Annotated in this window: 107 protein-coding genes and 1 tRNA gene (1 of these 108 cut by a window edge); 47 read left to right on the top strand and 61 right to left on the bottom strand. The window is 60.7% G+C overall.

The genetic code is table 11. From position 1 onward, the window contains the following. On the bottom strand, positions 1-453 hold the 5' portion of the coding sequence (gene argB / locus FQ320_RS10885; protein ID WP_148472110.1) for an acetylglutamate kinase. 426 nt of this gene lie to the left of the window's left edge; 453 of the gene's 879 nt are visible here — the first part of the coding sequence; its start codon is at positions 451-453; the stop codon falls past the left edge of the window. Between the two features lie 63 nt (positions 454-516). Between argB and FQ320_RS10880 the strand changes: the two genes are divergently transcribed. Then, positions 517-1,269 (top strand): SDR family NAD(P)-dependent oxidoreductase, encoded by a 753-nt coding sequence (locus FQ320_RS10880; RefSeq protein WP_187393864.1) that lies wholly within the window; start codon positions 517-519, stop codon positions 1,267-1,269. A 134-nt stretch (positions 1,270-1,403) separates the two neighbouring features. On the opposite strand, the gene FQ320_RS10875 is transcribed toward FQ320_RS10880, so the two are convergent. After that, positions 1,404-4,499: an efflux RND transporter permease subunit gene (locus FQ320_RS10875; RefSeq protein WP_148472108.1), complete on the bottom strand. Its 3,096-nt coding sequence runs from the start codon at positions 4,497-4,499 to the stop codon at positions 1,404-1,406. Between the two features lie 10 nt (positions 4,500-4,509). Next, on the bottom strand, positions 4,510-5,604 hold the full coding sequence (locus tag FQ320_RS10870) for an efflux RND transporter periplasmic adaptor subunit (protein ID WP_148472106.1): 1,095 nt from the start codon (positions 5,602-5,604) through the stop codon (positions 4,510-4,512). 519 nt (positions 5,605-6,123) lie between these two features. On the opposite strand from FQ320_RS10870, the gene FQ320_RS10865 reads away from it, so the two are divergent. From FQ320_RS10865 to FQ320_RS10830, 8 genes are all read left to right on the top strand, one after another. Further along, positions 6,124-8,982, top strand: a complete 2,859-nt coding sequence (locus FQ320_RS10865) for a monovalent cation/H+ antiporter subunit A (protein WP_148472104.1) — start codon at positions 6,124-6,126, stop codon at positions 8,980-8,982. Position 8,983: 1 nt separating this feature from the next. Further along, positions 8,984-9,379, top strand: coding sequence for a Na+/H+ antiporter subunit C (locus FQ320_RS10860; RefSeq protein ID WP_255509465.1), 396 nt, complete (start codon positions 8,984-8,986; stop codon positions 9,377-9,379). Continuing rightward, positions 9,376-10,920, top strand: a complete 1,545-nt coding sequence (locus tag FQ320_RS10855; RefSeq protein WP_148472102.1) for a monovalent cation/H+ antiporter subunit D — start codon at positions 9,376-9,378, stop codon at positions 10,918-10,920. The genes FQ320_RS10860 and FQ320_RS10855 overlap by 4 nt, the downstream gene beginning before the upstream one ends. Position 10,921: 1 nt before the next feature. Beyond that, a complete protein-coding gene (locus tag FQ320_RS10850; protein ID WP_148472101.1) occupies positions 10,922-11,422 on the top strand; it encodes a Na+/H+ antiporter subunit E in 501 nt (166 codons plus the stop codon). Next, entirely contained in the window at positions 11,419-11,706 is a 288-nt protein-coding gene (locus FQ320_RS10845; RefSeq protein WP_148472099.1) for a K+/H+ antiporter subunit F, read from the top strand. The genes FQ320_RS10850 and FQ320_RS10845 overlap by 4 nt, the downstream gene beginning before the upstream one ends. Beyond that, positions 11,703-12,089, top strand: a complete 387-nt coding sequence (locus FQ320_RS10840) for a monovalent cation/H(+) antiporter subunit G (RefSeq protein ID WP_148472097.1) — start codon at positions 11,703-11,705, stop codon at positions 12,087-12,089. The genes FQ320_RS10845 and FQ320_RS10840 overlap by 4 nt, the downstream gene beginning before the upstream one ends. Before the next feature lie 247 nt (positions 12,090-12,336). Continuing rightward, positions 12,337-13,431 carry a TRAP transporter substrate-binding protein gene (locus tag FQ320_RS10835; RefSeq protein WP_148472095.1) on the top strand — a complete coding sequence of 365 codons (1,095 nt, stop codon included), beginning with the start codon at positions 12,337-12,339 and terminating at the stop codon, positions 13,429-13,431. Between the two features lie 168 nt (positions 13,432-13,599). Next, complete coding sequence (locus FQ320_RS10830; protein ID WP_148472093.1) at positions 13,600-14,247, top strand: hypothetical protein; 648 nt, start codon at positions 13,600-13,602, stop codon at positions 14,245-14,247. 58 nt (positions 14,248-14,305) lie between these two features. On the opposite strand, the gene FQ320_RS10825 is transcribed toward FQ320_RS10830, so the two are convergent. The 3 genes from FQ320_RS10825 to FQ320_RS10815 form a co-directional block, all read right to left on the bottom strand. Continuing rightward, positions 14,306-15,697, bottom strand: coding sequence for a TRAP transporter large permease subunit (locus FQ320_RS10825; protein WP_148472091.1), 1,392 nt, complete (start codon positions 15,695-15,697; stop codon positions 14,306-14,308). After that, a complete protein-coding gene (locus FQ320_RS10820) occupies positions 15,697-16,275 on the bottom strand; it encodes a TRAP transporter small permease subunit (RefSeq protein ID WP_148472089.1) in 579 nt (192 codons plus the stop codon). Before FQ320_RS10820 ends, FQ320_RS10825 begins: the two co-directional genes overlap by 1 nt. Before the next feature lie 203 nt (positions 16,276-16,478). Then, complete coding sequence (locus FQ320_RS10815) at positions 16,479-17,486, bottom strand: LLM class flavin-dependent oxidoreductase (RefSeq protein ID WP_148472087.1); 1,008 nt, start codon at positions 17,484-17,486, stop codon at positions 16,479-16,481. Positions 17,487-17,697: 211 nt separating this feature from the next. Here FQ320_RS10815 and FQ320_RS10810 point away from each other — a divergent pair, with 211 nt between their 5' ends. Further along, positions 17,698-17,820 (top strand): hypothetical protein, encoded by a 123-nt coding sequence (locus FQ320_RS10810; protein WP_370513050.1) that lies wholly within the window; start codon positions 17,698-17,700, stop codon positions 17,818-17,820. A gap of 122 nt (positions 17,821-17,942) precedes the next feature. Here FQ320_RS10810 and FQ320_RS10805 read toward each other — a convergent pair whose 3' ends face one another. The 10 genes from FQ320_RS10805 to FQ320_RS10760 all read right to left on the bottom strand — a co-directional run bounded on the left by FQ320_RS10805 (position 17,943) and on the right by FQ320_RS10760 (position 26,338). Then, positions 17,943-18,401, bottom strand: coding sequence for a molybdenum cofactor biosynthesis protein MoaE (locus FQ320_RS10805; RefSeq protein ID WP_148472085.1), 459 nt, complete (start codon positions 18,399-18,401; stop codon positions 17,943-17,945). Further along, the gene (gene moaD / locus FQ320_RS10800; RefSeq protein WP_148472083.1) at positions 18,401-18,649 is read right to left on the bottom strand and encodes a molybdopterin converting factor subunit 1; all 249 of its coding nucleotides are present in this window, start codon (positions 18,647-18,649) and stop codon (positions 18,401-18,403) included. The genes FQ320_RS10805 and moaD overlap by 1 nt, the downstream gene beginning before the upstream one ends. 22 nt (positions 18,650-18,671) lie before the next feature. Next, the gene (gene pgsA / locus FQ320_RS10795) at positions 18,672-19,343 is read right to left on the bottom strand and encodes a CDP-diacylglycerol--glycerol-3-phosphate 3-phosphatidyltransferase (RefSeq protein ID WP_148472081.1); all 672 of its coding nucleotides are present in this window, start codon (positions 19,341-19,343) and stop codon (positions 18,672-18,674) included. 326 nt (positions 19,344-19,669) lie between these two features. After that, positions 19,670-21,547 (bottom strand): excinuclease ABC subunit UvrC, encoded by a 1,878-nt coding sequence (gene uvrC, locus FQ320_RS10790; protein ID WP_148472079.1) that lies wholly within the window; start codon positions 21,545-21,547, stop codon positions 19,670-19,672. Positions 21,548-21,847: 300 nt separating this feature from the next. Further along, positions 21,848-22,633: an SDR family oxidoreductase gene (locus tag FQ320_RS10785; protein ID WP_148472077.1), complete on the bottom strand. Its 786-nt coding sequence runs from the start codon at positions 22,631-22,633 to the stop codon at positions 21,848-21,850. A gap of 12 nt (positions 22,634-22,645) precedes the next feature. Then, entirely contained in the window at positions 22,646-23,584 is a 939-nt protein-coding gene (locus FQ320_RS10780) for a calcium/sodium antiporter (protein WP_148472075.1), read from the bottom strand. 1 nt (position 23,585) lies between these two features. Then, a complete protein-coding gene (locus tag FQ320_RS26405) occupies positions 23,586-23,765 on the bottom strand; it encodes a hypothetical protein (protein WP_148472073.1) in 180 nt (59 codons plus the stop codon). A 4-nt stretch (positions 23,766-23,769) separates the two neighbouring features. Beyond that, positions 23,770-24,570, bottom strand: coding sequence for a S49 family peptidase (locus FQ320_RS10770; RefSeq protein ID WP_148472071.1), 801 nt, complete (start codon positions 24,568-24,570; stop codon positions 23,770-23,772). A gap of 83 nt (positions 24,571-24,653) precedes the next feature. Further along, positions 24,654-25,415: an ABC transporter permease gene (locus FQ320_RS10765; RefSeq protein ID WP_148472069.1), complete on the bottom strand. Its 762-nt coding sequence runs from the start codon at positions 25,413-25,415 to the stop codon at positions 24,654-24,656. Next, complete coding sequence (locus tag FQ320_RS10760) at positions 25,415-26,338, bottom strand: ABC transporter ATP-binding protein (protein WP_148472067.1); 924 nt, start codon at positions 26,336-26,338, stop codon at positions 25,415-25,417. The genes FQ320_RS10765 and FQ320_RS10760 overlap by 1 nt, the downstream gene beginning before the upstream one ends. 510 nt (positions 26,339-26,848) lie before the next feature. Between FQ320_RS10760 and FQ320_RS10755 the strand changes: the two genes are divergently transcribed. Next, a complete protein-coding gene (locus FQ320_RS10755) occupies positions 26,849-28,390 on the top strand; it encodes a phospholipase D family protein (RefSeq protein WP_148472066.1) in 1,542 nt (513 codons plus the stop codon). A 68-nt stretch (positions 28,391-28,458) separates the two neighbouring features. On the opposite strand, the gene rnk is transcribed toward FQ320_RS10755, so the two are convergent. The 10 genes from rnk to ubiA form a co-directional block, all read right to left on the bottom strand. Next, positions 28,459-28,899 (bottom strand): nucleoside diphosphate kinase regulator, encoded by a 441-nt coding sequence (rnk, locus tag FQ320_RS10750; RefSeq protein ID WP_148472064.1) that lies wholly within the window; start codon positions 28,897-28,899, stop codon positions 28,459-28,461. Between the two features lie 81 nt (positions 28,900-28,980). Next, positions 28,981-29,433: a hypothetical protein gene (locus FQ320_RS10745; RefSeq protein WP_148472062.1), complete on the bottom strand. Its 453-nt coding sequence runs from the start codon at positions 29,431-29,433 to the stop codon at positions 28,981-28,983. Positions 29,434-29,927: 494 nt separating this feature from the next. Beyond that, a complete protein-coding gene (locus FQ320_RS10740) occupies positions 29,928-30,908 on the bottom strand; it encodes a branched-chain amino acid ABC transporter permease (protein WP_148472060.1) in 981 nt (326 codons plus the stop codon). 1 nt (position 30,909) lies between these two features. Next, the gene (locus FQ320_RS10735) at positions 30,910-31,797 is read right to left on the bottom strand and encodes a branched-chain amino acid ABC transporter permease (protein WP_148472476.1); all 888 of its coding nucleotides are present in this window, start codon (positions 31,795-31,797) and stop codon (positions 30,910-30,912) included. A gap of 74 nt (positions 31,798-31,871) precedes the next feature. After that, on the bottom strand, positions 31,872-33,071 hold the full coding sequence (locus tag FQ320_RS10730; protein ID WP_148472058.1) for an ABC transporter substrate-binding protein: 1,200 nt from the start codon (positions 33,069-33,071) through the stop codon (positions 31,872-31,874). 48 nt (positions 33,072-33,119) lie between these two features. Beyond that, positions 33,120-33,839 (bottom strand): ABC transporter ATP-binding protein, encoded by a 720-nt coding sequence (locus FQ320_RS10725; protein WP_148472056.1) that lies wholly within the window; start codon positions 33,837-33,839, stop codon positions 33,120-33,122. Next, complete coding sequence (locus tag FQ320_RS10720; RefSeq protein WP_148472054.1) at positions 33,836-34,582, bottom strand: ABC transporter ATP-binding protein; 747 nt, start codon at positions 34,580-34,582, stop codon at positions 33,836-33,838. Before FQ320_RS10720 ends, FQ320_RS10725 begins: the two co-directional genes overlap by 4 nt. Positions 34,583-35,128: 546 nt before the next feature. Next, entirely contained in the window at positions 35,129-35,458 is a 330-nt protein-coding gene (locus FQ320_RS10715) for a hypothetical protein (RefSeq protein WP_148472052.1), read from the bottom strand. Beyond that, entirely contained in the window at positions 35,445-37,397 is a 1,953-nt protein-coding gene (locus FQ320_RS10710) for an OmpA family protein (protein WP_148472050.1), read from the bottom strand. Before FQ320_RS10710 ends, FQ320_RS10715 begins: the two co-directional genes overlap by 14 nt. A 61-nt stretch (positions 37,398-37,458) precedes the next feature. Then, positions 37,459-38,463 carry a 4-hydroxybenzoate octaprenyltransferase gene (gene ubiA / locus FQ320_RS10705; protein ID WP_148472049.1) on the bottom strand — a complete coding sequence of 335 codons (1,005 nt, stop codon included), beginning with the start codon at positions 38,461-38,463 and terminating at the stop codon, positions 37,459-37,461. Positions 38,464-38,474: 11 nt separating this feature from the next. On the opposite strand from ubiA, the gene FQ320_RS10700 reads away from it, so the two are divergent. The 3 genes from FQ320_RS10700 (at position 38,475) to FQ320_RS10690 (ending at position 41,256) form a co-directional block, all read left to right on the top strand. Beyond that, positions 38,475-39,275 (top strand): 16S rRNA (uracil(1498)-N(3))-methyltransferase, encoded by an 801-nt coding sequence (locus tag FQ320_RS10700; protein ID WP_148472047.1) that lies wholly within the window; start codon positions 38,475-38,477, stop codon positions 39,273-39,275. 13 nt (positions 39,276-39,288) lie between these two features. Next, positions 39,289-39,801, top strand: coding sequence for a hypothetical protein (locus tag FQ320_RS10695; RefSeq protein ID WP_148472045.1), 513 nt, complete (start codon positions 39,289-39,291; stop codon positions 39,799-39,801). Positions 39,802-39,885: 84 nt separating this feature from the next. After that, on the top strand, positions 39,886-41,256 hold the full coding sequence (locus FQ320_RS10690; RefSeq protein ID WP_148472043.1) for a glutamate--cysteine ligase: 1,371 nt from the start codon (positions 39,886-39,888) through the stop codon (positions 41,254-41,256). Positions 41,257-41,734: 478 nt separating this feature from the next. Here FQ320_RS10690 and plsY read toward each other — a convergent pair whose 3' ends face one another. Continuing rightward, positions 41,735-42,337 carry a glycerol-3-phosphate 1-O-acyltransferase PlsY gene (gene plsY / locus FQ320_RS10685; RefSeq protein ID WP_148472041.1) on the bottom strand — a complete coding sequence of 201 codons (603 nt, stop codon included), beginning with the start codon at positions 42,335-42,337 and terminating at the stop codon, positions 41,735-41,737. A gap of 224 nt (positions 42,338-42,561) precedes the next feature. On the opposite strand from plsY, the gene FQ320_RS10680 reads away from it, so the two are divergent. Then, positions 42,562-44,499, top strand: a complete 1,938-nt coding sequence (locus FQ320_RS10680; RefSeq protein WP_148472039.1) for an AsmA family protein — start codon at positions 42,562-42,564, stop codon at positions 44,497-44,499. Here FQ320_RS10680 and FQ320_RS10675 read toward each other — a convergent pair whose 3' ends face one another. Further along, positions 44,500-45,375 carry a 3-hydroxybutyryl-CoA dehydrogenase gene (locus FQ320_RS10675; RefSeq protein ID WP_148472038.1) on the bottom strand — a complete coding sequence of 292 codons (876 nt, stop codon included), beginning with the start codon at positions 45,373-45,375 and terminating at the stop codon, positions 44,500-44,502. Between the two features lie 144 nt (positions 45,376-45,519). Here FQ320_RS10675 and FQ320_RS10670 point away from each other — a divergent pair, with 144 nt between their 5' ends. Then, a complete protein-coding gene (locus FQ320_RS10670; protein WP_370513049.1) occupies positions 45,520-46,401 on the top strand; it encodes a DUF6473 family protein in 882 nt (293 codons plus the stop codon). 101 nt (positions 46,402-46,502) lie between these two features. Here FQ320_RS10670 and FQ320_RS10665 read toward each other — a convergent pair whose 3' ends face one another. From FQ320_RS10665 to FQ320_RS10640, 6 genes are all read right to left on the bottom strand, one after another. Beyond that, a complete protein-coding gene (locus FQ320_RS10665; protein ID WP_148472036.1) occupies positions 46,503-47,429 on the bottom strand; it encodes an electron transfer flavoprotein subunit alpha/FixB family protein in 927 nt (308 codons plus the stop codon). Beyond that, entirely contained in the window at positions 47,429-48,190 is a 762-nt protein-coding gene (locus FQ320_RS10660; protein WP_148472034.1) for an electron transfer flavoprotein subunit beta/FixA family protein, read from the bottom strand. The genes FQ320_RS10665 and FQ320_RS10660 overlap by 1 nt, the downstream gene beginning before the upstream one ends. 163 nt (positions 48,191-48,353) lie before the next feature. Next, the gene (locus FQ320_RS10655) at positions 48,354-48,926 is read right to left on the bottom strand and encodes a cob(I)yrinic acid a,c-diamide adenosyltransferase (protein ID WP_148472032.1); all 573 of its coding nucleotides are present in this window, start codon (positions 48,924-48,926) and stop codon (positions 48,354-48,356) included. Beyond that, positions 48,926-49,135 (bottom strand): twin transmembrane helix small protein, encoded by a 210-nt coding sequence (locus FQ320_RS10650; RefSeq protein ID WP_148472030.1) that lies wholly within the window; start codon positions 49,133-49,135, stop codon positions 48,926-48,928. The genes FQ320_RS10655 and FQ320_RS10650 overlap by 1 nt, the downstream gene beginning before the upstream one ends. A gap of 161 nt (positions 49,136-49,296) precedes the next feature. Next, a complete protein-coding gene (locus FQ320_RS10645; protein WP_148472028.1) occupies positions 49,297-50,157 on the bottom strand; it encodes an SDR family NAD(P)-dependent oxidoreductase in 861 nt (286 codons plus the stop codon). Then, positions 50,154-50,708 (bottom strand): SH3 domain-containing protein, encoded by a 555-nt coding sequence (locus tag FQ320_RS10640; protein ID WP_187393862.1) that lies wholly within the window; start codon positions 50,706-50,708, stop codon positions 50,154-50,156. Before FQ320_RS10640 ends, FQ320_RS10645 begins: the two co-directional genes overlap by 4 nt. 163 nt (positions 50,709-50,871) lie before the next feature. On the opposite strand from FQ320_RS10640, the gene FQ320_RS10635 reads away from it, so the two are divergent. From FQ320_RS10635 to rpoC, 14 genes are all read left to right on the top strand, one after another. Further along, the gene (locus tag FQ320_RS10635; protein ID WP_148472024.1) at positions 50,872-53,289 is read left to right on the top strand and encodes a DNA topoisomerase IV subunit A; all 2,418 of its coding nucleotides are present in this window, start codon (positions 50,872-50,874) and stop codon (positions 53,287-53,289) included. A 212-nt stretch (positions 53,290-53,501) separates the two neighbouring features. Continuing rightward, positions 53,502-54,107: a hypothetical protein gene (locus tag FQ320_RS10630; RefSeq protein WP_148472022.1), complete on the top strand. Its 606-nt coding sequence runs from the start codon at positions 53,502-53,504 to the stop codon at positions 54,105-54,107. An 85-nt stretch (positions 54,108-54,192) separates the two neighbouring features. Beyond that, positions 54,193-55,368 (top strand): elongation factor Tu, encoded by a 1,176-nt coding sequence (gene tuf, locus FQ320_RS10625; RefSeq protein ID WP_148472020.1) that lies wholly within the window; start codon positions 54,193-54,195, stop codon positions 55,366-55,368. A gap of 199 nt (positions 55,369-55,567) precedes the next feature. After that, on the top strand, positions 55,568-56,287 hold the full coding sequence (locus FQ320_RS10620) for a CatB-related O-acetyltransferase (protein ID WP_148472018.1): 720 nt from the start codon (positions 55,568-55,570) through the stop codon (positions 56,285-56,287). Beyond that, positions 56,278-57,258: a CorA family divalent cation transporter gene (locus tag FQ320_RS10615; RefSeq protein ID WP_148472016.1), complete on the top strand. Its 981-nt coding sequence runs from the start codon at positions 56,278-56,280 to the stop codon at positions 57,256-57,258. The genes FQ320_RS10620 and FQ320_RS10615 overlap by 10 nt, the downstream gene beginning before the upstream one ends. 67 nt (positions 57,259-57,325) lie before the next feature. Then, positions 57,326-57,401: transfer RNA gene (locus FQ320_RS10610), tRNA-Trp, on the top strand. Positions 57,402-57,537: 136 nt separating this feature from the next. After that, positions 57,538-57,738 (top strand): preprotein translocase subunit SecE, encoded by a 201-nt coding sequence (gene secE, locus FQ320_RS10605; protein WP_148472014.1) that lies wholly within the window; start codon positions 57,538-57,540, stop codon positions 57,736-57,738. 176 nt (positions 57,739-57,914) lie between these two features. Beyond that, on the top strand, positions 57,915-58,448 hold the full coding sequence (nusG, locus tag FQ320_RS10600; protein ID WP_148472012.1) for a transcription termination/antitermination protein NusG: 534 nt from the start codon (positions 57,915-57,917) through the stop codon (positions 58,446-58,448). Between the two features lie 121 nt (positions 58,449-58,569). After that, the gene (gene rplK / locus FQ320_RS10595) at positions 58,570-59,019 is read left to right on the top strand and encodes a 50S ribosomal protein L11 (protein WP_148472010.1); all 450 of its coding nucleotides are present in this window, start codon (positions 58,570-58,572) and stop codon (positions 59,017-59,019) included. A gap of 1 nt (position 59,020) precedes the next feature. Further along, the gene (gene rplA, locus FQ320_RS10590; protein WP_148472008.1) at positions 59,021-59,719 is read left to right on the top strand and encodes a 50S ribosomal protein L1; all 699 of its coding nucleotides are present in this window, start codon (positions 59,021-59,023) and stop codon (positions 59,717-59,719) included. 309 nt (positions 59,720-60,028) lie between these two features. Continuing rightward, positions 60,029-60,547, top strand: coding sequence for a 50S ribosomal protein L10 (rplJ, locus tag FQ320_RS10585; RefSeq protein ID WP_148472006.1), 519 nt, complete (start codon positions 60,029-60,031; stop codon positions 60,545-60,547). Between the two features lie 69 nt (positions 60,548-60,616). Beyond that, positions 60,617-60,997: a 50S ribosomal protein L7/L12 gene (gene rplL, locus FQ320_RS10580; RefSeq protein WP_148472004.1), complete on the top strand. Its 381-nt coding sequence runs from the start codon at positions 60,617-60,619 to the stop codon at positions 60,995-60,997. A gap of 294 nt (positions 60,998-61,291) precedes the next feature. Then, positions 61,292-65,437 (top strand): DNA-directed RNA polymerase subunit beta, encoded by a 4,146-nt coding sequence (gene rpoB, locus FQ320_RS10575; RefSeq protein WP_148472002.1) that lies wholly within the window; start codon positions 61,292-61,294, stop codon positions 65,435-65,437. A gap of 56 nt (positions 65,438-65,493) precedes the next feature. Then, on the top strand, positions 65,494-69,741 hold the full coding sequence (gene rpoC, locus FQ320_RS10570; protein ID WP_148472000.1) for a DNA-directed RNA polymerase subunit beta': 4,248 nt from the start codon (positions 65,494-65,496) through the stop codon (positions 69,739-69,741). A gap of 573 nt (positions 69,742-70,314) precedes the next feature. Here the strand turns inward: rpoC and FQ320_RS10565 are convergent. The 4 genes from FQ320_RS10565 to FQ320_RS10550 form a co-directional block, all read right to left on the bottom strand. Then, positions 70,315-71,100 carry an aspartate dehydrogenase gene (locus tag FQ320_RS10565; protein ID WP_148471998.1) on the bottom strand — a complete coding sequence of 262 codons (786 nt, stop codon included), beginning with the start codon at positions 71,098-71,100 and terminating at the stop codon, positions 70,315-70,317. A 118-nt stretch (positions 71,101-71,218) separates the two neighbouring features. Further along, positions 71,219-71,875, bottom strand: a complete 657-nt coding sequence (locus FQ320_RS10560; RefSeq protein ID WP_148471996.1) for an HAD family phosphatase — start codon at positions 71,873-71,875, stop codon at positions 71,219-71,221. Continuing rightward, positions 71,865-72,437: a 16S rRNA (guanine(966)-N(2))-methyltransferase RsmD gene (gene rsmD / locus FQ320_RS10555; RefSeq protein ID WP_148471993.1), complete on the bottom strand. Its 573-nt coding sequence runs from the start codon at positions 72,435-72,437 to the stop codon at positions 71,865-71,867. Before rsmD ends, FQ320_RS10560 begins: the two co-directional genes overlap by 11 nt. 10 nt (positions 72,438-72,447) lie before the next feature. Further along, on the bottom strand, positions 72,448-73,650 hold the full coding sequence (locus FQ320_RS10550; RefSeq protein ID WP_148471991.1) for an NAD(P)/FAD-dependent oxidoreductase: 1,203 nt from the start codon (positions 73,648-73,650) through the stop codon (positions 72,448-72,450). Between the two features lie 86 nt (positions 73,651-73,736). Here FQ320_RS10550 and FQ320_RS10545 point away from each other — a divergent pair, with 86 nt between their 5' ends. Genes FQ320_RS10545 through FQ320_RS10535 form a run of 3 tightly spaced genes read left to right on the top strand, consistent with a single transcriptional unit; the run spans position 73,737 to position 75,222 of the window. Beyond that, the gene (locus FQ320_RS10545; RefSeq protein ID WP_148471989.1) at positions 73,737-74,225 is read left to right on the top strand and encodes a peroxiredoxin; all 489 of its coding nucleotides are present in this window, start codon (positions 73,737-73,739) and stop codon (positions 74,223-74,225) included. A gap of 56 nt (positions 74,226-74,281) precedes the next feature. After that, on the top strand, positions 74,282-74,746 hold the full coding sequence (locus FQ320_RS10540; RefSeq protein WP_187393861.1) for an antitoxin Xre/MbcA/ParS toxin-binding domain-containing protein: 465 nt from the start codon (positions 74,282-74,284) through the stop codon (positions 74,744-74,746). Next, on the top strand, positions 74,743-75,222 hold the full coding sequence (locus tag FQ320_RS10535; protein WP_148471985.1) for an RES family NAD+ phosphorylase: 480 nt from the start codon (positions 74,743-74,745) through the stop codon (positions 75,220-75,222). The genes FQ320_RS10540 and FQ320_RS10535 overlap by 4 nt, the downstream gene beginning before the upstream one ends. A gap of 9 nt (positions 75,223-75,231) precedes the next feature. Here FQ320_RS10535 and FQ320_RS10530 read toward each other — a convergent pair whose 3' ends face one another. From FQ320_RS10530 to FQ320_RS10505, 6 genes are all read right to left on the bottom strand, one after another. Further along, a complete protein-coding gene (locus tag FQ320_RS10530) occupies positions 75,232-75,528 on the bottom strand; it encodes a 4a-hydroxytetrahydrobiopterin dehydratase (protein WP_148471983.1) in 297 nt (98 codons plus the stop codon). Beyond that, the gene (locus FQ320_RS10525; protein WP_148471982.1) at positions 75,525-76,709 is read right to left on the bottom strand and encodes a GNAT family N-acetyltransferase; all 1,185 of its coding nucleotides are present in this window, start codon (positions 76,707-76,709) and stop codon (positions 75,525-75,527) included. Before FQ320_RS10525 ends, FQ320_RS10530 begins: the two co-directional genes overlap by 4 nt. A 44-nt stretch (positions 76,710-76,753) precedes the next feature. Beyond that, positions 76,754-77,530: a glycerophosphodiester phosphodiesterase family protein gene (locus FQ320_RS10520; protein ID WP_255509463.1), complete on the bottom strand. Its 777-nt coding sequence runs from the start codon at positions 77,528-77,530 to the stop codon at positions 76,754-76,756. Continuing rightward, positions 77,527-77,988: a RidA family protein gene (locus FQ320_RS10515; protein ID WP_148471980.1), complete on the bottom strand. Its 462-nt coding sequence runs from the start codon at positions 77,986-77,988 to the stop codon at positions 77,527-77,529. The genes FQ320_RS10520 and FQ320_RS10515 overlap by 4 nt, the downstream gene beginning before the upstream one ends. Positions 77,989-78,057: 69 nt before the next feature. Next, complete coding sequence (locus FQ320_RS10510; protein ID WP_148471978.1) at positions 78,058-79,389, bottom strand: HlyD family type I secretion periplasmic adaptor subunit; 1,332 nt, start codon at positions 79,387-79,389, stop codon at positions 78,058-78,060. After that, positions 79,386-81,125: a type I secretion system permease/ATPase gene (locus FQ320_RS10505; protein ID WP_148471976.1), complete on the bottom strand. Its 1,740-nt coding sequence runs from the start codon at positions 81,123-81,125 to the stop codon at positions 79,386-79,388. Before FQ320_RS10505 ends, FQ320_RS10510 begins: the two co-directional genes overlap by 4 nt. Positions 81,126-81,344: 219 nt before the next feature. On the opposite strand from FQ320_RS10505, the gene FQ320_RS10500 reads away from it, so the two are divergent. Further along, positions 81,345-81,779, top strand: coding sequence for a hypothetical protein (locus FQ320_RS10500; RefSeq protein ID WP_255509462.1), 435 nt, complete (start codon positions 81,345-81,347; stop codon positions 81,777-81,779). A gap of 67 nt (positions 81,780-81,846) precedes the next feature. Here FQ320_RS10500 and FQ320_RS10495 read toward each other — a convergent pair whose 3' ends face one another. After that, positions 81,847-84,072, bottom strand: coding sequence for a transglycosylase domain-containing protein (locus FQ320_RS10495; RefSeq protein ID WP_148471974.1), 2,226 nt, complete (start codon positions 84,070-84,072; stop codon positions 81,847-81,849). 277 nt (positions 84,073-84,349) lie between these two features. Here FQ320_RS10495 and FQ320_RS10490 point away from each other — a divergent pair, with 277 nt between their 5' ends. Together FQ320_RS10490 and FQ320_RS10485 are read left to right on the top strand one after the other, a co-directional pair. Then, complete coding sequence (locus FQ320_RS10490; RefSeq protein ID WP_148471972.1) at positions 84,350-84,688, top strand: P-II family nitrogen regulator; 339 nt, start codon at positions 84,350-84,352, stop codon at positions 84,686-84,688. 60 nt (positions 84,689-84,748) lie between these two features. Then, positions 84,749-86,086 carry an ammonium transporter gene (locus FQ320_RS10485; RefSeq protein ID WP_148471970.1) on the top strand — a complete coding sequence of 446 codons (1,338 nt, stop codon included), beginning with the start codon at positions 84,749-84,751 and terminating at the stop codon, positions 86,084-86,086. 133 nt (positions 86,087-86,219) lie between these two features. Here FQ320_RS10485 and arfB read toward each other — a convergent pair whose 3' ends face one another. The 6 genes from arfB to FQ320_RS10455 form a co-directional block, all read right to left on the bottom strand. Further along, complete coding sequence (gene arfB / locus FQ320_RS10480; protein ID WP_148471968.1) at positions 86,220-86,639, bottom strand: alternative ribosome rescue aminoacyl-tRNA hydrolase ArfB; 420 nt, start codon at positions 86,637-86,639, stop codon at positions 86,220-86,222. Positions 86,640-86,756: 117 nt separating this feature from the next. After that, a complete protein-coding gene (locus FQ320_RS10475; RefSeq protein WP_148471966.1) occupies positions 86,757-87,491 on the bottom strand; it encodes a metallophosphoesterase in 735 nt (244 codons plus the stop codon). Between the two features lie 97 nt (positions 87,492-87,588). Then, the gene (serA, locus tag FQ320_RS10470; RefSeq protein ID WP_187393860.1) at positions 87,589-89,184 is read right to left on the bottom strand and encodes a phosphoglycerate dehydrogenase; all 1,596 of its coding nucleotides are present in this window, start codon (positions 89,182-89,184) and stop codon (positions 87,589-87,591) included. A gap of 67 nt (positions 89,185-89,251) precedes the next feature. Next, entirely contained in the window at positions 89,252-90,403 is a 1,152-nt protein-coding gene (locus FQ320_RS10465) for a phosphoserine transaminase (RefSeq protein ID WP_148471962.1), read from the bottom strand. Positions 90,404-91,100: 697 nt separating this feature from the next. Next, positions 91,101-91,487, bottom strand: coding sequence for a rhodanese-like domain-containing protein (locus tag FQ320_RS10460; RefSeq protein WP_148471960.1), 387 nt, complete (start codon positions 91,485-91,487; stop codon positions 91,101-91,103). A 210-nt stretch (positions 91,488-91,697) separates the two neighbouring features. Further along, positions 91,698-92,228, bottom strand: coding sequence for a DUF305 domain-containing protein (locus tag FQ320_RS10455; protein WP_255509461.1), 531 nt, complete (start codon positions 92,226-92,228; stop codon positions 91,698-91,700). A gap of 99 nt (positions 92,229-92,327) precedes the next feature. Between FQ320_RS10455 and FQ320_RS26400 the strand changes: the two genes are divergently transcribed. The 3 genes from FQ320_RS26400 (at position 92,328) to FQ320_RS10440 (ending at position 94,629) form a co-directional block, all read left to right on the top strand. Further along, the gene (locus FQ320_RS26400) at positions 92,328-92,600 is read left to right on the top strand and encodes a metal-sensitive transcriptional regulator (RefSeq protein ID WP_148471958.1); all 273 of its coding nucleotides are present in this window, start codon (positions 92,328-92,330) and stop codon (positions 92,598-92,600) included. 175 nt (positions 92,601-92,775) lie between these two features. Beyond that, positions 92,776-94,002 carry a glutathionylspermidine synthase family protein gene (locus FQ320_RS10445; protein ID WP_148471957.1) on the top strand — a complete coding sequence of 409 codons (1,227 nt, stop codon included), beginning with the start codon at positions 92,776-92,778 and terminating at the stop codon, positions 94,000-94,002. 45 nt (positions 94,003-94,047) lie between these two features. Then, entirely contained in the window at positions 94,048-94,629 is a 582-nt protein-coding gene (locus FQ320_RS10440; RefSeq protein ID WP_148471955.1) for a DUF1190 domain-containing protein, read from the top strand. Positions 94,630-94,797: 168 nt separating this feature from the next. Here the strand turns inward: FQ320_RS10440 and FQ320_RS10435 are convergent, their stop codons facing one another. From FQ320_RS10435 to FQ320_RS10420, 4 genes are all read right to left on the bottom strand, one after another. Continuing rightward, complete coding sequence (locus tag FQ320_RS10435; RefSeq protein ID WP_187393858.1) at positions 94,798-95,022, bottom strand: hypothetical protein; 225 nt, start codon at positions 95,020-95,022, stop codon at positions 94,798-94,800. Beyond that, the gene (locus FQ320_RS10430) at positions 95,019-97,028 is read right to left on the bottom strand and encodes a VWA domain-containing protein (protein ID WP_148471951.1); all 2,010 of its coding nucleotides are present in this window, start codon (positions 97,026-97,028) and stop codon (positions 95,019-95,021) included. The genes FQ320_RS10435 and FQ320_RS10430 overlap by 4 nt, the downstream gene beginning before the upstream one ends. Before the next feature lie 73 nt (positions 97,029-97,101). Beyond that, on the bottom strand, positions 97,102-98,085 hold the full coding sequence (locus tag FQ320_RS10425; RefSeq protein ID WP_148471949.1) for a hypothetical protein: 984 nt from the start codon (positions 98,083-98,085) through the stop codon (positions 97,102-97,104). Between the two features lie 91 nt (positions 98,086-98,176). Next, a complete protein-coding gene (locus FQ320_RS10420) occupies positions 98,177-98,431 on the bottom strand; it encodes a hypothetical protein (protein ID WP_148471947.1) in 255 nt (84 codons plus the stop codon). A gap of 298 nt (positions 98,432-98,729) precedes the next feature. On the opposite strand from FQ320_RS10420, the gene FQ320_RS10415 reads away from it, so the two are divergent. From FQ320_RS10415 to FQ320_RS10405, 3 genes are read left to right on the top strand one after another with little or no spacing between them, the layout of a single operon-like run. Next, a complete protein-coding gene (locus FQ320_RS10415; RefSeq protein ID WP_222861601.1) occupies positions 98,730-99,206 on the top strand; it encodes a molybdopterin-dependent oxidoreductase in 477 nt (158 codons plus the stop codon). Then, entirely contained in the window at positions 99,203-100,975 is a 1,773-nt protein-coding gene (locus FQ320_RS10410) for an ATP-binding protein (protein WP_148471945.1), read from the top strand. Before FQ320_RS10415 ends, FQ320_RS10410 begins: the two co-directional genes overlap by 4 nt. Beyond that, complete coding sequence (locus tag FQ320_RS10405) at positions 100,972-102,021, top strand: response regulator (protein WP_148471944.1); 1,050 nt, start codon at positions 100,972-100,974, stop codon at positions 102,019-102,021. Before FQ320_RS10410 ends, FQ320_RS10405 begins: the two co-directional genes overlap by 4 nt. Before the next feature lie 92 nt (positions 102,022-102,113). Here FQ320_RS10405 and FQ320_RS10400 read toward each other — a convergent pair whose 3' ends face one another. Genes FQ320_RS10400 through FQ320_RS10390 form a run of 3 tightly spaced genes read right to left on the bottom strand, consistent with a single transcriptional unit; the run spans position 102,114 to position 104,986 of the window. After that, on the bottom strand, positions 102,114-102,617 hold the full coding sequence (locus FQ320_RS10400) for a TRAP transporter small permease (protein ID WP_148471942.1): 504 nt from the start codon (positions 102,615-102,617) through the stop codon (positions 102,114-102,116). Between the two features lie 13 nt (positions 102,618-102,630). Further along, positions 102,631-103,671 carry a TRAP transporter substrate-binding protein gene (locus FQ320_RS10395; RefSeq protein WP_148471940.1) on the bottom strand — a complete coding sequence of 347 codons (1,041 nt, stop codon included), beginning with the start codon at positions 103,669-103,671 and terminating at the stop codon, positions 102,631-102,633. A gap of 19 nt (positions 103,672-103,690) precedes the next feature. Beyond that, positions 103,691-104,986 (bottom strand): TRAP transporter large permease, encoded by a 1,296-nt coding sequence (locus FQ320_RS10390; RefSeq protein ID WP_255509460.1) that lies wholly within the window; start codon positions 104,984-104,986, stop codon positions 103,691-103,693. 503 nt (positions 104,987-105,489) lie between these two features. Here FQ320_RS10390 and FQ320_RS10385 point away from each other — a divergent pair. From FQ320_RS10385 to FQ320_RS10370, 4 genes are all read left to right on the top strand, one after another. Then, positions 105,490-105,810, top strand: coding sequence for a hypothetical protein (locus tag FQ320_RS10385; RefSeq protein ID WP_148471936.1), 321 nt, complete (start codon positions 105,490-105,492; stop codon positions 105,808-105,810). Beyond that, positions 105,770-106,384, top strand: coding sequence for a DUF411 domain-containing protein (locus tag FQ320_RS10380; RefSeq protein WP_255509459.1), 615 nt, complete (start codon positions 105,770-105,772; stop codon positions 106,382-106,384). The genes FQ320_RS10385 and FQ320_RS10380 overlap by 41 nt, the downstream gene beginning before the upstream one ends. Further along, positions 106,381-106,842, top strand: a complete 462-nt coding sequence (locus tag FQ320_RS10375; protein ID WP_370513048.1) for a cytochrome c — start codon at positions 106,381-106,383, stop codon at positions 106,840-106,842. The genes FQ320_RS10380 and FQ320_RS10375 overlap by 4 nt, the downstream gene beginning before the upstream one ends. An 85-nt stretch (positions 106,843-106,927) precedes the next feature. Next, positions 106,928-109,288, top strand: a complete 2,361-nt coding sequence (locus FQ320_RS10370; RefSeq protein WP_148471934.1) for a heavy metal translocating P-type ATPase — start codon at positions 106,928-106,930, stop codon at positions 109,286-109,288. Between the two features lie 222 nt (positions 109,289-109,510). Here FQ320_RS10370 and FQ320_RS10365 read toward each other — a convergent pair whose 3' ends face one another. The 3 genes from FQ320_RS10365 to FQ320_RS10355 all read right to left on the bottom strand — a co-directional run bounded on the left by FQ320_RS10365 (position 109,511) and on the right by FQ320_RS10355 (position 113,856). After that, complete coding sequence (locus tag FQ320_RS10365) at positions 109,511-109,966, bottom strand: cytochrome c (protein ID WP_148471932.1); 456 nt, start codon at positions 109,964-109,966, stop codon at positions 109,511-109,513. Positions 109,967-110,083: 117 nt separating this feature from the next. After that, entirely contained in the window at positions 110,084-111,604 is a 1,521-nt protein-coding gene (locus FQ320_RS10360) for a multicopper oxidase family protein (RefSeq protein WP_148471930.1), read from the bottom strand. A gap of 593 nt (positions 111,605-112,197) precedes the next feature. Continuing rightward, complete coding sequence (locus FQ320_RS10355) at positions 112,198-113,856, bottom strand: mechanosensitive ion channel family protein (protein ID WP_148471928.1); 1,659 nt, start codon at positions 113,854-113,856, stop codon at positions 112,198-112,200. Positions 113,857-114,237: 381 nt separating this feature from the next. Between FQ320_RS10355 and FQ320_RS10350 the strand changes: the two genes are divergently transcribed. Next, positions 114,238-114,489, top strand: a complete 252-nt coding sequence (locus FQ320_RS10350; RefSeq protein ID WP_148471926.1) for a hypothetical protein — start codon at positions 114,238-114,240, stop codon at positions 114,487-114,489. Positions 114,490-114,574: the final 85 nt, after the last annotated feature.

Below are 114,574 nucleotides of genomic sequence, written 5' to 3'. Positions count from 1 at the left end.
GAACCCAAGCGAGGGATCGGTCTGTTCGCAAACCATCAGGTTGGCATCCTTGCCCGACAGGCCGACCGCGCGCACCACATCCCCCCCGGCGGCATTGATTGCCTGCACGAGCTTCTTGTTGATCAGGCCGGACAGGACCATTTCAACGACTTCCACGGTCGCCTTGTCGGTCACCCGCTTGCCGCGCACAAACTCGGATGTGATGTCGAGCCGTTCGAGCATGGCGTTGATTTGCGGCCCGCCGCCGTGCACGATCACCGGATTCACGCCGGTCTGCTGCATGAACACCACGTCGCGTGCAAAACTCTCCATGCCTTCATCGCTGCCCATGGCGTGACCGCCCAGCTTGATCACCACCGTCGCGCCGTCATAGCGTTGAAGGTAGGGCAGGGCGGCATTCAGGGTCTTGGCGGTGGCGATCCAGTCGCTTTTCATCGGGTCACGCTTTTTCATCTCTGTCCCTCGGTTGGCATCATGGTTAGTCTGTCAACTCGCCCTGCTCAAGGGCAGATCCCTATGAGGTTGCAAGTGGACGACATTCCCCGCCAGCGAACACTTGTCCTGACCGGCGCCAGCCGCGGGATCGGGCATGCCACTGTGAAACGCTTTTCAGCCGAAGGTTGGCGGGTTCTGACCTGTTCGCGCGAACCTTTCGATGCGCGTTGCCCATGGCCCGGCGGCGCGGCCAATCACATTCGCGTCGATCTGGCAGATCCCAACGACACGATCCGTGCGATCGGCGAAATCCGCGGCAAACTGGATGGCCAGTTGGATGCGCTGGTTAACAATGCCGGTATTTCTCCCAAGGGCGAAGACGGCGCGCGGTTGAACACGATCGAAACCGACCTGCGCACATGGGGCCATGTGTTCCACGTCAATTTCTTCGCCCCGGTGGTTCTGGCGCGCGGTTTGCAGGGCGAACTGGCCGCGGCCAAGGGCGCAATTGTCAACGTCACATCGATTGCCGGATCGCGGGTTCATCCCTTCGCAGGTGCCGCCTATGCCACGTCCAAGGCGGCGCTGGCGGCCCTGACGCGCGAGATGGCCCATGATTTCGGGCCGATGGGGGTTCGGGTGAACGCAATCGCGCCCGGCGAGGTGGAAACCTCGATCCTGTCACCGGGGACGGACAAGATCGTTGAAAAACTGCCCCTGCGCCGGTTGGGTCAGCCGGGCGAAGTGGCGGATGTGGTGTATTTCCTGTGCTCGGCCCAATCCAGCTATGTAACCGGAACCGAAATCGAAGTGAACGCTGGTCAGCACGTCTAAACACGCCGCTCTTTCCGCGCGTCTTTCGGACCGTCACGAACACCCAGCATGAAAGCAGCGAGGCTTTCCGATCCCGAACAAAGTTGACGGAATCGGAAAGCCCCGCTGCTAATTCAACGTCCGGATCATAGGGCTCAGACCTTGGCCTTTTCACCCGATGCGTCGAACATCGTATCATACTGCGTTTTCGAAGCGCCGTATGCCACGTCGGATTTCGAGATCAGCGTATAGAACATCGGCACGACAAACAGGGTGAACATCGTCCCGATCATCAGGCCGGTAAAGATCACCAGCCCCATTGCCTGGCGCGCTGCCGCTCCGGCGCCCTCGGCGATGATCAGCGGCACAACCGCCAGACCCATCGCGGCTGTTGTCATCAGAACCGGACGCAGGCGTGTCTTTGCCGCGGCCACAATCGCATCGCGGCGGTTCAGGCCATGCTCATCCCGTTGCTGGTTTGCAAACTCGACGATCAGGATCCCGTGTTTGGTAATAATCCCGATCAGCGTGATCAGCCCCACCTGCGAATAGATGTTCAGCGTCCCCAGCCCGAGGTTCAGCGGAAGAATCGCGCCAAAGATCGAAAGCGGCACCGACATCAGGATAATGAACGGGTCACGGAAGCTTTCGAATTGGGCGGCAAGCACCAGATAGATCACGATAACTGCCGCTGCAAAGGCGAACAGGATCGTGTTGCCCTGGGCGACCTCCAGCCGCGACTGGCCGGTATAGTCCAGAAAGAACCCATCAGGCAGGACGTCCCGCGCGATTTCCTCAAGCTGGGCCAGACCGTCACCTGTCGATGTGCCGATCGAGGGCAGCGCCGATATAGTGGCCGAATTCAACTGGTCGAACTGTTCGATCGACGCGGCACTTGCTCCGGTATTGACCGACACGACCGAGGACAGAGGCACCATTTCCCCGCTTGAGGAGCGCACAAAGAACTGGCCCAGACGCTCGGGGTTGTTGCGCCATTCGGGCGGCACCTGCGTGATGATGTCATAGCTGTTGCTGTCCAGATCGAACTGCGCGACGGCATTGCCGCCCACCAGCAGCCCCAGAGTGTTGCCGATTTCCGATATCGGCACGCTGAGACTTGCCGCACGGTCGCGGTCGATTGTCACCGTTACCTGCGGGGCGTCAAAGCTGAGCGAGTTCTGAACCACGATGAAACGGCCCGATGCCATGGCTTTTGTGCGGACTTCCTCGGCGATTTCGACCACCCGTTCGGGGGAATAGATCGACTGGATCACCAAAGATACCGGCAGGCCGCCGCCCGCGCCGGGCAGGGAGGGTGGCGCGAACACAAAGCCCTCGACGCCGGTGTTCTTGCCAAGACGGGCCTGAATGTCGGCCTGTACTTCCTTCTGGCTGCGATCGCGGTCGGCCCAATCCTTGAGCGACCAGATATAGATACCGGTGTTGTTGGCGCCGCCAAAGCCCGCGATCGAGAAACCCACATCGACTTCGGGGACATCCGCCGTGTCTTCGGTCACTTTGTCGATATAGAGCGAGGTATAATCCTTGGTTGCATAGCGCGGCCCGTTCAGAAACGCGAAGAGCGCGCCCTGATCTTCTTCGGGGGCCAGTTCGGTGGTGGTGTTCATGAACATGAAACCCGTCGCCCCAAGCAGCGCCAGAACCATCAGGAAGGTCACGGGGCGGTAGTCCAGCGATGAGGACACGCGCCGTTCGTACCAGTTCGACACCGTATCCGAGGTGCGGTCGACGATCCGCTGAAAGCGTCCGGGCGTGCCATCGCTGAGCAGTCGCGCAGCCATCATCGGTGTGATTGTCAGTGCGACGACCCCGGAGATGACCACAGCCCCGGCAAGGGTCAGCGCAAATTCTGCAAACAGGGCGCCGGTCAGTCCGCCGGTAAAGGCGAGCGGCGTAAGAACCGCCGCAAGGGTGATGGTCATGGCAAGGATGGCGCCGGTGATCTCTTGCATGCCGACAATCGCGGCGCGGGCGGGGGTAAGCCCTTCGTGGATATGGCGGTGAATATTCTCGACCACCACAATCGCGTCATCGACGACAAGCCCGATGGCAAGCACCATGGCCAGCAAGGTCAGCAGGTTGATCGAATAGCCCAAGGCCAGAAGAAGTGTGCAGACCCCGATCAGCGACAGCGGAATCGTCGCAACGGGCATGATCACCGAACGGAACGAGCCAAGGAAAAGCAGGATCACCAATACCACGATCACCACAGCTTCGGTGATGGTCTTGAACACTTCCTTGATCGACGCGCTGATCGTCTCGGTGGAATCGTAAACCATCGTCAGGGACATGCCTTCGGGCAGGCTTGCGTTCAGCGACGGCAGTTCGTCCAGAACGGCCTGCGCCGTGGTAAGCGGATTGGCCGCAGGGGTGGCTGTAATGCCGATGAAGGTACCGCCCTTGCCGTCAAAGGTCACGATCTCGTCCTGCTCCTTGGACGCGAGCTCGATCTTTGCCACATCGCGCAGTCGCACAACGCCTGTCGAGGTGTTGATCAACGGCAGATTGCCAAAGGCTTCGGCCGTTTGCAGCGTCGATTCCAGTGTGATCGAATAGCTGACATATTCGTTTTCGGTCTTGCCGGGGGCAGAGAGGAAGTTCGACGCCCGGATGGCACCCAGAACTTCGCTGGCCGTGACGCCGCGCGCCGCCAGCCGCAAAGGATCGATCCAGACCCGCATGGCATAGTTTGCCGCACCGATGATCTGCATCTCGGCCACGCCATCGATGGTCGAAACCCGAGGGCGCACAACACGCTCAAGGTATTCGGTCAGCTGCTCGGGCGTCATGTTCGGGTTTTGGGCGGCAAGATACATCAGCGCGAATGTCTGGCCCGTCCCTTTGGAGATCACCGGATCTTCGGCGTCACCGGGCAGTTTCCCACGGACCTGTTGGACCTTGGACATCACCTCGGTCAATGCAACGTCGGGATCGGAACCCAGTTTCATCTGCACCGACACAACCGAGGCAGAAGGCCGCGACTGGCTGGTGACGTAATCGATGTTCTCCGTCGTGGAAACCGCTGCAGAAATCGGCGAAGTGACAAAACCCTGAATCAGTTCCGGGGCGGCACCGGGATAGACCGTGGTGATCGTCACCACGGTTTCCTCGACCTCCGGGTACTGGCGCACCGGAAGGCTCAAGATGGATTGAAGACCCAGCAGGATGATAAGCGCGGCCAGCACTGAAGACAGCACCGGACGGCGAATGAAAATCTCGGAAATGTTCATGGTGTGGTCCCTATTCCAGCGACGCTTTGGGCGAGACCGTATTGTCGATCACCACGGCGGCACCACCCGTCAGTCGGTTCTGGCCCGCGTTCACGACTTCGTCGCCTGCGGTCAGACCCTTCGATATTTCCACCATGCTGCCCGAGCGGCGTCCGACATCGACGAACACCTGTGTCACGCTCAGCGCATCGTCTTCGCCCTTGCGCACGACGAAAACGGAATCGCCATAAAGGCTGGAGCTGACGGCAGTCTGCGGCAGGACCAGAATGCCTTCCTCAACCGGAAGGGTGACCCGCACCCGCAGGAACTGTCCCGGGAACAGCGTCCCATCGGTGCCTTCGATCAATGCGCGGACGCTCACCAAACGGGAAACCGGATCGACGCGCGGCTCGACCGCGATGATGCTTCCTGAATACTGCGTTTCCCCCGCCTCGGTCTTTGCGGTGACTGGGGCGCCGATCGACACGCGGGAAATTTCCTGCTCGGGAACAGTGAAATCTACCTGCATGCGCTCAAGATTTTGCAGCGTTGCATAGATCATCCCGGGCGTCACATATTGACCCGGCTCGACCTTTGAGATGCCGATGACGCCACTGAACGGGGCGCGCATTTCCTTTTGGTCCAGAATTGCCGTCAGTTTGGCAACCTGCGCGCGCGCGCTTTTTTCCTGAACTTCGGCGGTGTCCACTGTGTTGGTGGTGCTGATGCCGCGTTCCTGAAGGGTCTTGTTCCGCTCCAGCTGTGTGACGGCCAGATCAAGAGATGCCTGCGCGGCACCCAGATCGGCTTGCTCGATGCGTTCGTCAATCTGTACCAACTTTTGATCCAGGACGACTTTGTCATTGGCCTTGAACAGGACGTCACGCACCAAACCGCCTGCCTCGATCGCCAGATCGACACCCTGCGCCGACAAGGCGGTGCCGATGGCATCGATGCCGGAATTCCAGGCGATGGGCTCGACTTCCACAACCGATACCGCCACGGGGGGCGCCTTCCTGCCAGCAAAGAACTCTGCGATCATCTTGTCGCGGAACTGGTTGAACCAGACGATTCCGCCCACGACCAACCCGAGCAGTACAATTGCTATTGCGAGGCGCTTTTTCATTGATATCTCCGGCCGTTGGGGGAACATGAACGCAAAATTCCAACCGTTCGCAGCCGAAGCTCTGAATTATGCGTGGTGCTGAGTCCTATATTGTGCCGCGAATGTCAATTTTGAGAGCGGAGTTTGATGTAACAAAAATTTGTAACCTGCGGCGTAACCGGTTTCGGCCTTCGTGTGCCGGGCGCTGGATTTTTCTGGTTCCGTCGCGTCAACTTTGGCAGATGAAGACCGGTCAGCGGTGACGACCCAAGGCGATCGACCGGAAATCCTCTTTTATTATTGGCCCCACCGGGAAACCTGCGGCCAATTCAAACCACAAGGGGTGATTTCCTCGAACAGGTTGTGAGGCCAAATTGAAGGTGATGTCTCAGGCGCCGGGGCGGTAAACCGGCGCGGGCCTTTGTGCAACAGCGTCGGACATCATCCACGGTATCGCAGTCAATCTGTCGGCTTCTCTTGTGATCGTGAGCGTTTTTTAACACAACGGCATAATTGACCGGCCTCAAACCAGGAGCTTGCGTGTCCCTTTTTCTCGTTGTTGCCCTGCCCTTTCTGGGGGCGATGCTTCCGGGTCTGATGAATTCGGCTGGCCGTAAGGCCTGTGCCGGGGTTACATTTACGGTCAGTTTGCTGGCCCTGATCGGGCTTTTGACGAATCTTCCTGCCGTGCTTGCGGGTGAACTCGTGACGGCGCGGTTCGACTGGATTCCGCTGCTCGGGCTGAACTTTACGCTGATGCTGGATGGTCTGGGGTTCTTTTTTGCCGCGCTGATCCTGACCATCGGCCTGTTGATCATCGCCTATGCGCGGCACTATCTTGCCCGCGAAGACAACATGGGCGAGTTCTTTACCTATCTGCTGCTGTTTCAGGGCGCGATGGTCGGTATCGTGCTGAGCGACAACGTCCTGCTTCTTCTTGTGTTCTGGGAACTGACCTCGCTCTCCTCTTTCCTGCTCATCGGCTATTGGAAGCATCTTCCCGAAGGCAGGCAGGGCGCGCGTATGGCGCTGACTGTGACGGGCATGGGTGGCCTTGCGATGATCGCGGGGATGCTGATCCTCGGTCAGATCGTCGGCAGCTATGATCTGAGCATCATCCTGCAAAGCCGCGAGGTCATCCAGTCCTCACCGCTTTACGTCCCGGCGCTGATCCTGATCCTGCTGGGATGTTTCACCAAGTCGGCACAGTTTCCGTTTCACTTCTGGCTGCCGCACGCGATGGCCGCACCGACGCCGGTCTCGGCCTATCTGCATTCCGCCACCATGGTGAAGGCGGGGATATTCCTGATGGCGCGGATGTGGCCGGTTCTGTCGGGCACGCCGGAATGGTTCATGATCGTCACCACGGCGGGCCTGATTACCATGGTTCTGGGGGCAGTGATCGCGCTGTTCAAACATGACCTCAAGGCGCTGCTGGCCTTTTCGACGGTCAGCCATCTGGGTCTGATCACCATGCTGCTTGGCACCGGCACCGCCTTTGGCGCCATGGCCGCGATGTTCCATATCCTGAACCATGCGACGTTCAAGGCGGCGTTGTTCATGTCGGCAGGGATCATCGATCACGAGACGCACACGCGCGACATCCGCAAGCTGGGCGGTCTGCGCCATCTGATGCCCGTCACCTTTGTCATTGCCACGCTGGCGGCACTTTCGATGGCGGGCATACCGCTTTTGAACGGCTTCCTGTCGAAAGAGATGATGCTGGAAGAGGCCTATGACACCACCCTGTTCGGCACGCCATGGCTGCTGCCGGCGCTGGCCGTCTTCGGCTCGTTGTTCTCGGCGGCCTATTCTTTCCGGCTTATCGGCCACGTCTTCCTTGGCCCGGTGCGCAACGATTATCCGGCAAGGCCTCACGATCCGGGCATGGGTTTGTGGCTGCCACCCGCGCTGCTGATCGTGCCGGTCGTGGTGATCGGTCTGATGCCGTCGTTGGCCGAGCCTTTCGTGAAAATGGTCACCGCTTCGGTTCTTGGAACGACAGCCGATGTGCCGGATGCTCATTTCAAGATCTGGCACGGACTTGTTCCGCCGCTGTATATGTCCATCGTCGCGGTTGTGGGCGGTCTGCTGATGCTGGCGGTCTTCACGCCTGCCTTGCGCCTGTGGGACGGTGCGCCGCGCCCCGAGGCCAAGCGTATCTTCGACAGTATCATTGCGGGCACCGTATCGCTGTCGCGTGGATTGATCCGGCCGCTGCATGACGGAACCTTCACGAGATACGCAGCGATCATGGTGGTGACGGTCATTGCCGTGGGCGCCCACGCATGGGTCACCGGCACGGTCGGCCCCGCGACCCGCGCGCCGCAGCCTGCCAATGTGGTGCAGTTCGCCGGTTGGCTGATGCTTGTCCTGACGGCCTGTGGACTGGTCGTCTTTCATCGCAACCGTCTGCTGTCGCTGATCCTGATCGGGATCGTCGGGCTTATGGTATCTGTGGGCTTCGTGTTCTTCAGCGCGCCGGACCTCGCCATGACACAGCTCACGGTCGAAGTGGTGACGATCATCCTGCTGTTGCTGGCGTTGAATTTCCTTCCCAACCGCACCCCGGTTGAAAGCACCATCCTGCGCCGTGTCCGTGACGGTGGCATCGCGGTCGCGGGCGGTTTTGTGGCGATGGGGTTGACCTATTACTATCTGTTGCGCGATCCCGTCGCGCCCAGCATATCCGAGTTCCACCTTGCCAATGCCTATAAGGGCGGTGGCGGGACCAACGTTGTCAACGTGATCCTCGTGGATTTCCGTGGCTTCGACACCTATGGCGAGATTATCGTGCTGGGCATCGCGGCGCTGTTGATCTTTGCCCTGACCGAGTCGCTGCTGTCGGGGCCGGTTCGCGCACGGCTTCTTAATCGCAAGCCTGATCAGGCCCGCGCGGGCGGCAGCCATTCGTTGATGCCGGTTGTCCTGACCCGGGTGATCATGCCGGTTGTGCTGATGGTCGGGTTCTTCATCTTCCTGCGCGGACACAACGAACCCGGCGGCGGATTCATCGCGGGCCTGATCGTCTCGATCGCCTTTGTGATGCAATATATGGCCAGTGGATTTTCCTGGACCTCTGAACGGCTGCGCTATCCCTACCACGGGGTGATCGGGGCGGGGGTTCTGATCGCCGGGCTGACGGGTGTCGGATCGTGGTTCTTCGGCAAACCGTTCCTGACCTCGGACTTCACCTATGTCCGTATTCCGCCTTTCGAGAAGTTCGAACTGGCGACAGCCGCCCTGTTTGACCTTGGCGTGTTTCTTGCCGTGTTCGGCGCGGTGATGCTGTCGCTTGAAAGCTTCTCGCGGCTGGCGCGTCGGGCGCATGTTCCGGGGCGCGAACCGCCCGAGGACAGCGACCATTCGCGCCGCAAATCGGCTGGGATGGAGGCTTAACATGGAATTTCTTGTCGCTTCCGCCATCGGCTTTCTGACCGCCTCGGGTATCTATCTGGTGCTGCGTCTGAGAACCTTTCCCGTCATCATGGGCACGTCGCTTTTGACCTATGCGGTCAATGTGTTTCTCTTTGCGTCCGGCGGGCTGACCGTCGGAGGGCCGCCGATATTGACCGACGCGCTCCTGTATACGGACCCGCTGCCGCAGGCACTTGTGCTGACGGCGATCGTGATTTCCTTCGGGATGACCGCCGTTGTCGTGATGATTGCGCTTGGTGCCTATCTGGGGGGGGATGACGACCATGTGGATGACCCTCTGATCGATCCCCCGACGGATGTACCGCCAGATGTCCCCTCTGACCTCCCGACCGACCTTAGGCCCGAGGATGCCCAATGATGCACTGGATCATCCTTCCCATCGTTCTGCCGGCGTTTCTGGCGCCGTTCCTTATTCTGGCGGCACGCCACCACATCAACATTCAGCGCGTCATTTCGGTTGCTGGGATGGTCGTTCTGCTGGCGATCTCCGCTGGCCTTGCCATACAGGCTTCCGACGGCGCTGTGACACTGTACCAGCTGAGCGATTGGGCCGCGCCCTTCGGGATCGTGCTTGTCGCGGATCGTCTGTCGACCCTGATGGTCCTGCTGACCGTACTGTTGTCGCTGCCGGTGCTGCTTTACGCAATCGGGTCCGGATGGGACGCGCGGGGGCGGCATTTTCACCCGCTGTTCCAGTTTCAGATCATGGGCATCATGGGGGCGTTCCTGACCGGCGACCTGTTCAACCTCTTCGTCTTTTTCGAAGTGCTGCTGATCGCGTCCTATGGGCTGATGATCCACAGCGGAGGCACCGTGCGACTGCGGGCCGGGACGCAATATGTGCTGTTCAACCTTCTCGGCTCGACCCTGTTCCTTTTTGCGCTCGGGGCGATCTATGCCGAAACCGGAACGCTTAACATGGCCGATCTGGCCCAAAGGGTGCAGCTTATCGGTGCAGACGCGACGGCAGGTATCCGTGTCGCTGCCGTTCTGCTTTTGATGGTCTTTGCGATCAAGGCTGCGGTGGTGCCGCTGCATTTCTGGCTGCCGTCCAGCTATGCCGAGGCTCCGGCGCCGGTTGCCGCCCTGTTCGCGATCATGACCAAGGTCGGCGCCTATGCGATCATCCGCGTCTATACATTGATCTTTCCCCCCGAGCTGGAGGCAGTCACGGGCCTGCATGGCTGGTGGCTTTTGCCTGCCGCACTGTTGTCGCTTGCTGTCGGCATGATAGGCGTGTTGGCGGCCAGACGGCTTGACCGGTTGGTGGCCTTTGCGGTTATCGGATCGATGGGCATGGTGATGGTGTCTATTTCGCTGTTCACCCCGGCCGGGATCGCGGCGGCGCTGTACTATATCATTCACTCCACGCTGGCCGCCGGTGCGCTGTTCCTGATCACGGATCTGGTGCGCAGCGGGCGGGCATCTCTCGAATTTTCAGCGCAACCGCCCATTGCCGGGGCGAGCCTGACGGCAGCGCTGTTTTTCGTCGTTGCCATCGCCTTGGTCGGGTTGCCGCCGCTTTCGGGATTTGTGGGCAAGTTGCTGATCCTCAACGCCGCCTACGACACACCACAGGTCGTTTGGATCTGGGCGATCGTCCTAGGCACAAGTCTGATCAGCCTGATTGGCTTTTCCCGCGCCGGTTCGGTGTTGTTCTGGAAGGCGCGCAGCGTGCCCCCCGAACCGGAAGCGACCCCGGCTGCGCGACCACCGGCCCTGTGCTTTGTTGCTGTCGGTGGGCTTGTGGCGCTGCTGGTGGCGCACACTGTTTTCGCGGGGCCGATGACCGGATATACTGCGGCGATCGCGCAACAACTCTTTGCGCCGGACCGCTATGTCTCGACGGTTCTCGACACGCCGGGCAAGCTCTCCGATTCTTCAGACGAGGCGCATTGATATGAGGAATGCCATCCAACGGCTGCTGCCCCATCCATACCTCACGTTGCTTTTGGCCGTTGTGTGGATCCTGTTGCAGGCCGAATTCACGCCCGGAATGGCGGTCTTTGGTCTGATCATCGGCATCGTGATCCCCATCGGGACCGCCCGCTGGTGGCCCGACCGGCCGCAACGCCTGTCCGGTTGGCGCATGTTCCTGTATTGCCTTCTGGTGATGTGGGACATCATCGTCGCCAACGTCCAGGTCGCGTGGATCGTACTGACGAAATCGAACGACCGGATGCGCCCCGCCTGGATTGTCATCCCGCTGGACCTGCGCACGCCCGAGGCGATTGCCATCCTTGCCAGCACGATCACGCTGACCCCCGGAACCGTATCCGCGGATCTGTCGGACAGCGGTCGTTTCCTTCTGGTGCATGCGCTCGATGCATCAGACCCGGACGCGGTGCGCGACGATATCAAGAACCGATACGAGCGACGTTTGATGGAGATATTCCGATGACCCTCGCGACAGATCTGATGAACTGGGCGCTTTACGCAGCCTTCGTGATCGTGGCCTTGGCGCAGATCATGGCGATGGTCCGCCTGTGGATCGGCCCCGGCACCGGTGACCGCATCCTTGCGCTTGATACAATGTTCATCAACGCAATCGGGCTGATCGTGCTGCTGGGCATCGCGCAGGGCAGCGCGATCTATTTCGAGGCCTCGCTGATCATTGCCATGCTGGGCTTTGTGTCGACCGTCGCCTATGCCCGCTTTGTGCTGCGCGGAGACATCATCGAATGACACTGCAACTCATCGCCACGCTGGCAATTGCGATCCTGCTTGTGATTGGTCTGATCTTTTCTTTCGTCGCCGCACTTGGCCTGCTCAAGCTCAACGATGCGATGATGCGGCTGCATGCGCCGACAAAGGCAGGCACGCTGGGCACCGGCGCATTCCTTCTGGCATCGATGATCCACTCTTATGCATTTGGCGCGGGATCGCTGCACGAACTGCTGATCCTGGCTTTTCTGTTCGCGACGGCGCCGGCCTCGGCCAATTTCATGGCGCGGGTGAATATGCACAAGCGCGAATGTTCCCCGCCCCCGACGTTGCCGGGAGACGAGATGTGGTCGACACTGAACGTGCCCGAAGAAGATCGCGAGATCGAGGAAATGCAGACCTGAACCGGACTGCGCCCCGGCATTCTGCGGCCCATCCGCTGTGGGGTTTGGACACTTGACGCGACAGACATGTCTGGCGATTTTTTCCGCCACATGCGGCGCGGGAATTTCAGACTTCATCTCTGATTGCGCTTGAATGCTCCTTGGCATGGACATTTCCGGAAACGGCGGATTATCTGTCTCCAAGGCGGGTCGCTAAGGTTGACTGACACGCTGCTTGCAAGACTTTACCAACTCGGGAGGAGACAACATGGATCGTCGTTCATTCATTCGCAGTGCAGGGGTTATCGGGGCTGGCGCTGCCGCCAGCGGTCTGGCCGCTCCGGCCATTGCGCAAGGCAATATCACCTGGCGTATGGTCACGACCTGGCCAAAGAACTTTCCCGGTCTTGGGGTTGGTGCACAGCGTCTGGCGGATCGCATCACGGCTGCTTCGGGCGGTCGCCTGACCGTTCAGGTCTATTCCGCAGGCGAATTGGTTCCGCCGCTTCAGTCGCTGGATGCCGTGATCGATGGCACCGCAGAAATGAGCCATGGTGCCGCCTATTACTGGCAGAACAAATCGCCAGCACTGTCGTTCTTTACCGGCGTTCCCTATGGCATGACCACGCCCGAGTTGACGGCATGGGTCCGCTTCCTTGGCGGTCAGGAAATCTGGGACGAGATCTATGACCAGTTCGGCGTACAGGGCTTTTTGTCCGGCAACACCGGCACACAGACCGGCGGTTGGTTCCGCAACGAGCTGAAAAGTGTCGAAGACGTCAAGGGCATCCGTTTCCGCACCCCCGGTCTGGGTGGTCAGGTCTGGGAGAAACTGGGCGCGACAGTCACCAACATGGCAGCGGGCGAGATTTTCCAGGCGTTGCAGTCGGGCACTCTGGATGCCGCCGAATTCGTCGGCCCCTATAACGATCTGGCGCTTGGCTTCCATCAGGTCGCCAAGAACTACTATATGCCGTCCTTTGTAGAATCGGGGCTGGCGACCGAACTGGTCGTCGACAAGAAAAAGTATCAGGACCTGCCCAACGATCTTCAGGCGATCATCCGCGATGTGTCACAGGCGGAATACGATCAGGTTTCGGCCGACTTCATCGCCAACGATCCGCGCGCGTTGAAGACGCTGATCGACGATCATGGCGTGATCGTGCGCAACTTCCCCGATGACATCATGGAGGCAGGTGCCAAGGCGTCGATCGAAGTGGTCGAGGAACTGCGCAACAGCGACGACCCGCTGGTCAAGAAGACCACCGAAAGCTTCATCGAGGCACTGAATCTGGTGCGTACGCGCACCGAAATGATCGATTCGCCCTATGTTGCCGCGCGCGAAAAGTATCTCAAGTACTGAACGCCGCGTTTACGGCAAATGAAACGCCCGTTGGAAACACCGGGCGTTTTTTTCTGCGCGCTTGCGCGTTTCCGCCCAAATCTGGTCAATTTGTCGTCGGAATTGCCTGTCAGATCCTATCGTAGACAGCGCAGGTCAGAAAGACAGCGCGACGACAGGAGCAAACGCATGACGACCCTTGGAGCAATTCGGATGACCGCAACCGCCTTCTTTGTGCTGGGCCTTGCGGGATGTTCGGGGGGCGGCGGCGGCGCGGATCTACCTGATGCCGCGCTCACTGGCAAAATCGACATGGCGAAACGTGACTCGCTCAATGACAGGTACGAGGCACTGGACTTTGGCTATCACACGACGAAACGCATCGAAGGCCACGCCGTGCGCACGTCTGGCGTCTACACCTTCAACGGCGTCGCTGCGTTGCGTCCTTCCGGCGGGTTCACAGGCGATGGCCGTAGCCCCGTCACCAGCAACCCTGATCTGATTGCCGACATGGCGCTGAATGTCGATTTCGGCAATGATTCGGTGTCAGGCGCAATGTGGAATTTCCACAACGCTGAAGGCGCGCGCGCAGGTGGCAGCGTACAGTTGGTCGGTGTGCAGGACGGCGGAGGGATAACTGCGAACGGCAACGGCACTCTGGATTGGGGCGATCGCCACCAGGTGCTTGACGTGGATTTTGGCGGTGCGGTGCTGGCCGACGAGATCGGAGCGCGGGGAGATATGAATGTCACCTCGACCATCGGAACCGAGATCACGACGATGGACGGTCACGCCACCCTTGAAAGTGATCGCGCGGATCATCCGATTGGATGGTGATCGGCCGGCGGGAGGTGTGCACCGCGCAACGGCAAAACCAGCCGCGCGGCAGTGCGCCCTAGCCCGCGACGAGCCGTGGCAACCATGTGACGATACCGGGAAAGATGAACAGGATCGCAATTGCCACGATCTGCAACAGCACGAAGGGCAGGATCCCCTTGTAGATAGCACTGGTCGGCAGGTCGGCGGGGGCTACCCCGCGCAGATAGAACAGCGCGAAACCAAAGGGCGGGGTCAGGAACGAGGTTTGCAGGTTCACCCCCACCAGAACGCCCAGCCAGACCGGGTCGACATCCAGGGCCAGAAGCACCGGCGCGGTGATCGGAATCACGATGAAGATGATTTCGAACGTGTCCAGGATGAACCCGAGGAAGAACATGATCAGCATCACAACTGCGACCGCGGCAAGTGTTCCGCCGGGCAGGTTGGACAGGAATTCATGCACCAGATTGTCGCCACCCATCATCCGGAACACGACGGAAAAGACCGATGCGCCCAGCAAGATGACGAACACCATGCTGGTGATCGTCGCGGTGGCGATCACGGTTTCCCGCAGGATGGTGAACGACAACCGCCAGCGCAGCGCCGCAAGGATCATCGCACCCACCGCACCGACAGAGGCGGCTTCGGTCGGCGTGGCAATCCCGCCAAGGATCGACCCCAGAACCGCAAGGATCAGCAGCATGGGCGGAACCAGCGCCACAAGGATTTCGCGCAGAAGATCGCCCTTTTCCTCAGGCGGAACCGGCGTGGCAGGGCAGGATGCGGGATCGGTCGCCGCTTTGAACAGCACAAAAATCAGATAGAGCGAGACGAGCAATATCCCGGGCAGCAATGCGCCTGCGAACAGGTCGCCTACGGACACCGGCGAAGGGGCGAAATTGCCCTTGGCCATTTGCACCTGCGAGTTGATGCCCGACAGCATATCGCCCATGAAAATCAGCACCGTCGATGGCGGAATGATCTGGCCAAGCGTGCCACTGGCGCAAATCACCCCGGTGGCCAGTTTGGGATCGTATCCGGCCCGCAACATCGCAGGCAGCGAGATCAGCCCCATCGTCACCACGGTCGCACCGACCACCCCGGTCGAGGCGGCCAGCATCGCGCCGACAAGGATCACCGAAATGCCAAGCCCGCCGCGCATATTGCCGAACATCTTGCCCATGGTCAGCAACAGTTGCTCGGCGATCTGGCTGCGTTCCAGCATCACCCCCATGAAGATGAACAGCGGCACAGCCACCAGCACCTCGTTCGTCATGAAGCCGATATAACGGTTGGGCAGCGCGCCAAAGTTCGACGGATCGAAGACGCCAACCGACAGGCCGACACCGGCAAACAACAACGAGACTCCGGCCAGCGTGAAGGCGACCGGAAAGCCAAGCATCAAAAAGCCGATCACGCCAAAAAACATCAGCGCGGCGAGGATTTCGCCCAGCAGTACAGGATCCATCAAACGGCGCCCTTCGGGGATTTAGATCGAACCTGATCCGGAGAGTATCGCATCGCCTCGGGCACCAGTGACCGGTTATCGGACAGTACCAGAATGGACCGGATGATCATCGCCACACCTTGCAGAGCGATCAGCGCCGCAAAGACGATGATGAAAGATTTAAGAATGAAAAGTCCAGGCATACCACCGACGTTCGCCGAAGCCTCTTTATAGCTCCAGGCGCGCAGTACGAAAGGCATCGAATAGGCGTAAACCACCCAAGTGAATGGCAGCAGGAAGAAAACCACACCAATCAGATCGGACAGTGCCCGCGTTCGCATCCGGGCCGGACGGTAAAAGATGTCGACCCGAACATGATCGTCGCGCATCAGTGCGAAGCCGGCCACGGTGGTGAACATCGCCCCATTCAGCCAGATATAAAGGTCCTGCATCCACAGATAGCTGATCCCAAAGAGATAACGCTGAACGACCACCGTGAAGCACACGACAACGATGCCCAGCGACAGCCAGGCGAATGTCTTGCCGATGATGAGGTTGGCGGCGCATATCGATGCGGCAAATCCGGCCAGAAAACGCACCTTCTCCCCCTTTTTGACCGTTTCTTTGAAGCTTCAATCAAAGTCCGGCGTTCAAAAGTCAAGAATTACATGCGTATTCGGCCTTGCCGCCGCAGCGTTAGCTTCAAATCGGCTGTCAGCAGAGCCGCGCCGTGCACTGCTGACAGGCAACCGATCCAATTACCCAACCCACGATCCAAGGCGGGCGGTCGCGGCCACCGTAGCTAGGCGGTGGCCGGTTGCACGCGCAACTCGGTCAGAACCTCTGCTGCGATCTTGAATGACCGGACCCGTGCCCCATGATCGTGGATCATTCCAGTCACCATAAGTTCGTCCGGCCGATAGGTATCAAGGATCGTTTTGAGCTTTTCGCGTACGGTATTGGACGAGCCTACGGCGGAACAGGACAGCGCCTGCCTGACCTGCGCCATCACCGGCGCTGGAATCTCTTTTTCGACATCGTGGATCGGCCGAGGAAGCTTGCCCGGCTTGCCGGTTCTGAGACGCGCGAAGGCAAGAAGTTGAGAAGACGCCAAAAACGCGGCTTCGGCGTCTGTTTCCGCCGCACATACCCCGGCGGCGATCATCACATGGGGCTTTTTCAACCACTCCGAAGGCCGGAAAGTGCTGCGATAGGCGTCCAGCGCCTGCTCCAGCATGGCCGGAGCGAAATGCGAGGCGAAGGCATAGGGCAGACCCAGATAGGCCGCCAGCTGAGCGCCATAGAGACTGGAGCCCAGAATCCAGACCGGGACATGGGTATCCTCGCCGGGGATGGCGCGCACGGGCGTTCCCTTGGGCGCTTTCCCGAAATAGCTGATCAGTTCCTGCACATCCTGAGGAAAGCTGTCGTCCGGCGCCATGTGACGGCGCAGGGCGCGGGCGGTGGCCATGTCGGTGCCGGGGGCGCGGCCCAGTCCCAGATCGATCCGTCCGGGATAAAGTGTCGCGAGCGTTCCGAATTGTTCAGCGATAACCAGTGGCGCGTGATTGGGAAGCATGATTCCTCCGGCACCAACCCGCATGGATTTGGTCGCGGCGGCCACATGTCCGATCACAATAGAGGTCGCGGCGCTGGCGATGCCGGGCATGTTGTGATGTTCGGCCAGCCAGTAGCGATGATAGCCGGCACTCTCGGCTACACGGGCCAGATCGACCGTATTGGCAAGAGCGTCAGCCGCAGTGCCGCCTTCGGGGATTGGTGACAGATCGAGAAGTGAGAATTGCTGCATGGTCGCCTCCGTTCACCGGTACTTATGCATGGCGGTCCCGCAAACCAAGATCAGCCAGGGCAAAGAGCTTGGGCCATCCATCGTCAAAGCGGGATGTTGCCCCTGTTCCAGATCACCAGAACGGGCCGGAGCTTCAATGAAACGCGCCTCGGGTTGAATGCAAATACCGGTTGTCGTGTTGTCGGACCGCCCCGCCCGAACGCAGCATGTGTTGGATGTGGACCTGCCGGCCGATCGCCCCTTGGATATCCTGTATGCGCCCGAAGTTGGTGAAATGCTGCATCAGTTGCGGGACCAGATGCGCATTGCACAAAACCGCAACGAGGTGGCGTGATGAATGGTTTTGCCAAAGCGCCCCGCAAAACCGGAATGTCGGGGCACTACCAAATCGCGAGACAGACACAGGTGCCGGACCATCCCGGAAGAACAGGCCCGGGCGGAACGCGGACCAATCGCCTAGGTCCAGCGGTCAAGCGCCTGTTCATCGTCGTCACGGGCTGCAACCCAGGTCGCGCCCTGCTTTGTCACTTCTTTTTTCCAGAACGGCGCGCGGGATTTCAGAAAATCCATCAGATATTCCGCCGCTGCAAAGGCATCGGCACGGTGGCGCGCCGCAGTCGCCACCATCATGATGGGCGCGCCGGGTTCCAGCGCACCATAGCGATGGATGACCAGCGCACCGGCCAGTCCCCAGCATCCCGTTGCATGGTCGACCATGGCCTCGATCGCCGGGCCGGTCATCGCCGGATAATGCTCGATCTCCATACGGATCAGCCTGTCATCCGTGTCGCGTACCACGCCGGTGAAACTGACCACCGCGCCCGCGCCATTGACCTTTGAACTGGTCACATTCGCGGAAAAGCGGTTCAGTTCGGCCCCCGCATCAAAGGCCCATTCCTGCAACCGGACGACCATCAGCCGCCCGTCATTGGCGGAAAGAATGCCACCTCGCGCACCCCGGCCAATGGTGCATCGAATCCGACAAGCTCTTGATCCACCGCGACACGCAGCGCCGAAATATCGGCAAAGGCAACGGCATAGCGCTCTTCGCGGGCGATCAGCTCGGCCACCAGATCGGCCACGGTTGCCGCCGCGGTTTCGACTTTTTCGCGTGGCAATCCGATGCGTTCGCGGACCCAAGCGAAATAAACGATGTTTAACATGGGCACTCTCCCGTCTTGGTCGTCATGTCCGCGCCTCGTCACGCAGGTATGGCAGGGCCTTGCGGAAATAATCCCACCCGGTGAGCAGAGTCAGCGCCGCAGCCAGCCACAACCCGATAACGCCGGCCCACCATGTTCCGACCAGACCGTAATATTTCCAAACCAGACCCAGCTCATCCTCGACTGCGCCATCGATGATGTCGACCACGATGTCGGGGTCCATCCCAAAGCTTTGCATGACAAAGAAATGCTCAAAGATCCCCTGCGCAAACAGGATCGACAACGCGACCATCTGCGCCGTCGTCTTCCACTTGGCCAGCTTTGTAACCCGCAGCAACCCCGCCGAGGCACCAAGGAATTCGCGCAGGCCGGAAACAAACACCTCGCGAAACAGGATCATCGTGGCAGGCAGGAGGATCCATGGGTTCATTCCGGAAAACCCGGTGATCACCAGCAAAGCAATGACCACCATCGCCTTGTCTGCGATCGGGTCAAGCATGGCGCCAAACCGGCTTTCCTGCTTCCAGGCGCGGGCAAGATAACCGTCGACCCAATCGGTCAGGGCGGCCGTCACAAACAGCATCAGCGCAAACCAGTCGGCCCAGGGGCGGGTGAAATACAGGAACATCACCGCAACTCCGGGTGCGGCAAGCAGACGGAGAACCGTCAGGATATTCGGAATGTTCCATGTCATGGGACCAGAGATACCGCCTTGGCGCCGCAGTTGGAAGATCGCTTCGTGATCTGGGCGCGAACCGCCTGTTTTTTTCCGTAGACCTCGAAGGGGCGGGCATCATCCGGATGAACTTGGCCAGCCTCTGAGGGGGAGAACTTCGAGATCCGGCATATGCCGTTGTTCCGGGCGCTCGACATGATCGAAAGCGGCGAATCCGCGATGGCATGACGGGGATACTTCAGGCGCTGGCACTCAGTCTGGCGCGGGGCATGGCCCCAGTCCCGTCGGACAAGTGAGAAGCTAAAACCCGTCCGCTTGCCCGGGAAACACATCCCGTCCGATCATCAGCCCCGTTCGTGAAAAAACCCATAGATCGTTTCGGCCAGCGTGGCGGAAATCCCATCCACCGCCATGAGATCCTTGAGGTCGGCGCGCGCCACGGCCTTGGCGCTGCCGAAATGCGACAGCAGCGCGCGTTTGCGGGTGGCCCCTACGCCGGGCACATCGTCGAGCGGCGTGGCACCCACCGCCTTGGCCCGCTTGGCGCGGTGCGCACCGATTGCGAACCGGTGCACCTCGTCCCGCAGACGTTGAATGAAATAAAGCACCGGGTCGTTGTGGCGCAGGGCCATGGGCGATTTGCCGGTGCGGTGGAATTCCTCTTTCCCCAGATCGCGGTCCACGCCTTTGGCGACGCCAACCATGGCGATGTCGCCGACGCCCATCTCTTGCATCACACCGCGCACCGCCGAAACCTGCCCCTGTCCGCCGTCGATCAACAGCAGGTCAGGCCATGCGCCGGATGTGCGTTCAGGGTCTTCCTTCAACAGGCGTGAGAATCGACGGGTCATCACCTCTCGCATCATGCCGAAATCGTCGCCCGGGGTCAGATCGGTGCCCTTGATGTTGAACTTTCGGTACTGGTTCTTGATCAGCCCTTCGGGACCGGCGACGATCATCCCGCCCACTGCATTGGTGCCCTGTATGTGGCTGTTGTCGTAAACCTCGATCCGTTTCGGCGGTTCGGGCAGGTCAAACGCCTCGGCCAGCCCGGCCAAAAGCCGGGTTTGGGTCGCGCTTTCGGCCATCTTGCGCGCCAGACTTTCGCGGGCGTTGCGCAGGGCGCCCTGCACCAGATCGGCCTTTTCGCCGCGCTGTGGGACCGAGATCTCTACCCGTTTGCCCAGCTTTTCCGCCAAAGCCGCCGCCATCAGATCGGGTTCTTCGATCGCATCCGACAGCAGCAGCAGCGGCGGTGGTTCGCGGTCGGCATAGAACTGTCCGACGAAGCCCTCCATCACCTCGGTCGGACCGGCGCCCAGTCCTGTGCGGGGGTAATAATCGTGGTTGCCCCAGTTTTGATGAGCGCGGATGAAAAATACCTGAACACAGGCCTGGCCCTGATCCATATGCAGCGCAATCACGTCAGCCTCGGCCACGCCTTGCGGGTTGATGCCCTGTCCGGCCTGCACCTGAGTCAGCGCGCGGATCCGGTCGCGCAGGGCGGCGGCGCGTTCAAACTCCGTCGCCGCGCTGGCCTCGTCCATTTCCCGCGCAAGTTCGGACTGAACCTTTGTGGTTTTTCCTTGCAGGAACTGTTCGGCATCCCTGACCAATGCGCCGTATTCCCCCCGGTCTACATATCCGACACAGGGCGCAGAACAGCGTTTGATCTGATATTGCAGACAGGGGCGCGTGCGGGATTCAAACACCGAATCCGTGCAGTTGCGCAGCAGGAACACCCGTTGCAACTGAGTCAGCGTGCGGGTCACCGCCCCCGCCGAGGCGAAGGGGCCATAATAGCTGCCCTTTTCCTTTTTCGCGCCCCGGTGTTTCTTGATCATCGGAAAGTCGTGATCGCCGGTCACAAGGATGTTCGGGAACGACTTGTCATCCCGCAGCAGCACGTTGAATTTGGGCTTCAACTGCTTGATCAGGTTCTGTTCCAGCAACAGCGCCTCGGTTTCCGTCCTTGTGGTCAGAAACATCATCGACGCGGTGGCGCCGATCATCCGGTCAATGCGCGCACTATGGCCGTTCGGATTGGCATAGTTGCTGACGCGCTTTTTCAGGTTGCGTGCCTTGCCGACGTACAGGACCGCACCCCGCGCATCGAGCATCCGGTACACACCCGGCGAGTTGTCGAGCGTCCTGAGATATCCGGCGATACAAGCGTGGCCGGTCGGTGGCGTATCAGGCTGGGGGGGGGCGGGCTGGGTCATGTGCAGAACTTCGTGATTCCCGCCCGCGTCTGCAATAGCCGCCGGTCGTACGCAACACCTGTTGTGTCCACTGAATCTGTGGATAAGTCTGCGGACAACCTTGGGTCATGTCGAAATTCCCCTTGGTTTCGGCAGGTTTCATCGGGTTGCCTGTTTTTTGGGCGCATCGGTAATTTGCTGTTTTTCATCAATAAATCTTCACACCACTGCAAACGACTGAAAACTCTCACAGAATCTTAACGGCTGCGAGATTCGCGTCTTGCCAGTGTACAACTGACGCCGGGGAAGTCTGTGCAAGGGTTACTTGAGGCCCTGAACATCGGCGGTTTCCCACGCCAGATGCTCACCGCCATCAACACACAGAAGCTGTCCGGTGACCCCCGGCGCATCCAGGAAATATCCAAGCGCCGCAGTGATGTCGTCCGGGTTCGCGCCCCGTTTCAGGATGGTCGTGGCGCGCTGATCGGCAAACTGCTTGGCGGTTTGTTCGCTCGCCTTGAGTGTTGGCCCCGGCCCGATGGCATTGACACGCACCCGGGGCGCAAGAGCCTGAGCGGCGGTGCGGGTGAACGCCCACAGGCCCATCTTGGCGATGGTATAGCTCATGAATTCCGGTGTGAGATTGCGCACCCGCTGATCGATCATGTTGATCACCAACCCCCGCGCCACCGGTTCGTCTGCGTCGTCCCGCAACGGCTCAGGCACAATCCGTGCCATGGCTTGAGTCAGGACAAAGGGCGCGCGCAGGTTGCTGCCCAGATGCCTGTCCCAGCTTTCGCGCGTCGCCGTCGCGATATCGTCATGTTCGAACACCGAGGCATTGTTGACCAGGACATTCAGCGGCCCACCCAAAGCCGCGACCGCAGCAGGGATCAGCGCGAATGTCGCGCCTTCGTCCAGCAGATCTGCCTGCAGCGCGACCGCCTGACGCCCCAATGCGCGGATTTCATCCACCACTGACGCGGCAGCATCAGCCGATTCATGGTAATGCACCGCCACGTCGAATCCGCGACCGGCCAGAAACAGCGCCATGGCGCTGCCCAGCCGTCTGCCGCCACCGGTAACAAGGGCGCGTTTGCCGATCATGAAACCCTCCGCCTACCAGATGACCAGTAGAAGATAGACAAGATAAAGCGCGGTAAATCCGATGCCCCACCGCCGCCCCATCCGCCAACGCAGAAAGACAAAGGGCGCAAGCACCAGCCCAGACGCCAGCATCACCCACAGATCAAAGCTCAGGAACCGGGCCTCGACCGGGATCGGGCCGACCAGCGCGGCAATCCCCATGATCCCCAACAGGTTGAACATGTTCGATCCGATGACGTTTCCCATGGCCACATCCGCCTGCCGCCGGATCGCCGCCATCACCGTCGTCGCCAGCTCGGGCAGCGACGTGCCAATCGCAACCAGCGTCAGCCCGATCACGGTTTCGCTGACGCCATACCGCCGCGCGATGGCGGTTGAGGCATCAACCAGCAGATCAGCGCCCAGCGGCAGCCCGATCAGGCCCAGCACCAGAAACATGCTGATCTTCCACCAACGCATGGACGGATCGGCGCCTTCCACTTCTTCCGCGTCCTGACCGGCGCGGCGGTGCGCCAAGGCATCGCGAAGCTGATCGCCCAGCATCACCAGCATCCCCGCCAGCAGGATCAGACCGTGCCACCAGGTCAGCGGCCCGGCAAAGCACAGCGCAATGAACAGCGCCGATGCGCCAAGCATCATCAGATAGCTTTTGCGCGTGTCCGAGCCGGTCATGTGGATGACCGAAATCATCGCCGGAATTCCCAGCACAAGGAGTACATTGGCGGTGTTCGACCCCACTACGTTACCCAGCGCGATGCCAGGCGACCCCAAGCGGATCGCATTGATCGACACCAGCAGTTCCGGGGCTGACGTCCCAAAGGCCACGATGGTCAGAGACACGATCAGCGCCGGAACACCCAGCCGCAGCGACATGTTCACCGCACCCCGGACCAACGCATCACCGGCCAATACCAGAATCAGCAGGCCGAGACCCGCCATCATCAAATCCATCTCAGCCCCTTGTTCCGCCGCGCGGTCCGGCACCGCAGTCACACGGACCCTTGCCGATCCGGTATCGCCCGCAACCCTTGCATTTCATTGATTTCAGTCGTGCCTGTCCGGGAAACCGCAGTTTGCCGAACATCGCGAGTACCACAATGCAGATCAGGAAAAGACTGACAACTTTGATCATGCGCCTACAGCCCGAACCGGGCGAAGGCGGTGCGTTCTGCGACCGAGGCCATAACCGCCTCGCTCATCGCCAGACCGAACCGCGACAGGAACGGACGACGCTGTTGATGAACGGCAAAGCGCACCTTGTCGCCGAACAACTGTTTCATCTTTGGCACCAGATGGGCGATCCCGTCGATCAGCCCCACATCCTGCGCGCCCTGTCCGACCCAGATATCCCCGGTAAATAGATCGCGGTCGGTGGCGAGCTTTGCGCCCCGGCGTGATTTCACCTGTGCAATGAACGTGGCATGAATCGCATCGTGCAGGCTGCGCAGACGGGCGATATCTTCGGGCTTTTCAGGCTGGAACGGGTCCAGCATGCTTTTCGACTGACCTGCCGTATAGACCCGCCGGTCAATCCCGTGACGCTCGATAAAGCGGTCCAGTCCGAACCCGGCTGAAATCACCCCGACAGAACCGACGATCGAGGTTTCATCCGCCCAGATGTGATCTGCTGCCGTGGCCAGCCAGTAACCGCCCGAAGCGGCGACATCTTCGACAAAGGCGTGGACTGGCACGTTCTTTTCCGCCGACAGCCGCCGGATGCGCGCCGCGATCAGAGAGGATTGCACAGGGCTGCCGCCGGGTGAATTGATCGACAGGGCCACTGCCTTGGGCTTGCCCTTGGCAAATGCCTTTTCGATCATTCCGGCCAGCCCGGCATCGTTCAGCACCGTGCCGCGCGCGCCGCTGGCAATCACGCCATGCAGACGCAGGACCGCAACAACGGGGGTGTTCTTCGTGAAAGGAATGAAACGCGCCATACCAATCATGTAGAGTGGCCGGAGGCCGGCAACAAGGCGTGCTGTCGGTGCTGCGGCTCAGTGTTGCGGCTTGGCACGCCGGATCACTTGCGCAACCGGTATCCCGTATGGAAAATCCAGCCGATCACGGCGACACATGCAAGGGTGAAAGCGGCGATGGCCAGCAGGCTCCAGCCCAAGGCGACTTCGGCAGAACCGAAGAACGACCAGCGAAATCCCGACACCAGATAGACGACGGGATTGAACATCGCCACGGTCTGCCATCCGGCGGGCAGCATCGAAATCGAATAGAACGATCCGCCAAGAAACACCAAAGGCGTGACAATCAGCAGCGGCACCAGTTGCAACTGTTCGAAATTCTTCGCCCAGATGCCGATGATAAAGCCGAACAGACTGAATGACAGGCAGGTCATCACGAGAAACGCCAGCATCCAGAACGGGTGTTGAACCGAGATGTCGACGAACAGGAACGAGGTGAACAGGATGATCACCCCAATGATCAGCGATTTTGTCGCCGCTGCCAGAACATACCCCGCGGTGATCTCGATGAACGACGCAGGCGCCGACAGCAGTTCATAGATCGTGCCGATGAATTTCGGCATATAGATGCCGAAACTGGCGTTGGACACCGATTGCACCAGGACCGACAGCATGATCAGCCCGGGCACGATGAACGCGCCATAGCTGATACCTTCGACAGTATCGATGCGCGACCCGATGGCGGCACCGAAGACGACAAAATACAGCGACGTGGACAGAACCGGTGACACCACCGATTGCAGCAGCGTTCGAAAGGTGCGCGTCATCTCAAAAATATAAATCGCGCGGACTGCGTTCAGGTTCATCATGCGTCCTTTCGCACCAGATCGACGAATATGTCTTCTAGGCTGCTTTGCCGCGTCTGCACGTCGCGCAGCACCATGCCGGCGGCGGAAAGATCGGACAGCAATTTGGTGATCCCCGTCCGTTCGCCCCGCGTGTCATAGGAAAAGATCAGCGTGCCTTCGGGGCCCATCTCAAGAGAGTGACGATGCAGCGCTTCCGGCACTTCGGTCACCGGGACCTGTAATTCAATCACCATCTGTTTCTGCCCCATACGTTGCATCAGCGCGGCCTTTTCTTCGACCAGCAGGATTTCTCCGTGGGCGATGATGGCGACGCGGTCGGCAATTGCTTCGGCCTCTTCGATGTAGTGGGTCGTCAGGATAATCGTAACGCCGTCGCGCTTCAGCCCGTCGACCACGCGCCACATGTCCTTGCGCAGCTCCACATCCACCCCGGCGCTGGGTTCATCCAGAAACAGTACCCGAGGTTCGTGAGACAGCGCCTTGGCGATCAGGACCCGGCGTTTCATGCCGCCGGACAGTTCGTTGATGCGGCTGTCTTTCTTGTCCCACAGAGACAGTTGGCGCAGCACCTTTTCGATATGTGCCTCGTCCTTGGGAAAGCCGAACAACCCGCGGGAAAACCGAACGGTGTTGATGACCTTTTCAAACGGCTCAAGACTGATTTCCTGCGGCACCAAACCGATCAGGCGGCGCGCGGCGCGATAATCGCGCAGCGTGTCGTGACCGCCGACGCTGATTTTCCCTGCGGACGCGTTGGCGATGCCACAGATGATCGAGATCAAAGTGGTCTTGCCTGCGCCGTTCGGCCCGAGCAGGGCAAGAATTTCACCCTCGCGGATGTTCAGCGAGACGGCTTTCAGGGCCTCGAAGCCGTTGTCATAGGATTTTCGCACCCCATCGACGATGACGATGTCGTTCATGTCATGTCCTTTCGCGTTGCTGCCTGATGACAGATTGCGCCCGCCAGAATCAAGGGCGGATCATAGGGCAAAGGCGCACTGCCGCCCCTGCGCTGGCGCGCCCTTCGGGTTTTGGCCGGGGCGTCCGTGTCTGAAGCCAGATCCGGGCAGCGAATAGCTCATAGACCACGCGGCCATAATGCCGTCGGTTTGGTTGCCATCGAACGCCTGATCCCAGTCATGTCCCCGTTTCTGCCCAGCGGCTTGAAACCGAAAGCATCAATGGTCGGATCAAGGGACAGATTCGGCTCACCCGCGCCCGTGGTCCGTGACTGCTGTGGCGGGCCCGATATATTTGGCCGGCGCCGGGACAAAGGAAACCGTGACGTCGCCCGCTTTGCGCCGGTTGCATGGCTTGTAAGGGTGGATTGCGACCGTCGCTGTCTAACGCGGCAACGAGAGAACAGTTGCATGAACGTGCGGCGGAGGCCACATCTGGCATGTCCGGCCTTCGCGCTTCAGGGAATTCCGATGTTGATGGTTCTGAAATACTTTTTCGCCTTTGCGGTGTTCCTGTCGTTCGCGATCATCCTTGCAAGGATCGTCTTTGCAGCGCCGACGGCGACCGCGCGAACCGACAGCCTGGCCTTACCGCCTTCTGTCTCCGGGCCCATCGCCGACGCGCTGGCACAACGCAGCAAAGATCACGCCGGTCTGACCGGTATCGCGCCGCTGCAGAATGGTGCCGACGCCTTTGCCGCGCGGATGATCCTGGCGGATGCTGCCGTGTCGTCGATCGACGCGCAGTATTACATCTGGCACGGCGATCTGACGGGATACCTGCTTCTTGATGCGATGCAACGCGCCGCCGAGCGCGGTGTGCGGGTGCGGCTTTTGCTGGACGACAACGGCACCTCGGGCCTTGACCCCGAACTGGCCGCATTGGTGGCCCATCCCAATGTCGAGGTCCGGCTTTACAATCCGTTCAACCTGCGGCGGCTCAAACTTCTGTCCTATGGGTTCGACTTTTTCCGTCTGAACCGCAGGATGCATAACAAATCCTTCACGGTAGACGGCCACGTGACAATTCTGGGGGGCCGGAATGTCGGAGACGAATATTTCGGCACCGGCGCAACCGCGCTGTTCGTCGATCTGGACGTGCTTGCGGCGGGTGGCATCGTGTCCGACGTTTCGGCCGATTTCGACCGGTACTGGGCGGCACCTTCGGTTCACCCCGCCGGGCTGATCGTGGGCAAGTCCGACGGTTCTGACCCGATTGGTGCAGGATTGGCTCAGAGACAGAGCGATCCGCAAATGTCTGAATATCGTGACCTTTTACAGAAATCGGATATCGTGGCCGCATTGGCTGAGGGGCGTCTTGAGCTTGAATGGACCACCGCCGTTCTTGTCAGTGACGATCCGGTCAAGGGCGAAGGCGCTGTTCCGCGTGAGGATCTGCTTGCCTCGCGTCTGTTGCGGGCGGTTGGGCATATCGAAGCGCAGTTTGACGGAATCTCACCATATTTCGTACCGGGTAAGGTGGGAACGCGGGCCTTTGGCACACTGCAGAAAAGCGGCGTCTCGGTCCGGATGCTGACGAACTCGCTTGAGGCGACAGACGTGCTGCCGGTTCATGCGGGATATGCCAAACGGCGCAAGGCATTGCTGCGGTCCGGTGTCGGGCTGTACGAGTTGCGGCGCACATCGGCACCGAATGCCCCGCTCGACAAGATCGGCCCGTTCGGATCATCGGGGGCCAGCCTGCACGCCAAGACATTTGCAGTCGACGGTGAGCGGATTTTTGTTGGATCGTTCAATTTCGATCCGCGGTCGACCACGCTGAATACCGAAATGGGCCTGTTGATCGACAGCCCGCAGATGGCGCAGGGCCTGCACGACGCATTTGACCGCGAATTAAGCGGTATGGCGTGGCGGATTGAACTGAAGGCCGGGCATCCTGTCTGGGTCGATCCGGTCACAGCCGAGGCGACAAGTGACGAACCCGGCTCGAACATATTCAAAAGGGCGGCGATTGCCGTGGTCGGCTGGTTGCCGGTGGAATGGCTTTTGTAAGCAGCCGCCAAGGCTTGCGGGCGGGCGGGTTCGGGGCATGCCGCCCGCCGCCCGCCCCCGCACGCAGGTCACGCTTCGGTCGCTGCTTGAGCCTGTTCAACCTTGATCACCGTCAATGCCCGCCGCTGGTGGTCGCGCGTGTTCCAGTGAAAGGCCGCACCTTCGGCGAGCCCGACCAGTGCCACGCCGATTGGCGTCATGACAGACACCCGCTGGAGGGCGATATCCGCGTCTTCGGGATAGACCAGCGTCACGGTCTTTTCCTGTCCGGTGGATTCATCGCGATAGGAAACGGTGCTGCCGATGGTCACCACATTCGCCGGCAGTTTTTCCTGCTTGACGATGCGGGCGCGCCCCAATTCGTCAAGCAGACGATTGGCCAGCTCCGGATTGCGCTGAATCGCGCCTTCCGCCAGGGATTCCAGATGGGCGAGGGCATTCGCCTCGATCACGATTCTCGGGGCGCGCTCGCGGCGCGGTTTCACGTTGTCAGTCCGGGGAGTGGACATCAGAAGACCTCCTTCAGAGATGAGTAAAAAAAACGACAGCGGGGGAAGCAATATGCCCCCCATGGATAGCGGTTTGCAGTCTTAGGTCGGTTGTTCGACGCCGGTGACCAACAGTGTGGCGATGGTACCGTCCTCGGACAAGAGCGGGGCGCCTTGGCCCACCCGCATACCGATCAGTGTGGCGCCCAGCAGCGAGAATACCGGAATGACCCCGATATCTGGCGCTGAACGCGCCGTGTGGGACATCAATCCGGTCTGCAACGGCCCGTTGCCCACAGAAAACTCGACCCGGCAACCGCCGGTTACGAGATCGCGGAGCGACAGGTTGCTGACGGGATCGGATGTCATGATCTTGTGGTGCAGAACATGGCAAAGGATCGCCGCATCCGGCTGTTCCGGTGTTTCACACAGGGACAGATATTGCTGAAGCCGCCGATGGTCGTCCAAGGGCAACATCGCCTGACGGCGCGTTGATATCTTGGGGCCAAGGCGGGACTGGGGACTGGAAAATTGGGTTTCGCGAATACCGGTCATGACTGCTCCTCGGACGACAATGTCGTTTCACGCTCATACTTCGGATTGAGATGATGCCCCGGGTCGTTCGACAGGCGCAGGCGCGCCTAGACCGCCCGGGGAAAAGGGCGGTTGAGCAGGCGAAAGCGGAAATGATCTGCATGTACCATCATGAATCAAAAGGTAGTCACCCACCCTTCACAAGTCAATTGGCCAAGCAAATTCACCGATAGGGATGACCGACCTGTCCGCGAAAGAGGCAAAGCAACGGCAAATGTCGGTGGTATTCAGGCGGTTATCCGCACACTCTCCAAAAGGGCACCGCACGGCTTGTGCAGATCGACCATGGCCGGTGCTTCTGCCTTTGCCGGACATGGCTGTCCGGTGTCCCGCGTGGCGGGTGTTTCATGCGCCGCAGGCACTGCCGGGTGCGGCAACAGAATTGCCGGGTGACCGGCAGATGCGGTGGGCGATTGGCCCGGACGGCGCAGCGTTGTGGCGGTGAACGTCCGCGATTACAGCGGGCGCTTGAACCAGCGTGCCAGTACGCCAATCACGCCTTCGCGGAACAGCAGCACGCCAATCACAAAAATGACGCCCTGAATCACGGTCACCCAGGCTCCGAAGGTCGCAAGATAGTTCTGCATCGTCACGATCATCGCGGCCCCCGCCAACGGGCCAAAGATGGTGCCCATGCCGCCGAGCAGTGTCATCAGCACCACCTCGCCCGACATCGACCAATGCACATCGGTCAGCGAGGCAAGCTGGAACACCTGGCTTTTCGTGGCCCCGGCAAGTCCGGCGAACGTCGCCGACAGCACAAAGACCATCAGCTTGTAACGGTTGACGTTATAGCCAAGCGAGATCGCGCGCGGTTCGTTCTCGCGGATCGCTTTCAGCACCTGACCGAAGGGCGAATTCACGATGCGGTACAGCATCAGAATGCCACCGAAGGTCACCGTCAGCACAAAGAAGTACAGCGGAATGTTGTTCTCAAGCGAGAAGATCCCGAACAATTCGCCGCGCGGAACCGACTGAATCCCATCCTCGCCGCCGGTAAAGGGCAGTTGCAGGGACAGGAAATAAATCATCTGCGCAAAGGCCAGCGTGACCATGGCGAAATAGATCCCCTGCCTGCGGATCGACAGTGAACCGATCACCAGCCCGAGAAAAGCCGCCGCGGCCGTGCCCGACAGCACCGCCAGTTCGGGCGTCAGGCCCCAGACCTTGGCGGCGTGGGCGGCGACATAGCTTGCGCTGCCGAAATAGGCGGCATGGCCGAATGACAGCAGCCCGCCAAACCCGAGAAGCAGGTTGAACGCCGCCGCGAACAGCGCAAAGCACATCACCTTCATGGCGAAGATCGGATAGACCATGAACGGCAGCACCATCAGAAATGCGAGCAGGCCAAGGAAAATGATCTTGTGCAGCATCGGCATTCCGGTGGCCGAGGCGATCGTCTCGACAGGCGGGGTTACGGTGTCAGTCTGTTGCATCTCAAGCGGCCTTCCCGAACAGCCCTTCGGGCTTTATCAAAAGTACGATCGCCATGATGACGAAGATCACCACCGCCGATCCCTCGGGATAGAATACCCGGGTCAGGCCCTCGACCAGTCCCAGCACGTATCCCGTCAGGATTGCCCCCATGATCGATCCCATGCCGCCGATCACGACCACGGCAAAGACCACGATAATCATGTCGGCGCCCATGTTCGGATTGACCGAATAGATCGGCGCGGCCAGCACACCGGCAAACCCCGCCAGCGCCACGCCAAAGCCATAGGTCAGCATGATCAGCAGCGGCACGTTGATGCCGAATGCACCGACCAGCACCGGATTTTCGGTGGCGGCGCGCAGATAGGCGCCAAGCCGGGTCTTTTCGATGATGAACCATGTGGCCAAACACACAATCGCCGAAGCAACGACGACCCAGGCGCGATAGTTCGGCAGGAACATGAACCCAAGGTTGTTGCCACCCGACAGGAGGTCAGGAATTTGGTAGGGCAGGCCAGAAATACCATAGTAGTTCCGGAACAGCCCCTGAATGATCAGCGCCAGACCAAAGGTCAGCAGCAGCCCGTAAAGATGGTCAAGATGATAGAGCCGCGACAGCATCGTGCGCTCCAGCAGAATTCCGAAGGCACCCGTGATCAGCGGCGCAAGGATCAGCGCGGGCCAATAGCCGATGCCAAGATAGTGCAACAGCATCCAGGCCACGAAGGCGCCCATCATGTACAGCGCGCCATGGGCGAAGTTGATGATGTTGAGCAGGCCGAAAATCACGGCCAGCCCAAGCGACAAGACAGCATAAAACGACCCGTTGATCAGGCCAAGCAGCAGTTGTCCCAAAAGGACCTGCGGCGGAATTCCCAAAAGCTCGAACATGCGAAAAGTGCCCCGTCGTCGTTTCATGCACCGCCCCCCGGATGGATCCGGAGGGCGGATTGGCCGTTATCGGCTTACATTTTTGTAAAGTCGCACTCGTCCAGCATCGGCAGGAAGGCGTCATCGCCATTGATCGAAGAGATTTGGTTGTAGAGATCCCATTCGCCGGTCGATTCGTCCGGTGACTTGACCTGAAACAGGTACATGTCATGGACCGCACGCCCGTCGCCGCGCACCTTGACCGTGCCAAAGAGCGGATCTTCGATCTCCATCTCTTTGATCTTGGCAACCAAGGCCTTGCCGTCATCGGCGCTGCCCAGAGCTTCGACCGCAGCAAGATAAGCCAGCGTGCCGGAATAGACCCCGGCCTGCACCATGGTCGGCTGCGAGCCGTGGGTGTCGAAGAACCGCTTGGACCATGCACGGGTCGCGTCGTTCTGATCCCAATAGAAGGCTTCGGTCAGGGACAGGCCCTGTGCCGTCTGGGCCCCAAGTGCGTGCACGTCGGTGACAAAGAACAGCAGCGCGGCCAGCTTTTGACCCGCCTGTGTGATGCCGAATTCCGACGCCTGCTTGATCGCGTTCACCGTGTCGCCGCCAGCGTTGGCAAGACCGATGACATCAGCGCCAGACCCTTGGGCCTGCAGCAGGAACGACGAGAAATCCTGTGCCGGGAACGGAACGTTGACGGTGCCGACGACTTCGCCGCCGTTCTCTTCGACCACCTTGGCGGTGTTTTCTTCCAGTGAGTGACCGAAGGCATAGTCAGCGGTCAGGAAGAACCACTTTTTACCGCCTGAATTGGTCATCGCGCCGCCGGTGCCATTGGCAAGGGCTGCGGTGTCATAGGTCCAGTGGATCGTCGTCGCGCGGCACTGTTCGCGGGTCAGCGCGGTCGAACCTGCGCCGGAATTGATCAGCACGCCGTTCTTTTCGGCGGTGATGTCGGCCACAGCCAGCGCGACCGAGGATGTAGGCACGTCGAGGATCGCGTTCACGCCTTCTTCGTCATACCACTGACGGGCGATGTTCGAGCCGATATCGGGCTTGTTCTGGTGGTCGGCCGAGATAATCTCGACTTTCAGGCCCTTGTCGGATGCCTTGAAATCTTCGACCGCCATACGCGCGGCCACGACCGAGCCTTCGCCCGAAAGGTCAGCATAGACGCCCGAGCGGTCGTTCAGCACGCCCAGCTTGACTTCGATGTCCTGAGCCATCGCCGATCCGGCGATCAGCGCGCCGAGCGCCGTTCCATATGCCAGTGATTTCATCATGTCGTTCTCTCCCTTATCATGACGCAATTTCGCGCCGGTTTTTGTTGTTCAGACGCCAAGATAGGCGTGCAGCTTGTCCATGTTCGCCTGCAGGTCGGCGTTGGGGATCATGTCGATCACCCGCCCCTGATCGACGACATAGTGACGGTCGGCGACCGATGCGGCGAAGCGGAAGTTCTGCTCCACCAGAACGATGGTAAAGCCTTCGTTCTTCAACGCGGCAATGGTGCGACCGATCTGCTGGACGATGACCGGGGCCAGCCCCTCGGTTGGTTCGTCCAGCAAAAGCAATTTGGCGCCGGTGCGCAGAATCCGCGCGATGGCCAGCATCTGCTGTTCGCCGCCAGACAGTTTCGTGCCCTGACTGCGGCGGCGTTCCTTGAGGTTGGGAAACAGGTCAAAGATCCGCTCGACGCTCAGGCCGCCATCGGCGATGCGCGGCGGCAGCATCAGATTTTCCTCGACGTTGAGCGAGGCGAAGATGCCGCGTTCCTCGGGGCAGATGGCGATGCCGAGCCGCGCAATCTGGCGTGGTTGCAGGCCGATGATCTCGTTGCCGTTAAAGCGGACCGAGCCTTCGCGCCGGGGCAGGATGCCCATGATCCCAAGGAGGGTCGATGTCTTGCCCGCGCCGTTGCGCCCCAAAAGGGTCACGACCTCGCCGGGGTTTACCGTGAAATCGATTCCGTGCAGGACATGGCTTTCGCCGTACCAGCCCTGAAGCCCCTCGACCCGCAGCAGCGCGCCGTCACTTGCCTTGTCGCTCATGCTTCTGCCCCGATATAGGCTTCGATCACCGCAGGCGATTTGCTGACCGTTTCGTAATCGCCCTCGGCCAGAATCTCGCCCCTCGCCAGGACGGTGATCCAGTCCGACAGATCGGCAACGACCGACAGGTTGTGTTCGACCATCAGGATCGTGCGGCCCTTGGCCACGCGCCGGATCAGTGCCGAAATCCGTTCGACATCCGCCTGCGCCATGCCCGCCATCGGTTCGTCGAGCAGCAGCATATCGGGCTCAAGTGCCAGCGTCGTCGCAATTTCCAGAGCGCGCTTGCGGCCATAGGACAGATCGCCCGCGCGGTTATTGACAAATTCCGACAGTCCGACCTCTTCCACGAAGGCGCGCGCCGCATCGTCAAAGCGGGTCAGCGTTTTTTCCGACCGCCAGAAATCATAGCTCTCGCCGCGCTTGCGCTGAAGCGCGACACGCACGTTCTGCAACACACTCAGATCGGGAAACACTGCCGAGATCTGGAACGAGCGAACAAGGCCAAGCCGCGCAATCTGTGCCGGGGCCATGCGTGTGATATCGCGCCCCTCGTATATGATCGTTCCGCGCGTCGGCTGAAGGAATTTCGTCAGAAGATTGAAGCAGGTTGTTTTTCCGGCGCCGTTCGGCCCGATCAGCGCGTGAATGCTGCCCTTGCGGATTTTCAGATCGACGTTGCTGACGGCAGCGAAGCCTTTGAATTCTTTCGTCAGCCCCCGAGCTTCCAAGGCATAGGTCATATCTGGCCTGCCGCCGGGAGACGGAGACTCGGCTTTTTGCGATACTGGAAAAATTCAATCATCTGGGTCCGGGCCTCTGAAATTCTCAACGCGAGACTGAAATAATATACCCTAATCGTCAATGAGTTCGTTCTGATTATTTCGTGCCCGCCAAGATACCTGCTGCTCCATCCATACAGTTGAAACGTAGTCAGGCAATGCTTCCCTTGGGTAACCGGACCTCCTCTGGACGGTGCCAGCGCCCGAAAGTCTGTAAAGCATGGGTTGGCCGCAGATTTACACGGCACCGGGTCTAGTGCCGGTCTGGAGGAGGTGTCGGCGCGGGTGGGAAGCGGGACGCCTGCGGGTTCGAAAAAGCCGGGTAAATGATCGCGCCGAGCGGCTGTCGGCGTGCCGCTGGCAAGTACGCAAGTCCCGCCCGATGCCCGATCCCGATGTCTAGATATGTAAGGGGAAGGCGGCGGGCTGGCGTGACAAACCATGTCCCAAGGCACCGCTTCCTTCCCTGCGAAAGGATCACACCATCAGACAACAGGAGCGCACGTGTCAGGCCGTCTGGCTCGTCCGCTCGATATATCCGCGCAGTTCCTCGGCCTCGTGGCGTGCATCGCGCAATCCGTCCATGGCCGCTCGCAGTTCGGCCTCGGTCTGGGCGAGCTGGTTGGTCAGTTCTGCCTCGCGTGCATGGACATAGCGGATCGCCTCGTCGCGGGTCTCCTCGGCCTCGTGCAGCTGCTGCGCCATTGTGTCGAGCTCGCCGATATCGCTTTGGCTGACCCGGGTCAGTTTGTGAACCAGCCAACTGGCGAACCAGCCCAGCGAAAAGGCAACGAACAGGATAATCGCCGTTGCGATGATGAATTCAGTTCTGTTCATTGTCGCTTTCTGCACCGCCCGTGATGATCTCTCCGCCCTCAGCCTCGGGCGCGTCCTCGGCCCCCGCAGGGTCCTCTTCCGCCGTCCCGGTTCCGGCGTCATCGTCTTGCTCGTCGTCATCGGCGGATATCAGTTTGAATTCAATCCGTCGATTGGCTTCGCGCCCGTCTTCGGTTTCATTGGTGGCGATCGGGCGTTCTTCGCCAAAGCCGATCGCCGAAAGATTGGCCGTGGCAACCCGGCGCGCTGCCAGCGCGGTCAGCACCGCCTCGGCCCGGGCCTGTGACAGTTGCTGGTTCATCGATTCGCGGCCCTGGCTGTCGGTATAGCCGCCGATCTCCATCTGCACATCGTTGCAGGTGCGCAGCAGTTCGGCGATCCGTTCGACCGTTTGCCGCGCATCGGTGTCGATGTCGGACGAACCGGGGGCAAAGGTGATCTTTCGCGCGCCCATGACCTGATTGATTTGCGCCACGCATTCCTCGGGAGTGGGCAGGCCCAGAACCGGATCGAGCTTTTTGTCATAGGTCACCCGCAGGGCGAAATTCTCGGCGCTGCCCAACTGATCCGACAGGATGCGGGAGATTTCAGCGCGGGCGTCGGGGTTGCCGCTGGTGCCGGTGATGCTGACCACCTCGGGTTGGACCACGGCAGTGCCGTTGTGCAACTGTCCCAGCGCTTCGAGCGCGGCCAGCACACGGGGCAACCAGCCATCGGGTAAAGTGTCGTCCGTGCGGGTGGCGTCCGTTACCGCATCGACGCCGAAACGTGCCTTGGCAAAGCTGCCCATGGCGATGCGGGCGCGGTCCCCTGCGATCCGACCTCTGAGCTGCACCAGACCTTCGACGCTTCTGGTGGCAATGAATTCAGGCGGTCCGTCGCCTTCGCCGGTGCCGTCGATCACCACTTTTTTGGGCAGTACGGCGAACAGGGAAAATCCGAGCGGCAGTGCGCCTTCCAGCTCTCCTGCCATCCTTTCGAACAGCGCGGGATCGGTCGTGTCCTGACCGATCAGCGTGATGTCGGCATCCGAAAGCGTCAGTGATCCGCCGCCGAGTTCGGCCAGCACTTTAATTCCCGAAACTGCGGCGCGGGACCAGTCGGGGCTGGGCACGCCAAGACCGATGGTGCAGTCGGCCGATCCCTCGAGCCCGGCATCGCGGGCCGCGGACAGAATCTGAGTCCGGCCCTGTTCGGTGGCGGCGGAGCAGGCGTCGAACCTTGCGCCGTCTTCGTCGATCAGGAACCGCAGGGTAAAGGGCGTGATCACCGGGCGCGGTGCTGCGACGTTCATCTCCAGCTTCAGCCCGGAGGGTGCCGCGCGGCTCAAATCGGATTCGATCCGCCGTTTGTCGGCGCGACTGTCCGAAATCGCATCTATCGACACGGCGTCGGCGGCGATCGAGATTTTCGAGCGCGGCAACTGGCGCAGCGCCAGCAGGCCGAAGTCCAGCGCGGCATCCCAGCCTTCGGGGGATGGGAAATCGGCGGTTTCCAGAAGATCGCTCACCTCTCCGGCCTTGGGCAGCGCGCGGATCCTGGCGACAAGCGCTTCGCGGTCGGACACCAGCGGAATCAGTCCGATCAGTGAAATTCCGGCGGCATTGCGCAGCACTTCGATGGAAAAGCGGGGCGCTTCGATCACCGAGGCCGCGGCCACATCGAATCGGTCGATCACCCGCGCGGCGTCAACGATTCCGTTCGCCACAGAGATGGCGCGAAACCGGCTCGCTTCGTCCGGGGCGGTGCCGTCAAGCAGCACTTGCAGCCCGTCAGCCGAAGCACTAACCCAGTCGTGCCCCTGATCGCGCATTGCCGTGGTGACGGCGCCAGCCGAACGTTGTTCGATCTGGGTGACGGCAAAACCTGCGGAAAATACCGACAATATACAGGCCACAACAAAGGCGAGCAGCATCGGGACAAAGTTGGAAAAGCGCATGCCGTTCAAGGCTCCCAAGGGCATTTAAAAGGTGTTTATCGTCCGACCCGCCCCGGGGCAATCAAAGCAACACCGCAATGGCGAGAAACAGCGCAACCAACAGACCCGCGTCCCGGTTGGAGCGGAACAGTCGCAGGCAAACGCCCGTGTCGCGGATGTCGAGGCGCGACAACTGCCAGACCATGTGCCAGCCCATGGCCCATGGTGCCCCCAGCGCCACAACCACCGCCAAGACATTCGCCCGCCCGACCAGTGCTGCGATGATCGCCAGCGCCATCAGGGTCACGTTGGCCACCAAAAAGCGGCGCAGCCATGTGTGGGTGTCATCACCAAACAACCGGGCCGTCGATTTGACTCCGATCAGCACGTCATCCTCGATATCCTGATGGGCATAGACGGTGTCATAGAACAGCGTCCAAGCAATGCCGGACAGGTAAAGAAGGATGGCGGGCAGTTGGACGTCGCCGGTGACAGCGGCAAAGGCCAGCAGCGCGCCCCAGTTGAATGCCAGCCCCAGAAACACCTGTGGCCACCAGGTAAAGCGCTTGGCAAAGGGATAGATGGCGACCAACCCCAGGCTGCCGATTCCCAGCCAGATCGCGACGGGATGGAAGGTCAGCAGGATCGCGAAGGCCACCAGCGCCTGAACCGCCAGCCATGCAAGCGCCTGTCTGACGCTGACCTGACCGGATGGGATGGGCCGCGATCGGGTGCGTTCGACCCGCCCGTCGATGTGGCGGTCGGTGATGTCGTTCCAGGTGCAGCCGGCACCGCGCATCAGGAAGGCGCCGATGGCGCAGCCAAACCCGATCCATGCTTCGGTCCAGCCGAATCGCCCGATCATACTGGCGGCCAGCAACAGGCCCCACCAACAGGGCAGCAACAACAACCAGGTGCCAATCGGCCGATCGGCCCGCGACAGGCGAAGATAGGGCCGCGTGGCGGCAGGCGCGATCCGGTCGACCCAGTTGCCTGTAACGGCATCCGCAACGGAATCGGTGGCTGGCGAATCCGGTGGTGGGGTGCCCGGGGCCGAGGGCTCTGGCGTCGTCTGGTCCGTGGACATAGAATGCTCCCATGGCTTCGATCGTCCGTCTGTTCCTAGACCACCCACTTGCGCCGGCGCAATCCGTGCCGCTGTCGCAAGCGCAGGCGCATTACCTGTTCGGGGTGATGCGGCTGTCTGTGGGGGCGGAACTGCGGGTGTTCAACGGGCAGAGCGGCGAATGGCGGGCCGAGGTGGAACTGGCCGGTAAACGGCGCGGCGTGCTGCGGGTGGTTGAATCCACACGGGCGCAGCAGGATCCGCCCGATGTCTGGCTGCTGTTCGCGCCGCTCAAAAAAGCGCGCACGGATTTTATCGTCGAAAAGGCGGTGGAACTGGGCGCGGCGCGGATCTGTCCGGTGCAGACGCAATTCACCAATGCGGAACGGGTGCGGCAGGACCGGCTGCAGGCCCATGCGGTCGAGGCGGCGGAGCAATGTGGCGGAACGTTTGTGCCTCCGGTCGAAGAGCTGCAGCGGCTGGACCGGGTTCTGGCCGATTGGCCCGCCGACCGCCTGCTGATGTTCTGTGACGAATCGCTTGCGGCGCGCTCGTCGGTCCTTTCGTCCCTCCTCGCGGATGGCGGCGAAAGCGCCGTCAGGGTCGATGACGCCGGAAAGGTCGAGGAGGGACGAAAGGACCGAGGAGACACCCCCGGTCCCTGGGCCATCCTGATCGGCCCCGAGGGTGGCTTTTCCGAGGCCGAGCGCGCCCGCCTGTCGGATCTGCCATTCACCCGCGCGGTCAGTCTTGGCCCCCGGATCCTGCGCGCCGACACCGCCGCCGTGGCTGCGCTTACCCTGTGGCAATCGATTTACGGCGATTGGCGATGATGCGGAGCTTTGCATGAAATCCCTGATCCGTCCTGACCTTCGTGCCGCTCTCTGGCACTGGCGCGAACCTATGGTGGCCGGGGCTGCCGCGCTGCTTGGCCTGTGGTGGGCCCTGACAGCGCTGGGCCTGTTGCGCTGGGCGGGAATCACGATTTTGGTGGCGGGCGGCGTTCTGGCGTTTCAGGCCGTGCGTCGGGCACGGTTTCGGAGCGATGGCCGCGGGCTGGGGGTGGTCGAGGTCGACGAACGTCAGATCACCTATTTCGCGCCATCCGGTGGTGCAGCGCTGTCCATCGACACTCTGGTGCGGGTGGAATTTGACGCCCGCGCGCCACGCGCATGGCTGTTTCACTCGGACGGAGCCGCGCCGCTGCGCATCCCGGCCGATGCCCGTGGGGCGGAAACCCTGTTTGATGCCCTTGCTCCGCTTCCCGGTGCCGATTTCGATCTTGCCCTGCGCGCGGCACGGGGGGACGGCCCACATCTGTCGGTGATCTGGACCAAGCCCCGACGACGGCTGCATTGACTTCCCCGGCGTTTCCTTCCAACGCTCGACCCGATCTTTGACCAACCCCTTACCGACCCTTGCTGAAGCACCGGAGAAAAGCCCATGTCCATTCCCCAAAGCGGCGGTGGCCCGATTGAACGGCACGAAGAGCTTGCCGAATACATGGCCGACGGCTGCAAGCCCAAGGAAGATTGGCGCATCGGGACCGAGCACGAGAAGTTCGGCTATTGTAAGGATACTCTGCTGCCGCTGCCCTATGAGGGGAAACGCTCGATCCATGCCGTTCTGGAAGGGCTGCGCGACCGCTTTGGCTGGTCCCCCGTGACCGAAGGCGGCAACCTGCTGGGGCTTGAAAAGAGCGGCGCCAACATCAGTCTGGAGCCGGGCGGACAGGTTGAACTGTCGGGTGCGCCGCTGGAGACCATCCACCAGACCTGTGACGAGGTGAACGACCACCTGCGCGAGGTGAAATCTGTCGCCGATGACCTTGGTGTGCGGTTCATCGGGCTAGGCGCCGCGCCGGAATGGACCCACGAGCAGATGCCGCTGATGCCCAAGGGGCGGTATCGCCTGATGGACAGTTATATGGGCAGTGTCGGCACCCATGGCACCCAGATGATGCGCCGCACCTGCACGGTTCAGGTCAACCTCGACTTCGCGTCCGAGGCGGATATGGTGCAGAAAATGCGCGTGGCCATCGCGCTGCAACCCGTCGCCACGGCACTGTTCGCCAATTCGCCATTTTTCGAGGGCAAGGTGAACGGTCACAAGTCTTGGCGTGCCCGGGTCTGGCGGGGGCTGGATGATGCGCGCACCGGGATGGTGCCTTTCGTCTTCGACGAGGGGTTCGGGTTCGAGGCATGGGCGCAATATGCGTTGGATGTGCCGATGTATTTTGTCTATCGCGACGGAAAATACATCGATGCGCTGGGCCAGTCGTTCCGCGATTTCCTGAAAGGCGAACTGCCCGCGCTGCCGGGTGAGACGCCAACGCTTTCCGATTGGGCCGATCACCTGACGACCCTGTTCCCCGAGGCACGGGTCAAGAAATTCATTGAAATGCGTGGCGCTGATGGGGGCCCTTGGCGTCGCCTTTGCGCGCTTCCGGCGTTCTGGGTCGGGCTGATGTACGATCAATCCGCGCTGGATGCTGCATGGGATCTGGTCAAGGGATTCGATGCCGAAACCCGTGAAGCCTTGCGCGTCGGCGCGTCGGAACAGGGGTTGCAGGCCAAGGTCGGCAACATTTCGATGCACGATCTGTCACGCGAAGTCGTGGCAATTGCCGATTCCGGTCTCAAGGCGCGGGCCCGGCCCGGTGCGGGCGGTCTGATTCCCGATGAGACCCATTTCCTGAACGCGGTGAAGGAAACGATCGAAACCGGGCGCACCCCGGCGGACGATCTGCTTGCCGACTATCACGGCAAGTGGAACGGTGACCTAAAGCAGATCTACGCTGACTATAGCTACTGACGCCGTGCGATCCTTCGTTTGAACCACCTGTACAGCAGACCCGCCGCTCCGGCCCGGGCCGGTGTGGCGCGCAGATCGAAGGGATAACCGATAGGGATGAAGTTGCCGAACGGGGAGTCCGGCATCGCCCATCTTTCCTAATCGAAAAGGATAGCGGGCGAGCCGATGTTGGCGAGCAGGGCCGCCGCCGGTCCCGCGCCACTGGGAATAGGTCAGCGAACACGTGACATGGTTGAAATCGACGATGGAGTCGTTATTCTCCTCGCCGCTGTCCAGATCGACGCAAGTCACCGCTCCGTTCCTCATCAGCCGTTCGGGCATCGGTGCGGCGGGATCGTCGGCCCGCAGGTCGACGATACATCAGGCAAAGGCAGAGTCGAGGATTGCCGCAACTGCGGGATGGGCTTCTTCCCGCGCCATTGCCTGATTTGGCAGGATCAGACCCGCCACACACAGAGCAATCGCGCGATACGGCCGATCATGATTTTGCCCCGATGCGCGGTTCCGTTCCCGCCCGCAAGCGGGCGATGTTGGCGGCGTGACGCAGGAAAATCAACACCGCAAGCGCCGCAAGCAAAAGTGAATAACGGCCATTTCCAAGCATCATCGCGATGACGGGCGACAGTCCGGCCGCCGCCAGCGCCGCCAGCGATGAAAACCGGAAGGCCGCGGCCACGGCAGCCCAGATCGCGCAGGCGGCAAGCCCGACAGGAAACGCCAGCGCCAGCAGAGTGCCAAGGAAGGTCGCCACCCCCTTACCGCCCTTGAACCCCAGATAAACCGGATAGCAGTGCCCCAGAAACGAAGCGAAGGCGGCCACCTGCGCGGCTGTATCACCTGCCAACCAGCGCGCAAGCAGCACGGCGATCGCGCCCTTGCCCGCGTCCAGTATCAGCGTCAGGAAGGCCGCCGTACGGTTGCCGGTGCGCAGCACATTCGTTGCGCCGATATTGCCCGATCCGACTTTGCGCAGATCGCCCAACCCGAACAGCCGCGCCATGACCAACCCAAACGGCACCGCGCCCAAAAGATAGGCCAGAACCGCCGTCAGCCCCAATACACCCCAGGCGATGTTAACCATTTCGGTCCCCTTGTTTCCGTTCGCCCGGATTTTCGCCGGCCCTGTCTTGGTATCGCCCGCGCCGCCGGTCTGACAACGCCATTTTAACCATTCGACCACAGAACCTGTGGCACGCGAGACTCACCCGGGCGCGACAGTGTGGGGCAGGGCGCGCAATTCGGGGCAATCGTTGCGCAGCGCGGCGCGTTTCGCCTAGACTTGCCGTAAAATACAGGAGGTGGGTAATGCGGTGGATGGTCCGGGTCGTGATGGGGCTGGTCGTGCTGGGGCTGTTGGCAATCGGCGCGCTGCTGTTCCTGCCTGCCGAAAAGATCGCCTCGCTTGTCGAAAACCGGTTTCAGGCGGCCACTGGTCGCACGATGACGGTCCAGGGCGACGTCCGACCGACTCTCTGGCCCAGTCTTGGCGTGACCACGGGTGCGGTCGAAATCGCCAATGCCGACTGGTCCGACGCCGGGCCGATGCTGCGCGCCAAGGGTCTGTCGGTGTCTGTCGATGTGATGGCGCTGTTGACGGGCGATATTCGAATCACCGGAATCAGCGCGGTTTCACCAGAAATCCTGTTGGAAATCGCAGATGACGGGCGCGGCAACTGGGAAGTCGACGGTGCCGCCGAACCTGCCGCGCCTGCGGGGGAAAGTGCCGGTTTGCGGCCCTTGATCATCGACAAGGCCGAGGTGCGCAATGGAACTGTCCGGATGATCGATCACCGTTCGGGCGCCGACCACCGTCTGACCAAGCTGGATGCCACATTTGCAGTCCCGTCGATGGTTGGCAGCACAAGTTTCGATCTCTCGGCGCTGATGAACGGTCAGGCCCTGCGCGCAAAGGGCAGTATTGACGGGCTGGCCGGTTTCCTTGACGGTGGTGCGGTGCCGGTCAAGGCCAATCTGGAGGTCGGTATTGCCAAGGCGGCATTCGAGGGGCGGGCAGGACTGGTGCCGTTGGCCGCGGCGGGGCGGCTGACTGCGGATCTGGCCGATCTGAAATCGGTGATGGCCGCTCTGGGTCAACCGGCGCCTGACCTGCCTCGGGGGCTTGGGGCGCAAAAACTGGCGGTTGTGGGCGACGTGACATTCACCCCGGGCACGCTGAATCTGCGGGATGCCAAGGTTACTCTGGACAGCAACCTGTTCACCGGGGCTGCGGATGTGACCTTTGCCGAAAGACTCGCAGTCAACGCGCGCCTGACGACCGGGGCGCTGGACCTGAGCGGGGTTTCGGGTGGTGAAGCCCAGCCCAAGCCGACTGCGGCGACAACCGGTTGGTCCAAAACACCGATTGATGTCAGCGGTTTGCAGGCGATGGATGCCAAGATTTCGCTGGTCGCGTCTTCCATCCGCTTTGGGGCAACCAAATTGGGTGCGACCAGTCTTTACACCACATTGGAGAATGGCCGTGCGGTGACCGAAATCAAGGAGCTGCGCGCCTATGACGGCAAGATTGATGGATCGGTCATCATCAATTCCCGTGGCGGGCTTTCGACGCGGCTGATCCTGAACGGTTCGGCGCTCGCGATCTCGACACTGTTTGCCGAAGTGCTGGACTTCGACCGAGTGGTGGCCAGCGGCGACCTTTCACTGAACCTGCTGGCAGTCGGTAACGATCTGGATACGTTGATGAAATCGCTGAGTGGCGAGGGGCGGTTCTCCACCGGCGCCGGTGAGTTGCTGGGGCTGGATCTGGCCGGGATGCTGCGCACGCTGGATCTGGGGCATATGGGCATCGGGTCGAAAACGATCTTTGACAGGATCAGCGCAAGTTTCATCGTTGACGAGGGCGTGTTGCAAAACGACGACCTGAAATTTCAGGCGCCGCTGCTGGCGGCCAGCGGGGCGGGCACGATCGGGCTGGGCGAACGGGTGGTGAATTATCGTCTGGAACCGCATCTGTTGAAAGACCCGAACGTCCGCGTGCCGATCCTGATCACCGGCCCCTGGGCGGCGCCGAAAATTCGCCTGGATCTGGAAAGTCTTGCGCGTGAAAAGCTCGATGCCGAACGCAGCCGGACCGAGAAAAAAGCAAAGGCCGCCGCGCTGGAAAAGCTGGGCGAGGCGTTGGGCATGGAGGTCGAGACCGGGCGGCAGGCAGAGGACGCAATCAAGGACAAGATCGAGGAAGAGGCAAAAAGGGGGCTTTTGAAACTTCTCGGCGGCGACTGATCAGCGGGTCGGCACCGGCTCTTCTCCGTGATAATCGTAGAATCCGCGTTTCGTCTTGCGGCCCAGCCATCCTGCCTCGACATATTTGGTCAACAGCGGGCAGGGGCGGTATTTTGTATCGGCCAGCCCGTCGTGCAGCACGTTCATGATGGCAAGACAGGTGTCCAGCCCGATGAAATCAGCCAATTCCAGCGGCCCCATCGGATGGTTGGTGCCCAGCTTCATAGCCTTGTCGATGCTGTTGACGTTCCCGACCCCTTCATACAGCGTATAAACCGCCTCGTTGATCATCGGCATCAGGATGCGGTTGACGATAAAGCCCGGAAAATCCTCGGCCGTCGCCGCGACTTTGCCCAGCCTGTCGACCACGCCAAGACAGGCGTCGAACGTTTCCTTGTCCGTTGCGATGCCACGGATCAGCTCGACCAGTTGCATGACCGGCACCGGGTTCATGAAATGGAAGCCCATGAATTTCTCGGGGCGGTCCGTGCGCGACGCCAGCCGGGTGATCGATATGGACGAGGTGTTTGAGGTCAGGATCGTCGTCGGCTTCAAGTGCGGCAACAGGTCTTCGAAAATCGCCGTCTTGACCGTTTCACGTTCGGTTGCCGCTTCGATCACCAGATCGGTCTGGCCCAGATCCGCAAGCCTCAGGGTCGTGCGGATGCGGCCCATCGCCACATTCTTTTCATCTTCGGTGATCTTTTCCCGGCTGACCTGCCGGGCCATGTTGCCATCGATCAGGCTGCGCGCACGGTCCAGACCTTCCTGACTGATGTCGGTCATCAGCACGTCATAGCCTGCCAGCGAAAAGACATGGGCGATCCCGTTGCCCATCTGCCCCGCGCCTACGATTCCGACCTGCTGAATGTCCATGTTTCAACGCCCCCTGTTATGCCCGGCGACCATATGCGGCAGCGCAGCGCAGGTGCAAGGTGCAATCCCGCAAGCATCTGAATCGTTCGAATTCGCGGATTAGCGGATTGCTCACTCATTTCATGCAGGTTGGATTCGGGTGAGATGAAATGGGTGAGAGTCATGGCTTACGAAGGTATGCCGCGGCCTGCGTTGGACTATGCGCCGTGCAGGTACGGGGAATCCAGGGTGTTATATCGCGGTCCGAAACAGCGGCTTTACGGGTCGTTCATCGCCGTGCTTGGCGGATCGGAGACATATGGCCGGTTTTTGGCGGATCCCTATCCGTCGCTGTTGCAGGATGAAACCGGGGTGCGAACAATCAATTTTGGCTGCGTGAATGCCGGTGTTGACGTGTTCCTGCAGGATGAGGCGGTGCTGTCGGCGGCCCGAAACGCACAGGCGGTTGTGATTCAGATCACTGGTGCGCAAAATCTGTCAAACCGGTTCTATGCGGTGCATCCGCGCCGCAATGACCGGTTCGTCCGGGCCAGCGCAATGTTGCGTGCGGTGTTCCCCGAGGTGGATTTTACCGAATTCCACTTTACCGGACATATGCTGACCACATTGCAGCATACGTCAGACGCGCGGTTTGCACTGATTCGTGATGAGTTGCAGCGTGTATGGGTGGCGCGGATGAACCTGCTGATGGCGCAGATCGGACGGCCGGTAATCCTGCTTTGGCTGGGCGACCGCACACCGGACGATCTGGCTGATCGGGTTGAGGATGGCGGGCCGATGTTCGTCACCCGCCGGATGATCCGGATGTTGCGTGGCCGGATTGCAGAAACGATCGAACACCGGCTTGCAACCGACAGCGGGGTCGGATCGCTGCACGGAAAGGTGTTCACTGATGCGGAAGAGGCGGCGGCGCTTGCGATGCCTGGCCCCGGAACCCATCACGCGCTTGCCGTGCGCCTGGCCGAGATCCTGCGCCCATCCGAATCCCAGGGCGAGGGGGCCATGTCTGGCAATCACCGGCCCTGAACTCACCCGTTCACGGGGCGGATTGTGGAGTGGTTGAAAACCACATTGCACAGGCCGTGAAAGGCCCGCCAGTTTCCCGGCGGGCCTTTGATCACTATCTGTCAGAGCTTGCTTTCCAGCTCGGGCACGGCGGTGAACAAATCAGCGACCAGACCGTAATCGGCCACCTGAAAGATCGGCGCCTCTTCGTCCTTGTTGATCGCGACGATGATCTTGCTGTCCTTCATGCCGGCAAGGTGCTGGATCGCGCCGGAAATGCCGATGGCGATATACAGGGCGGGCGCCACCACTTTGCCCGTTTGGCCAACCTGCCAATCGTTCGGCGCATAGCCCGAATCGACCGCCGCGCGTGATGCCCCCACCGCCGCGCCCAGCTTGTCTGCAAGTTTTTCGACGATGGCAAAGTTTTCTTCGCTGCCGACGCCGCGCCCGCCGGATACGACGATGCCGGCGCTGGTCAGGTCGGGCCGGTCGGATTCAGCCACCTTGTCCTCGATCCATTCCGACAGGCCGGGGTCTTCGGCTGTCGCAATCGATTCAACGCTGGCGCTGCCCCCCGTCTCGGCCACGGCAAAGGCGGCGGTGCGGATCGATACAACCTTGGTCGCATCGCCCGACTTCACAGTCTGGATCGCGTTCCCCGCATAGATCGGACGTTCGAAGGTGTCGGCATCGACGATTCCCGAAACATCAGAAATCACCATCACGTCAAGCAGCGCGGCGACGCGCGGCAGGATGTTCTTGGCATCCGTGGTGGCCGGCGCAACGATGTGGGAATAGTCGCCCGCCAATGACACCATCAGGGCTGCGACCGGTTCCGCCAGCCGGTGACCGTACAGCGCATCCTCGGCGCAGAGCACCTTCGAGACGCCCGAAATCGTCGCCGCTTCTTTCGCGGCATCGACGCAGGCCGCGCCACAGCACAAAATTGTCACATCGCCCAGCGGTGCACAGGCCGTCACGGCCTTGGCCGTGGAATCCATGTTCAACGCGCCGTCGGTCACTTCGCCCAAAAGAAGAACAGCCATCAGATCACCCCCGCTTCGTCTCTCAGTTTCGCGATCAGCTCGTCCACCGATTTCACGATCACGCCCGCCTTGCGTGCGGCGGGTTCGGTCGTCTTGACCACCGTAAGCCGTGGCGCCACATCGACGCCGAAATCACCGGGGGTCTTTTCGTCCATCGGTTTCTTCTTGGCCTTCATGATGTTCGGCAGGCTGGCATAGCGCGGTTCGTTCAGCCGCAGATCAACGCTGACGATGGCGGGCATCTTCACCTTGATGGTCTGCAAACCACCGTCCACCTCGCGGGTGACGGTGGCATGGTCGCCGTCGATCTCAAGCTTTGACGCAAAGGTCGCCTGACTCCAGCCCAGCAGCGCCGCCAGCATCTGACCGGTGGCGTTCATGTCGTTGTCGATCGCCTGTTTGCCGCAGAGCACAAGCTCAGCGCCCTCGGCCTCGGCTACAGCTTTCAGGATCTTGGCGACGGCCAACGGTTCAATGTCGGTGTGCACATCATCGGTGGCCACCACAAGGATTGCGCGGTCGGCCCCCATGGCAAGCGCCGTTCGCAGGGTTTCCTGCGCCTGTTTCACGCCGATGGACACGGCGATCACTTCTTCGACGGTGCCTTTTTCCTTCAGACGGATCGCCTCTTCAACGGCAATTTCGTCGAATGGATTCATCGACATCTTTACGTTTGCCAGATCGACACCGCTGCCGTCCGCCTTGACGCGGACCTTCACGTTATAGTCGATCACCCGCTTGACCGGTACGAGAACCTTCATGGGCGTATCTCCTGAAACACTTCGATTGCCATTGACCTAGCGCGAGGCGCGGCCAGAAAACAGTACAAAAATTGACCCGTCAGGACGCAACGCCGCGGCCTTTGCGCATCGCCCGGTTTCTCCTTGCTGAAATACTCCCGCCGGAGGCATCCGACGTCGCCGCTCAGCGGTTCGCCCCCGGAATCCACAAGACATCCGCACGGCCATCGTCATTTGCGATGCGCGAGGCGACAAAGAACCAGTCGGACAGCCGGTTTAGATACATTGCTGCCGCAGTGTTGATCGTCTCGGTTCCCGCCAGCTCGACGGTCAGCCGCTCGGCGCGGCGCGAAACGGTGCGGCACAGGTGGAGATAGGCGGCGAGAGCCGAACCGCCGGGCAAAACGAAACTGCGCAGGGGCTCCAATGCGGTATTCATCGCGTCGATTTCGGATTCCAGCCGGTCGACCTGTGTCGCGACCATCCGCAGGGGCGGGTACTCGGCGTGGGCGTCCTTGTCCGGGTCGGGGCGGCAGAGATCGGCCCCCAGATCGAACAGGTCATTCTGGATCATCGCCAGCTGTGCATCCATAATTCCGGTTGCATGCAGCCGGGCCAGCCCGACGGTGGCATTGGTTTCATCCACGGTGCCATAAGCGTTGACCCGCAGTGCGTGTTTCGCCACCCGGACGCCATTGCCCAAGGCGGTCTCACCCTTGTCGCCGGTGCGGGTATAGATTTTGGACAGTACAACCATCACGCGGCTCCCGTGCTGCGGATAAAGACGAAGAGCAGGATCAGCACGACAGCCAATGCCTGCGCATAGAGCCGCCAGCGCATGATACGGTTGGCGTGTTTGCGGTTGAAATCGCCGCCCTTGGCAAAGGTGCCGATTCCGAACATCAGGATCGCAGCCACGGCCACTACGGCCACGACGACAATCAGGAAAAGCGGATCTTGGAACATGTTGGCCCCCTTTGACAGCCGGGTCGCCCCCTGGGCAACCGGATTACCCTTTGATCTAGTGGAGTTTGCGATAAAAGCGAACCGGAATTCGCCGCTTGGCCGTTCGCGTGACTGATTTCATGCGAGTGACGCCAGAACGGGCCAGAACCGAAAACCGGTCTTCACCCGCGGGAAATCAGCCAGTCCAACGCGCGTGTCGGCAGGATGCGGCGCGCCGCGTTCATCACATGGGTCGGCGTCGTGACAAAATACCGCGGCGCCGGAGAGCGGCTTTCCAGTGCCGAAATCAACTTTGCGCTGACCGCCGACGCGGGCAGTTCGAATCGGTCGGGCCCGCGATCCTCATACAAGCGTCTCAACAATCCAGACTCGTATTTTTCGCGGTGGGGTGATGCCCGCCAGTCGATCCAGCGTTCAAAATGTGCGATGGAATTCTGCCGGATGCGTGAGGTGACTGGCCCGGGTTCGATCAGGATCACCCGAATGCCTGTTTCGCGCAGCTCGATCCTCAGCGTATCGGTCAACCCCTCCATAGCGAACTTGCTGGCCACATAGGCACCACGAAATTGCAGGCTCACAAGTCCAAGAACCGAGGAACAGTTGATTATTCGCCCGAAACCCTGTGCCCGCATCACGGGAATGACCCGCGTGGTCAGATCGTGCACCCCGAACAGATTAACCTCGAATATGGCGCGCAATCCGTCACGGGGCAGATCTTCGACCGCGCCGGGCAGGCCGTGTGCACCGTTGTTGAACAGCGCGTCCAGCGTGCCCCCGGTTGCCTCCAGCACCTCGGCCAGACCGGTTTCAAGGGTGGCGGGGTCGGCATAGTCGATCAACGGGCTTTCAAATCCCAGACCGCGCATCAGGTCGCAATCTTCGGCTTGGCGGCAAGAGGCGAACACCCGCCAGCCGCGGTGTTTCAATGTGAGTGCGGCATCGTGCCCTATGCCGCTGGAACAGCCGGTGATCAGGATGGACTTTCGCCGGTCATCGGTGCGGTCCTCGGTGCTTTGACTCACCCCGGGCGGTTTTCGCTCAGGAATTTGCCAAAAATGAATCCGGCCTGTTGATCATCGGCGGTGCGAATTTCAAACCAGCCGTCGGATGTTTCGCTCAGGACTTCGGCCCGCTGCCCCAGACTCACGCGCCCGACAACCGAGTCCGAGGTGGACGGCCCGGCGCGCAGGTTCACCGTGGTTCCGGTGACATACCACATGCCATCGGTGGCCTGAACGCCTTCATCCGTGGGTTCGACTTTCGCCGGGGCCTCGCCGGTGGCGGAAATGCTGGCCGAACGCGTGCGAGAAACAGCGGGGCCATCCGGCGTCACGGTTGCCGCCAGCGCGATTTCAATGGCGCGACGTTCATCGCCCAACGCGGTGCGTTCTGGCACTGCTTCGTCGGTTTCCGGCGTTTCAAGCAGGGCTCCGACGCGGCTCAGCAATCCCGGACTGTCGGCGGCACGTGTGGCCGCAACATCACTGCCGCTGTCACTGCCCTGTGGGAGGCCTTCGTTGTCACCCCAGGCCAGCATCGCGCCAACGATTCCCGCCATCAGCAGCAATGTCATGCGTATCATTCTGTTCCTGCCCTTCACTTTTGCGCGAACTATAGCAGATTCCGAACAACTGTCTGCGCAAAAAGTTTCAATGCAGTGTGCTTTCTCACCCGATTTCTCTTCACGGGCCGCGCCTCGGCTTGTCCCGGAGCTCTGGCCCAGCTATCCAGCGCGGATGACTGAAGATGCCGATACCCCGGACCTGCCCGCAGAGCTCACTGAACCGCTACGCCGTGCGATCGGCGAGCGATATCTGACCTATGCGCTGTCGACGATCATGCACCGTGCGCTGCCAGATGCCCGGGACGGGTTAAAGCCGGTGCACAGGCGAATTCTCTACGCGATGTCGCGCCTGAAGCTTTCGCCGACCGGGGGATTTCTGAAATCCGCCAAGATCAGCGGCGACACCATGGGCGATTTCCACCCCCACGGCGACCAGGCGATCTATGATGCGATGGCGCGTCTCGCACAGGATTTCAACGTCCGTTACCCGCTGGTCGACGGGCAGGGCAATTTCGGCAACATCGACGGCGATAATCCCGCCGCGCCCCGTTACACCGAAGCACGGATGACCGCCGCCGCCGAGGCGCTGCTGGAAGGGATGGCCGAGAATGCCGTTGATTTCCGCCCCAACTATGACGGCAGGCTGGAAGAGCCGGTCGTTTTGCCAGCCGCCTTTCCGAACCTTCTGGCGAACGGATCAAGCGGCATTGCCGTGGGCATGGCGACCAACATTCCGCCGCACAACATCCACGAGTTGATCGGCGCCTGCCTGCATCTGATCCAGACACCCGACGCACGGGATGACACGCTGCTGGACCATGTGCCCGGCCCGGACTTTCCCACCGGTGGCGTGATCGTCGAACCACCCGAAAGCATCGCCGAATCCTATCGCACCGGGCGCGGCAGTTTCCGGGTGCGCTGCAAATGGGAGATCGAAGAGTTGGGCCGCGGCCAGTGGCAGATCGTGGTGACCGAGATTCCGTATCAGGTGCCGAAATCCCGGCTGATCGAAAAGCTGGCGGAGCTGATCCAGATCAAGAAAATCCCGATTTTCGGCGATGTGCGCGACGAATCCGCCGAAGATGTCCGTATCGTGATCGAGCCGAAGTCGCGCGGCGTCGATGCCGATGTCCTGATGAATGCGCTGTTCAAGAATTCTGATCTGGAAACCCGGTTCAGCCTGAACATGAACGTGCTGATCGACGGGCGCACGCCCAAAGTCTGCAGCATGAAGGAAGTGTTGCGCGCATTTCTGGACCATCGCCGCGAGGTGCTGGTCCGCCGGTCGCGTCACCGGTTGGCCAAGATCGACCACAGGTTGGAAGTGCTGGAAGGCTTTATCATTGCCTTCCTGAACCTCGACCGGGTGATCGATATCATCCGCTATGATGACGACCCCAAACGCGCGATGATGTACGAAGACTGGACCCCCGCCCATCAGGCGCTGACGCCGCGTGCCATGACCGAGGCGGATTATGTCTCGCCCTTGACAGGTGTTGATATCGACAGCCTTGGCACCATCGCCGACGCGGATGCGATTGCCGAAATGATCCCGGCCGACGACTCGCCAGATACCAAGGGCGTCCCGCACCGCTATCCCGGCCGTGACCTGTCGGATGTACAGGTCGAGGCGATCCTGAACATGCGCCTGCGCAGCTTGCGCCGTCTGGAAGAGCTGCAACTGGTGAGCGAACGTGATGCGCTGTTGCTGGAGCGTGCCGGAATTGAAGACCTGCTGGCCGAAGAAGGCCTGCAATGGGACCGGATTGCCGATCAACTGCGCGAAACCCGCAAGCAGTTCGGCAAGACAGCGCCCCGGGGTGGCCGCCTGTCCCGTTTCGCCGAAGCGGGTGTGGTCGAAGACGTGCCGCTGGATGCGATGATCGAGCGCGAGCCGATCACCGTGGTCTGTTCCCAGATGGGCTGGATCCGCGCAATGTCCGGGCATATCGCGCTGGACCGCGAGATCAAGTTCAAGGACGGCGACGGCCCGCGCTTTATGTTCCATGCGGAAACCACCGACCGGCTGCTGCTGCTGGGCAGCAACGGGCGGTTCTTCACCCTATCCGCCAATGCGCTGCCCGGTGGCCGTGGCATGGGCGAGCCGGTGCGCCTGATGGTCGATCTGCCGAACGAATCCGAGATTGTTGACCTGTTCATCCATGTTCCGGGCGCGCGGTTGCTGCTTGCCTCGAGTGGCGGCGATGGCTTTGTCGTGCCCGAGGATGATGTGATCGCACAAACCCGGTCGGGGCGGCAGGTGCTGAACGTCAAGGACGGCGTGCGCGCCCGGGTCTGTCACCGCACCCGCGGCGATCATGTGGCGGTCGTGGGCGACAACCGTAAGGTGCTGATCTTTCCCCTGACCGACCTGCCAGAAATGGGTCGGGGCAAGGGCGTGCGTCTGCAGTCCTACAAAGACGGCGGATTGTCAGATGCCATCACGTTCAAGCTGGAAGAAGGCTTGTCGTGGAAGGATCCCGCCGGGCGCACCCGGTTGGAAATCGCGCTGGCCGAATGGATCGGCAAACGTGCCAGTTCCGGCCGCATGGCCCCGCGCGGGTTTCCAAGGAACAATCGTTTTACCTGAGCCGGGCGCATCCTGGGTCGCGCAGGGCGTCTCAGGACGACCGCGCTGTCGCTCTGGCCGTGAATTGGGTCTTTCAGGCGCGTAGAGTTTGGTGAATTTCAGCAGATCCTTGCGCGCATTGTCGGCAAATTCAGATTTGTCCGACGCTTTGTTGCGCGTCGGCGTCGGCTGCGATAATCCTTGCCAATATGTCGTGGAAGGATGCTGTTTCGATGCTTACCCCTGTTTCCCGTTTTCTCGCCATCGGGCTGTTTGTCCTGCTGGCCGCCTGTACGAACACCGATCCGAATGGGCCTCTGCCGGATTTGGGCGATTTCCGGTTGGGCAATACCATCGTGCGCGCCATCGATGTGCAGAAAGGTCCGTTTTCCCGCGATGCCACGCAAAGCGAACTGACCGAGGCGCTGGAAGCAGCGATGGTAGAGCGGTTCGTCAGATATGACGGCGACGGGTTGTATCATTTGGGTCTCAGCATCGGCGGCTATGTTCTGGCGCAACCGGGGCTGCCGGTGGTCTATACGCCCAAGTCGGTGTTGATTTTTGACGTCAACGTCTATGACAACACGACCGGCGAAAAGCTGACGGAGAAAAGGCACCGCATCACCGCTTTCGAAGGGCTGGAAAACTCGGCACCGATTGTCGGATCCGGGTTGACGCGCGGCAAGGAAGAACAGCTTGCCAACCTGACCCGCGAAGGTGCGCGGCTGCTGCAATCGTGGCTGATCGAAAACAAGGAGTGGTTCGCTCCGAAACCCGATCAGGTCCGCAGCCCGTTCGACCGTGCGGCGCAAAAAGCCAAAACCGACGCGCTGAAGTGACGCTTGATTTCGGGCGCAGCTGCGGCTAGAGAGCGCGCGATGAAAACCGGGCCGCTCCGGGTCCAAGTGCAAGGGTAAGGCCACCATGGCAAAGGCAAAGTTCGAACGCAACAAACCGCATGTGAACATCGGCACGATCGGTCACGTTGACCACGGCAAGACGACACTGACGGCTGCGATCACGAAGTATTTCGGCGATTTTCAGGCCTATGACTCGATTGACCGTGCGCCCGAAGAAAAGGCGCGTGGCATCACGATCTCGACCTCCCACGTGGAATACGAGACCGAGAGCCGTCACTATGCCCACGTCGACTGCCCCGGCCACGCTGACTATGTGAAGAACATGATCACCGGTGCGGCACAGATGGACGGCGCGATTCTGGTTGTGAACGCTGCTGACGGCCCGATGCCGCAGACCCGCGAGCACATCCTGCTGGGACGCCAGGTCGGCATCCCCGAGATGGTCGTCTACATGAACAAGGTCGATCAGGTCGACGACGCCGAACTGCTTGAGCTGGTCGAGATGGAAATCCGCGAGCTGCTCTCGAAGTACGAGTATGACGGCGACAACATCCCGGTCGTCCCCGGTTCGGCCCTTGCGGCAATGAACGGCACCGATCCTGAAATCGGTGAAGCATCCATCCGCAAGCTGATGGCCGCCGTGGACGAGTGGATCCCGACGCCCGAGCGCGCAATTGACCAGCCGTTCCTGATGCCGGTCGAGGACGTGTTCTCGATCTCGGGTCGTGGTACGGTTGTGACCGGTCGGATCGAACGTGGCGTGATCAACGTTGGCGACGAGATCGAAATCGTCGGCATCAAGGACACCAAGAAAACGACCTGCACGGGCGTGGAAATGTTCCGCAAGCTGCTGGATCGTGGTGAAGCTGGCGACAACGTTGGCGTCCTGCTGCGCGGCATCGACCGTGACGGCGTTGAGCGTGGCCAGGTGCTGTGCAAGCCGAAGTCGGTCAATCCGCACACCAAGTTCGAAGCCGAAGCCTATATCCTGACCAAGGAAGAGGGCGGCCGTCACACGCCGTTCTTCGCCAACTATCGCCCGCAGTTCTACTTCCGCACGACGGATGTGACCGGCACGGTGATGCTGGCCGAGGGTACGGAAATGGTCATGCCGGGTGACAACGTGTCCTTCGGTGTCGAGCTGATCGCGCCGATCGCCATGGAGCAAGGCCTGCGCTTTGCCATCCGCGAAGGCGGCCGCACCGTCGGCGCAGGGGTTGTTTCGAAGATTACCGAGTAATCTTTGACACGGACGGGCGGCAGGTCATCCAAGGATGACTGCGCGCCCAAACCAAGCGAGCGATCATCAGGCCGTCCCATGTCGGGGCGGCCTTTTCCCTGCCCGGATTTCATGCCATCATGATCGCAGACCGGAGGAGGGTGTCATGGACCAGCACGCGGACTGACAGTTTTCCCGTCACTTCGATCTGCGAGGCGTCATGCCAAATCCATTTCCTTCCGCTGATACGGTGCATCCCGTCACTCTGCCTGACGGCACCCCGCACACCGGGACCGTATTCCTGTCCGCCGTTCTGACCCATCCGAACATTCGGGTCGGGGATTTTACCTATTACAGCGATTTCGATCCGCCGGACGACCCGGCGACCCTGGCCGGGCGGCTGGCGCCCTATCTGTTTCCCGGCGCACCCGAGCAGCTGATTCTCGGGCGTTTTTGCCAGATTTCCCATGGTGTTCGATTCATCACTGATTCTGCCAACCACCGGTATGACGGGATATCCAGCTTTCCGTTTCCGATCTTCGATTGCACCACCATCGGCAGCTATGCTGCGACGTTTCAATCCCGCCGCGACACCGTGGTCGGCAATGACGTCTGGATCGGTTCCGGCGCGACGATTCTGCCCGGCGCGCAGATCGGCAATGGCGCGATCATCGGTGCGGGGGCAGTGGTGGGCGGAAGTGTTCCCGATTTTGCGGTGGTTGCCGGAAATCCGGGGCGGGTGCTGCGCCTGCGCTTTGCTCCCGACGAAATCGACCGCCTGCTGCGTCTGGCCTGGTGGGACTGGCCGATTGAATTTATTGCGACCCATGCGGCAGTGATCATGGATGGGGACATTGGCGCGCTAGAGGCGCTTGCTGACAGAACCGGCGCCGCGAAACGCGCGCCGCCCGATGAGCCAAGGAAAACGCCGTGCCGGTAAACGACCACATCCATTTCGCGATCTCGCTGTCCGGCCCCGGCGCCGGGCAGGTCTTGACCGACGAAGCTGCCATCGCCGACGCGCTGCATCAGCCCGATCTGGCTTGGTTGCATTTGCAGGCGGATGATCCGGCCACACCGGAATTCATTTCCAGGCATCTCGGCTATCTCGATCAAACCATTCTTTCGGCCCTGACCGCGCTGGAGACCCGCCCGCGCGCCTTTCGCCATGACGATGGGCTGCTGGTGATTCTGCGCGCGGCCAATGTCTCACCCGATCAAGCGCCCGAAGACATGGTGTCGCTGCGGCTCTGGCTTGACCCTGCGCGCCTGATCTCGCTTTCGCGGCGTCCCTTGGCCGTGGTGGACCGGATGATGCGCGGATACGAGGGCGATACGACGCAGACCCGCTCCGGCGCCCTGCTGTGCACTCTGATCACGCGGATCGTCGAACCCATTGAGCAGCAATTACTGTCACTGGAAGAACGGACAGACAGCCATGAATTATCATTAAGCGATCCGCCTGATCCAGCCCTTCGGGCGGATATCGGCGATCTTCGGTATCAACTGACCCTGCTGCGCCGCCACATCGCGCCCCAGCGTGACGTTCTGGGCGAACTGTCGCGCTCGGATGTGGCGTGGCTGACGCGCAAGGATCGGCGCAACCTGCATGAACTGCACGATCGCCTGATTCGCGTTGTCGAGGAACTGGACGAATTTCGCGACCGGATGGTACTATTGCGCGACGAACTGACCGGAATGCAGTCGGAGCGGTTGAACCGAAACCTCTATCGGCTGTCGATCATTTCGGTGATTTTCCTGCCGCTCGGATTTCTGACCGGGCTTCTGGGGGTCAATCTGGGCGGGTTGCCCGGTGCGAACTGGCCCGGGGCATTCTGGGTATTTACAGGCAGTCTTGCAGGAATTGGCCTCTGTTTACTGGCGATCCTATTGTGGCGACGTTGGCTTTGAGCTCCCGTGTTTGTCGCATGAGCGCCCTTGATTTCTCCCGCGAATAGCCTTAGTCCAAGCCCGGTACAGGAGTTTAGCTCAGTTGGTAGAGCATCGGTCTCCAAAACCGAGGGTCGTGGGTTCGAGTCCCCCAACTCCTGCCATTCTGTCCGGTGATCGATCCGGCGCGGAATGGTCCTTGTACCGAATGTGCCCCTTGCCCCGAAGAACGCGAATGCGTAGATGACACCGGTACTGTGACGTGCTGTTACAAGACGCCAGACCGAGAGAGGACCAACTGTGGCCGCAAAAACCAATCCGTTTCAGTTTCTGCAACAGGTCCGCGCCGAGGTGGCCAAGGTCGTCTGGCCGACCCGCCGCGAGGTGATGTTGACCACGGTCATGGTGTTCATCATGGCATCACTGACTGCGGTCTTCTTCTTTATCGTTGACTTGATCATCCGCACCGGATTGCAGGCGCTTCTGGGGATGTTCGGCTGAATTCCACGTCGCCCCCTTGAAACCGGGGCGGGCGGAGGATAATGGGTGCGTTGATCCCGGCAAGATGGCGTGCTCCGATTCGCGAGGCACGCCGTTTCCTATTGCGGGCGGGCGGTCAATTGGCCGCGTGACGGACAGTTCCGGCAGGGCCGGACGGGCGGAAAGGCGACGGCAGAATGGCGAAACGTTGGTATTCGGTGAGCGTGCTATCGAATTTCGAAAAGAAGATCGCCGAACAGATCAGGACCGAAGTCGTTGAAAAGGGACTTGAGGACGAGATCGAGGAAGTTCTGGTGCCCACCGAAGAGGTAATCGAGGTGCGACGCGGCAAGAAGGTTTCGACCGAACGCCGCTTTATGCCCGGATACGTCCTTGTTCGGATGGAGATGAGCGATCAGGGGTATCATCTGATCAACTCGATCAACCGCGTCACCGGGTTTCTTGGCCCGCAGGGCCGGCCGATGCCCATGCGTGACGCCGAAGTGAACCAGATCCTGAACCGGGTCGAGGAAAACGAACAGACGCCGCGCACCGTCATCAGCTTTGAAATCGGCGAAAACGTGCAGGTCAACGATGGCCCGTTCGAAGGCTTTCAAGGGCAGGTGGACAGCGTCGACGACGATCAGCAGCGGCTCAAGGTCACGGTATCGATTTTTGGGCGGGCAACCCCCGTCGAATTGGAATTCACCCAGGTCACCAAGCAGGCCTGAGGTCAAACGTGGAAGGCGAGGGGCCGCGGCCCCGGACCGAACCACGGCAACCCAGAACTTCGGGCGCGCCCGGCGGTTCGTTGTAGGGCGGAAATATTCCGCCACATAAAGGAGAGGCCGCATGGCCAAGAAAAAGATCGGCAGCCTGAAGCTGCAAGTTAAGGCGGGGCAGGCGAACCCGTCTCCGCCCGTCGGTCCGGCGTTGGGTCAGCGCGGCATCAACATCATGGAATTCTGCAAGGCGTTCAACGCCAAGACGCAGGAACTCGAGCCGGGCGCTCCTTGCCCGACCATCATTACCTATTATCAGGACAAGTCGTTCACGATGGAGATCAAGTCTCCGCCGGCGGCCTTCTTCCTGAAAAAAGCCGCAGGGCTCAAGCCCGTCGGCAAGCGCAATCGTCCCCGCGGCGGTGAAAAGCCCGGTCGCGAGACGGTTGGTTCCGTGTCGATCAAGCAGGTGCGCGAGATCGCCGAAGCCAAGATGGCCGATTTGAACGCGAAAGATATCGAAGGCGCGATGAAGATCATCATCGGGTCCGCGAACTCCATGGGCATCGAGGTGAAATAAGATGGCAAAATTTGGAAAACGCACCCGTGCCGCCCGCGAAGCCGTCGCCGGAAAGTCCAACCTGACTGTCGAAGATGCGGTCAAGCTGGTCAAGTCGAATGCCACCGCGAAATTCGATGAAACCATCGAGATCTCGCTGAATTTGGGTGTCGATCCGCGCCACGCCGACCAGATGGTCCGCGGCACGGTGAACCTGCCCAATGGCACCGGTAAAAACGTGCGCGTCGCAGTCTTTGCGCGCGGCGCCAAGGCCGATGAAGCCACCGCAGCCGGAGCCGACATCGTAGGCGCCGAGGATCTGATGGAACAGATCCAGGGTGGCAAGATCGACTTTGACCGTTGCATCGCCACGCCTGACATGATGCCGATCGTCGGCCGTCTGGGCAAGATCCTTGGCCCGCGCAACCTGATGCCGAACCCGAAAATCGGTACGGTGACGATGGACGTGACCGAGGCCGTGACTGCGGCCAAGGGTGGTCAGGTTCAGTTCAAGGCAGAAAAGGGTGGTGTCGTTCACGCCGGCGTCGGCAAAGCATCGTTCGATGAGGCCAAACTGGTCGAGAACGTGCGCGCCTTCGTCGAAGCCGTGAGCCGTGCCCGGCCAAGCGGCACCAAGGGTACCTATATGAAGGCGGTCAACCTGACGTCCTCCATGGGTCCCGGCGTGACCGTTGACGTGGCGAACTCTACCGGGAACTAGGACGAAGACCGCAACGGTTTTCGCCCCGCCGTGCGAATGGGTTTGCAAGAGCCTGCGCATGGCACCCGGGACTGAAATTTGGCGGACTTCGGTCCACCAATGGCAGGGCTTCACGGCCCTGTCCTGTCCGAGACGGAGGGTAGGCACGTCGTGCCGTTAAATCCTTCCCGAGATGGGAAGCGAGACGAACTTTCAGAGGGTTTCTACCCTCGGGCGGTTTTGGCCTCGGGACCCGTGAACCGGACCCGATCCCTTGCATCCGCGGGGGTTAAAGAGAGCCGGGGGAAACCCCAAACTTGGAGTGAAACTGTGGATAGAGCCCAGAAAGAGAAAGTGGTCGAGGAACTCGGCCAAATCTTTGAAAGCTCTGGCGTCGTCGTGGTTGCCCACTACGCCGGTCTGACAGTCGCCGAAATGCAGGATCTTCGGGGGCGCATGCGCGCCGTCGGCGGATCCGTTCGCGTTGCCAAGAACAAGCTCGCCAAGATCGCCCTTGAGGGGACGCAATCAGCATCTATTGCTGATCTTCTCACGGGCATGACCGTGCTGTCCTATTCGGAAGATCCCGTGGCTGCGGCCAAGGTTTCTAACGATTATGCCAAGGAGAATCCAAAGTTCACGATTCTCGGCGGCTCCATGGGCGGCACGAAACTGGATTCCGAAGGTGTTAAGGCCGTGGCTGCAATGCCGTCCCGTGAAGAGCTTATTGCTTCGATCGTGGGCTGTATCGCTGCACCCGCTGCCAACATCGCCGGAGCCATTGGCGCGCCTGCAAGCAACATCGCGAGCATCCTCTCGACTATCGAGGAGCGTGGCGAAGCCGCGTAAGCGAACTGTCTATCGGCGTGGGGTTGTCAAAACGCACGTTGGAACACATCTGAAAGAACGGAAAGCAAAATGGCTGATCTGAAAAAAATGGCTGAAGAGATCGTGGGTCTGACCCTTCTCGAAGCACAAGAACTGAAAACCATCCTCAAAGACGAGTATGGCATCGAGCCCGCTGCAGGCGGCGCTGTGATGATGGCCGGTCCGGCCGACGGTGCCGGTGCTGGCGCTGCGGAAGAGCAGACAGAATTCGACGTAATTCTGAAAGCTGCAGGCGCACAGAAGATCAACGTGATCAAAGAAGTGCGCGCGATCACCGGTCTTGGCCTGAAAGAAGCCAAGGATCTGGTCGAAGCCGGTGGCAAAGCCGTCAAAGAAGGCGTCTCGAAAGCCGAAGCCGACGAGATCAAAGGCAAGCTGGAAGCAGCTGGCGCCGAGGTCGAACTGAAGTAATCGGCGTTTGCCGTACCGCTCGGCGGTGCTGCGTCTCCTTCGCGGAATTCTGCGAAAGGGACGTCAGAACCAAGGAGCGGCGAAAAATCAGGCTGGTCGGGGGTGTGTTCTCTGGCCGGCCTCCCGCGTCTCGGGAAGGGCTGATCCGTTTCAGCCTTTCCCAAGCCGCGGGTCTGGATCGGGAGGCGGCCTGTGGGAAGGTTGCCGGGTATTGATCCGACCCCGCTGTTTCGTAAGGGCCCGTCGCCGCCGCCCACCGGCGCCGTGCCTGCGAAAAGAAAAGGTGACCATCACATGGCGACGTCCTTCCTCGGCCAAAAACGCCTGCGCAAATACTACGGCAAGATCCGCGAAGTGCTGGAGATGCCGAACCTCATCGAGGTGCAGAAATCCAGCTATGACCTGTTCCTGCGCTCGGGCGATGAGCCCCAGCCAATGGAAGGCGAGGGCATCAATGGCGTGTTCCAGTCGGTCTTCCCGATCAAGGATTTCAACGAAACCGCCGTTCTGGAGTTCGTGAAATACGATCTGGAAAAGCCGAAATACGATGTCGAGGAATGTCAGCAGCGCGACATGACCTATGCCGCGCCGCTGAAAGTGACGCTGCGTCTTATCGTATTTGATATCGACGAAGATACCGGCGCCAAGTCGGTCAAGGATATCAAGGAACAAGACGTGTTCATGGGCGATATGCCCCTGATGACCAAGAACGGAACGTTCGTCGTGAACGGCACCGAACGGGTTATCGTGTCGCAGATGCACCGCTCCCCGGGTGTGTTTTTCGACCATGACAAAGGCAAGACGCACAGCTCGGGCAAGTTGCTGTTCGCCTGCCGCATCATTCCCTATCGCGGTTCCTGGCTCGACTTTGAGTTTGACGCCAAGGATATCGTGTTCTGCCGGATCGACCGTCGCCGCAAACTGCCTGTGACGACCCTGCTCTATGCCCTCGGGCTGGACCAGGAGGCGATCATGGACGCCTATTACGACACCGTGAGCTTTACCCTGTCCAAGGATCGCGCGGGCTGGGTCACGAAATTCTTCCCTGATCGCGTTCGCGGAACCCGTCCGGGTCACGATCTGGTTGATGCCGACACCGGCGAAGTCATCGCCGAGGCTGGCAAGAAGATCACCCCACGCGCGGTCAAGCAGTTGATCGATGCGGGCAAGGTGCAGAACCTGCTGATCCCGTTCGATCAGATCATCGGACGCTATGTTGCCAAGGATATCATCGACGAAGAGACCGGTGCGATCTTTGCCGAGGCCGGTGGTGAGCTGACGTGGGAGCTGGACAAGCAGGGCGAAGTGTCGGGCGGGACACTGAAAGAGCTGCTGGATGCCGGGATCACCGAGATCCCCTGCCTTGACATCGATAACGTCAACCACGGCCCCTACATGCGTAACACCATGGCGGCGGACAAGAACATGGGCCGCGACACCGCGCTTATGGACATCTACCGTGTGATGCGTCCGGGCGAGCCGCCCACCGTGGAAGCGGCCAGCAATCTGTTCGACACGCTGTTCTTTGACTCCGAACGCTATGATCTGTCGGCTGTTGGCCGGGTCAAGATGAACATGCGTCTCAATCTGGATGCCGAAGACACCGTGCGCACCCTGCGCCGCGAAGATATCGTGTCCTGCATCAAGGCGCTGAACGATCTGCGCGATGGGCGCGGCGATATTGACGACATTGACCATCTTGGAAACCGCCGGGTGCGCTCGGTCGGCGAATTGATGGAAAATCAGTACCGCGTCGGCCTTCTGCGTATGGAGCGGGCAATCAAAGAGCGGATGTCATCTGTCGAAATCGACACGGTGATGCCGCAGGATCTGATCAACGCCAAACCCGCCGCCGCTGCCGTGCGTGAATTCTTCGGCTCGTCGCAGCTGTCGCAGTTCATGGACCAAACGAACCCGCTGTCCGAAGTGACGCACAAGCGCCGCTTGTCGGCCCTCGGCCCGGGCGGTTTGACCCGTGAACGTGCCGGTTTTGAAGTGCGCGACGTGCACCCGACCCACTATGGCCGGATGTGTCCGATCGAAACGCCGGAAGGCCCGAACATCGGTCTGATCAACTCGCTGGCCACATTCGCCCGCGTGAACAAATACGGCTTCATTGAAACACCCTATCGCGTGGTGAAAGACGGACGCGTCACGGACGAAGTGCACTATATGTCCGCGACCGAAGAAATGCGCCACACGGTTGCACAGGCGAACGCGAACCTCGATGAAAACATGGGGTTTGTGAACGAACTGGTGAACACCCGCCAGTCGGGCGATTACACCATGGCACCGCGTGAATCCGTCGATCTGATCGACGTTTCACCGAAACAGTTGGTTTCGGTTGCCGCATCGCTGATCCCGTTCCTTGAAAACGACGACGCCAACCGCGCCCTCATGGGGTCGAACATGCAGCGTCAGGCGGTTCCGCTGCTGCAGGCCGAGGCCCCCTTTGTCGGCACCGGCATCGAAGAAGTCGTGGCGCGGGATTCCGGCGCGGCGATCATGGCGAAACGCGGCGGCATCATCGATCAGGTTGACGCCACACGTATCGTTGTGCGCGCCACCGAAGATCTGGAACTGGGGGATGCCGGCGTCGATATCTATCGCCTGCGGAAATTCCAGCGCTCAAACCAGAACACCTGCATCAACCAGCGTCCGCTGGTGAAGGTTGGCGATTTGGTGAGCAAGGCCGAGGTAATTGCCGACGGTCCCAGCACCGACATGGGCGAACTGGCCCTTGGCAAGAACGTGATCGTCGCGTTCATGCCGTGGAACGGTTACAACTATGAAGACTCGATCCTGATTTCCGAGCGGATCACCCGCGAAGACGTGTTCACCTCCATCCACATCGACGAGTTCGAAGTGGCGGCGCGCGACACGAAACTCGGGCCAGAGGAAATCACCCGCGACATTCCGAACGTGGGCGAAGAGGCGCTGCGCAACCTCGACGAGGCAGGCATCGTTTATATCGGGGCCGAGGTTGGGCCGGCGGACATTCTGGTGGGCAAGATCACCCCCAAGGGTGAATCGCCAATGACACCCGAAGAAAAGCTGTTGCGCGCAATCTTTGGCGAAAAGGCAAGCGATGTGCGTGACACCTCCCTGCGTCTGCCGCCGGGTGATTTCGGCACAGTGGTCGAAGTGCGGGTGTTCAATCGGCACGGCGTCGAAAAGGACGAACGCGCGCTTCAGATCGAGCGGGAAGAGGTCGAACGTCTGGCCCGTGACCGGGACGACGAGCTGACGATTCTCGAGCGTAACATCTATGGCCGTCTGCGCGGCATGATCGAAGGCCGCGAAGCGGTTAAGGGTCCCCGCGGCGTCAAGCCCGGCACCCTGATCAGCGCCGAATTGCTGGATCAGCAGTTGAGCCGCGGCCAGTGGTGGCAGCTTGCTCTGGCTGAAGAACAGGAGGCGGCTCAGGTCGAGGCGCTGAACACCCAGTTCGACATCCAGAAAAAGGCACTGGATGCCCGTTTTGAGGACAAGGTCGAAAAGGTCCGTCGTGGCGACGACTTGCCGCCGGGTGTCATGAAGATGGTCAAAGTGTTCGTGGCGGTTAAGCGCAAGCTGCAGCCGGGCGACAAAATGGCCGGGCGTCACGGCAACAAGGGCGTGATTTCCAAAGTGGTGCCGATGGAGGACATGCCGTTCCTCGAAGATGGTACGCCGGTTGATTTCGTGCTGAACCCGCTGGGTGTTCCGTCGCGGATGAACGTCGGTCAGATCCTGGAAACCCACATGGGTTGGGCTGCGCGCGGCTTGGGCATCAAGATCGACGATGCGCTGGGTGAATACCGCCGCAGTGGCGATCTGACCCCGGTTCGCGAGGCGATGCACCTTGCCTATGGCGACGATGTGCAAGACGAAGTGCTGCATGACATGGACGAAAAGCAGATCGTCGATGCCGCCAGCACAGTCACCCGCGGTGTGCCGATTGCCACGCCGGTCTTTGACGGCGCGAAAGAGGCCGATGTGAACGATTCTCTGCGTCGTGCAGGGTTTGACACCTCGGGTCAGTCGCGTTTGTTTGACGGCCGCACCGGCGAAGAGTTCAGCCGGAAAGTGACAGTGGGTATGAAGTACCTGCTGAAACTGCACCACTTGGTCGACGACAAGATCCACGCCCGTTCCACCGGTCCGTACTCGCTCGTCACGCAGCAGCCGCTGGGTGGTAAGGCACAGTTCGGCGGACAGCGTTTCGGCGAGATGGAAGTCTGGGCGCTGGAAGCTTACGGCGCAGCCTATACGTTGCAGGAAATGCTGACGGTAAAGTCCGACGACGTGGCGGGCCGCACCAAGGTGTACGAAAGCATCGTCAAGGGCGAGGACAACTTCGAAGCCGGCGTGCCGGAATCGTTCAACGTTCTTGTCAAGGAAGTGCGTGGCCTGGGCCTGAACATGGAACTCCTGGATGCGGAGGAGGACGAGGAATAGGGGCCTTGGCCCCGACCCTCACCTTCGCGCCCAATCCCTTTTCGTAAGGAAATAAGATGAACCAGGAACTGACAACCAACCCGTTCAACCCGCTGGCGGCCCCGAAGACGTTTGACGAGATCAAGATCTCGCTTGCGTCGCCCGAGCGGATTCTGTCGTGGTCGTTTGGCGAGATCAAAAAGCCGGAAACCATCAACTATCGTACGTTCAAGCCCGAGCGTGACGGTCTTTTTTGTGCGCGTATCTTTGGCCCGATCAAAGATTACGAATGCCTGTGCGGCAAATACAAGCGGATGAAATATCGCGGCGTTGTCTGCGAAAAATGCGGCGTCGAGGTGACCTTGCAGAAGGTTCGCCGCGAGCGCATGGGCCATATCGAACTGGCATCGCCGGTTGCGCATATCTGGTTCCTGAAATCGCTGCCGTCGCGCATCGGCCTGATGCTGGACATGACTCTGCGCGATCTTGAGCGGGTTCTGTATTTCGAGAACTACGTTGTGATCGAACCCGGCCTGACCGATCTTACCTACGGTCAGATGTTGAACGAAGAAGAGTACATGGATGCGCAGGATGCGTATGGCATGGATGCGTTCACCGCCAACATCGGCGCCGAAGCGATCCGCGAAATGCTGAGCATGATCGACCTCGAAGCCGAGGCCGACCGTCTGCGCGAAGAGCTGAAAGAAGCCACTGGCGAACTGAAGCCCAAGAAGATCATCAAGCGTTTGAAGATCGTCGAAAGCTTTCTGGACTCGGGTAACCGTCCGGAGTGGATGGTCCTGACTGTCGTTCCGGTCATTCCGCCCGAATTGCGCCCGCTGGTGCCGCTGGATGGTGGCCGGTTTGCCACGTCCGACCTGAACGATCTGTATCGTCGGGTGATCAACCGCAACAACCGTCTGAAGCGGCTGATCGAGCTGCGCGCGCCCGACATCATCGTGCGCAACGAAAAGCGGATGTTGCAGGAATCCGTCGATGCGCTGTTCGACAACGGTCGTCGCGGCCGGGTGATCACGGGGGCCAACAAGCGCCCGTTGAAATCGCTGTCCGACATGCTCAAGGGCAAGCAAGGTCGCTTCCGTCAGAACCTTTTGGGCAAGCGGGTCGATTTCTCGGGTCGTTCGGTCATCGTGACCGGGCCGGAACTGAAGCTGCACCAGTGCGGGTTGCCGAAAAAGATGGCGCTCGAACTGTTCAAGCCGTTCATCTATTCGCGGCTTGAGGCAAAGGGGCTGTCCAGCACCGTCAAACAGGCGAAAAAGCTGGTGGAAAAGGAACGTCCCGAAGTCTGGGACATCCTTGATGAGGTGATCCGCGAACACCCCGTCATGCTGAACCGTGCGCCGACCCTGCACCGTTTGGGCATTCAGGCGTTCGAGCCGATTCTGATCGAAGGCAAGGCAATTCAGCTGCACCCGCTGGTTTGTTCCGCCTTCAACGCCGACTTTGACGGCGATCAGATGGCCGTTCACGTTCCGCTGTCTCTTGAGGCGCAGCTTGAAGCGCGCGTCCTGATGATGTCGACCAACAACGTGCTGTCGCCCGCGAACGGTGCGCCGATCATTGTGCCGTCGCAGGACATGATCCTTGGCCTGTATTATATCACGATGCAGCGTGAAGGCATGAAGGGCGAAGGCATGATCTTTGCCGACGTCGACGAAGTCCAGCACGCGTTGGACGCAGGCGAAGTGCATCTGCACGCCAAGGTTCAGGCCCGCCTGCCGCAGATCGACGAAGAAGGCAAAGAGGTGCTGAAGCGCTATGAAACCACGCCGGGCCGGATCAAGCTTGGCGCGCTTTTGCCGGTGAATGCCAAGGCGCCGTTCGACCTGGTCAACCGTCTGCTGCGGAAGAAAGAGGTGCAGCAGGTTATCGACACGGTCTATCGCTATTGCGGTCAGAAAGAGTCGGTCATCTTCTGCGACCAGATCATGACGATGGGTTTCCGCGAGGCGTTCAAGGCCGGGATTTCCTTCGGCAAGGACGACATGGTCATCCCCGACAGCAAATGGCCGCTGGTTGATGAAACCCGTGGTCAGGTCAAGGATTTCGAACAGCAGTATATGGACGGCCTGATCACTCAGGGCGAAAAGTACAACAAGGTGGTCGATGCATGGTCCAAGTGTAACGACAAGGTCACCGATGCGATGATGAAGACCATCAGCACCGCCGGCAAGGATGCCAACGGCGCTGAGAATGAACCCAACAGCGTCTATATGATGGCCCACTCGGGCGCCCGTGGTTCGGTCACGCAGATGAAACAGTTGGGCGGCATGCGCGGCCTGATGGCCAAGCCGAACGGCGAAATCATCGAGACGCCGATCATCTCGAACTTCAAGGAAGGTCTGACCGTTCTTGAGTACTTCAACTCGACCCACGGTGCCCGCAAGGGTCTGTCGGACACCGCGTTGAAGACGGCGAACTCGGGATATCTGACGCGGCGTCTGGTAGACGTGGCGCAGGACTGTATCGTTCGGATGCACGATTGCGGCACCGAACGGGCGGTCACAGCCAAGGCAGCCGTCAACGACGGTGAAGTCGTGGCCAGCCTCGGCGAACGTGTTCTGGGCCGGGTTTCGGCCGAGGATCTGATCCGTCCGGGTACTGACGAAGTGATGGTTGCCCGCGGCGAACTGATCGACGAGCGGACAGCCGATATCGTCGAAACCTCGGGCCTTGCCACGGCGCGTCTGCGCAGCCCGCTCACCTGCGAGGCAGAAGAAGGCGTTTGCGCCCAGTGCTATGGTCGGGATCTGGCCCGCGGCACGCTGGTCAACCAGGGCGAAGCGGTGGGTATCATCGCCGCACAGTCCATCGGCGAACCCGGCACGCAGCTGACGATGCGGACGTTCCACATCGGCGGTGTTGCGCAGGGCGGACAGCAGTCGTTCCAAGAGGCAGGACAGGAAGGCGTGGCGGAATTCCGCAATGCCAACCTGCTCGAGAACGACGCGGGCAACTTCGTCGTCATGGGGCGCAACATGGTTCTGGCGATCGTGGACGAAAACGGTGTCGAACGGGCCAGCTTCAAGCTGGGCTATGGCACCACGGTCCATGTCAAAGAAGGCGCAAAGATCGCCCGCGGCGACCGTCTGTTCGAATGGGATCCCTATACCCTGCCGATCATTGCGGAAAAGGCCGGTATGGCGCGCTTTGTCGATCTGATCAGCGGTCTTTCGGTGCGTGACGAGACCGATGACGCCACCGGCATGACCCAGAAGATCGTGACCGACTGGCGTTCGGCGCCGAAAGGCAACGAACTGAAGCCCGAGATCATCATCGTCGGAGAAGACGGCGAGCCGATGCGCAACGACGTAGGCAATCCAGTGACATATCCCATGTCGGTGGATGCGATCCTGTCGATCGAAGAAGGCTCCGACGTCAAGGCAGGCGACGTGGTTGCACGCATTCCGCGTGAAGGTGCCAAGACCAAGGACATCACCGGTGGTCTGCCCCGGGTGGCCGAATTGTTCGAGGCGCGGCGTCCCAAGGATCACGCGATCATCGCCGAGATTGATGGTCATGTGAAATTCGGCAAAGACTATAAGAACAAGCGTCGTATCGCCATCGTTCCGGTCGAGGAAGACCGCGAACCGGTGGAATACATGATCCCGAAGGGCAAGCACATCCCGGTGGCCGAGGGCGATTTCGTCCATCGCGGCGACTATATCATGGATGGCAATCCCGCACCGCACGACATTCTTGCGGTCATGGGGGTCGAGGCGCTGGCCGATTACATGATCGACGAGGTTCAGGACGTCTATCGGCTTCAGGGCGTCAAGATCAACGACAAGCATATCGAGGTGATCGTGCGCCAGATGCTCCAGAAGTGGGAGATTCTGGACAGCGGTGAAACTACGCTGCTGAAGGGCGAACACGTCGACAAGATGGAGTTCGACGAGGCGAACGAACGTGCGGCCAAGAAGGGTGGGCGTCCGGCACAGGGCGAACCGATCCTGCTGGGCATCACAAAGGCATCGCTGCAAACCCGATCGTTCATCTCGGCGGCATCGTTCCAGGAAACCACGCGCGTTCTGACCGAAGCTTCGGTTCAGGGCAAACGTGACAAACTGGTGGGTCTGAAGGAAAACGTCATCGTCGGCCGGTTGATTCCCGCAGGCACCGGTGGCGCGACCCAGAAGGTGCGCAAGATCGCCGCTGATCGTGATCTCAAGGTGATCAAAACCAACCAGGACGAAGCCGCTGCCGCTGCCGCATTGGCCGCTCCGACGCCGGAAGACATCATGGGCGGAGACAAGTTTGACAGCACGCTGGTGATGACGCCCGAAAGCCGCGAGGAATAGGCGCGCCCGAACCTCTGATCAGGCAATAGCCTTCGGGCGCGCTGTTTGCGCTGCCCGTACAGAACGAGACAACAGGCCCCGGCGATCTTTCGTCGGGGCCTGTTGAGTCCAGACCGCCGGTCCATTGAAGGTCAGGGGCGCGATTAGATCATCGTCCGTTCGGTAGGAACGGTTGCGGCCATGCGCGACCGCTGAAAGTCATCATAATCTAGGTTTGGTTTGCGATCAGCTTTGCCATCTAAGCTCTGGCAACGAAGTCGCGCGAAACGTTCCCATAGGTTCCGTTGCGTGTCTGGCTGTCAGACCGAGCGAAGCCAGTTCCGGGAACAATCCGAACAACTCCGCCGGTGGGCCGGATTTCATCACCTGCAGGGCCATCTTGCCGGGATAGGAGCTCTCGGATGGTGCATTTTCCGTAAGGATGATCTGATGTGCCGTTTCTATCGGCATTGTTGCCGTGTCGTGCACATGCAGCGCACTTCAGGGGCGGAAGTTGCAACTGAAGTGTTGGCGGTCAGGCGCTTATCCAAGCCGCCGGGATGATTGCTCTGGCTCTGCGTGCATTGGATTTGGTCATGTCCAGATTGCAGAATTGCGGCTGACGACGGCCTGCACCATCGACATCGCGGCAAGCGCGGAACTGCCGGGAGCACCCGGAAGAGGGCGGCCTTCGATGTGGAAGGTGAACTGCCCAAACACGCCGTCGGCTGTGATCTCGTGCCGGTTGCGGCTGATCCCCGGATCGGCGGTCAGCACGACTTCGGTCAGATCGAATCCGACACCGGCAAGCGCGGTTGCGGCGGCAACATTGGCGTTTTTCGGATACTCCAGCGCTGCAGTCCGGGCCGTGCCACGAAAGAAATCCGCCGGTTCGCACAGCGTCTCAAGATCGAGCAGGTCCGCCGCCGGCGATCCACGCCAGGCGGCTGGCGGCTTTCGCCCGCGATAGCTGACCCGCGTCAATCCGCCGGTGCCCGCCGCCGCAAGCGCATCCAGCCCGCCGATACTGCCTGCAACCACCTGAATCCGAGCGCCTCCCGCCGTTGCCGCACCGGCCAGCGTATCGGCCAGCGCCGCATCGGCAAAGGCCCCCGCGGATACAGTGATCAAGTCGATTCCCCGGGTGAGCAGGGATGGACCAAAGGCGGCCAGTGCGCTGTGACCGGCGCAATCCAGCACCAGCCCGATGTCGTCCGGCAGGTCTTCGATCTCGGTCAGGGCCGGAATTCCCAGCGCCGCCTCCGCCACCTGCCCCCGCCCCGGTCGCGCGACGACCAGCGCGGGCGCGGTGCCGAGTCGGCGCAGTTCTGTCGTGACATAACTCGCGATGGCACCGTGGCCGATGATGGCTGTCCGCATGGTTCAGGATATCCGTTTGGTGTGCGACAATACCGGCTTTGCATTTAGGTTGATTCAAAGGCGATCTTTTCCGCCACGGAATTCAGCGCGAAATCCAGATGACAGTGGCCCGCAAATCTCAGCCGATCCGCAGGCCCATGGTCTGCGCTGCCTCGGCCATGTTGGCGACCACTGGGTCGGCTCCGACGGCGCGCAGCCGGGCCGGATCGGTCGTTTCGGCGTATCCGATGGTGCGCATCCCTGCGGCGACCCCGGCCATGCAACCCGATGGGCTGTCGTCGATCACCACACAGGCGGCTGGCGACACGCCGAAATCCGCTGCCGGTTTCAGGAACAGCGCCGGATCGGGCTTGGCCACGCCCAGTGTATGGGCCGAATAAAGCCGCCCACTTAACCGGTCCAGCAGGCCGGATGGCCCCAGCGTGATGCCCATTTTTGTCTCGCTGCCGTTCGATCCGACGCAATAGGGCACGCCAGCAATATCCAGCGCATCCATCAGCGCGACGGCTCCGGCGATCAGCGGAACACCTTGACGCAACCGGGCGTGGATCTCGTCATAGACTTCGTCAAGCCAGTTGTCAGGCAAGGTGACGCCGCGCTGCCGCACCTCGTCCATCACGCCGCGCATGGTGCCGCCGACGAACATCAGATCCGCCTCGGTGTGGGTCAGAACCAGACCATGGCGCGCCAGATTGGCGACAAGCACATCGGTCGTGGGCGGTTCGCTGTCGACCAGCACGCCGTCGCAATCGAAAATGACAAGGTCAGGCAACATCGCGGGTTCTTTCTGCAATGGTGATCAAAGTGCCGCCATATCGGCGTTGGTCCATTTGTACCAGCCCCGGGGGCAGGGTAGGGGGACGGTCATCCTCCCATACCACCAAAGCGCCGGGGGCGATCCAGCCACCAGTCAGCGCCGCCGCCAAAGCAAGCGCGCCAAGATCGCTGCCATAGGGCGGGTCTAGAAACACTAGATCATGGGCGGCTTCCGGACACGCGCCGGGGCGCAAGACATCGCGCCGGATCAATTTCGTCTGATCCTCGGCCCGGCATCTGGCGATATTTGCAAGGATCAGCCGTTGCGCCGGTTTGCCGTTGTCTACAAAGGTCACATGGCCCGCCCCGCGAGACAGCGCCTCAAGCCCCAGCGCTCCGGTGCCCGCGAAAAGATCAAGCACCCGCGCGTCCTGCACCGGGTTGCCATATCCGCCGTTCAGCAGCAGGTTGAACACCGATTCCCGCACCCGGTCAGAGGTCGGGCGCAGATGTGCCGCAACATCGCCGTCGCCGACCGAGGTCAGGGCAGTGCCGCGCATGCGTCCGCCGACGATTCTCATGCGCGGATCCTCATGGACGCAACAGCGCCTTGAGGTCGGTTGCCGGATCGGCGATCACGGCGGGCGAAGGGGATTTTCCAGCCTCGATCAGCCGTTTGCCGATCATATAGGCGCGCGGATCGTTCATCGCATCCACCGCCAGCAATCTTTCGCCGCCATAGTACCAATGGCTGACCCCGTCGCCGTTGCGCACGACCACCCGGTCGTATCCGGTATTCAGCCCGGCGATTTGCAGTTTCACATCATACTGATCCGACCAGAACCACGGCTTTGGATCATAGGGGGCATCGGCCCCCAGCATGTTGTCCGCCACCTGTTCTGCCTGATCGATCGCGTTTTGCACCGACTCCAGCCGGATCATCGCGCCGTCCCGCGGAAACACCGCGCAATCCCCCGCCGCCCAGATCGCCGGTTCGGAGGTGCGCCCATGTGTGTCCACGACAATACCATTGTCCACACGCACCCCGGCGGCCTGTGCCAGCGCGGTGTCGGGTGCGATACCGACCCCGACGATCACGAAATCCACGTCGATCTCACGTCCGTCGGTGAAACGCGCTCCGCTGACCCGGCCATCGCCCGTTAGCCGCTCCAGTCCGACACCTTCGATAATCCTGACCCCGCGCCCGGTGTGCAGCGCGCGGAAGAAGTCTGATGTTTCAGGCGCGGCGACCCGTTGCAGGATCCGGGGCGCCATTTCAACCAGCGTGACCACGACACCGCGTTTCGCCGCCACCGCGGCAGCCTCAAGCCCGATATACCCGCCGCCGACGATCAGCACCCGCCGACCCGGCGCAAACTCCTTCGCCATTCTGTCAACATCCGCAAGGCCGCGCACAGAGTAAACTCCGGCCAGATCGCCCCCCATGACGGCGGGCAGGCGGTTCGGCAGCGAGCCGGTGGTCAGTGCAAGTTGGTCATAGGACAGCACCCGGTCGCCCAGCATCACCTGACGGGCCGCAGGGTCGATCGCCGTCACCGGTTGACCCAGCACCAGATCGATATTCTGTTCGTGATAAAACCGTTCAGGGCGCAGATACAGACGCTCCTGCGCCATCTCGCCCAGCAGATATGCTTTTGACAGGGGCGGGCGCTGATAGGGCGGCACGGCTTCGCCACAGATCAGCGTTACCGGGCCATCAAACCCCTTGGCACGCAGTCGCGCCACCAGAGACGATCCCGCCTGTCCGCCGCCGATCACCACAATTCCGGTCATTCACACTTGCCCCCGCTGGCCACCTTGCCCCGGGCACCCTATATCCGGGGAGAACCTGCATGCAATCCAACCCAAGGAAAACCGACATGGCAATCACCACCGGCGACAAGCTTCCTGACGCAACCCTTTTACAGATCGGCGCCAAGGGCCCCGAAGGCGTGGCGCTCGCTGATCTGGTGAAGGGCCGCAAGGTCATCATCTTTGCCGTGCCCGGTGCATTCACCGGCGTCTGTTCCACCGCGCATGTGCCCAGCTTTACCCGCAACATGGACGCACTGAAAGAAAAGGGCGTGGACGAGGTGATCTGCATTTCGGTCAACGATCCCTTCGTGATGAAGGCATGGGGCGAATCGACCGGTGCCACCGACGCCGGCATCACCATGCTGGGCGACGCCGATTCTGCCTTTACCCGCTCGGTCGGGATGGAGTTTGAAGCCCCGCCTGCCGGGCTTTTGTCACGCTCGGCCCGCTATGCGATGCTGGTCGAGGACGGGGTGGTCAAGGTGCTGCACCGCGAAGAATCCCCGGGTGTTTGCGAAGCTTCCGGCGGCGAGGCGATGCTCGCCGCGATCTGATACCTTGATTTTCCGTCATCTGGCGCGTATATATGCGTCAGATGACGGAGATCACAATGACCGACCTTGCCATGTATTCCGACCGCGCCACCCTTGCGACCAGCGAGGCACAGCGCATCGGGCGCCTTCTCGGGCTCGACAATCCACCGGCCGACCGTGTTGGTCTGGCCGCGCGTATCGCTACGGGGCTTGCCGCCTCGGCGGCCTCGGCCCTGTCCGGTGCCATTGCTCCGGTTGCGGGTGCCATGGCGCTGATCCCCGAGGCGACGCTGCGCCGGGCGCGCAACGCGAAAACCCCCCTGTCGCGCGAAATGAGCGAGCGATTGTATGAGGTCGGGCGCATTGTCGATATGGTCAGCCGTATTCACCACGGCGATGTGCGGGCGATTTCGGCCTTTCTCAACACGCCGCATCCTCTGCTTGACGATGCCACACCGCTGGATCTGGCACGCTCCAGTTCCGCCGGTGCCGATGCCGTGGCCGATTTGCTGACACGGGCCGAAGCCGGGTTCGCTGTGTGACCCCTCGCAAACTCGCCGATGCCCGCCGGTGTTTTCGCATCGGCGACCCCGAAGGTCGTTTCCGCATCTGGGATGATGGCGGTGCGCGGCTGGTGTCGGGGCGCTGGCACGGAGCGGGGGCGGGGGTGATCTATGCCGCCGAGCATTATTCCACCGCGATGCTGGAAAAGCTGGTGCATCATAACGGCCAATTGCCCCGGGGACAGCATTGGATCGACGTGCATATCCCCGCCGGAACAAGTTATGAGGTGGTGACCGGCGACATGCTCCCCCGCTGGGCCGAGCGTGATGGAACCGCTGCCCGCACCTTTGGCGCCGCATGGCAGGCCGAACGCCGGTCCTGCCTGCTCTACGTGCCGTCGGTGGTTGCAAGGATGGAGCGCAACGTGATCGTCAACACCGCCCATCCCGATTTTGCAGGGCTGAAACCCGGGCTGGAAACCCCAGTCTGGTGGGACGACCGGTTGTTCGGCTGACCGAGCACCTTACCCGGCGAGTTTAGCCATCCGCTTGGCCAGCTTTATGTCCAGCATGCTCAGCCCGTCAACATCATGGGTGGTCAGCGTCACATCCACCTTATTGTAGACATTGAACCATTCGGGATGATGGTTCAGTTTTTCCGCCACCAGAGCCGCGCGAGTCATAAACCCGAAGGCCTCGACGAAATTGGTGAATTTGAATTCCCGCCGGATTGCATCGCGCCCCTCGACCATCTGCCAGCCCCCGGCCAGCAGCGCCGCCAAGTCATTTGTGCGTTCGGTCTCGCTCAACGGATCGCTCATTCGCTTTCTCCCTGCATTTTGCGGAACGGGCCATACCCGGTCAGCACCTCGATTTCCTCGTCTACCGCCGCGCTTTCAGCCTCAAGGTATTCGCCAACCGCCCGTGCGAACCCTTCGTCTGCGATCCAGTGCAGCGAATGTGTCGTCACCGGCATATATCCACGCGCCAGTTTGTGTTCGCCCTGCGCGCCTGCCTCGACCCGGGTCATGCCATGGGCCAGCGCAAAATCGATGGCCTGATAATAGCACAGTTCAAAATGCAGGCAGGGGTGATCCTCAACACAGCCCCAATACCTGCCATAAAGCACGTCGCGCCCGATAAAGTTCAGCGCGCCGGCGACCGGTTCGCCGTCCTGCATCGCCAGAACCAACAGAATATCATCGCGCAACCGCTCCTGCGCCAGCGTAAAGAACGCGCGCGTCAGATAGGGCGTGCCCCATTTGCGCGCGCCGGTGTCCTGATAAAACCGCCAGAAGGCATCCCAATGCCGAGGTTCGATGGCATCGCCGGTCAACTGAACGATCTGCCCGCCGAACCCTTTGGCCACGGCACGCTCTTTGCGGATGTTCTTGCGCTTGCGGCTGGATAGGGCGGCCAGAAAACCGTCGAAATCGGCATATCCGTCGTTCAGCCAGTGAAACTGCTGACCGGTGCGCGGCATCATCCCCATCTGTGCGCCTGCTGCTGACTCGGCTTCGGTGCAAAAGGTGACATGCAGTGATGACAGCCGGTTTTCCGCTGCCAGTTGCACCGCCCCCTGCACCAGAGCGGCTGTGCCAGCCTCAAAGAACCCGGGCCGGGTCAGAAACCTGCGCCCGGTGGCGGGGGTGAACGGCACCGCGATCTGCAACTTGGGATAATACCGCCCCCCGGCGCGTTCGAACGCATGGGCCCAGTTGTGATCGAAGATATATTCGCCCTGACTGTGCCCCTTGGCATAGAGCGGCGCACAGGCGATCACCTGCCCTCCGGTGCGCGCCACCAGATAGCGGGGCTGCCATCCGGTGCCGGGGCCGACGGACCCACTGTCTTCCAGCACCTTCAGAAACCGGTGCGTCATGAAGGGATCGACCGCCCGCCCGCCATCAGACACCTCCGGGCAGGCGCAGGCATCCCAGTCGGCGGCCGGAACATCGTTCAGCGACGACAGCACATCAATTTCAACCTGGGTCTGGGGCATGATCCCTCACATGGTGCCGCTGTGCTGCGCGTCAAGCCGCGAGGTCAGGGCAGCGGTGCGGCATAACCTTCAAAGGTGATGTTGTCTGCCACACGCCGCGCCCCGGCTTCCTGTTCCGGGCTGCGGATTGTCCAGCAGAGAATGCCTGCGCCAAGGGATTTCAGCCCGGCAACGCGGGGATTGTCCAGATCGGCCTTGTCATGGCTGATAAAACTGGCCCCGACCCGGTCAAAGTCGGGAATGCCGCGCAATTCGGCGCAGCGCGCCGCCGATACCGGCCAGTCGGCGGGATCGAAACCACAGGTGGTCAGCCCGCGTGGCATATCGGGCAACAGCGCTTCCATGGCGGCCACGGAATGCGGATTGAACGACATGACAGCAACCGGCCCGGCATATCCGCGCAATGCATCGGCCACCGCACGCTCCAACGGGCCGACATCGGTGCCCAACGCGCCGTCCTGATCCTTGATCTCGACGAGCAGCGGCACGCGGCCCGCGACGATTGAAAGAACCTCGCTCAATGTTGGAATTCCCTCGCTCCCGCCAGTGAGGGGAATGGTGGCCAGTTCGGCTGCTGGCAGGCCGCGCACCATCCCGGTGCGCCCGGTCAATCGCCCCAGATCATAGTCGTGAAAGACCATCGCGGCGTCATCGACCGAGCGTTGTACGTCAAGTTCGATCCCGTATCCCGCCGTCACCGCCGCCTGAAACGCGGCGCGCGAGTTTTCCGGGCGGCCTGCGGGCAGGTCGTGATATCCACGATGGGCAAAGGGCTGGGTCAGAAAGGCCGGTGGCAGGATCGACATGGATGGGGTGGTCATCGGATCCGAAAGATCCCCTCGATCTCGACCGCGACGCCCAGCGGCAGGGATGCGGCGCTTACGGCAGAGCGTGCGTGGCGCCCGGCATCGCCGAATACCTCGACCATGAAATCCGAACAGCCGTTGATCACCTTGGGCTGGTCGGTGAAATCGGGCGTCGAGTTGACGAAACCGGTCAGTTTGATCACCTGTGCCACCCGGTCCAGATCGCCGCCGCAAGCGGCCCGCAACTGCGCCAGCAGGCCAAGGGCGCAGGTTTTTGCCGCCGCTGCGCCTTGCTCAACGCTTGTGCCGTCGCCCAGTTTTCCGGTGATCAACCCATCGGGGCCCTGAGAAATCTGCCCCGACACATATACGGTGTCGCCGTCCACCACATAGGGCACATAATTGGCCTGTGGCATCGGAGCGGCGGGCAGGGTCGCGCCCAGTTCATTCAGTTTTGCGTCGATCTTTCCCATGGCAATACCTTTCCGGGCTGTGTTGGCCGGAGGCTAACCCGAGGCGCGCCGGTCGGAAAGCCCGAACGCTCAACTTTCGCGGAACGCTTTGTTGAAATAATCGGCCAGCGGCTTGATCAGATAGGCAATGGGCGACCGGTCCTCGGTTTTCAGAAAGGCCTCGACCGGCATTCCGGGTATCAGTGTCAGGTTGGCGGGGAGTTTATCCAGCTCACGGTCGTTCAACAGGATTTCGGCGCGATAGAATGACCCCTGCGATGCCTCGTCGACAAAGGCATCGGCGGAAATCAGTTTTACCGTGCCGTCGAATTCAGGCGTGGTGCGCGAATCAAAGGCCGAAAATCGCAGCACGACCGCTTGGCCGACATAAATCTGGTCGACATTGATCGCCGCGACCCGGCTGGCAATCACCAACGGACGGTCCTGCGGTACGATGAACAGCACCGGATCGGCAGGCCGCACGACGCTGCGTTCGGCGAACACCTGCATGCCATAGACGATACCGGCGACCGGTGCCGTGATGTCGAGCCGGTTCAGCCGCTCTTTCAGGGACCGGCGCCGTTCTGCCAGTTCCAACTCGCGGTACTGAATATCGCGCATCTGGGTGATCGCCTCTTCCTGGCGGGTCGTGCCCAGTTGCAGAATCTGAATGTCGATCTCGGTCATCCGCTCTTCGGCCTCGGCGGCGCCGGCAGTCAGTTCGCCGACGGTGCCGCGCAGCCGGGCCTCTTCGCGTTGCAGCGAAAGAACCCGCGTCGCCTGTGCCAGACCCTTGGCCAGCAGCGCCTGCTGATTGGTCAGCTCCTGCTGGATCAGGTCCAACTGGGTTTCCAGCGCCGCCTGTTGCGCGACAACTCCGGTGATCTGACTGGCGATCTGCTGGCGGCGCAGCCGCAGCTGTTCGGTTTGCTGGGTCACGGTGGAATTGCGCGCCTCGAACAACCGGGACTGCCCTTCCATCAGATCCAGAACCTCGGGGCGCATGGCCGCAACGGTCACCAGTTCGGAGTCGTAAGTGATTTCCGACACTTCGTCCCGTTCGGCCGAGAGCCGGGCGCGACGTGCCATCAGTTCATAAAGCTGGCTTTCCACCGTGTTCAGATCCGATTGCAGCAAGGTCGGATCCAGCCGGACCAGCACCTGACCGGCGGCTACGCTGTCGCCCTCGATCACCAGAATTTCGGTCACCACGCCACCGTCAGGATGCTGGACGACCTGGCGGTTGCGGTCGACCTCGATCTGACCCGAGGCAATGATCGCCCCTGAAATCTCGGTGAATGTCGCCCAGCTGCCGAAGCCGCCGACAAGGACAAGCAGCCCCAGCAGGCCGAATGTCACCGGCGCGCGCGCAGACCATTTTTCGGTCTTGTCTGCCGCGACCGGTCCTGAGATCTGTTTCATTGCACACCTGCCTTGGCGGGATTGGACTCGATCTCGCGATGGTTCGCCACCATTTCGCGCAGCACCTCGTCACGCGGGCCGAACGCGCGGCGGATACCCTGCTCCAACACCAGCAGCTTGTCGCATTCCTTGATCGCCGCCGGGCGGTGCGCCATGATCAGCACCGATTTACCCTCGGCCTTCATTTGACGGATCGACGCGTTCAATGCCTCGCTCCCCTCGTTGTCGAGGTTCGAGTTCGGCTCGTCCAACACCAAAAGAACCGGATCGCCGAACATTGCCCGCGCCAGCCCAATCCGCTGCATCTGCCCGCCGGACAGTCGCCCGCCGGTGGGTGTGACCAGCGTGTCGTATCCATCTGGCATCTTCAAAATCATCTCGTGCGCCGCAGCTTTTTTGGCGGCTATGACGATATCTTCGTCGCGGGCGTCGGCGCGCAGTCGGGCGATGTTCTGGGCAATGGTGCCGTCGAACAGCTGTACCCGTTGGGGCAGATATCCGATGTGCTGGCCCAGCACATCGGGTTCGTATTGTTCCAGCGAAGCACCGTCCAGCCGGATCTTGCCGCCCGACGGCCGCCAGACCCCGACCAGCGCCCGTGCCATGGTGGATTTGCCGGATGCCGAATGGCCAATGATTCCCACGGCTTCTCCGGGCATTACGTCAAAGCTGACCATGCGGACGCTGGCCTGCTGTTCGCCCGGTGGAATGATCGTGGCCTGAATGACCTCAAGCCGCGCTTTGGGGCGGGGCAGGGCGGTGCGCGGCGGCTCCTCGCCGACCTGACTGAGCAAAACCGCGAGCCGGTTCCAGCCTTCGCGCGCCCGTTGCACCGTCTGCCACTGACCCAGCGCCATGTCGATCGGCGCCAGTGCCCGGCCCAGCAGGATGGATGCGGCGATCATGCCGCCCGGAGTCATCTCCTGTTGCAGGACCAGATAGGCGCCCAGCGCCAGCATCGTTGATTGCAGGAACAAACGGAACGTCTTGGATGTCGCGGTAAATCCACCACCCAGATCCGAGGCAGCGATGGTTTCCTTCAGCGACATGCCGCGCAGCTTTTGCCAGCGGGTGAAGGTCGAATCCTGCATTCCGAGGGATCTTACAAGTTCCGCCTCAACGCGAATCTGTTCGGCCATGCGTTCGGCGCGCATCGTGGCCTGATTGGCCTTCATGACCGGGCCGACCGTGGTGATCTGGTTGATCACCGCAACGATCACCAGAAGGCCGCCCCCCCCCACCGCAAGAATCCCGAGCCATGGGTGAAAGATCGTGATTCCCAAAAGAAAGACGGGGGTCCATGGCACATCGAACAGCGCGGTCAGCAAAGGCGACGACATCAGTCGCTGCACTGCTTCAAGATCGCGCAGATTGTTGGACGCTGACTCTTCTTTTTCGGGGGCGACGGCGGCTTTGCGCACCATCGCGGAGAACACCCGGCGATCCAGCCGCGATTGGAATCTGGCGCCGATCCGGGCAAGGATTCGGCCCCGGGCAAAATCGAGCACACCCATCATCAGGAACAGGAAACCCATCAGGACGAACAGCGCGACCAGAGTCGCCTCGCTGCGCGACCCCAACACGCGATCATAGACCTGAAGCATGAACATCGGGCCGGTCAGCATCAAAAGGTTGACGAAGAAACTGAAGATTCCCACTGTCCAGAACAAGCTGCGGCTTTCCGCGCGGGTGCGCGCCAGTTCGCTGTATCCGGCTGCCGTATTCACCTGCTTCATTCGTCCAAATGCCTTTTCCCGCCTGTGCCCTGCGCCGCTTGCGCGGCGACCGCGACACAATTTTCAACAGACTAGCCTATTATGCGTGCCGGTTCATGCGAAATCCGCCGGTTCTTTGTCCTCGACTGCGGTCAAGAATCCATTAATCGCGTATTGTTGCAAAAGCCTGTCGTGCAGAAAGCGCTGGACCGGGCCGTCTCAGCAGCTAAGATTTCGCGGATGTTTATGTCTCTCCGTCCCTTAACGTTCCGCTTTGTCGGTTTTCTGGCGTTCGCCCTGCCTTTGGCCGTGGCAGGTGTGGTGGCCGATGCCGGAGCCTATGACGGATTGTTCCGGCCAGCGCCCACCACGGATTGCAGTATTGTCGGGGGCGACGGCGGCGCGCTGAAGATTGAAGATGACGTGTTTTTCGGCGTGGAGAGCCAATGCCGCATGACCCGCGCCACCAATGTACGCGATATGGATGCAACCCTCTATGACATGGATTGCACCGGCGAAGGCGAAGACTGGACCCAACGCGCCCTGTTCATGCGCGCGGCGGATGACGGGCTGATTCTTGTGTGGAACGGATTTGCCTTCAAATACGACCGGTGCCCCGTCAATCCGGTGCGGGGCACCGTCACCACGGCCGAGGATCTGGGCATAGCAGACTGATCGGCCTCGTGTTTGGCCCCCCGTCAGATCAGCGGGGCCGAACAGTTGCGCAGATCAATTTGGCTGATCAATTTCGGCGCCCGAACAAGCCACCCAGAACATCATCGATGATCCGTTCCACCAGATCAGGCTCGCGCACTGGCACCGGTTGGGGAATCGGCTGGGGGACCGGTTGGGGCGCGGGGGCCGCATTATCGGACCGCACAGCGTTGATGTCATCGGGCAGTTGCGCCGGCAGCGGATTGACCGGGCGCCGCATGGGCAGCGGGGTGACCGGCAGACCCTCATGGACCCGCAGCATCACCTCGTGCCAGATTTCTGCGGGCAGACCGCCTCCGGTCACTCCGGACAGCGGTGTGTTGTCGTCATATCCCATCCAGACGCCCGCCACATAGTCGGCGGTGAACCCCAGAAACCATGCATCCCGCGCGGCCTGAGTTGTGCCGGACTTGCCTGCGGCCTCCCGATCGTCCAGGGCGGCTCGCCTGCCAGTGCCACCCTGCACCACTTCGTACATCATATAAGTCAGCTGTTCCGCAGCTTCGCGCGAAATCACCCGCTCGCCCAGACCGCCGTCCTGACCGATCAGCGGTGTATCGTCGCCCATGAGCCGCAGTTCGAGGATGCCATAGGGTTCTACCGAGGTTCCGCCATTCAGGATGCCTGCAAAGGCACCGGTCATTTCCAGCAGGGTCGATTCTGATGCCCCCAGCGCCAGCGCCGGTCCGGCGGCCAGATCGGATTCGATGCCGAAACCCTCGGCCACCTTGCGCACGTTTTCGCGTCCCACGGATTCAGACACCCGCACGGCGGCAGTGTTCAGCGATTGTTTCAGCGCCTCGGTCAGCGTTACGTTTCCCTGATAGTTCCGGCTATAGTTCTTGGGTGACCAGGGGCCTGACCCGGGTATGTTCAGGGTCAGCGGCGCGTCCAGCACCGTATCGTTGGCCGAATACCCAAGTTCGAGCGCGGCGGCATAGACGAAAGGTTTGAAGCTGGAGCCGGTCTGCCGTTTGGCCATGATCGCGCGGTTGAACTGCCCCGCCACGCCTTTGAACTTGCGCCCGCCAACCATGGCGCGAACCGCGCCGTCCGACGACATCACAACAATGGCGGCCTGTGCTTTTGACCCTTCCTTGAGCTTGGTTTCAAACACATAGTCCAGCGCCGATTCCGCCGCCTTTTGCATCCGACCGTCAAAGGTGGTGCGCAGGATCACGTCCTCGGTCGTATCACGGGTGAGGAAATCGGGGCCCTGATCCATTACCCAGTCAGCGAAATACCCGCCCGCCCGCGCCTCGGCCGCGGCTGAGAGTTCGGCCGGGTGAATGCGCGCCTGTTCGGCCTGTGCGGCAGTCAGATATCCCTGTTCCTGCATCAGGTTCAGCACGGTTTGCGCGCGGCGCTGCGAGCGTTCCAGATCGTTGGTCGGGGCATATCGCGTTGGCGCCACCAGCAGCCCGGCCAGCATCGCGGCCTCAGCAGGGTCGACTGACGCTGCCGATTTGCCGAAATACCGCTGTGCCGCTGCCTCGAACCCGCGGGCACCGGCGCCCAGAAACGCGCGGTTCAGATAGATCGTCAGGATTTCATCCTTGGTATATCGCGCCTCAAGGCCCATCGCATAAATGGCTTCCTTGATCTTGCGCGACATTGATCCCCGGCGACAGTCGGCCTCGTACTCGGTTTCGCTTTTCCATTCGGCTGGATCGAAAGGCACGCCCAGACACAGCAGTTTTGCCGTCTGCTGGGTGATCGTCGAACCACCGTGCCCCGAAAGCGCGCCGCGTCCCTCGGACAGGTTGATCTTAATCGCGCCGGCAACGCCGCGCGGCGATACGCCGAAATGGCTATAGAACCGTTTGTCCTCGGTCGCCACGATCGCGTGCGTCAGATTGGGGGAAATCGTATCCGGGGTGATTGCCCCGCCAAACTGTTCGCCCCGCCAGGCATAGACCGCACCGTCCCGGTCAAGCATCGTAACCGACCCTTGGGCACGGGCATCGACCAGTTCACCAACCGGCGGAAGCGTTGAATAGTAGTAAAAGACGCCAGCCGAGATCAGCAGAAGTACCACAGCTGCCCCGCGCCAGAGCAACCGCCAGATCAGCGTGAAAATCCAGCGGAACAGTCCGGTGATCAGCCCAATCAGGCCACCCCTGCGCTTTGCCGGCGCCCGACGACGTTTGTTTGTCGTGGTGCTTTTTGCCGTACTGCGCTTTTTCGCGGACGCCTGTGCCGCGCGCCGCTTGTCGGCCACCAGCGGCGGCTTCTTCTTTCCGGTCCCGGCCATGCTCAGCCCTCGAGTTTATTATCGTTTTGCGGACACTACACCGGAGCGGAACGAATGTAGAGACGGCAACCGATCAACTTTGAAATTCCATCAACGCCTAGAATATAGGCGTTCACATCTGATTGCCCAAATATTGTGCATTTGGCCGTCAACCTGCTCAGAAAGACGCGGCTAAACCTTGTGCAGCCGCACATCCCCGCGCTTTTTCCAAAATGTGAACTCGGTCGTCGGGCCGGTCTTTTCAAGATCCGCCCGCATGTGTCGCAAGGGGAAAATTGTGAAACTTATCATTGCAACCATCAAGCCGTTCAAACTGGAGGACGTGCGCGAAGCACTGACCCTGGTCGGGGTGCGCGGCATGATGGTGTCTGAAATCAAGGGCTTCGGGTCACAGTCGGGCCATACCGAAATTTATCGCGGAGCCGAATACGCGGTGAACTTTGTTCCAAAGGCCAAGCTCGAGATCGTGGTGCCCGACGCGATGGCCGATCAGGTGGTCGAAGCCATCGCCAAAACCGCCAGAACCGCCAAGATCGGCGACGGAAAGATATTCGTGCTGGACGTTGAAAGTGCCGTGCGCGTCCGGACGGGCGAAACCGACGATGACGCGCTCTGACATAGATCGTCACCTGTCAAAACACCTTCAAAAGCCACCTTCATAAAGGGCCATGAGCCGATGAAACTGATGAAATACTTCCCCCTTGTGGCGCTGCTGACGCTGCCATCGACGGGGTTTGCCCAAGAAATTGCCGATACCACCCCTCAGATGGCCGACATTGGCTATATCCTGACCACATTCATGTTCCTCGTCACCGGCGTTCTGGTGTTCTGGATGGCCGCCGGTTTCACCATGCTGGAAGCGGGGCTGGTGCGGCAGAAGAACACGACGATGCAGTTGATGAAGAACATGGCGCTGTTTTCGATGGCGTCGATCATGTATTACCTTGTCGGCTACAACCTGATGTATCCCGGCGACGGCTGGTCTGTTTCCGGCGTGCTGGGGGCATTTTCACCAACCGCACTGGAACCTGTCGGGCTTGCCGACACGGAAACCGATCTGACCTATGCCTCGGTCGGGGCTGACTTTTTCTTTCAGCTGATGTTTTGCGCCGCCACTGCATCCATCGTATCGGGCACATTGGCCGAGCGGATAAAGCTGGTGCCGTTCCTGATCTTTACCCTTGTTCTGACCAGCCTGATCTATCCGATCCAGGCCAGCTGGAAATGGGGCGGCGGTTTCCTGTCGCCGGGCGATGGCAGCGTGACCGATTTTCTCGACTTTGCCGGTTCCACCGTGGTGCATTCCACGGGCGGTTGGGCAGCGCTGGCGGGTGCGCTGATCCTTGGTCCGCGTCTGGGCAAATATAAGGACGGTCGCACCAATGCGATGCCGGGGGCCAATCTGCCGCTGGCGACATTGGGCACGTTCATCCTGTGGATGGGCTGGTTCGGGTTTAACGGCGGCTCACAGCTTTATATGGACACGGCGGGCAACGTGGCCGACATCAGCCGGATCATGGCCAACACGAACCTTGCCGCAGCCGGTGGCGCAGTGGCCGCGCTGATCATGACACAAATTCTGTACAAGAAGCCCGACCTGACCATGGTGCTGAACGGCGCGCTGGCCGGTCTGGTGTCGATCACCGCCGAACCACTGACCCCGGGTTTGGGCGTGGCGACGCTGATCGGCGGCATCGGCGGTGTGATCGTGGTGTTTGCCGTGCCGATGCTTGACCGGCTGAAGATCGACGATGTTGTCGGCGCCATTCCGGTGCATCTGTTCTGCGGCATATGGGGGACCTTGGCGGTTGTGCTGACCAACCCGGACGCCACAATCGGTGCCCAGATCAAGGGGATCGTGGTCGTCGGTGTGTTTGTCTTCGGTGTGTCTCTGGTGCTTTGGATGATCCTGAAAGCGGTCATGGGCATCCGGGTCAGCGAAGAGGATGAAATGCGTGGGCTCGACATCGCCGAACTGGGAATGGAGGCCTATCCCGAGTTCGTACAGGGCTGATCGTCGGCTGTTTCAGACAGGATCAATCCAGCCCGGGCAGGCGACTGCCCGGGTTTTTCTTGCCAGCGCCGTTTGTCGTGAGCGGGCGTTTCGCAGCGGCTGATGCTGGTCATTCAAGATTGAACGACGAAGATCACTCTTCCGGAGTGATGGTGCCGCGCAATGCCTTGACCGTTCCGCGCACCTTTTTGGCCTTCAACCGGCGTTTCTTAGAGCCAAGTGTCGGGCGTGTGGCGATCCGCCGTTTCGGAGCCACACAGGCCGCGCGAATCAGGTCGGCCAACCGGTTGCGGGCGATTTCGCGGTTTCTGGCCTGACTGCGGGTTTCATCCACTTGCAAGACCAGAGCACCCTCGGAGTTCCAGCGCCTGCCGGCAAGTCGCCTCAGCCGTGCCTTGACCGGTCCGGGCAGGTTGGGCGAGCGTTCAGCCTCGAACCGCAGTTCGACCGCGCTCGCAACCTTGTTGACGTTCTGCCCGCCGGGCCCCGAGGCGCGCACGAATTGCTCGCTCAGCTCCCAATCTTCAATCGTGATGGTGTCGTTGATCCGCAATGTGGTTCCCCCGACGGTCTGATACACCAGCTTAACGCGCGGGTCAGCCCGCCTGCCGGTATTTTACGCCGTATTCCAGGGCGGAGGGGCGGCCAGTTTGCCGTGCGCCCGATCCATTCAGATCGGAGGCAGCGCCACGCGCCCGCGCGCGGTCAGAATAAAACAATTCTGCCCCTCGAAAACCGCCACGCTCAATGGGTGAAAATAGCCCGCTCCGGTGTCCAGGTTCACTCGATTGCCATAGTTCGTCGGAGTGTCCACAACTGTGTGCCCGTGGACCACAAGACGCCCGTGGTCGCGTGTATCATCCAGAAATCCGTCGCGGATCCAAACCAGATCATTCTCGGCCTGAGATTCGATTGCGATGCCGGGCCGGATTCCGGCATGGACGAACAGCTGGTCATCGGTGACATGCCACAGGGGCCGGTCGTTCAGGAATTCAATGTGTTCAGCGGGCACCGCGGCAAGTGTTTCCGCATGCACCTCGGCCTGATTGCGCCGCAGTGACCCGTCAACGCCGTAGGATGCCAGCGTTTCCAACCCGCCCAGCCGTTCGTGCCGCCAGGGCAGTTCGGCGCGCAAATGCGGATCGTGGTGCCAGCGGTTCGCCAGATATCCGGCGAACATCCGGTCATGGTTGCCCCGGATGACGACCCAGGGTTGCCCCGCCGCGATTCCATCGATCAAAAGCTGGATCACTCCACGACTGTCCGGTCCCCGGTCGTTCAGGTCGCCCAAATGTACCACAGGCGCAGAGGCCTCGCCGTATTGCGCCCGGTCTTTGGCGATCAGATCATGGGCGCCGCGCAGCATCTCCAGTTGGCCGTGAATGTCGCCAATGGCGTAAATCATACTTCCCCCTTGTTGCCCGCACGGTCGCCGGCCCCCCCGCGAGGAGGGACCGCATGGGACCGAGGAGCGTTTGGCCAGCCGCGATGCTACCGCGAAGTCATCCCATGTTGAACTGCAACGGGCGGATTGCCTGAAACAATCCCGTCGCACGAAGCCTGTCCAATACGGCGGCGGGCGGCTGCTCGTCCAGATAGAGCAGCGCAATCGCTTCCCGCCCACGCTCGGACCGGCCAAGGGTGAAGTTGGCGATGTTCACGCCGTTCTCGCCCATGGTCTGCCCCAGAGCACCGATAATTCCCGGCTCGTCGTGGTTTGTGGTGTAAAGCATGTGCTCACCAATCTCCGCGTCGATGGTGATGCCTTTGATCTGGATGAACCGGGGCTTGCCGTCGGAAAACACCGTGCCTGCGACATTACGTTCCCGCAGCGAGGTGACGACAGTCAGCTTGATATAACCATCAAACATGCCCGACTTGTCCTGGGTCGTCGTCGATACGTCGATTCCGCGTTCCTTTGCCATTACCGGGGCGGACACCATGTTCACGTCTGGGTTGGTGACCTGCATCATCCCCGCCATCACGGCAGCGTTCAGCGCGGCGGTGTTCATCTCGGCCACCCCGCCGTTATACAGCACGTTCACCGCAAGGATCGGTTCATCGGTCAACTGCCCGACGAACCGACCCAGATGTTCGGCCAGCTTGACCCAGGGGCCCATCACCTTGGCCTCTTCCGCCGTGACGCTCGGCATGTTCAGCGCGTTGCTCACCGCTCCGGTCAGAAGGTAATCCGACATCTGCTCGGCCACTTGAAGCGCCACATTTTCCTGCGCCTCGGTTGTCGCGGCGCCAAGGTGCGGCGTGCACACCACATTGGGCAGGTTGAACAGCGGCGAATCAGTGGCCGGTTCCACCGCGAAGACGTCAAAGCCCGCGCCTGCCACCTGACCCGATTTCAACGCTTCGGCCAAAGCCGCCTCGTCCACCAGACCGCCACGGGCGCAATTGATGATCCGCACGCCTTTCTTCAGTTTGGCGATGTTTTCAGCCGACAGGATATTGCGTGTCTTGTCGGTCAGCGGAACGTGGAAGGTGATGAAATCGGATTTGGCCAGCAGTTCGTCCAACTCGACCTTGCGCGCGCCCAAAAGGTCGGCGCGATCCTCGCTGAGGAACGGATCATAGGCGATCACCTTCATCCGCAGGCCCAGCGCCCGGTCGATCACGATCGAGCCGATATTGCCCGCACCGATCACGCCCAGCGTCTTGTTGGTAAGTTCCACCCCCATGAACCGCGATTTTTCCCACTTTCCGGCGTGGGTTGACGCGTTCGCCTCGGGGATTTGGCGTGCCACCGCCATCATCAGGCTGATCGCATGTTCGGCGGTGGTGATCGAATTGCCGAACGGCGTGTTCATCACGATCACGCCTTTTTTCGACGCGGCGGGGATTTCGACGTTGTCGACACCGATCCCGGCCCGACCGATCACCTTGAGATTGGTCGCGGCCTCAAGGATTTTCGCCGTCACCTTGGTGGCGCTACGGATCGCAAGACCGTCATATTCGCCGATCACGGACAGCAGCCTGTCCTTGTCCTTGCCGATGTCCGGGTCAAAGGTCACATCCACCCCGCGGTCACGGAAAATCTGCACGGCGGCTTCGCTCAGCTGGTCACTGATAAGAACTTTCGGGGCCATGTTTGGCACTCCTGTCATATAATTTATGTGGGTATGCGTCGGAAGGACGCGCAACTATGGGGGTGGCTCAGGCGGCGCTGGCCGCCTCGATCTCGGTCAGATACGCCCACTCGACCCAAGGCATCAAAGCCTTGACGTCGGCGGTTTCCACCGTGCCGCCGCACCAGATCCGCAGCCCCGGCGGTGCATCGCGGTAAGCCCCGATATCCAGCGCCACATCTTCGGATTCCAGCCGTTTGGTGACCGCCTTGGCGAAGGCAGTGCCATCGATTCCGTCCGGGGTGGCAAAAGTCAGACAGACGCTGGTGTTGCTGCGCGTCGTGGGGTCTACCGCAAGGAAATTAATCCAATCATGGGTCGCGACAAATTCGGCAACAGCCCCGGCATTGGCATCGGCCCGGGCAATCATCCCCGTCAGGCCGCCCACCGACCGCGCCCAATCCAGCGCCAGCAGGTAATCCTCAACACAGAGCATCGACGGCGTGTTGATCGTCTCGCCACGAAAGATGCCCTCGATCAGCTTGCCACCCTTGGTCAGCCGAAAAATCTTTGGCATCGGCCAAGCGGGCGTATAGGATTCAAGGCGCTGCACGGCGCGGGGGCTTAAAATCAGCATCCCATGCGCGGCTTCTCCGCCCAGCACCTTCTGCCAGGAGAAGGTCGTCACATCCAGCTTGTCCCATGGCAGGTTCATGGCAAAGGCCGCAGATGTGGCATCGCAGAGAGTCAGCCCCGCCCGGTCTGCCGGAATCACGCCACCATCGGGCAGGCGGACACCGGATGTTGTGCCGTTCCAAGTAAAGCAGACATCATTGTCCCAGTTCAGCGCGGCCATGTCGACGATCTGGCCATAGGATGCTTCATGCACCTTCGCTTCGATTTTCAGCTGTTTGACAACGTCGGTGACCCAGCCGGCCCCGAAGGATTCCCATGCGACCATTTCAACCGGACGTTCGCCCAGAAGGTTCCACATTGCCATTTCGAAGGCGCCGGTGTCGGATGCGGGCACGATGGCGATCCGGTAATCTTCGGGAACCCCGAGTACCTCGCGCGTCCCTTCAATAGCCGCCAGCAGCTTTGCCTTGCCCACGGCGGCACGGTGCGACCGGCCCAGAGGGGCGTCGCTCAGTTTGCTGAGATCGTATGCAGGAGGTTTTGCACAGGGTCCCGACGAAAAACGCGGATTGACCGGCCGTGCGGCAGGGGTCTTGTAAGCCATCTATGGTATCCTCACAGATATATGCCTCTCGTTGGGGAGAGGTGTCCCACTTCGCGCAATACGCTCACCCTGAATAAACAGCAATATCTAATGATGCTCACCCCGTAGAAATATGAAGGTCCGTGCAGTTCGATGCGGGAATGTAGAGATCCGCGGTCACCTTGATCGGCGTTCTTGACGGGGGGCGATGCAGAGCGACGCTTTGTTCCGACGCAGATCAGCGATGGCTTCGCCATGGTCGAGTTGAGGCACTCAACAGATCTTGGTCCAGACCGCACAAATCCAGGGTAAACGCAGGCCAGTCTTGCGTTAACTGGTGGCGAACCGGCTTTCAGAACTCGTCACAGCCATGGAGTTGCATCGGGTATCACCCCGCCATTGGCCAGACACAGCCCTTAGGAAAACTGTCGCAACAGTTCACCTGCGGGCCGGTCAGAACACGCGAGATATGATCCTGTGACGACATCATCGTTCCTTAACTCACAGTCAGATCTGAGAATGTGCATGGGCATATGCCCAAGCCACAGCCCCAATCACAATGACCGCGTATCCGGTTAGAAGGAGCGAAGTTCAGCGACTATTCGGGCAGGTCTGCTTTTTTATGGCGTGCCAGCCACAAGCCGCAGTTCTGCGGATGGTTCTGGATGCAGTCTAAGCGTGCCGTCAGAGTCGGGAATAACACCGAAGGGCTCAGCTCTTAACCAGTAGACTCCTTTTTCTTTACAGGAGCGCCTGTCGCCATATCTGTTCCAGTATACTCAAAACCGGCGGCTTTCCACGCTCCGAACCCGCCCTTCATATGGGCGACCCGGTCGACGCCGCTTTCCAGATACTGCTTGGCGACCTTGCTGGAGCGCACCCCGGAGCCGCAGTGAAATACGATCCTCTTCTCAGACTGTCCGGGCAGGTGATTTGGCTTGAAGGCCTGCATCGGGGCAAGCAATGCTCCATCAATCCGTTCAAAGCTGAATTCCTGTGGGGTGCGCACGTCAATCAAAACGATTTCATCCCGCGCAAATGCCTCTTTCACTTCCTCGGGCGTCCAATGTTCAAGAATACCGTTTTCAGTTTTTTCCGTTTCCATGATTTTTCCTTCAAGTTAGTTAACAGAAGTGTTCCGTTGTAGATTGCCTTGGCCGTCAGACGCAGGAAATCGATCGGTGTGGATAATCTTCAGCACAAGCAATTCGTTCAGCAAGCGCCGATGTCACTGCCGTAGGCGCCGGTTCCATCCGGCAATCAGAGCTTACCAGATTTGCTGTTAGGGGAGAATTCCATCACCTGATCGCCGTGCTCATTCTGGCTTGTCGCGGGGTGTCCCCGGCGCAGCATCACCATTGGCTTCGATGTCGGTGATATAGCGCTTCATCTCGGCGATTTCACCGCGCTGTGCCTCGATGATCGCGTCGGCCAGTGCGCGCACCCGTGGGTCGGAAATATCGGCCCGCTCGCTGGTCAGGATTGCGATCGAGTGGTGCGGAATCATCGCGCGCATCCACGCAAGGTCGTCCACCGTTTCCTGACTGCGCACAAGCCACAATGAGACAGCGAAAGTTGCGATCGCCCCGGCGAAAATGGCGATGTTGACCGTGCGGTTGGAATACATCCCCAGCATGAAGGCGAGCATGATCACCGCCATGGCCGCGCCCATATAAAGCGCCATCCACATCCGGGTCTGTGAAAAGAAGACATGATCGAGCGCGTAGGTATTGAGGTACATCAGCCCGAACATCACGATTGTCGATGTGGCGATCATCGCCGCGAACCGGCCATATCCCATTGCGCCACTTTCATTCTCGTCATTTGGCTTGTGGTGATCCATCATGCTACCTACCTTCCCCTGTGGCTGCGGGCATACCCCCTCTCGGTATCCAACCGGCCGCGCGGAAAATGGTTCCATCAGCTCCTTTTTACGGAGGGCAAAGTGAAACAAGACAAACAAAAGACGCTCGACCGGCTGGCCCGTCTGGAAGGGCAGGTCCGCGGTGTTGCGCGGATGGTCGAAGAGGATCGATATTGCGTCGATATCCTCACTCAGACCGCTGCCATCCGATCTGCGCTGAAAGGGGTCGAGCGGTTGGTGCTGGAGAACCACGCCAAGCATTGTGTCGAAGAAGCAATCGGCAGCGGCAATCCGCAAGATCAGCAAGAAAAATTCAACGAGCTGATCGCCTTGCTGCAAAAGACCCAAGGATAACGCTGTCTGCCTGCGAAGGGTCAGTGCGACACCGCAGAAACCGGCCCCCTCGGACAAGGTTTGGCCACCTCTTTGCAGGGATATCGCTATATTCTGCGCCGCATTCGAATGAACCAAGTCTGGTCACCCCTGCAAATTCGACCTAGACCTGCCCGGAAAGCGGAGGAGACGCCACATGCAGAAAATCGTACTGCCCGAAAGACCGCATTGGCGCGACCATGCCAAAGAGGTTGGATTCACCTTTGCCGACATGCATGGCGAACCCTATTGGGATGAATCCTCGGCCTATGAATTCTCGCTCGCCCAGATCGAGAACGATATCGAAGACCCTGCGACCGAGCTTCATTCCATGTGCCGCGAGGCGGTGGCGCATATCATCGCAAACGAAGGCCTGATGGAGCGGCTCGCGATCCCCGAAGCGCACCGCGATCTTGTCGTTGAAAGCTGGCGCCGGGAAGATCCCGAAATCTATGGCCGCTTTGACCTTGCCTATGATGGCAATGGCCCTGCCAAGCTGTTGGAATACAACGCAGACACGCCGACCTCGCTTTACGAGAGCGCCGCGTTTCAATGGCAATGGTTCGAGGATCAGCTTGCCGCAGGTGTGCTTTCCGAAGGGTCGGACCAATTCAACGGCATCCATGAGGCTCTGGTCGCGCGGTTCGGCGCGGTCTTTGAGCCCGGAAGCGATTTGCACTTTACCGCTGTCGGCGACAACCCCGAAGATTACGGCACGGTCGAGGCCATGGGCTGGGCCGCGCGCGAGGCGGGGATGGGGGCGCATTACTGTGATCTGGACAAGATCGCGATCAGCGAGAAGGGCCAGTTTCTGGATGATCAGGATCGGGTCATGGGCGTACTGTTCAAACTCTATCCCTGGGAAGACCTGCTGCGCGATGACTATGCCGATCATATCGCCGGATCGAACTGCCTGTTTCTCGAACCGGCATGGAAGGCGCTGTTGTCGAACAAGGGGCTGTTGCCGGTGCTCTGGCAGATGTTTGAGGGGCATCCCAACCTTTTGCCGGCGTTCTTTGAACAGGACATCAGTGATGCCATCGCCGGGCGTGGCGCGGCTGCGGCGGAGGTGGCCGAAGCTTTTGGCCGGGCCGAGGCGCAACTGATGGCCGGCCGTGTGAGCAAGCCGATCCTGTCACGCGAAGGTGCGTCGGTGACCATCCTGAAGGGCACCGAGATCGTCGAACAGTCGCAGAATACCGAATACGCTGAACATCCGCGCATCATTCAGGCCTATGCGCCTTTGCCGCAGTTCGATGGCTTTCGCCCGGTGATAGGGGCATGGATCATCGGCGACAGCTGCACAGGCATCGGTGTCCGCGAAGACCGTTCACGCATCACTCAGGATTTGTCGCGTTTCAAACCGCACTATATCACTGCATGATGTGCACAATTATCGTCTATTATTTGACCAAGAGGCAGGATTGTCATGACCAAACGCTCTAATCGGGTCGCCATCGCGATCCTTGGTGCCGCCGCCTTTACGCTTGCTGGCTGCCGAGACGAACAGGTGGATGCCGAGGCCTTTCCGGATCTGCAAAGCTGCACCGACGAAGCACCGCGCGGCGGGATATTCTCGTCGCAGGACTGCGAAGAGGCTTTTGCCGCAGCCGAGGCCCTGCATGTCGATGCGGCACCGCGCTATGACAGTCAGGCCGTCTGCGAAGAACAGCACGGCGCCGGGGCCTGCGGCACTGAGGCGACGACAACGCAGGGCGGATCGGGCAGCATCTTCATGCCGCTCATGGCGGGCTATCTGATCGGCAACATGCTTGGCGGACGTGCGGGAATGTCGGCGGGCCAACCGCTTTACAAGACCTCGGACGGGAAGTTCACCAATGCGGCGCGTTCAAGCACGTTTTCCGCCAATAAGGGTGCGACCAAGCTGAGTACATCGCAGTTCACCCGCCCCACCTCGACGGCGGGAAAAGCCCCGATGAGCCGCGCCACCGCCAATTCGCGCGGCGGGTTTGGCAAAGCTGGGACCGGGCGCACGGGATTTGGCGGCTAGACCCGCACTCACGGGTGGGCGGTTGCCCGCAACAGATCCACACCGACCCTGATATGGGAAGTCGTCGGTTTCTGTGCCCCTGACGAGATGCCTTAGCGCGACAATCGACAGCCCCCACGGGGCCGAACGTGGCGGACCCACGGCTCAGGGTTTCAACGGCCATCCCGATCACGGATAGCTTCTGTCGCCGTATTCGACGCGGAAGATCCGCAATGGGGCGTTCGGTCGGGCGGTGTCGGTGCCCGGACCCATGCGCGCGTTCAGCATGTCATTGGCGGCGACGCCAATCACCCGCCAAGAGTCCGGCCCGTGCCCGTCAAGGTCGGCCTGCGCACCCGAGGTCCAAAGACCAAGCGAGATGACAGCAATCGGAAAAGCCAGACGCAGCATCATTTCACGTCAACGATCGCGCGGCCAAGAACCTGACGACCGGCAACATCCAGAAACCGGACCTCATACAAGCCCGCCTCATCCGGCATCGTCAGCTCCATGGATTTTTCCGCTGTGACAGACTGAACAGAGATCCAGCTGAAATCTGGCTGTTCCGAGCGTGCAAGTGCGATTCGCTGATCCGCACTGTCACTCTCCCCGGTCCATGTCACCGTTATCGTCTCACCGGGCGCGGCGGATTTCGGCACCGACAGCCCTGCACCATCGTCAAGCGGCGCATCTGCATGCACCACCTCCAGTGTGGCGCTGGCGAGGGTCTTTTTGCCCTCCTCCAGAACATAGCGAATCTCATAGAGGCCCGGCCCGTCCGGGGCGGCCAGCTCGCCTTCGGTTGCGGAGCGGACGCGGATATAATCGCCAGCGCTGCCTTCAGCCGCACCTGCCGTGACGATCGTGATAAAATCGTTGACGTTGACACTTTGCGACCAGCCGATCGCCACCGGCGTTCCCTCTCGTACGGTCGTCGGACCAGAGAGGGTTATCGACGCACTGACCACCTCAATGGCGGCGGTGGCCAGCGTGCGCCTTCCTTCGTTCAGGACATAGCGCAGTTCATACAGCCCGATCTCGGCGGGGGCGGTCAGGGTTCCTTCGGTCATGTCACGCACCCGGATATAAGCGCCGCTCTCACCCTCTTTGGTCCCCATGGGGACGATGGTGATAAAGTCCTGCGGGTGAACACTGCCCGACCATGTGACATCGAAGGCCGCGCCGGTCATGACATTGTGCGGACCGGCAATCCCGACCTCGGCCTCGACCACTTCAATGGCGGCGGTGGCCAGCGTGCGCCGCCCCTCGTTCAGGACATAGCGCAGTTCGTACAGCCCGATCTCGGCGGGGGCGGTCAGAACTCCTTCGGTCATGTCGCGCACGCGGATATAAGCGCCGCTCTCGCCCTCCTTGGCTCCCATGGGGACGATGGTGATAAAGTCCTGCGGATGAACGCTGCCCGACCATGTGACATCGAAGGCCGCGCCGGTCGTGACATTGGCCGGACCGGCGATCCCGACTTCGGCCTCGATCACCTCGATGGTGGCGGTGGCCAGCGTGCGCCGCCCCTCGTTCAGGACATAGCGCAGTTCGTACAACCCGATCTCGGCGGGGGCGATCAGGGTTCCTTCGGTCATGTCACGCACGCGGATATAAGCGCCGCTCTCGCCCTCCTTGGCCCCCATAGGGACGATGGTGATAAAGTCCTGCGGGTGAACGCTGCCCGACCATGTGACATCGAAGGCCGCACCGGTCGTGACACTGGCCGGACCGGAAATCCCGACCTCGGGAAGTTCCGGTTCCGGTTCGGGCATGACCGGCTTCAATTCCATGGCGCTTTGAACCTGATCCAGCGCATCGTGCAACTCGGCTGCATTGCCCGCGGGCACAAAAACGCCGCCGGTGTTCTCAGCGATACAGGACAGGCTGGCATGGGCCGCGTCCTCAAGATCGAAACCCACCACATGCGCGGTGAATTTGACACCTTGTTTCGCAAGCTGTGCAGCGAGCGCGCAGGGATCGGCGTTGCAGGTTTCGACCCCGTCCGAGATCAAGATGACTGTCGCGGAATTGTCACGATAGGACAACAGATCGGCGGCGTGCTGCACCGAGGCAGAGATCGGCGTTTTGCCCACCGGCCTGATCCCATTGACGGTGTCGATAAAACTGGCCCTGTCCAGCGGGGCGGGGGAAATCAGCGTTTCGATATCGGTGCAATCGCCCTGGCTTCGGTGCCCATAGGCGACAAGGCCCAGGTTGGTGCCCGCGTCCCACTCGTCCACCAGACCGGCCAGCACGTCGCGGGCGATTTCAATCTTGCTGACTCCATCAATCTGGCCCCACATGGAGCCCGAGGCGTCATAGACGATCACGACATCATCTGCCGCACTTGCCGGTGCTGCACAGGCGATACCGCCAGCGATCATCATTGCCGCCAGACTGCGTGCGTTCTTTTTCATATCCCGTTCCTCCTTGCGCCAGTCGAGTGCGCGCAAATCTCCACGCCCCCCACGGGGGCTGTGTCTGAGTGAATTATACCTGGCGTGCGCCTTCGACTGTCTGAGCCGTTTCGCCTGCGGATCCGAATGCACGGTCCTTGAGTTTGCGGAACTTGCCCGACATCTGCTCCAGCTTGGCCTCCCATTCGGGGTTCGGCTGCTGGCCTTCGATCGTCTTGAAATAGACCTGCATCATGCAGGTGATTGCGAAAGGTTCGAGCAGGGCTGCCTTGACGCTCCAGGCAAACAGCAGCGCGAAGACAACGCCACCCGCCGCCCAGGCACCCGGCATCAGATACACCACCAGCGCCGCCGGAGCGAGCATGAGGACGAACACGATGAAGCTGAGTCCATAGACGATGATCGCCAGCCACGCCGCATTCTTCAACATCACCTTGTAGTTTTGCCCATACAGGACCAACGCCTCTTTGGCGGACATCCAGGCATTGGTGGAATTGGTCCGGATCGCATAGGCGAGGATCACCTCGTCGATGAATCCAACGGCAACCCGCAGAAACGCGGACAGGATACTGGCAATCTGCTGCACTCCGGGGAGCGGCAGAATGGTCAGGATACCACGTGCCAGACCGGTGATCGCCCGGATCACACCCTTGATAAGCTGGTCGATGGCGAACAATACGCTTGCTTCGGGAAAACGCTGCTTCACCACTGCCGTGGCATGGGCGATCTGACCGCGACCCTGCGGCATGGGTTTGCCATCGATCAGTTCGATCAGGACCGCGATGTGACCGGCCTTGACGATATAAAGGATGTATTCACGCGCCCAGTACATGATTGCGCCAAAGATCCCGAACCCGGCGAAACCGCCCCACATGGTGCTGCTGGCCTGAAACCCTTCGTCGCCGAATCCGCCGACGCCGTAACCAACCCCGGCACCCACGCCAGTGACCAGAATATAGCCAAGGGTGATCCCGAAATAGACCGCCATACGCAAGAGGATGAACGGCAGGGTGCGCAGCATCATGCCCAATGCGTTGCCGACATTAAAATCCCACATGGCTAACTCCTGATCGAAAATCTGTTGGATTGCGCGCACAGGCACCACGCATCGCCGTCGCGTGCCGAGCCGGAATGCTGCGGTTGAAGGGTCATGTCTCGCACGCGCTGTTGCCGAACTTTGCCGAACAGGCGCGGGCCGCGCAGGACTCGATCTGCGGACTGCGTTGCGGCTTGCGGATGTCGACCGTCTCGACCTCGGTATAGGGGATCGAGACGGTTTTCATGATCTGCTGGCAATTTGTGACCGATCCCGCGGTGGTGCAGGTCGATTGGCCTGTCGGGTGCTCTTCGTTCCGGTATTTCGTGACCACTTCGTGTCGAAAGACCGGTGGAATCTTCAGCATCCATTCCGCTTCGCAGTGGCTTCTTTCGGCCCGGTATTCTGGCGTTCCACAACTTCCCAGAACGATCAGCGCGAGGGCGCACAGAAAAGGGACAATTCTTGGGATGCCGGGCATAGGTTACTCCAATGTTCCCGCTTTGCGCGCTTGGGTTGCGGGTTTGTGCGGGACATTTGCACGGTAGGCATCGACCCCGCCCCGTTCATTCAGAGGGGGCGGTAGAATAATTGCCGCATTAAGGTGTTTGCACAAATGCGCGGGTGCTGATGAACTGCCACCGCAGTTGGGCAGGAGATATGTCATGCGGATGCGGACGGGTGCCTTGATGGCTGGTCTGATGCTGGTTGGCGGCGCGGCCTTGGCAGACAGGAACGATGTGATGTTGCAGGTGACGGGCCAAATCGCCGGGGGTGTCGCCGCGCTGACCCGTGATGCGTTGCATGCGCTGCCCTCGGTCACGATCGAGACGTCGACCGTGGTCACTGACGGCGTTCACAGCTTCACGGGTTTCCTGATGCGTGACCTGCTGGACCATCTGGGCGCGGAAGGGGACCGGGTCACGGCCATCGCCATGAACGACTACGCCGTAGATATCCCCATCGCCGATTTCTACGACTACGACGTGATCGTTGCATATGACATGGGTGGCGAGGCCCTGACCCGCGACGACAAGGGGCCGCTGTGGATCGTCTATCCCCGCGACGATCACGACGCGTTGCAGGACATCCGCTTTGACTACCGCTGGGTCTGGCAACTCTATCGTCTCGATGTGCAATGAAGCGGTTCGCCACACCGCGTCTTGGACTGATCCTGCCAATGATCGCGGTGCTTGTTTTCACGGTCTTGCTGCTCTTTTCTTTGATCCGCATGGTCGAGGTCCAGAATGCGATGCGGGTCGAGGCCGAACAGAACATGCTTTGGGTGTTTCACCAAAGCGAGGTGGCTGCCCTGCGCCTGACCGAAACCATAGCCTTGGCCGATTTGGGGCATGCCGGGACAGACGACCTTGCGCTGCGCTTTGACATGCTGACCAGTCGGATTGCCTTGCTGAACGACGGGCCGCAACGCCGTTTCGTCGAACAGATCGGGTTTGGCGCCGATTTGACCGCGCTGACGCGTTCACTGTCCGAAATCGCCCCAATGATCGACAATTTCACACCCGGAAGTGGCGCGCGATTGCGCGACGCGCTGGCCCCGTTCGCGCGGTTTTTTGGACGGGCCGCGAATATGGCGATGATCGCGGAATGGAATGAACTCGGCGGACGGCTGGAAACCTATCGCTATCAGTTGCGTCAGACCATTGCCTCGCTGATCGGGATCATGGGCGCGGGCGGCATCCTGACGGTCACGCTTGTCCTTTCCCTGCGCCAGTCGCGCCAGCGCAACCGCCTGCTGCAGCAGGAACGGGATTTTTCGGGGCTTTTGATCTCGTCAAGTGGCGAGGGTATCCTTGCGGTGGACCATGACGGGCGCTGTACGTTGTGGAACGGCGCGATGGCCGCGATGGTCGGCAAACCGCCCGAACAGGCGGTGGGGCGGATGCTGGCCGAGGTTGCCGGGTTTTTCGATGTCGTCACGGTGAGGCAAGGCATCAAGCGCGCGCTGGGCGGGGAAACGTCACAGTTGACCTTTCAGCCGCTCTTTGCCGGGGATTGCGACCGGCCGCTCTATGTCGATCTGAGGTTTTTTCCGATGCGCAACGGCGGCGCAATCCTGGGTGCGATCCTGTTCATCCATGACGCGTCGGATCGCCATGCAGCACAGCAGAAGGACGCGCAGGATCGCGACCGGCTGGAAGAACTGGTGTCCGAACGCACGCGCGATCTGGACAATGCATTGCAGCGGGAACGGTCGGCAGCCGATCTTTATCGCAACTTCGCCGCGATGGTGTCGCATCAATTCCGCACACCCTTGGCCGTTGCGGATTCTGCCCTGCAACGGCTGATCCGCCGTGGCCCACGCGCCGACCCGAACGAGGTGGCAGAGCGCGCCGGCCGTGCACGCGGCGCAATCGCCGGGCTTACGCGGCTGGTCGAAAGCACGCTGGATGCTGCGCGGCTGGATGCCGGTCAGATCGGCGCGCGGCGGGTGAAATGCGATCTGGCCGAAATCATCCAGACGGTCTGCGCCCGGCGGCGCGACGCCGCCCCGGACCGCCCGATCAAGGTGCGGCAGGCGACAGTCGGTCAGACCACCGCATTCTGCGACCCGGCCCATGCCGAACAGGTGCTGGAGAACCTGCTGTCGAACGCCGACAAATATGCCGCCCCGAAAACCCCGGTGTCGGTAATGTTGCTTGGCGACGGCGAAAGCCTGTTCTGCGACGTTCGCAATGCCGGTCCCTCCATGGACGACCAAGATCGCCAGCAGATATTCGAGCGTAACTTTCGCGGCGCAAACAGCGTTGGCATTACCGGCACTGGCATCGGGTTGTTCATGGCGCGCAATCTGGCGCGAATGCAGGGCGGCGATGTTACCTTGCAACCGGGTGGCGAAGGCGTGACCTTTCGCCTGATCTTGCCCCGGTTCACGGAGCCGCAGTCATGACGCGCGCCACCGGTCCTGCCTTGATACTGGTGGTCGAGGACGAGGAAGCCCTGCGCCGCGACATCGTCGAGGAATTGGAGGAGGCCGGATATCGTACGCTGGCGGCGAAAGACGGCACCGAGGCTCTGGACCTTCTGACACACAACACGCCCGATCTGCTGCTTTGCGACATCACGATGCCCGGGCTTGACGGCTACGCCGTGCTCCGCGCCCTGCGTGACCGACGCCCCGAACTCAGCGCCACGCCTTTCGTCTTTCTGACCGCCCTGTCCGAACCTCGCGAAGTCATCGAGGGCAAGCGTCAGGGGGCCGACGATTATCTGGTCAAACCTGTAGATTATGATCTGATGCTGGCCACCGTCGGTGCCCGCCTGCGTCAGGTCGAGCGCATCCGCAGCCGCCATGACGATGAGGTGTCATCCCTGCGCCACGCGTTGATCGGACTGTCCGGCGGCGGCGCAGAAGCGGCGCTCGACCTGATCGCGCTGGGCGTCGTGCTGTTGGACGAGCAGGCCAAACCGGTCCATATCAATCGCGCTGCCGAAGAAATGGCCGCCGATGCCGATTTCATCCATGCGGGGAAAAGTGCCATCCAGTCGCCCGATCCGCTGTCGGACCGGGTTTTGCAACGTGCCATCGCCGAGACGCTGGAAGCGGCCCGTCAGGGTCAGGAAAAGACGGTCGGCGCCATGCTGCACCGGGTACAGGACGCCAGCACCGTCTCGGTTCTGGTCTGCGCTCTTGTGCAATCGTTCGGTGACCACGCCGGTCGCCCCCATGCCGCGCTGTTCTTTTGCGCCTCTGACCACAGGCGACGCGTCCCTGAATCCCTGCTGATGGATCTCTTCGGCCTGACACCAACCGAGGCGCGGGTCGCCGCCGCACTTGCCCGCAGCACCCGCCCGGCCGATGTGGCGGCGGAGCTTGGCGTGTCGCAGACGACCATCGCATTTCACATGCGCAATCTGTTCCAGAAAACCGGCACCAATCGTCAGGCGGATCTGATCGCGTTGATCCTTGCGGGCCCGATGATGATACAGTCATAGGCCATGATGAGGTCGAGGCAGTGCCCTGTCCCCTGAATGTTTCGCCAATGGCACCTCGGACCTGAGAGGTGAAACCTCGTGATCGACCGGCGTCAGATACCTTCGGCCACCTTTTCGGGGTCTGCTTCGGGTCTGCCGCGGATCGCGGTCAGCAGGAACTGGGCACCAAGTGCTGTAAATCCGACGGGCAACAGCGCATAGGGAATCCAGATTGGCGTGCCGAATGCGCTCGATACCCGTTCGCCATATTCCAAGGCGGTTTGTGACATCATGAATCCGCGCCACGCAAGGATTGCGCAGAACGTGGCGCCGGTGAGGCTGACCACGATCTGCATTGCCCTTTGAACGCGCGGTGGCATGGCGTTTGGCAAAAGCGATATTCCGATATGTTCGCCTCGCCGCTCGACCTCGGCCGCTACCATCAGCGCGACAAAGACCATCAGGAACGAGTTGACCTCGAGGCTCCATGAGGTCGGCGCCGCGAACAGATAGCGCATCGTTGAATCATAGAAAATCGTCAACGCCATGAAGGCGAGGACAAGACGTCCCACGAATTCGAGGATGCGGGCGATCTGGTCGAGAAGCGAGACAAACATCGGAATCCCGGCCCTAGCTCTGTTCGCCGAGCGCCAGCGCGATGGCCCGTTCGCCCACCTCGCCCACTTCGCTCAGCCATTTTTCGCGCACCCCGGCGACGGATTTGTCGAAACGGGCCAGCTCTGCCTCGTCCGGTTCGATCACTTCCATGCCCGCTTCGCGGAACGCGGGCCAGTATTTACCCTCGAAGTAATCCACGTTGGCGGTGCGGGCGTTTTCTTCGTCGAACCATTCGGCGGCTTCGATCAGGGCGTCGCGAACCGACTGGTCATAGGATTCCCAACGTTCGACCGTGAAGAAGATGCCGATGGTGAATCCGGTGACCGGCATACGGTATACATGGGTCACTTGCTCTTCGATGCTGCGCCCGTTGATCGTCGAGATATTGGCGACAGCCGCATCCACCGTGCCGCGCTGCAAAGCAAGATAGAGTTCCGACGACGGGATCCGCACCGAGGCGCCGCCGAAGTCTTCGACTGCGCTGGTTGCCTCGAACGACACCACACGAACACGCTTGCCCTTGAGGTCGTCAAGGCTGCGCACCGGACCCTCATCTGTGCTCCAGATATACTCTGGCTCCATGATCCCGCCGCCCAGCGACAAAAGCATAAGACCACTTTTCTTCATCTCATCGGCGATCAGTTCGAACAGCGGCGCGCCGCGCTTCAGGCGATCCGGGTTTTCGTACAGCGGACCAACCACGCCGGGCAGCCCCAGCACACCCAGCATCGGCAGCGACCGCGTGACATAGGATGTGGTGTGGAACATGAAATCGATGTTCCCCGAGCGCAACGCCGGAAGCTGTTCATCCGCCGACAAAAGGCGTCCAGAATCGTAAAAGTCGATCGTGACCGTGTCGCCAGACTTATCGTTGACGCGATCGACGAACCCCTGCGAGCCATACATCAGATCGGCATAAGAGGGCGGCAGATAGGTGACGCCGGTCAGCATTGGTACATCCTGCGCCATCGCGGCAGCGCCTGGCAGGGTCAGCATGGAACCGGCGGTCAGTGCGGCAGTGTTCCGAAGAAACGCCCGTCTGTCGAGTGTCATGATATCTCCTCCTTTGTTGTTATCTCAGTAGATTCGGAAGCCAGAGCGCCAGTGCCGGAAACAGCACGAACAGCATCAGCATCGCGAATTGCACCATCACGAAAGGCACGATCGAGCCGATGATCTCTTCAATCTTCAACATTGGTGCCACGGCCTTCAACGTATAAAGGTTAAGCCCGACCGGCGGCGTGACCACCGCGATTTCAAGGTTCATCACCAGAATGACCCCAAACCACAGCGGATCATAGCCCAGTCCGGTGATCAGCGGCAGCAGGATCGGCGTCACCACCACGATCAGCGATACCGCGTCCACCAACATGCCGAGCAGCACCAGAACCAGCATGATCATCAGCAGGATCACCTCGGTCGGCAGTTCGCTTCCCACCAACAGCCCGGCGAGCGAGTCTGGAACCCGCATCAGGTTCAGATAATCGCCAAAGATCCGCGCACAGCCCATGATCAACAGAACAGCGGCCGAAATCCGCACACTGGTCCCCAGCACTGTCATCAGGCCGCGCAGATCAAGGCTGCGAAAGATCGGCCCGGCGATGATATATGCGCCCAATGCCCCAAAGGCCGCCGCCTCGCTTGGTGTGGCCAGACCGCTATAGATCGCGCCCAATACGATGAAAATCAGCAAAATCGAATGCCAGATGCCGCCGATGGCGCGCACCCGGTCGCCCCAGGTATAGTGGACGTCCTCTTGAACGGGCGCCTCTTCGGGGTTCAGCAAGACGCGGATGTAAATATAGACACTCAGCGCCAGAGCCAGCGCAATTCCCGGTACAATTCCGGCAATGAACAGATCGGCGATCGAGACGCTGGAAATCGCGCCATATATGATCAGCGGCACGCTGGGCGGGATCAGCATGGCCAGCGCGCCGGAACTGACGACACTGCCCGCGGCAAGCGCACGGCTGTACCCCCGGTTGAGCATTTCGGGAATCGCGATGGATCCGACAGCGGCGACGCCCGCGATGGACACACCGCTGACCGCCCCGAACACAGCGGATGCGCCGACCGTCGAAATCGCCAGCCCGCCGCGCAACCAGTGCAGCCAGACAACCGCCGCATGAAACAGATTTCGTCCCACCGGCGTCGCGGCCAGCAGGTTGCCCATCAGGACGAACAGCGGCAGCGCCAAAAGCTCAAAGGCGTTAAGCTGGCCAAAAAGCGAAGTCGGTCCAAAGAAAAACGCCATCGACCCGCGCGTCATATAAAGGCCGGTAAGTCCCGCCGCGCCCAGCGCCAGAAAGATCGGCGCACCGATCGCGATCAGCATCAGAAGGATGGCAAGAACGATAAGCGGTTCCATCACACACCGCCATTTTGCGCGGGGGCGCTAGGGGCAAGTGGCCCGCACAAGACACTGCTGCGGACAACGGCGATATCACCGTAACATGGATAAGACTGCACAGTGACACTTTCCGTTCTGCTTTGGGCGCCATTTATCATAGATACAAAAAGCGTTACCACAAATGTCGACCGGCGTTGATCGATTTGTTCAGCGTCGCCATGCGGTTGTCAGCCCCTCGGCAACCCGCTTTTGCGTCAGCCTGCTGACCGTGCTCTGCGCATCGTCCTGAGTGGCCAAGCAGGTTTCGCGCGATGCCAGCAACGGCATATCTGACATGTGCGGGTGGGAGGAGGGGCGGGGTGAGGCGCTGATTGACAGGTGGCCTTCAGGATGCCTGAACGTCAGTCGCGGTCGGGAGGCATCCGGCAAGAACGCTTGGATTGGCCACTTCATCCGCCCTGATCCGCAGGCGACAGACATTTGCCACTTGAAACACTCTATACCCCATATAGGTATATGGAATGACCCTGATCCGCTTTCTGATGATCCTTGTGATCGTCCTGTCCACGCCGCTTTCCGGAGCGATGGCCGCCGGTCATCCGTTCGCGTCCGATATGGCGCAAGAGGCGGCGAATTCCGAGGTCACGTCCGTCGGGCACGGGATGTGCTGCGAGGAAAATACCGATCGCTCGCCCAGCTGCCACGTGCTGACTGCTCTGGTTCCGGCTTTGACCAACAACACCACCACGCCAACGCAAATGCGTTCTGCAATCTTCGGTTTCCCGACTGTTCTGGCTGGCATTGAGCCTGCCGGTCCTCTCGATCCGCCGCGTCTGGGGTGAAGTCGCGTGCGTCCGACAAGGCGCGCGTCTCCTGACCTTGCACCACCACAGGGACTGCCTGTGCGTATTTCCATTCGAGAGGATCAAGATCGTGAAACCGACTGAATTTTTGTTTGCTGGGTTAATTTCCGCGGGCTTTTCCCTGCTTGCCGCGCCGAACATGGCGTATGCGCAAAGCCATCCCGCGATGGCCGAACACGGCACCATGCATGTCACCAAAAGCCCCACCTGCGGCTGCTGTACGGCGTGGGTTGCTCTAGCACGCGATGAAGGTTTTGAGGTCGAGACCGCCGATGTGGACAATATCTCGACCGTCAAAGCGGACGCAGAGGTGCCCGGTGACCTGTGGGCTTGCCATACGGCGACAATCGACGGTTATGTTGTCGAAGGGCATGTTCCCTTCGCCGCCATCGTCAAGATGCTCGCGGAGCGACCGCAGATTGCCGGGATCGCCGTGCCGGGGATGCCTATCGGTTCGCCCGGAATGGGGAACGACCCAAGCGCGCGCTTTGACGTGATATCTTTTGGCGGAGCAGCTTTGGACGGCGAAGTCTTCTTTCAGGCCGGATCGTGAGGCTGGCAGCGGTGATCGCGCTGGGGCTGGTCCTTATCGGGGCTGTGTTCTACGTGTTTAAGGGCGGTGCGTCCGGGCCTGAACGGATCTCACTGCGGGCGGGTGATCGGGAAATCGCGGCAATGGGGGCCAAAGTCTATGCCGCCAACTGTGCGTCCTGCCACGGGGCCGATCTGGAGGGGCAACCCGATTGGCGGTCGCGCGATCCGGACGGGCGGCTGCCGGCACCACCCCATGACGAGACCGGACACACCTGGCACCACGACGGCGATACCCTGTTCCAACTGACCAAAAACGGCATCGGCCAAATGATCGGCGATCCCGATTATGTTTCGGATATGCCAGCCTTTGGGGACGTCCTGACCGACAAAGAGATCATCGCTGCCCTCAGCTTCATCAAATCGAGATGGCCGCAGAACATCCGCACCCGGCATGACGATATGGAAAACCAACAATGACCCGGGCCATGCCGTTTTACTGCTGGCCGGAGAAATTCTACTTCATCCGTAATTCGCGCTAACGCGTTGAGAAAGGAGCCTTGAGATGACCGATCACGACATAGGCGAAAATCACACCCACGGACATGACGCAGAGCATGCGGCGACCGATGTAAGCGGCGGAAAGGCCAAAGACCCGGTCTGCGGCATGTCTGTCACGATGAAACCCGACAGCAGGCACGTCGAGCACGGCGACGAGACTTATTGGTTCTGCTCCGAAAAATGCGAAACCAAATTCAAGGCAGATCCATTCTTCTATGTGTCGGGGAACGCTGCGGGTCGTGGCGACATCGCCCCACCGGGCACGCAGTTTACCTGCCCGATGCACCCCGAGATCGTGCGCGACGCCCCCGGTGACTGCCCGATCTGCGGCATGGCGCTGGAGCCGATGGTGCCGTCGGACGAGCCGAGCGGTGAATTGGTCGATTTCACCCGCCGCATGTGGATCAGCGCGGCGGCGGCCGTGCCACTGATTATCCTGACGATGGGCGAAATGGTCGGCTTGCCGGTACGTGACTGGATCGGACACCGAAATGCTGTCTGGATTGAATTTGTGCTCGCGACGCCGATCGTGCTTTGGGCTGCGTTACCGTTCTTTAAACGGGGATGGTCGTCGATCCTGAACCGTTCGCCGAATATGTGGACGCTGATCTCGCTTGGTGTGGGTGCGGCCTATGCCTATTCTCTGGTCGCGACCTTCCTGCCCGGTGTATTTCCCGAGATTTATCGGATGGGCGATGCCGTCGGCACCTATTTTGAGGCTGCGGTCGTGATCATCGCCTTGGTCTTTGTGGGGCAGGTGCTTGAGCTGCGGGCGCGCGAACGGACCGGCGATGCAATCCGAGCCCTGCTTGATCTGTCACCCAAGATGGCCCGACGGATTTTGCCCGACGGTTCGGAATATGACGCTCCGCTGGAAAATATCGTTGTTGGCGACCGTTTGCGCGTGCGTCCCGGCGATGCGGTTCCGGTGGATGCAAAGGTCATCGAGGGCACATCCGCGGTGGATGAAAGCCTGATTACCGGCGAGGCGCTGCCGGTCGAAAAAGGTCCGGATGATCGGGTGACCGGTGGTACAATCAACAAGAACGGCTCGCTTGTCATCGAAGCGGCCCGGGTGGGCGCCGACACCATGTTAAGTCAGATCGTCGAGATGGTATCGAATGCGCGAAGATCACGGGCGCCGATCCAAGGGTTGGCCGACCGTGTGGCGGGGTATTTCGTGCCCACTGTCGTTGCTGTTGCCATTCTGGCCTTTGGCGCATGGATGATCTGGGGGCCGGAACCTGCACTAGTGTTTGCCATCGCCTCTGCCGTCTCGGTGTTGATCATTGCCTGTCCCTGTGCGCTTGGGCTGGCGACGCCGATCTCGATCACCACGGCGGCAGGGCGCGGGGCGCAGGCGGGCGTGCTTGTCAAGGACGCCGAAGCGCTGGAGCGGATGGCCGAGGTTGATACGCTGATCGTCGACAAGACCGGAACGCTGACGATGGGCAAACCCAAGTTGACGGATGTGATTGTGCTGGCGGGTGAGGATGAAGCGGCGATCCTGACGCTTGCTGCCGCGCTGGAAAAAGGCTCGGAACATCCGCTGGCCGAGGCGATTGTCGAGGGCGCGAAAGAACGGGGCGTCACGGCGGGCGATACCGAGGGTTTCGAATCGGTGACCGGCAAAGGCGTGCGGGGTCGCGTCAATGGGCGCGAGGTGGCGCTGGGCAACAGCGCGATGATGCAGGATCTGTCGCTTGACACGGCGGAGGCCGAAGCAAAAGCCGACGCGCTACGGGTCGACGGCAAAACGGCGATGTTCGTGGCCGTGGACGGAGCGATTGTCGGCATCGTTGCCGTCGCCGATCCGATCAAGGAGAGCACCGCAGAGGCGATCCGTGCCCTGCACGACGCCGGAATGCGGGTGATCATGGCCACCGGCGATAATGAGCGGACAGCAAGGGCGGTCGCCGCGCAACTGGGCATCGACGAGGTCCGCGCGGGCGTCTTGCCCGAAGACAAGAAAAAACTGGTGGATGAGTTGCGCGCCCAAGGCCACAAGGTTGCGATGGCGGGAGACGGGGTCAATGACGCCCCTGCACTGGCCGCAGCCGACGTGGGCCTTGCCATGGGAACCGGTGCCGACGTGGCGGTTGAAAGTGCCGGCATCACACTGCTGGGCGGTGATCTGAACGGTATCGTCAAGGCGCGCATTCTGGCCCGTGCGACGATACGCAATATCAAGCAGAACCTGTTCTTCGCCTTCGCCTATAACACACTGGGCGTGCCGATCGCCGCAGGCGTGCTTTATCCGGTGTTCGGGCTTTTGCTGTCGCCGATGATCGCGGCGGCGGCGATGAGCCTGTCTTCGGTTTCGGTGATTTCCAACGCGCTCAGACTGCGGCGTGTCGAACTTTGAATAAACAGGAATGATCAATGAGCTGCGCAGCTCATTCTGGCCGAGAGCAAAACGAAGGCAGCGGGCATTGAGGCGGGGGGGGCCGAGGCTGGACATCCAGCCTTGACCCACCTGACGACAGCCTGCTTTCGGTAGGCTGACCTTCGGCGGGGGCGGTCGGGATCGAAGGGCGCGTTCACGTTCAGGCGCCCCTCGGTCCCGCCGCATTGCCAATCCGCCCGATCAATTGATCCCGTTGGCGCGCTGCAACTCGCGCACATAGGCGATGATTGCAGCCAGCTCTCCATCAGCAAGGCGCTGCTCGATGGGTGGCATATCGCCGAACCGCCAGTGATGCGCCTGTACACCATTGCGCGCCGCCTGAACGAAAGCCGCATCTCCGTGATGCGATGGTTCGTAGATCCGGTGCACAAGCGGCGGTGCGATGCCGTCTTGTCCGGCGGCATTCGCCCCATGGCACGCGGAACAAACTGCGTTGAAATAGGTCTCGCCCTGCTGGACTTGCGAGGAAAATCCGGTCGGCACCACGACCTGTGCCATTGGTGCACCGGGGGCGTTCGATGTGGCGTTTGAAATCGACGCGGGCAGCGGTTCGCCGGCGGTTCGCGACTGCACCCAAAACCAGCCTGCGACCGCGACGGTGACGCCGACAACCGCGCCGATGAGTCCCTTGTTCATGATATGATCTCCGATCTGCCTCGCCGATCAAGCAGCGATGGCGCGGCCACTGTACCGGGTGTGCCGCGCCTTTGAAGTGGTTTACCACCAGAGACATTCCTCTCTGGTGGCGAGAGGTCAGGCGGTGACTGCGAACTCGGTCATCATGCCGGTGAACAGATGCGGCATGTGGTGGCAGTGCAGCATCCAGCGTGCAGCCTCGCCCGCATCCAGCGCTATCGTCACCATCGCCATTGGCGGCACATAGACCGTGTCGCGCATCGCGCCGCTTATATCCTGCCCGTTGATGTTCACCACCTGAAACACATGTCCGTGCAGGTGCATCGGATGCCCCATCATCGACATGTTGTGGAACGTCAGATGCACCCTTTCGCCGGTTTTGGCGGTGATCGGCGTATGGTTGCCCCAGGTCTGACCATTGATCGTCCACAGATATGGCTGCATCGATCCACTCAGCATGATCATATGCGAGCGATCCGCCGGGCGCGGTGCAAGGGCGGGCGCGCCGTCTGGGGTCAGGGCCCGCAAATTCAGTTCCTGTTCGAGATTGATATCGAATGCGCCGCTTTCGGTGTCACCCCTGTCTTCGATCCGGCGCACTTCTGCACCTGCTGTGGCAAGGATGAGGCCGGTGCGTTCTTTTGCGCCTTCGCGCAGGGCAAGGATCGGAAAGGCGCCGGAATCCGGCAGGTCGATTTCCAGATCAAGACGTTGCGCCATGGCAAGGCCAAATTTTGTGCCCGCCACAGGGGTGACTGGGTGCCCATCCACGGCCACCAGACGTGCAGGAATTCCGCCAGTGTCGATCCAGAACGAGGTCGCCGCAGCAGCATTTATTACCCGCAACAGAACACGGCCCTTACGTTCCACGCGGATCACCTCGGGGTCGGCCAACGTGCGGTCATTTGCGAGATAGGCGTCGAAATCGAAGTCGTTCAGGTCCATGGCCATTCCGCCCATGTCCATCCCGCCCATTTTCATATCACCCATGGACATCCCGCTCATGGCCGATTTACCGGCGCCGCCCGACATCATGCCCGACATGCCATTCTGGTTTTGCGCCGGAGGGGCCATTGCACCCATGTCATGAGATGCTGCACCCCCCATGATTTCTTCCAGCACCTCTGCGGCGGGTTGGAAGGCGAAGTCGTGCAAGAACATCACGACCTCTTGCCGGTCGGCGGTCAGATCCTCGGGCCGCCGCACGATCAACGGCGCGGCAAGCAGGTTCATCTCTTGCACCGGCACATGGCTGTGCATCCAGAATGTGCCGGGTATGGGCGCATAGTCAAAGCTGCGCGTCTCGCCCGGTTTCATCAGCGGCAGCGGCAGGTTCGGCACCCCGTCCTGCACATTTGGCGGGATCTGGCCATGCCAGTGGATGATCGTTTCTTCCTCTAGGGCGTTGGTCAAATCGACGCGGAAACGCTGACCGGGATCAAGGAACAACCCCTGATTTCCCGACCCGTTGGTCAGACCCATGATCGTGGCGGCGCGACCGCCAACCTCGATCACCCGGGTCTGTGCAGTCAGGGTCAGCGGCAGGCCTTGCGCGAAAGTCAGGCGCGGCAAAGCGGTGGTGGCAGCCAAGGCTGCGGATACGGCCAGAAAGCCGCGGCGTGTCAAATCTTGTGTCATCGTGAAACAATCCATCGGGCCCCGAAGGGGGCGCATCAGTTCGGAGCCAAAAGCGGGCTCTGCTCGTCAACCAATCAGATGAATTTGGGCGGTCGGTCGTCCGTATCGTCCGTCCGTCCGTGCAGGAGCAGGAATGCCACAGCCCGGTGCATCGGCCGCAAGACCAATTGCGCCCGGCCGAGCGGGGGAAACCAGATCGTAACCGTTCCGAGACAGGCGGTGGCGCAGGCACCTGACATCGCGTGTTCGGTGGGCCCGCAATGCCCCGTTGCTTCGGTGTGCAAGCCTGTGATGGAATGCTCGTTCTGACAGGGTGTCGGCGTTGCCTGTTGCCCCTCAGCCATGACAGCATGCGGGAGCACGCCGAACAATGCGACGGCGCCTAAAAGCAGGAAAATGCAGAAATAGCGTGCCATCGGATCCGTCGGTCAAGATATAACCCAAACCTATGATCTGTCTGGTTCTTTCGCAATACACATTGCCGTTGTCTGCGCCGATCGCCCCCCCTTCGTCGGGGCCATCCCGTCTTTGACGCGTCCCGGGGCTGTCAGGAGGGTGTTTTCAGGAGAGCCGAAGGGGGGGTATCAAAAGCGCTATTGTTTCTGCCGGTTCAAGATCAGCCGATCTTGCGGCCACCAATCCGGGTGGTTCTCGCGGATGTTCTTGAGCAGGCTCTCTCTCAGGCGCATTGCGGTCGTCCAGCCGGTCGAAGGATCGGGGCTCATGGCATAGAACGACATTTCCTGACCGGCCTCGCTATGCGCCGTTACTGCGGCGTAAAGCTGATCTTGATCGATCACTCCTTCATCCTTTTTGGCAATCTCGAAAAAGACCTCGCGCAGTATCTCGATGTCGGCCCGATGGTCCAGAAAGATGGTGATTGTCTGGAGAATCCGGGCGTCGGTCACCGACCAGTTCTCGAACGGTTGAGAGACGAAATACTTGACCGGCACGATGATGCGCCTCTCGTCCCAAGTGCGCAGACGCAGAAAGGTGTAAAAAATGCTCTCCACATAGGCCCAGTCGCCTTCAAAAAGGATGCTGTCGCCAATCCGGATTGGTTTGGCCAGCGCGATCTGAAGCGACGCCATGATGTTGCCCAGCACCGCCTGTCCGGCAATGCCCAGCAGCACGGTAAGAACGCCAGCTGAGGCTAGCAAGGACATGCCAAGAGACTCGAACAGGTTCAGCCGCGACAGCACCGCAAACACGGCAATGCCGACCATCAGCAGCACGATGATCCGTCGAATCGCATAGATCGAGGTGTAAAGCTCGCGCTGATCCAGACTGCGGGTGTCGTCGATTTCACCGATGACGCTCAGAGTGATGCGGTCCAGCACCGCATCGACGATCTTGAGCGCGGTGACGCCCAGACCGGCGACCATGACGATCAGCAGGAAGGGTCGCAGAATGGTCGTTGCAGGACCAGAAAATGACACGCCCAGTTGCAGCATGAACTGTGATGCCAAAGCGATGGCGACAAAGCCCAGTGGAACCCTGGATTTCTCGATTGCCTGCCGGATCATTGGCCGTTTGATCTTGCCTGCCAGCCATCCGACAAGCTGGCTGATGGACCAGCCCAACGCTAACAGCACGACCAGCAGCAACGGCAACAGCACCCATTCCCACAAACGCAGGCCACCCAGCTGCCCGTTCAGGCTGTCCGGGATGTAGGACTCGAAGTGACTCGGGCCGAAAGCCGCATAGAGCACCGGAATATTCTGGACCGTCTGCGGCGTGAACAGCCAGATCGGGTCGGCATCGGGGGCCTTGTAGCGGCCCAGCCGGATCTCGAAGGCCTGTCCGCCGACCTCGACCAGTTTCAGCCGGATGTCGCGGCGCGGCTTGCCCGCCAGCGCGTTACTTGCCGTCCCCGTTTCGAGCATCGCATCCGGTCGCGCCGACAGACCTGACCAGTCGATCCAGAGTTGGCGCCCGATCACAAAGGCGAGCTGGCGCGCCAGATCCCCGCCATCCTCTGCCCGAAGGTCTTGCGGCAGATCAGCGAGGTTCAGAAAGTGCGCGGCATCGGAATATTGCTTATCCTCAGTCAGCGCGATGAAATTACGTACCGTTTCGCGCGGCGTGCGGCGCTCGATTTTGCCGTCACTCCGGACAGGTTCCAGCGCGGTGTCGCTGATCTCATACCAGTATTCGCCCTGTTCCTGCGCCAACAGCCCAGTCGCCACGCCCGAGAGGGCGATCGATATGGCCAGAACGCGTAGGCACACCGTGATAGCAAATCGTGACATGGTGACGGCCCTTTGTCCGATAGACGCATCAACAGACGCTTCTACATCAAGCAAGTATTGCCCACATCCCCCGAGGTCAAACGACAAGCACGAACGAAAAGGGCCATTCCTTCAGAATGAACCTCAGTAGCTATGACAGGCCGCCGATCACGTGGCCTTCGAGCGATAATACGCTCAAACCAGAAATTGGAGCGGCATGAAATCACGACAGGCCCAGACTTCGCATCTAATACCGGCGGTCAATTCTGGATTCCGTCCACTGCCGGTGGTGCCAGCCCTACCAACCGATGCATCGACCCGAAAAAATTAGTTTTGACGGAATGAAAGTTTCGAGTAGGAGCAATACTTGAGAAAATAGGGAATCGTCGAGGATTCGATTAAGTGGTACATCTCGAGAAGAAGAAAGTTGTTGTATTGGGCGGCACGGGATTTGTTGGATCCTGCGTTCTACGAGCGTTGGCCGCCTATCCGCTTTCTGAGTTACTCTGGATGAAGAGGGCAGAAGCTGTCAGTCCTCTGGCTGTTGGCCTGTCGCAGCCGAGAATTATTGAAGACCTGGAAGCCGTCGAACTTTCATGGTTTAGAGATGCTCAGGGCAATCGCGTTTGGCTCACGCGTCTTACAGCCCATTGAGAACGCTGCATAAGAATGCCTCATCCCAGCCAGCTCGCTTGAGTTTGATGCTGAGAGAGCCTTTGGATGTGTCGCGTCGGACGAC

Origin of the sequence: Oceaniovalibus sp. ACAM 378, assembly GCF_008085915.1 — a bacterium.
Taxonomy (GTDB): domain Bacteria; phylum Pseudomonadota; class Alphaproteobacteria; order Rhodobacterales; family Rhodobacteraceae; genus Oceaniglobus.
This window is presented reverse-complemented; position numbering and strand designations above follow the sequence as displayed.

Excerpts from the sequence above, each read along its gene's own strand:
- FQ320_RS10880 (WP_187393864.1), top strand. The coding sequence starts at position 517 with ATGAGGTTGCAAGTGGACGACATTCCCCGCCAGCGAACACTTGTCCTG.
- FQ320_RS10875 (WP_148472108.1), bottom strand. The coding sequence starts at position 4,499 with ATGAACATTTCCGAGATTTTCATTCGCCGTCCGGTGCTGTCTTCAGTG.
- FQ320_RS10870 (WP_148472106.1), bottom strand. The coding sequence starts at position 5,604 with ATGAAAAAGCGCCTCGCAATAGCAATTGTACTGCTCGGGTTGGTCGTG.
- FQ320_RS10860 (WP_255509465.1), top strand. The coding sequence starts at position 8,984 with ATGGAATTTCTTGTCGCTTCCGCCATCGGCTTTCTGACCGCCTCGGGT.
- FQ320_RS10855 (WP_148472102.1), top strand. The coding sequence starts at position 9,376 with ATGATGCACTGGATCATCCTTCCCATCGTTCTGCCGGCGTTTCTGGCG.
- FQ320_RS10850 (WP_148472101.1), top strand. The coding sequence starts at position 10,922 with ATGAGGAATGCCATCCAACGGCTGCTGCCCCATCCATACCTCACGTTG.
- FQ320_RS10845 (WP_148472099.1), top strand. The coding sequence starts at position 11,419 with ATGACCCTCGCGACAGATCTGATGAACTGGGCGCTTTACGCAGCCTTC.
- FQ320_RS10840 (WP_148472097.1), top strand. The coding sequence starts at position 11,703 with ATGACACTGCAACTCATCGCCACGCTGGCAATTGCGATCCTGCTTGTG.
- FQ320_RS10835 (WP_148472095.1), top strand. The coding sequence starts at position 12,337 with ATGGATCGTCGTTCATTCATTCGCAGTGCAGGGGTTATCGGGGCTGGC.
- FQ320_RS10830 (WP_148472093.1), top strand. The coding sequence starts at position 13,600 with ATGACGACCCTTGGAGCAATTCGGATGACCGCAACCGCCTTCTTTGTG.
- FQ320_RS10825 (WP_148472091.1), bottom strand. The coding sequence starts at position 15,697 with ATGGATCCTGTACTGCTGGGCGAAATCCTCGCCGCGCTGATGTTTTTT.
- FQ320_RS10815 (WP_148472087.1), bottom strand. The coding sequence starts at position 17,486 with ATGCAGCAATTCTCACTTCTCGATCTGTCACCAATCCCCGAAGGCGGC.
- FQ320_RS10805 (WP_148472085.1), bottom strand. The coding sequence starts at position 18,401 with ATGGTCGTCCGGTTGCAGGAATGGGCCTTTGATGCGGGGGCCGAACTG.
- moaD (WP_148472083.1), bottom strand. The coding sequence starts at position 18,649 with ATGTTAAACATCGTTTATTTCGCTTGGGTCCGCGAACGCATCGGATTG.
- pgsA (WP_148472081.1), bottom strand. The coding sequence starts at position 19,343 with ATGACATGGAACATTCCGAATATCCTGACGGTTCTCCGTCTGCTTGCC.
- uvrC (WP_148472079.1), bottom strand. The coding sequence starts at position 21,547 with ATGACCCAGCCCGCCCCCCCCCAGCCTGATACGCCACCGACCGGCCAC.
- FQ320_RS10785 (WP_148472077.1), bottom strand. The coding sequence starts at position 22,633 with ATGATCGGCAAACGCGCCCTTGTTACCGGTGGCGGCAGACGGCTGGGC.
- FQ320_RS10780 (WP_148472075.1), bottom strand. The coding sequence starts at position 23,584 with ATGGATTTGATGATGGCGGGTCTCGGCCTGCTGATTCTGGTATTGGCC.
- FQ320_RS26405 (WP_148472073.1), bottom strand. The coding sequence starts at position 23,765 with ATGATCAAAGTTGTCAGTCTTTTCCTGATCTGCATTGTGGTACTCGCG.
- FQ320_RS10770 (WP_148472071.1), bottom strand. The coding sequence starts at position 24,570 with ATGGCGCGTTTCATTCCTTTCACGAAGAACACCCCCGTTGTTGCGGTC.
- FQ320_RS10765 (WP_148472069.1), bottom strand. The coding sequence starts at position 25,415 with ATGAACCTGAACGCAGTCCGCGCGATTTATATTTTTGAGATGACGCGC.
- FQ320_RS10760 (WP_148472067.1), bottom strand. The coding sequence starts at position 26,338 with ATGAACGACATCGTCATCGTCGATGGGGTGCGAAAATCCTATGACAAC.
- FQ320_RS10755 (WP_148472066.1), top strand. The coding sequence starts at position 26,849 with ATGTTGATGGTTCTGAAATACTTTTTCGCCTTTGCGGTGTTCCTGTCG.
- rnk (WP_148472064.1), bottom strand. The coding sequence starts at position 28,899 with ATGTCCACTCCCCGGACTGACAACGTGAAACCGCGCCGCGAGCGCGCC.
- FQ320_RS10745 (WP_148472062.1), bottom strand. The coding sequence starts at position 29,433 with ATGACCGGTATTCGCGAAACCCAATTTTCCAGTCCCCAGTCCCGCCTT.
- FQ320_RS10740 (WP_148472060.1), bottom strand. The coding sequence starts at position 30,908 with ATGCAACAGACTGACACCGTAACCCCGCCTGTCGAGACGATCGCCTCG.
- FQ320_RS10735 (WP_148472476.1), bottom strand. The coding sequence starts at position 31,797 with ATGTTCGAGCTTTTGGGAATTCCGCCGCAGGTCCTTTTGGGACAACTG.
- FQ320_RS10730 (WP_148472058.1), bottom strand. The coding sequence starts at position 33,071 with ATGATGAAATCACTGGCATATGGAACGGCGCTCGGCGCGCTGATCGCC.
- FQ320_RS10725 (WP_148472056.1), bottom strand. The coding sequence starts at position 33,839 with ATGAGCGACAAGGCAAGTGACGGCGCGCTGCTGCGGGTCGAGGGGCTT.
- FQ320_RS10720 (WP_148472054.1), bottom strand. The coding sequence starts at position 34,582 with ATGACCTATGCCTTGGAAGCTCGGGGGCTGACGAAAGAATTCAAAGGC.
- FQ320_RS10715 (WP_148472052.1), bottom strand. The coding sequence starts at position 35,458 with ATGAACAGAACTGAATTCATCATCGCAACGGCGATTATCCTGTTCGTT.
- FQ320_RS10710 (WP_148472050.1), bottom strand. The coding sequence starts at position 37,397 with ATGCGCTTTTCCAACTTTGTCCCGATGCTGCTCGCCTTTGTTGTGGCC.
- ubiA (WP_148472049.1), bottom strand. The coding sequence starts at position 38,463 with ATGTCCACGGACCAGACGACGCCAGAGCCCTCGGCCCCGGGCACCCCA.
- FQ320_RS10700 (WP_148472047.1), top strand. The coding sequence starts at position 38,475 with ATGGCTTCGATCGTCCGTCTGTTCCTAGACCACCCACTTGCGCCGGCG.
- FQ320_RS10695 (WP_148472045.1), top strand. The coding sequence starts at position 39,289 with ATGAAATCCCTGATCCGTCCTGACCTTCGTGCCGCTCTCTGGCACTGG.
- FQ320_RS10690 (WP_148472043.1), top strand. The coding sequence starts at position 39,886 with ATGTCCATTCCCCAAAGCGGCGGTGGCCCGATTGAACGGCACGAAGAG.
- plsY (WP_148472041.1), bottom strand. The coding sequence starts at position 42,337 with ATGGTTAACATCGCCTGGGGTGTATTGGGGCTGACGGCGGTTCTGGCC.
- FQ320_RS10680 (WP_148472039.1), top strand. The coding sequence starts at position 42,562 with ATGCGGTGGATGGTCCGGGTCGTGATGGGGCTGGTCGTGCTGGGGCTG.
- FQ320_RS10675 (WP_148472038.1), bottom strand. The coding sequence starts at position 45,375 with ATGGACATTCAGCAGGTCGGAATCGTAGGCGCGGGGCAGATGGGCAAC.
- FQ320_RS10670 (WP_370513049.1), top strand. The coding sequence starts at position 45,520 with ATGAAATGGGTGAGAGTCATGGCTTACGAAGGTATGCCGCGGCCTGCG.
- FQ320_RS10665 (WP_148472036.1), bottom strand. The coding sequence starts at position 47,429 with ATGGCTGTTCTTCTTTTGGGCGAAGTGACCGACGGCGCGTTGAACATG.
- FQ320_RS10660 (WP_148472034.1), bottom strand. The coding sequence starts at position 48,190 with ATGAAGGTTCTCGTACCGGTCAAGCGGGTGATCGACTATAACGTGAAG.
- FQ320_RS10655 (WP_148472032.1), bottom strand. The coding sequence starts at position 48,926 with ATGGTTGTACTGTCCAAAATCTATACCCGCACCGGCGACAAGGGTGAG.
- FQ320_RS10650 (WP_148472030.1), bottom strand. The coding sequence starts at position 49,135 with ATGTTCCAAGATCCGCTTTTCCTGATTGTCGTCGTGGCCGTAGTGGCC.
- FQ320_RS10640 (WP_187393862.1), bottom strand. The coding sequence starts at position 50,708 with ATGACATTGCTGCTGATGGCGGGAATCGTTGGCGCGATGCTGGCCTGG.
- FQ320_RS10635 (WP_148472024.1), top strand. The coding sequence starts at position 50,872 with ATGACTGAAGATGCCGATACCCCGGACCTGCCCGCAGAGCTCACTGAA.
- FQ320_RS10630 (WP_148472022.1), top strand. The coding sequence starts at position 53,502 with ATGCTTACCCCTGTTTCCCGTTTTCTCGCCATCGGGCTGTTTGTCCTG.
- tuf (WP_148472020.1), top strand. The coding sequence starts at position 54,193 with ATGGCAAAGGCAAAGTTCGAACGCAACAAACCGCATGTGAACATCGGC.
- FQ320_RS10620 (WP_148472018.1), top strand. The coding sequence starts at position 55,568 with ATGCCAAATCCATTTCCTTCCGCTGATACGGTGCATCCCGTCACTCTG.
- nusG (WP_148472012.1), top strand. The coding sequence starts at position 57,915 with ATGGCGAAACGTTGGTATTCGGTGAGCGTGCTATCGAATTTCGAAAAG.
- rplK (WP_148472010.1), top strand. The coding sequence starts at position 58,570 with ATGGCCAAGAAAAAGATCGGCAGCCTGAAGCTGCAAGTTAAGGCGGGG.
- rplA (WP_148472008.1), top strand. The coding sequence starts at position 59,021 with ATGGCAAAATTTGGAAAACGCACCCGTGCCGCCCGCGAAGCCGTCGCC.
- rplL (WP_148472004.1), top strand. The coding sequence starts at position 60,617 with ATGGCTGATCTGAAAAAAATGGCTGAAGAGATCGTGGGTCTGACCCTT.
- rpoB (WP_148472002.1), top strand. The coding sequence starts at position 61,292 with ATGGCGACGTCCTTCCTCGGCCAAAAACGCCTGCGCAAATACTACGGC.
- rpoC (WP_148472000.1), top strand. The coding sequence starts at position 65,494 with ATGAACCAGGAACTGACAACCAACCCGTTCAACCCGCTGGCGGCCCCG.
- FQ320_RS10565 (WP_148471998.1), bottom strand. The coding sequence starts at position 71,100 with ATGCGGACAGCCATCATCGGCCACGGTGCCATCGCGAGTTATGTCACG.
- FQ320_RS10560 (WP_148471996.1), bottom strand. The coding sequence starts at position 71,875 with ATGTTGCCTGACCTTGTCATTTTCGATTGCGACGGCGTGCTGGTCGAC.
- rsmD (WP_148471993.1), bottom strand. The coding sequence starts at position 72,437 with ATGAGAATCGTCGGCGGACGCATGCGCGGCACTGCCCTGACCTCGGTC.
- FQ320_RS10550 (WP_148471991.1), bottom strand. The coding sequence starts at position 73,650 with ATGACCGGAATTGTGGTGATCGGCGGCGGACAGGCGGGATCGTCTCTG.
- FQ320_RS10545 (WP_148471989.1), top strand. The coding sequence starts at position 73,737 with ATGGCAATCACCACCGGCGACAAGCTTCCTGACGCAACCCTTTTACAG.
- FQ320_RS10540 (WP_187393861.1), top strand. The coding sequence starts at position 74,282 with ATGACCGACCTTGCCATGTATTCCGACCGCGCCACCCTTGCGACCAGC.
- FQ320_RS10530 (WP_148471983.1), bottom strand. The coding sequence starts at position 75,528 with ATGAGCGATCCGTTGAGCGAGACCGAACGCACAAATGACTTGGCGGCG.
- FQ320_RS10525 (WP_148471982.1), bottom strand. The coding sequence starts at position 76,709 with ATGCCCCAGACCCAGGTTGAAATTGATGTGCTGTCGTCGCTGAACGAT.
- FQ320_RS10520 (WP_255509463.1), bottom strand. The coding sequence starts at position 77,530 with ATGACCACCCCATCCATGTCGATCCTGCCACCGGCCTTTCTGACCCAG.
- FQ320_RS10515 (WP_148471980.1), bottom strand. The coding sequence starts at position 77,988 with ATGGGAAAGATCGACGCAAAACTGAATGAACTGGGCGCGACCCTGCCC.
- FQ320_RS10510 (WP_148471978.1), bottom strand. The coding sequence starts at position 79,389 with ATGAAACAGATCTCAGGACCGGTCGCGGCAGACAAGACCGAAAAATGG.
- FQ320_RS10505 (WP_148471976.1), bottom strand. The coding sequence starts at position 81,125 with ATGAAGCAGGTGAATACGGCAGCCGGATACAGCGAACTGGCGCGCACC.
- FQ320_RS10500 (WP_255509462.1), top strand. The coding sequence starts at position 81,345 with ATGTTTATGTCTCTCCGTCCCTTAACGTTCCGCTTTGTCGGTTTTCTG.
- FQ320_RS10495 (WP_148471974.1), bottom strand. The coding sequence starts at position 84,072 with ATGGCCGGGACCGGAAAGAAGAAGCCGCCGCTGGTGGCCGACAAGCGG.
- FQ320_RS10485 (WP_148471970.1), top strand. The coding sequence starts at position 84,749 with ATGAAACTGATGAAATACTTCCCCCTTGTGGCGCTGCTGACGCTGCCA.
- FQ320_RS10475 (WP_148471966.1), bottom strand. The coding sequence starts at position 87,491 with ATGATTTACGCCATTGGCGACATTCACGGCCAACTGGAGATGCTGCGC.
- serA (WP_187393860.1), bottom strand. The coding sequence starts at position 89,184 with ATGGCCCCGAAAGTTCTTATCAGTGACCAGCTGAGCGAAGCCGCCGTG.
- FQ320_RS10465 (WP_148471962.1), bottom strand. The coding sequence starts at position 90,403 with ATGGCTTACAAGACCCCTGCCGCACGGCCGGTCAATCCGCGTTTTTCG.
- FQ320_RS10460 (WP_148471960.1), bottom strand. The coding sequence starts at position 91,487 with ATGGAAACGGAAAAAACTGAAAACGGTATTCTTGAACATTGGACGCCC.
- FQ320_RS10455 (WP_255509461.1), bottom strand. The coding sequence starts at position 92,228 with ATGATGGATCACCACAAGCCAAATGACGAGAATGAAAGTGGCGCAATG.
- FQ320_RS10445 (WP_148471957.1), top strand. The coding sequence starts at position 92,776 with ATGCAGAAAATCGTACTGCCCGAAAGACCGCATTGGCGCGACCATGCC.
- FQ320_RS10440 (WP_148471955.1), top strand. The coding sequence starts at position 94,048 with ATGACCAAACGCTCTAATCGGGTCGCCATCGCGATCCTTGGTGCCGCC.
- FQ320_RS10435 (WP_187393858.1), bottom strand. The coding sequence starts at position 95,022 with ATGATGCTGCGTCTGGCTTTTCCGATTGCTGTCATCTCGCTTGGTCTT.
- FQ320_RS10430 (WP_148471951.1), bottom strand. The coding sequence starts at position 97,028 with ATGAAAAAGAACGCACGCAGTCTGGCGGCAATGATGATCGCTGGCGGT.
- FQ320_RS10425 (WP_148471949.1), bottom strand. The coding sequence starts at position 98,085 with ATGTGGGATTTTAATGTCGGCAACGCATTGGGCATGATGCTGCGCACC.
- FQ320_RS10420 (WP_148471947.1), bottom strand. The coding sequence starts at position 98,431 with ATGCTGAAGATTCCACCGGTCTTTCGACACGAAGTGGTCACGAAATAC.
- FQ320_RS10415 (WP_222861601.1), top strand. The coding sequence starts at position 98,730 with ATGCGGATGCGGACGGGTGCCTTGATGGCTGGTCTGATGCTGGTTGGC.
- FQ320_RS10410 (WP_148471945.1), top strand. The coding sequence starts at position 99,203 with ATGAAGCGGTTCGCCACACCGCGTCTTGGACTGATCCTGCCAATGATC.
- FQ320_RS10405 (WP_148471944.1), top strand. The coding sequence starts at position 100,972 with ATGACGCGCGCCACCGGTCCTGCCTTGATACTGGTGGTCGAGGACGAG.
- FQ320_RS10400 (WP_148471942.1), bottom strand. The coding sequence starts at position 102,617 with ATGTTTGTCTCGCTTCTCGACCAGATCGCCCGCATCCTCGAATTCGTG.
- FQ320_RS10395 (WP_148471940.1), bottom strand. The coding sequence starts at position 103,671 with ATGACACTCGACAGACGGGCGTTTCTTCGGAACACTGCCGCACTGACC.
- FQ320_RS10390 (WP_255509460.1), bottom strand. The coding sequence starts at position 104,986 with ATGGAACCGCTTATCGTTCTTGCCATCCTTCTGATGCTGATCGCGATC.
- FQ320_RS10385 (WP_148471936.1), top strand. The coding sequence starts at position 105,490 with ATGACCCTGATCCGCTTTCTGATGATCCTTGTGATCGTCCTGTCCACG.
- FQ320_RS10370 (WP_148471934.1), top strand. The coding sequence starts at position 106,928 with ATGACCGATCACGACATAGGCGAAAATCACACCCACGGACATGACGCA.
- FQ320_RS10365 (WP_148471932.1), bottom strand. The coding sequence starts at position 109,966 with ATGAACAAGGGACTCATCGGCGCGGTTGTCGGCGTCACCGTCGCGGTC.
- FQ320_RS10360 (WP_148471930.1), bottom strand. The coding sequence starts at position 111,604 with ATGACACAAGATTTGACACGCCGCGGCTTTCTGGCCGTATCCGCAGCC.
- FQ320_RS10355 (WP_148471928.1), bottom strand. The coding sequence starts at position 113,856 with ATGTCACGATTTGCTATCACGGTGTGCCTACGCGTTCTGGCCATATCG.